71 protein-coding genes and 1 tRNA gene (2 of these 72 running past the window's edge) are annotated in these 115,343 nt (G+C 73.1%); 36 read left to right on the top strand and 36 right to left on the bottom strand.

Annotated features, from left to right (window positions below; translation table 11 throughout):
- From WME89_RS49830 to WME89_RS49815, 4 genes are all read right to left on the bottom strand, one after another.
- Positions 1 to 614, bottom strand: partial view of a TlpA family protein disulfide reductase gene (locus tag WME89_RS49830; protein WP_438006533.1) — the 5' portion only. It extends 37 nt beyond the left edge of the window; 614 of the gene's 651 nt are visible here — the first part of the coding sequence; its start codon is at positions 612 to 614; the stop codon falls past the left edge of the window.
- A gap of 68 nt (positions 615 to 682) precedes the next feature.
- Complete coding sequence (locus WME89_RS49825; RefSeq protein ID WP_437622009.1) at positions 683 to 940, bottom strand: glutaredoxin family protein; 258 nt, start codon at positions 938 to 940, stop codon at positions 683 to 685.
- Positions 941 to 971: 31 nt separating this feature from the next.
- Complete coding sequence (locus WME89_RS49820; RefSeq protein ID WP_438006532.1) at positions 972 to 2,462, bottom strand: B12-binding domain-containing radical SAM protein; 1,491 nt, start codon at positions 2,460 to 2,462, stop codon at positions 972 to 974.
- A 105-nt stretch (positions 2,463 to 2,567) separates the two neighbouring features.
- Positions 2,568 to 5,087, bottom strand: coding sequence for a DNA internalization-related competence protein ComEC/Rec2 (locus WME89_RS49815; protein WP_438006531.1), 2,520 nt, complete (start codon positions 5,085 to 5,087; stop codon positions 2,568 to 2,570).
- A 286-nt stretch (positions 5,088 to 5,373) separates the two neighbouring features.
- Between WME89_RS49815 and WME89_RS49810 the strand changes: the two genes are divergently transcribed.
- The 6 genes from WME89_RS49810 (at position 5,374) to WME89_RS49785 (ending at position 11,504) form a co-directional block, all read left to right on the top strand.
- Positions 5,374 to 6,603, top strand: a complete 1,230-nt coding sequence (locus WME89_RS49810; RefSeq protein ID WP_438006530.1) for a trypsin-like serine peptidase — start codon at positions 5,374 to 5,376, stop codon at positions 6,601 to 6,603.
- Positions 6,596 to 7,684, top strand: coding sequence for an ABC transporter substrate-binding protein (locus WME89_RS49805; RefSeq protein ID WP_438006529.1), 1,089 nt, complete (start codon positions 6,596 to 6,598; stop codon positions 7,682 to 7,684). Before WME89_RS49810 ends, WME89_RS49805 begins: the two co-directional genes overlap by 8 nt.
- The gene (locus WME89_RS49800) at positions 7,681 to 8,427 is read left to right on the top strand and encodes a TlyA family RNA methyltransferase (RefSeq protein WP_437656426.1); all 747 of its coding nucleotides are present in this window, start codon (positions 7,681 to 7,683) and stop codon (positions 8,425 to 8,427) included. Before WME89_RS49805 ends, WME89_RS49800 begins: the two co-directional genes overlap by 4 nt.
- Positions 8,428 to 8,727: 300 nt before the next feature.
- Positions 8,728 to 9,927: an ABC transporter substrate-binding protein gene (locus tag WME89_RS49795; protein ID WP_438006528.1), complete on the top strand. Its 1,200-nt coding sequence runs from the start codon at positions 8,728 to 8,730 to the stop codon at positions 9,925 to 9,927.
- Positions 9,928 to 9,988: 61 nt separating this feature from the next.
- Positions 9,989 to 10,873 carry a branched-chain amino acid ABC transporter permease gene (locus WME89_RS49790; RefSeq protein ID WP_438006527.1) on the top strand — a complete coding sequence of 295 codons (885 nt, stop codon included), beginning with the start codon at positions 9,989 to 9,991 and terminating at the stop codon, positions 10,871 to 10,873.
- A 64-nt stretch (positions 10,874 to 10,937) separates the two neighbouring features.
- A complete protein-coding gene (locus WME89_RS49785; RefSeq protein WP_438006526.1) occupies positions 10,938 to 11,504 on the top strand; it encodes a hypothetical protein in 567 nt (188 codons plus the stop codon).
- Between the two features lie 16 nt (positions 11,505 to 11,520).
- Here WME89_RS49785 and sdhB read toward each other — a convergent pair whose 3' ends face one another.
- From sdhB to WME89_RS49770, 3 genes are read right to left on the bottom strand one after another with little or no spacing between them, the layout of a single operon-like run.
- Entirely contained in the window at positions 11,521 to 12,336 is an 816-nt protein-coding gene (gene sdhB, locus WME89_RS49780) for a succinate dehydrogenase iron-sulfur subunit (protein ID WP_438006525.1), read from the bottom strand.
- A 1-nt stretch (position 12,337) separates the two neighbouring features.
- Entirely contained in the window at positions 12,338 to 14,371 is a 2,034-nt protein-coding gene (gene sdhA / locus WME89_RS49775) for a succinate dehydrogenase flavoprotein subunit (RefSeq protein ID WP_438006524.1), read from the bottom strand.
- A gap of 55 nt (positions 14,372 to 14,426) precedes the next feature.
- Complete coding sequence (locus WME89_RS49770) at positions 14,427 to 15,221, bottom strand: succinate dehydrogenase (RefSeq protein WP_438006523.1); 795 nt, start codon at positions 15,219 to 15,221, stop codon at positions 14,427 to 14,429.
- Positions 15,222 to 15,280: 59 nt separating this feature from the next.
- On the opposite strand from WME89_RS49770, the gene WME89_RS49765 reads away from it, so the two are divergent.
- The 4 genes from WME89_RS49765 (at position 15,281) to WME89_RS49750 (ending at position 20,090) form a co-directional block, all read left to right on the top strand.
- Positions 15,281 to 17,491 (top strand): hypothetical protein, encoded by a 2,211-nt coding sequence (locus WME89_RS49765; RefSeq protein ID WP_438006522.1) that lies wholly within the window; start codon positions 15,281 to 15,283, stop codon positions 17,489 to 17,491.
- Between the two features lie 104 nt (positions 17,492 to 17,595).
- Positions 17,596 to 18,732, top strand: coding sequence for a hypothetical protein (locus WME89_RS49760; protein ID WP_438006521.1), 1,137 nt, complete (start codon positions 17,596 to 17,598; stop codon positions 18,730 to 18,732).
- Positions 18,733 to 18,735: 3 nt separating this feature from the next.
- Entirely contained in the window at positions 18,736 to 19,293 is a 558-nt protein-coding gene (gene tsaE, locus WME89_RS49755; protein WP_438006520.1) for a tRNA (adenosine(37)-N6)-threonylcarbamoyltransferase complex ATPase subunit type 1 TsaE, read from the top strand.
- Positions 19,254 to 20,090: an MlaE family ABC transporter permease gene (locus WME89_RS49750; RefSeq protein WP_438006519.1), complete on the top strand. Its 837-nt coding sequence runs from the start codon at positions 19,254 to 19,256 to the stop codon at positions 20,088 to 20,090. The genes tsaE and WME89_RS49750 overlap by 40 nt, the downstream gene beginning before the upstream one ends.
- A gap of 129 nt (positions 20,091 to 20,219) precedes the next feature.
- Here the strand turns inward: WME89_RS49750 and WME89_RS49745 are convergent, their stop codons facing one another.
- The 6 genes from WME89_RS49745 to WME89_RS49720 all read right to left on the bottom strand — a co-directional run bounded on the left by WME89_RS49745 (position 20,220) and on the right by WME89_RS49720 (position 27,576).
- The gene (locus WME89_RS49745) at positions 20,220 to 20,666 is read right to left on the bottom strand and encodes a hypothetical protein (protein ID WP_438006518.1); all 447 of its coding nucleotides are present in this window, start codon (positions 20,664 to 20,666) and stop codon (positions 20,220 to 20,222) included.
- A gap of 6 nt (positions 20,667 to 20,672) precedes the next feature.
- Positions 20,673 to 21,365 carry a hypothetical protein gene (locus WME89_RS49740; protein WP_438006517.1) on the bottom strand — a complete coding sequence of 231 codons (693 nt, stop codon included), beginning with the start codon at positions 21,363 to 21,365 and terminating at the stop codon, positions 20,673 to 20,675.
- Between the two features lie 413 nt (positions 21,366 to 21,778).
- Positions 21,779 to 22,849 (bottom strand): hypothetical protein, encoded by a 1,071-nt coding sequence (locus WME89_RS49735; RefSeq protein WP_438006516.1) that lies wholly within the window; start codon positions 22,847 to 22,849, stop codon positions 21,779 to 21,781.
- 28 nt (positions 22,850 to 22,877) lie between these two features.
- Positions 22,878 to 23,783, bottom strand: a complete 906-nt coding sequence (locus WME89_RS49730; RefSeq protein ID WP_438006515.1) for a hypothetical protein — start codon at positions 23,781 to 23,783, stop codon at positions 22,878 to 22,880.
- Positions 23,784 to 23,920: 137 nt separating this feature from the next.
- A complete protein-coding gene (locus tag WME89_RS49725; RefSeq protein WP_438006514.1) occupies positions 23,921 to 26,125 on the bottom strand; it encodes a hypothetical protein in 2,205 nt (734 codons plus the stop codon).
- A complete protein-coding gene (locus WME89_RS49720) occupies positions 26,122 to 27,576 on the bottom strand; it encodes a hypothetical protein (protein ID WP_438006513.1) in 1,455 nt (484 codons plus the stop codon). The genes WME89_RS49725 and WME89_RS49720 overlap by 4 nt, the downstream gene beginning before the upstream one ends.
- A 307-nt stretch (positions 27,577 to 27,883) precedes the next feature.
- Between WME89_RS49720 and WME89_RS49715 the strand changes: the two genes are divergently transcribed.
- Positions 27,884 to 28,648: a hypothetical protein gene (locus WME89_RS49715; protein WP_438006512.1), complete on the top strand. Its 765-nt coding sequence runs from the start codon at positions 27,884 to 27,886 to the stop codon at positions 28,646 to 28,648.
- Between the two features lie 671 nt (positions 28,649 to 29,319).
- Here the strand turns inward: WME89_RS49715 and WME89_RS49710 are convergent.
- Together WME89_RS49710 and WME89_RS49705 are read right to left on the bottom strand one after the other, a co-directional pair.
- A complete protein-coding gene (locus WME89_RS49710) occupies positions 29,320 to 30,516 on the bottom strand; it encodes a hypothetical protein (RefSeq protein ID WP_438006511.1) in 1,197 nt (398 codons plus the stop codon).
- Between the two features lie 21 nt (positions 30,517 to 30,537).
- Positions 30,538 to 31,527 (bottom strand): ArsA family ATPase, encoded by a 990-nt coding sequence (locus tag WME89_RS49705; protein WP_438006510.1) that lies wholly within the window; start codon positions 31,525 to 31,527, stop codon positions 30,538 to 30,540.
- Positions 31,528 to 31,607: 80 nt separating this feature from the next.
- Here WME89_RS49705 and WME89_RS49700 point away from each other — a divergent pair, with 80 nt between their 5' ends.
- The 4 genes from WME89_RS49700 to WME89_RS49685 all read left to right on the top strand — a co-directional run bounded on the left by WME89_RS49700 (position 31,608) and on the right by WME89_RS49685 (position 35,682).
- On the top strand, positions 31,608 to 32,375 hold the full coding sequence (locus WME89_RS49700) for a phosphoadenylyl-sulfate reductase (protein ID WP_438006509.1): 768 nt from the start codon (positions 31,608 to 31,610) through the stop codon (positions 32,373 to 32,375).
- Between the two features lie 52 nt (positions 32,376 to 32,427).
- Positions 32,428 to 33,111, top strand: coding sequence for an HAD family hydrolase (locus tag WME89_RS49695; RefSeq protein ID WP_437621988.1), 684 nt, complete (start codon positions 32,428 to 32,430; stop codon positions 33,109 to 33,111).
- 75 nt (positions 33,112 to 33,186) lie between these two features.
- Complete coding sequence (locus tag WME89_RS49690) at positions 33,187 to 34,767, top strand: lactate racemase domain-containing protein (protein WP_438006508.1); 1,581 nt, start codon at positions 33,187 to 33,189, stop codon at positions 34,765 to 34,767.
- Positions 34,768 to 34,797: 30 nt separating this feature from the next.
- Positions 34,798 to 35,682, top strand: coding sequence for a 5'-3' exonuclease (locus WME89_RS49685; RefSeq protein WP_438006507.1), 885 nt, complete (start codon positions 34,798 to 34,800; stop codon positions 35,680 to 35,682).
- Positions 35,683 to 35,710: 28 nt separating this feature from the next.
- Here WME89_RS49685 and WME89_RS49680 read toward each other — a convergent pair whose 3' ends face one another.
- Together WME89_RS49680 and purB are read right to left on the bottom strand one after the other, a co-directional pair.
- The gene (locus tag WME89_RS49680; protein WP_438006506.1) at positions 35,711 to 37,501 is read right to left on the bottom strand and encodes a DUF885 domain-containing protein; all 1,791 of its coding nucleotides are present in this window, start codon (positions 37,499 to 37,501) and stop codon (positions 35,711 to 35,713) included.
- A 48-nt stretch (positions 37,502 to 37,549) separates the two neighbouring features.
- Positions 37,550 to 38,848: an adenylosuccinate lyase gene (purB, locus tag WME89_RS49675; RefSeq protein WP_438006505.1), complete on the bottom strand. Its 1,299-nt coding sequence runs from the start codon at positions 38,846 to 38,848 to the stop codon at positions 37,550 to 37,552.
- 146 nt (positions 38,849 to 38,994) lie between these two features.
- Here purB and WME89_RS49670 point away from each other — a divergent pair, with 146 nt between their 5' ends.
- Positions 38,995 to 39,849, top strand: coding sequence for a universal stress protein (locus tag WME89_RS49670; protein WP_438006504.1), 855 nt, complete (start codon positions 38,995 to 38,997; stop codon positions 39,847 to 39,849).
- Positions 39,850 to 39,940: 91 nt separating this feature from the next.
- On the opposite strand, the gene ggt is transcribed toward WME89_RS49670, so the two are convergent.
- From ggt to WME89_RS49650, 4 genes are all read right to left on the bottom strand, one after another.
- Positions 39,941 to 41,812 carry a gamma-glutamyltransferase gene (gene ggt, locus WME89_RS49665; RefSeq protein ID WP_438006503.1) on the bottom strand — a complete coding sequence of 624 codons (1,872 nt, stop codon included), beginning with the start codon at positions 41,810 to 41,812 and terminating at the stop codon, positions 39,941 to 39,943.
- Between the two features lie 122 nt (positions 41,813 to 41,934).
- The gene (locus WME89_RS49660; protein WP_438006502.1) at positions 41,935 to 42,453 is read right to left on the bottom strand and encodes a hypothetical protein; all 519 of its coding nucleotides are present in this window, start codon (positions 42,451 to 42,453) and stop codon (positions 41,935 to 41,937) included.
- A 499-nt stretch (positions 42,454 to 42,952) separates the two neighbouring features.
- Positions 42,953 to 44,020: a WD40/YVTN/BNR-like repeat-containing protein gene (locus WME89_RS49655; protein ID WP_438006501.1), complete on the bottom strand. Its 1,068-nt coding sequence runs from the start codon at positions 44,018 to 44,020 to the stop codon at positions 42,953 to 42,955.
- Positions 44,021 to 44,110: 90 nt separating this feature from the next.
- Entirely contained in the window at positions 44,111 to 45,187 is a 1,077-nt protein-coding gene (locus tag WME89_RS49650; protein WP_438006500.1) for a hypothetical protein, read from the bottom strand.
- A gap of 190 nt (positions 45,188 to 45,377) precedes the next feature.
- On the opposite strand from WME89_RS49650, the gene WME89_RS49645 reads away from it, so the two are divergent.
- A complete protein-coding gene (locus tag WME89_RS49645; protein WP_437621979.1) occupies positions 45,378 to 45,599 on the top strand; it encodes a hypothetical protein in 222 nt (73 codons plus the stop codon).
- Positions 45,600 to 45,691: 92 nt separating this feature from the next.
- Positions 45,692 to 46,885, top strand: coding sequence for a protein kinase domain-containing protein (locus WME89_RS49640; protein WP_438006499.1), 1,194 nt, complete (start codon positions 45,692 to 45,694; stop codon positions 46,883 to 46,885).
- Positions 46,886 to 47,100: 215 nt separating this feature from the next.
- Here the strand turns inward: WME89_RS49640 and WME89_RS49635 are convergent, their stop codons facing one another.
- On the bottom strand, positions 47,101 to 48,378 hold the full coding sequence (locus WME89_RS49635; protein ID WP_438012070.1) for a citrate synthase: 1,278 nt from the start codon (positions 48,376 to 48,378) through the stop codon (positions 47,101 to 47,103).
- 101 nt (positions 48,379 to 48,479) lie between these two features.
- Here WME89_RS49635 and WME89_RS49630 point away from each other — a divergent pair, with 101 nt between their 5' ends.
- Positions 48,480 to 49,151 (top strand): hypothetical protein, encoded by a 672-nt coding sequence (locus WME89_RS49630; protein ID WP_438006498.1) that lies wholly within the window; start codon positions 48,480 to 48,482, stop codon positions 49,149 to 49,151.
- 61 nt (positions 49,152 to 49,212) lie between these two features.
- On the opposite strand, the gene WME89_RS49625 is transcribed toward WME89_RS49630, so the two are convergent.
- From WME89_RS49625 to WME89_RS49595, 7 genes are all read right to left on the bottom strand, one after another.
- Positions 49,213 to 50,643, bottom strand: a complete 1,431-nt coding sequence (locus WME89_RS49625; RefSeq protein ID WP_438006497.1) for an ABC1 kinase family protein — start codon at positions 50,641 to 50,643, stop codon at positions 49,213 to 49,215.
- A 143-nt stretch (positions 50,644 to 50,786) separates the two neighbouring features.
- Entirely contained in the window at positions 50,787 to 51,122 is a 336-nt protein-coding gene (locus tag WME89_RS49620; RefSeq protein ID WP_437505558.1) for an HU family DNA-binding protein, read from the bottom strand.
- A gap of 578 nt (positions 51,123 to 51,700) precedes the next feature.
- Positions 51,701 to 52,642: an NAD(+)/NADH kinase gene (locus WME89_RS49615; protein WP_438006496.1), complete on the bottom strand. Its 942-nt coding sequence runs from the start codon at positions 52,640 to 52,642 to the stop codon at positions 51,701 to 51,703.
- Positions 52,642 to 53,304, bottom strand: coding sequence for an NUDIX hydrolase (locus WME89_RS49610; protein WP_438006495.1), 663 nt, complete (start codon positions 53,302 to 53,304; stop codon positions 52,642 to 52,644). The genes WME89_RS49615 and WME89_RS49610 overlap by 1 nt, the downstream gene beginning before the upstream one ends.
- 350 nt (positions 53,305 to 53,654) lie before the next feature.
- Complete coding sequence (locus WME89_RS49605; protein ID WP_438006494.1) at positions 53,655 to 54,791, bottom strand: UTP--glucose-1-phosphate uridylyltransferase; 1,137 nt, start codon at positions 54,789 to 54,791, stop codon at positions 53,655 to 53,657.
- A gap of 74 nt (positions 54,792 to 54,865) precedes the next feature.
- The gene (locus tag WME89_RS49600) at positions 54,866 to 55,606 is read right to left on the bottom strand and encodes a CPBP family glutamic-type intramembrane protease (protein ID WP_437621972.1); all 741 of its coding nucleotides are present in this window, start codon (positions 55,604 to 55,606) and stop codon (positions 54,866 to 54,868) included.
- Positions 55,606 to 56,673 (bottom strand): decaprenyl-phosphate phosphoribosyltransferase, encoded by a 1,068-nt coding sequence (locus WME89_RS49595; RefSeq protein ID WP_438006493.1) that lies wholly within the window; start codon positions 56,671 to 56,673, stop codon positions 55,606 to 55,608. The genes WME89_RS49600 and WME89_RS49595 overlap by 1 nt, the downstream gene beginning before the upstream one ends.
- 403 nt (positions 56,674 to 57,076) lie before the next feature.
- On the opposite strand from WME89_RS49595, the gene WME89_RS49590 reads away from it, so the two are divergent.
- The 4 genes from WME89_RS49590 to WME89_RS49575 are packed head-to-tail and all read left to right on the top strand — an operon-like array spanning position 57,077 to position 61,701.
- Entirely contained in the window at positions 57,077 to 58,042 is a 966-nt protein-coding gene (locus WME89_RS49590) for an AAA family ATPase (RefSeq protein ID WP_438006492.1), read from the top strand.
- A 10-nt stretch (positions 58,043 to 58,052) separates the two neighbouring features.
- Positions 58,053 to 59,285, top strand: a complete 1,233-nt coding sequence (locus tag WME89_RS49585; RefSeq protein ID WP_438006491.1) for a DUF58 domain-containing protein — start codon at positions 58,053 to 58,055, stop codon at positions 59,283 to 59,285.
- On the top strand, positions 59,282 to 61,456 hold the full coding sequence (locus WME89_RS49580) for a transglutaminase TgpA family protein (RefSeq protein WP_437621969.1): 2,175 nt from the start codon (positions 59,282 to 59,284) through the stop codon (positions 61,454 to 61,456). Before WME89_RS49585 ends, WME89_RS49580 begins: the two co-directional genes overlap by 4 nt.
- Positions 61,453 to 61,701, top strand: coding sequence for a hypothetical protein (locus WME89_RS49575; RefSeq protein WP_438006490.1), 249 nt, complete (start codon positions 61,453 to 61,455; stop codon positions 61,699 to 61,701). The genes WME89_RS49580 and WME89_RS49575 overlap by 4 nt, the downstream gene beginning before the upstream one ends.
- Here the strand turns inward: WME89_RS49575 and WME89_RS49570 are convergent.
- A complete protein-coding gene (locus WME89_RS49570) occupies positions 61,670 to 63,622 on the bottom strand; it encodes a hypothetical protein (RefSeq protein WP_438006489.1) in 1,953 nt (650 codons plus the stop codon). The genes WME89_RS49575 and WME89_RS49570 overlap by 32 nt on opposite strands.
- Positions 63,623 to 63,808: 186 nt before the next feature.
- Here WME89_RS49570 and aspS point away from each other — a divergent pair, with 186 nt between their 5' ends.
- Positions 63,809 to 65,752 carry an aspartate--tRNA ligase gene (aspS, locus tag WME89_RS49565; protein WP_438006488.1) on the top strand — a complete coding sequence of 648 codons (1,944 nt, stop codon included), beginning with the start codon at positions 63,809 to 63,811 and terminating at the stop codon, positions 65,750 to 65,752.
- Positions 65,753 to 65,953: 201 nt separating this feature from the next.
- Entirely contained in the window at positions 65,954 to 67,336 is a 1,383-nt protein-coding gene (locus tag WME89_RS49560) for a DUF4388 domain-containing protein (protein WP_437621966.1), read from the top strand.
- Between the two features lie 187 nt (positions 67,337 to 67,523).
- Here WME89_RS49560 and WME89_RS49555 read toward each other — a convergent pair.
- The 6 genes from WME89_RS49555 to mxcH all read right to left on the bottom strand — a co-directional run bounded on the left by WME89_RS49555 (position 67,524) and on the right by mxcH (position 74,143).
- Positions 67,524 to 67,610: transfer RNA gene (locus tag WME89_RS49555), tRNA-Ser, on the bottom strand.
- Positions 67,611 to 67,917: 307 nt separating this feature from the next.
- Positions 67,918 to 68,196, bottom strand: a complete 279-nt coding sequence (locus WME89_RS49550; protein ID WP_438006487.1) for a hypothetical protein — start codon at positions 68,194 to 68,196, stop codon at positions 67,918 to 67,920.
- Positions 68,189 to 68,536, bottom strand: coding sequence for a hypothetical protein (locus WME89_RS49545; protein ID WP_438006486.1), 348 nt, complete (start codon positions 68,534 to 68,536; stop codon positions 68,189 to 68,191). The genes WME89_RS49550 and WME89_RS49545 overlap by 8 nt, the downstream gene beginning before the upstream one ends.
- Positions 68,529 to 70,136 carry a PepSY-associated TM helix domain-containing protein gene (locus WME89_RS49540; RefSeq protein ID WP_438006485.1) on the bottom strand — a complete coding sequence of 536 codons (1,608 nt, stop codon included), beginning with the start codon at positions 70,134 to 70,136 and terminating at the stop codon, positions 68,529 to 68,531. The genes WME89_RS49545 and WME89_RS49540 overlap by 8 nt, the downstream gene beginning before the upstream one ends.
- Positions 70,137 to 70,173: 37 nt before the next feature.
- Positions 70,174 to 71,487: a hypothetical protein gene (locus tag WME89_RS49535; protein ID WP_438006484.1), complete on the bottom strand. Its 1,314-nt coding sequence runs from the start codon at positions 71,485 to 71,487 to the stop codon at positions 70,174 to 70,176.
- Positions 71,488 to 71,506: 19 nt separating this feature from the next.
- The gene (gene mxcH / locus WME89_RS49530) at positions 71,507 to 74,143 is read right to left on the bottom strand and encodes a TonB-dependent siderophore myxochelin receptor MxcH (protein ID WP_438012069.1); all 2,637 of its coding nucleotides are present in this window, start codon (positions 74,141 to 74,143) and stop codon (positions 71,507 to 71,509) included.
- A 105-nt stretch (positions 74,144 to 74,248) separates the two neighbouring features.
- On the opposite strand from mxcH, the gene WME89_RS49525 reads away from it, so the two are divergent.
- The 11 genes from WME89_RS49525 to WME89_RS49475 form a co-directional block, all read left to right on the top strand.
- Positions 74,249 to 74,422, top strand: a complete 174-nt coding sequence (locus tag WME89_RS49525; RefSeq protein WP_438006483.1) for a hypothetical protein — start codon at positions 74,249 to 74,251, stop codon at positions 74,420 to 74,422.
- A 148-nt stretch (positions 74,423 to 74,570) separates the two neighbouring features.
- A complete protein-coding gene (locus WME89_RS49520) occupies positions 74,571 to 79,916 on the top strand; it encodes an amino acid adenylation domain-containing protein (protein ID WP_438006482.1) in 5,346 nt (1,781 codons plus the stop codon).
- Positions 79,913 to 84,751, top strand: a complete 4,839-nt coding sequence (locus tag WME89_RS49515) for a type I polyketide synthase (protein ID WP_438006481.1) — start codon at positions 79,913 to 79,915, stop codon at positions 84,749 to 84,751. Before WME89_RS49520 ends, WME89_RS49515 begins: the two co-directional genes overlap by 4 nt.
- Positions 84,748 to 86,529, top strand: coding sequence for a cyclic peptide export ABC transporter (locus WME89_RS49510; RefSeq protein ID WP_438006480.1), 1,782 nt, complete (start codon positions 84,748 to 84,750; stop codon positions 86,527 to 86,529). Before WME89_RS49515 ends, WME89_RS49510 begins: the two co-directional genes overlap by 4 nt.
- The gene (locus tag WME89_RS49505; protein ID WP_438006479.1) at positions 86,526 to 88,907 is read left to right on the top strand and encodes a penicillin acylase family protein; all 2,382 of its coding nucleotides are present in this window, start codon (positions 86,526 to 86,528) and stop codon (positions 88,905 to 88,907) included. Before WME89_RS49510 ends, WME89_RS49505 begins: the two co-directional genes overlap by 4 nt.
- A gap of 50 nt (positions 88,908 to 88,957) precedes the next feature.
- The gene (locus WME89_RS49500; RefSeq protein ID WP_437305955.1) at positions 88,958 to 89,179 is read left to right on the top strand and encodes an MbtH family protein; all 222 of its coding nucleotides are present in this window, start codon (positions 88,958 to 88,960) and stop codon (positions 89,177 to 89,179) included.
- A 68-nt stretch (positions 89,180 to 89,247) separates the two neighbouring features.
- A complete protein-coding gene (locus WME89_RS49495; RefSeq protein WP_438006478.1) occupies positions 89,248 to 90,270 on the top strand; it encodes a TauD/TfdA family dioxygenase in 1,023 nt (340 codons plus the stop codon).
- Between the two features lie 9 nt (positions 90,271 to 90,279).
- A complete protein-coding gene (locus WME89_RS49490) occupies positions 90,280 to 98,115 on the top strand; it encodes an amino acid adenylation domain-containing protein (RefSeq protein ID WP_438006477.1) in 7,836 nt (2,611 codons plus the stop codon).
- Between the two features lie 3 nt (positions 98,116 to 98,118).
- Entirely contained in the window at positions 98,119 to 104,616 is a 6,498-nt protein-coding gene (locus WME89_RS49485; protein WP_438006476.1) for an amino acid adenylation domain-containing protein, read from the top strand.
- A gap of 4 nt (positions 104,617 to 104,620) precedes the next feature.
- Positions 104,621 to 113,647 carry an amino acid adenylation domain-containing protein gene (locus WME89_RS49480; protein ID WP_438006475.1) on the top strand — a complete coding sequence of 3,009 codons (9,027 nt, stop codon included), beginning with the start codon at positions 104,621 to 104,623 and terminating at the stop codon, positions 113,645 to 113,647.
- Positions 113,644 to 115,343: the 5' portion of a non-ribosomal peptide synthetase gene (locus tag WME89_RS49475; protein ID WP_438006474.1), read on the top strand. The gene runs 2,266 nt beyond the window's last position; the window shows 1,700 of its 3,966 coding nt (coding positions 1-1,700); it begins with the start codon at positions 113,644 to 113,646; its stop codon lies beyond the right edge, outside the window. Before WME89_RS49480 ends, WME89_RS49475 begins: the two co-directional genes overlap by 4 nt.

Below are 115,343 nucleotides of genomic sequence, written 5' to 3'. Positions count from 1 at the left end.
CGCGGCTGGCTCTTGTAGATGTCGACCGGGCACGAGCCCCAGCGCGTGACCATCTCCCCCACCTCGATGGCGAGGCTGTTCGACCAGTCCCGCGCCCCGTCGAAGCGGGCCCGGATGATCCCGTTCGGGTCGATGATCCACGTCTCCGGGTAGAGCTGCGTGCCGTACTGGTCCAGCACGACCTTCGACTCGGGGTCGAAGAGGACCGGGAACGGCGGATCTCCGTTCAGGGCCACCTTGAGCGCGTCCCGCACGTCGTCCGGCCCCTCGTCGGTCGAGATCGTGAGGACGACGAAGTCCTTCCGCGACTGGGCGATCCGGCCGAGCTCCGCGAGCGCCGGCATTTCCTGAAGGCACGGAGCGCAGGTCTTGGTCCAGAAGTTCAGGAACACCGTCTTGCCCCGGAAGGACGACAGCCGGACCGGCTTGCCCTCCATGTCCGGCAGCTCGAAGTCCGGCGCGAGCCGGTTCCGGCCGGCGTAGGCGGGGCGCAGCGCGCACATGGCCTTGCAGGCCGTGGTGCGCTGGTCGTTCTGCGCCGCGTGCACGAAGCCGTACACGGCGACGGCGGCGACGAGGATGAAGAGGATCTGCGCGATGGTCGTCCACTTCACGGGGATGGGCATAGCCTAGCGCGGCGCCGGGAGAAAGCGGGCGGAACCGTCCTGACCGCGCCCGGAGGTCATTCCGGCCCCGAGAGCAGCCGCTCGAGCCGCCGCTCGTCGACGCGGTACTTCATGATCTTGCGCCCTTCGAGCTCGACGACGGGGACCTCCCAGTCGTAGAGCGCGCGCTTCTCCGGGCCGGCCTCGCGGTCCAGATCGACGACGGCGAGCTCGAACGGCAGTCGCGCGCGCACGCGCTCGAGCGCGGCGTGGGCGTCCTCGCAGAGGTGGCAGCGCTCGCGCGTGAAGAGGGTCAGCTTCTTCGTCGGGTTCATCCGGATCCTCCGGGGCGGGCGGCCGCCCCGCTCACCCGGCCGCGAGGAGCGGCAGGCTCTGGCGGCGCGGCGGCTCGGGGCGCTCGACCTTCTCGAATGCGCGCTCGTAGTCGCGGAACGAGCCGCCCGCGTGCACCGCCTGCAGCACCGCGCGCCCCTCGGCCTCGCCGCCGGCGGCGAGCACCGCCTCGACCCACGCCCAGCGGGCGCTCGTGGCCCGCACGTCCGCGCGCCCGCGCAGCCCGCGGCGGAGCCGGTCGAGCCGCTTGTTCACGACGTCGATGCCCGCGAAGCGCGCGCCGTGCAGCGGCGTGTTGCGCTTCGGGCAAAACGGCGCGATCCCGAGCGCGACCGGCACGATCCGCGAGAGCTCCGCGACGAAGGAGACGCACTCGTCGACGTCCTCGTCGGTCTCGCCGGGGACGCCCACCATGAGGTACAGCTTGAGCCGGTTCATCCCGTGCTGCCGCGCCAGCTCGGCCGCCCGCTGGAGGTGCTTCGGCCGCGCGCGCCGCTCGAGCGTCTCGCGGACGCGCTCGCTCGTGCCGTCCATCGCCGTCGTGAGCGTCTTATAGCCCGCGAGGCGCAGCGCGCCGACGAAGTCGTCGGTCAGCCGGTCCGGCCGGAGGCTGCTCAGCCCTACCTCGCAGCCCCGCTCGGCGAGCGTCCGGACCACCTCGACGATCTTCGGGTGGTCGCTGACCGCGGCGCCGACGAGGCCGACGCGCTTCGCGTCCTCGGGGACGAGCTCGAGGAGGCGCTCCTTGGGGACGATGCGCATGCCGCCGTTCGTCGAGCGGCGCATCACGCAGTAGGTACAGCCGCGCGAGCAGCCCCGCTCCGCCTCCATGAGGAACATGTTCGAGAGCTCCGTCTCCTCGGCGCGGATCGGCGACCAGGCGGGCAGGAGCGCGTCGTCGCACTGGGCGACCGGGGGCATCTCCGCGCCGTGGCGCGCAGGGACGAAGACGTGGGGGACGCGCGAGAGCTCGTCGAGCGCCGCCTCGCGCGAGGAGGCGTCCCGCAGCACGCGCAGCACCTCCACCGCCAGCGTGTCGGCCTCGCCCATGATGATCGCGTCGGCGAACACCGCGAGCGGCAGCGGGTTGGAGAACGTGAGCGGGCCGCCCGCGAGCACGAACGGGTGGCGGCCGTCGCGCTCCTCCCGGAGCGCCGGCAGCCCCGCCAGCTCGAGCAGCCGGACGACCCCGGCGAGCTCGAGCTCGTAGGCCACCGAGAGCGCGATCACAGGGAAATCGGAGAGGGGGCGGAGCCCCTCGTACGTGACCGGGGCGCCCTCGGCGCCCTGGCCCTCGTCGTCGGGCAGGAAGGCGCGCTCGCACGCCATCCCGGGCTCGGCCTGGATCGCCTTGTAAATCTGGAGAAAGCCGAGCGAGCTCATGCCAGCCCGGTACGGAGACGGGTAAGACAGCGCGACGCGGAAGGGCGCCTGCTTGTCGATACGACCGATCTCGCTCGCGAGCCGGCGGCGGATCGTGGTCGTCATCGCGCTACGAGACATCGCCGGAGCGTCCCTCAGGGGACGTCCAGGCGCAAGGACACCGGGCGCACGGCGGCCGCGCCGAGCGCCGGTTTCTTCCCGGTCCTCCCCACCTCCAGCGCCGGCTCACCTCCCCGGCGCGGCGATCCCTTCCGCCGCGCCGCGGCGAGCGGGCGCCGGGCTCGGCGGCTCGCCCGGACGGGACCAGCGGACGCGCTCGCCGTCGGTCTCCCAGATCAGGGCGCCGCCGCGGTCCATGCGCGCGATCGCGACGCCACGGGCCGAGAGGCGGGACAGCACCTCGGGGCTCGGGTGCCCGAAGCGGTTGCGGACGCCGCAGGAAATGGCGGCGACGGCGGGGTCGACGGCCGCGAGGAGCGCCGGGCTGGTCGACGTCCTGCTGCCGTGGTGCCCGACCTTGAGCAGATCGGCCCGGAGCGCGGCGCCGTACCGGGCGACGAGCGCTTCCTCGGCCTCGTGCTCCGCGTCGCCCACGAGCAGCGCGGCATGAGCGCCGTGGGTGATGCGCAAGACGAACGAGTTGTCGTTGGCGCCCCGGTCGGGGTGGAGGTCGGGGCACGGCGCGAGCACCTCGACGGTCGCCCCGGAGAGCGCCCGCGGCCTGCCGCACAGCGAGGCGGGCCGCACGACGGGCACCCCGCGCCGGCGCAGGTCCGACAGCAGCTTCGCGTAGACAGGGCCCGCGCCCTCGGCCTCGCCCTGGCCGGTGTCCCAGAGCTCGCCGACCTCGACGCCCTCGACGACGGCAGGCAGGCCGCCGAAGTGATCCGGGTGCGGGTGCGAGAGGACGACCGCGTCGAGGCGCGCGCGGCGGCGCGACCTGAGGAGCGGCCGGATCACGCGCGCGCCCGGATCGACGGGGCTGCCCACGAAGCCGCCGGCGTCGACGAGCATCGCGCCGCCCTCGGGGAGGTCGATCAGGATGGCGTCGCCCTGCCCCACGTCGAGGACGCTCACGCGCAGCACGCCGCGCGGCGCGCCCGCGCGCACGGCGACGATCTCGAGCAGCAGCCACGCGGCGGCGCCGGCGGCCAGCGCGGCGAGCCGGCGGGCGCGGCGCTCCGCGGCCCAGGCGAGCGCGATCGCGGCGGCGAGCGCGGCCAGCTGGGCGGGCGACGGCTCGGGCAGGCGCAGCACCACGCCGGTGTCCGCCGAGGCGCGCGCGACGGCGCGCACCGCGAGCAGCGCGCCCGACCCGACGAGCGCGCACCCGCGCTCTACCGGCGGCGCCCACGAGAGCACCGCGTGCGCGAGGCAGAAAGGGAGCGCCGCGAGCTCGCCGAGCGGCGCGGCGACGACGTTCGCCGCCACGCCGAGCAGCGGGAACGTCTCCCCGTTCATGAGCAGCAGCGGCGCGCACCCGAACATGGCGGCGAGCGTCGTGGCGAGGGGCGCGAGGACCTTGCGCGCGAGCGCGCGCGGCGACGACGACGACGACGGCGACGACCGCGCGCCGGGCGGCCCGCCCTCCGCGCGCTCGTCGCCGCGCCCCCCCTCGCCGGGCACGAGCAAGGCGGCGAGCGGCCGCTGCAGCCAGAGCAGCCCGGCGGTCGCGGCCGCCGAGAGGCCGAACGAGAGATCGCACGCGACGAGCGGATCGACGGCCGCGGCGCCCGCGAGCGACAGGGCGAAGCAGCGGACCCCGACCGGGCGGAGGCCCGCGAGCCGCGCGCACATCGCGCAGCTGAGCATCGCCGCCGCGCGCATCGCCGAGCCGCCGCCGCCAGCGAAGTCGGCGTAGAGCCACGCGGCCGGCACGCACAGGGCCGCGGTGATGCGGCCCGCGTCCCACCGCGCCGCGATCGGATCGACGCGGACGAGGAGCGCGCGGGCGACCGCGGCGAAGCCGGCGACGGCGAGGATCAGGTGCGTGCCCGAGACAGCGAGCAGGTGCGCGAGGCCGCTCTCGCGGAAGGCGTCCTGGTCCTCGGGCGCGAGGTCGGTCTCGCCGAGCACGAGCGCGCGCCCGAGCGCGGCCGCCTCGGGGTGGAACGTGGCCTCGATGCGCCCGCGCACGGCGGCCCGCGCGCGGTCGACGGCCGCCCCGATCGACCGCCCCTCCGCGGTCCGCCGCGCGTCGACGATCGACCCGCTCGCCACGATCCCGCTCCGCGCGATCGAGGCGGTCGCGTCGCGGAGGCCCTCGTTGCGGAACAGGTGGATCGGCGCGAGATCGGCGACCACCTCGAGCCGGTCCCCCCGCGCGAGGTCGAGCGGCGCCCCGTGGAGGCGCGCCCGGAGCGGGCCCGGCAGCGCTCGTCCGCCGCAGGTCCCGCCGGAGAGCTCCACGTCGATGCGCGCCGTCGGCGCCTCGCCTGCCGGCCGCTGCGCCGCCCCGACGACGACGGGCGAGCCGATCACCGCGCCGGTCACCTCGCAGCGCGCCGGCGGGTGCAGCAGCGCGGCGGCACTGCCGTAGAGGCCGCCCGCGTCGTCGAGCAGCGCGCGGGCGCGGAGGCCGCCGGCGACGAGGGCGAGCGCGGCGGCGGCGAGCGCGGCGCGGCCGGCCCGGCGGCGGAGCGCCGCCGCGGCGAGCGCTGCCGCGAGCGCCGTGGGCAGCGGCGAGAGCGCGAGCGGCGCGCCAGCGACGAGCGCGAGCCCGAAGAGCAGGACGGGATCGATCACGGCCGCGTCTCCCCGCAACACCCGGGCCGCTCACGTTTCCACGGCATTTCATCCCGGCGCCGGCTGCCCCGCCCCTGGCGCCGCCATGGCGGAACCGGGTAACGCCGGTCACCGGACGATCCTGCAAGAGCTCTCGAACGGCATCTTTATGTGGTGCATGCAACGAGCCGAGTCGTCGATCGCGCGCAGTACGCGTGCATGACCGCACATTCGCCTCTAGACTCTTTGGCTCGATGCGACGCCTCGAGGCTCGTCGCACCTACATTGCAGTACTTGGAGGCTCTCGATGTCGTTTTGCTCGCCCAGAGTCACCTTGATTCTTGCCCTGGGACTCACTGCAACAGCGTGCAGCTCGGCCCTGGAGGAGCCCCCTGATGAGACCGGTGAAACGCGTGATGCCATCCGTGACGGTTACCTGGATGACACCGACAGGGCCGTCGTGGGCATATACAACGCCGAGATCGGCGCGATCTGCACGGGGAGCTTGATTGCGCCCAACGTGGTGCTGACGGCCCGGCATTGCGTGTCGGACATGGCCAATGAGCTCGACGGCCAGATCACCTGCCGTTCCACGAAGTTCACGGACACGCACCTGGCGGGGCGGATCCTGGTGACGACGGACGCGGAGATCGGGCGAGACTCGGCCTTCTATGCCGGCCGGGAGATCGTGCTGCTGCCCGGCAACGACGCCGACAGCTTCTGCGGCAACGACCAGGCGATCCTGATCCTGGACGAGCTGATCCCGGAGAGCGACGCGGCGCCGCTCGTTCCGCGCGTCGACGTGCCCCTCGCCGAGGGCGAGGAGTACTATGCGGTCGGCTTCGGGGCGACGAACGACATGAGCACCGGCGCGGGCCTGCGGCGGCGCCGCGACAAGCTGTTCATCGACTGCGTGGCCGACGGCTGCCCGGCGTCGGTGGTGAAGCGGACGGAGTGGGTCGGGGACACGGGCATCTGCGAGGGCGACTCGGGCGGGCCCAGCCTCGACCTGATGCACCGCGTGATCGGCGTGACCTCGCGCGGCGCCGAGGGCTGCGAGTACCCGATCTACGGCTATGTGTACGGCTGGGCCGAATGGATTAAAGAGACGGCCGTGCACGCCGCCGACCTCGGAGGGTACGAGGAGCCCAGCTGGGCGAGGGGCTTCCCTACCGATCCCGTCTACTCGGCCGAGGTGGGCGCCGCCTGCGAGCAGCCGGAGCACTGCGCGACGAACGCGTGCCTCGACGGCTACTGCACGCGTCCCTGCAGCGAGATCGCGACCTGCCCGGGCGGCTACAGCTGCAACGAGGAGCTCGGCTTCTGCGCGAAGCTCCCCGAGCCGCCGCCGCCCGAGGATCGCGGCGGTGACGAGGAGGCCGACGAGGACGGGGGCGACGCGGCGTCGGGCGGGTCGTGCAGCATCAACCCGCGGCCTGATCCGACGAAGCCGGTCCCCTGGATGCTCGGCGCGGCAGGCCTGGGCGTCGCGTCGAGCCTGCGGCGGCGGCGGCGCAGCCGGGACCGGCTTGGCTGAGGGTCGCCGCGCATCCACGAAAGGCGCGCCGGGGCCCGCGCTCGTGGCGGGCGCGCCGGCGCCCGCGCTCGTGACAGGCGCGCCGGCGCCCGCGCTCATGACAGGCCTCGCGCCGCCTCCGGGCGCCGTCGGCCCCGCGCTCCCGCGGCGCGCCGCGCTCACGGCGCTCGCCGCGCTCGCGCTCGCGGCGTGCGGGCGCCGGGCCCCGGTCGCTGCCGGCGGGGCGCGCGTGGTCTCCCTCTCGCCCAGCACGACGGAGGCGGTCTGCGCGATCGGGGCCGGCGCGGCGCTCGTCGGGCGCTCCCGCCACTGCGACCACCCGCCCGAGGTGCTCCGCCTGCCCAGCGTCGGCGGCTACGCCGATCCGAGCATCGAGGCGATCGTCGCGCTCTCGCCGACCCTCGTGGTCGGCGCCCGCGGCCCCGCCGGCCCGGCGCTCGAGCAGGCGCTGCGCGGCCACGGGATCGCGACGTTCTTCCCCGAGACCGAGTCGCTCGCGCAGATCGAGGAGATGCTCGCGGAGCTCGGGCGGCGGCTCGACGCGGCCGCCGGCGCGGAGCAGGCGATCGGCCGGATCCGCGCGCGCCGCCTCGCGGTCGAGCAGGCCGTGAAGGGCATGCCGCGGGTCCGGGTCGCCCTGCTCTTCGACACCTCGCCCATCTTCGCCGCGGGCCCCGGCAGCTTCGCCGATGAGCTCATCCGGCTCGCCGGCGGCGAGAACGCGATCGCCCGTGGGGGCGCTTACCCGTCGCTCAGCGTCGAGCACCTGCTCGCGCTCGATCCCGACGTGCTGCTCGACGGCGCGGCCGTCGAGGGCGAGGCGCAGCCGGGCACCGCGAGGCTGGCGGCGCTCCGGGACGCCCCAGGCTGGAGGTCGCTGCGGGCCGTGCGCGAGGGGCGCGTGCGCCCGCTCCGCACCGACGTCGCGCTGCGTCCGGGGCCGCGCATCGGCGACGGCCTCGCCGCGGTCGCCCGGGCGCTCCACGGCGACGCGCTCGCGCTCTCGGACGCAGCCGCCGCGCCCCTCTCCCCGGGTGGAGGCGCTGGCCTCGTGGGCCCGCTGCCCTCGGGGGCGCCGTGACCCGCGTGCGCGCCGACGCGCTGCTCGTCGCCCGCAAGCTCGCCGGCTCGCGGACCGAGGCGCAGGCGCTGATCATGGCCGGCAAGGTCACCTCGGGGCCCCGCCGCATCGACAAGCCGGGCACGCTGCTCCCGGAGGACGCCGAGGTCCACGTCGCCGCCGGCCCCCGGTTCGTCTCGCGCGGCGGCGACAAGCTCGAGCACGCGCTCGCCGCCTTCGAGGCGCACGGCCTCGACGTCGCCGGCAAGACCTGCGTCGACGTGGGCGCCTCGACGGGCGGCTTCACGGATTGCCTGCTCCAGCGCGGCGCGGCGCGGGTCTTCGCCGTCGACGTCGGCTACGGCCAGCTCGCCGCCAGGCTCCGCGCCGACCCGCGCGTCGAGGTGCGCGACAGGGTGAACGCCCGCGAGCTCCAGCGGGAGGACTTCGACAGCCCCATCGACCTCGTGGTCGTCGACGCGTCGTTCATCAGCATCTCCCGGCTGATCGACGCGATCGCCCGCCTGCTGCGCCCCTCGGGCGACCTCGTCGCGCTGATCAAGCCGCAGTTCGAGGCGGGCCGCGAGGCCGCCGCCCGCGGCCGCGGCGTCATCCGCGACGAGGCGACCCGCCTCGCGGCGATCGCCGAGGCCCGCCAGGCCATCGAGGCCGCGGGCTTCTCGGTCGTCGGCGAGGTCGACAGCGCCGTGCGCGGGCCGAAGGGGAACGTCGAGCACTTCGTCCATGCGCGGCGCGCGGGCTAGGCGCCTCGCGCGGCGCGCAGACTAGGGGCCGCGCGCAGGCCAGGCGCCTCGCGCCGCGCGCGGGCCAGCCTCCCCGCGCGCCCGAGGCCGCGCCCTCGGCGGCGGACGAGGCCGCCGGAATCCTTGGAGAATCGAGCACTTAACACGACCGACACGGGGCGCGCCGCGGCCCGACAAAGCTGACGGGCCGCGTAGACAATGGTAGACGCGAGGGGTACACGCGCTCTCGGCCGCTGCTTCGGCGGCCATGGCCACCGGCGGGCGACCCACACGCGGCCCGGCGACAGGGAGGACGACGACATGCTCGGACGACGGGGTTTGGTGAGGATGATCGCCGGTGCGCTCGCGCTGAGCGCGCTGGCGCTCGGCTGCGGCAAGAAGAGCGAGGGGTCGGGGGGCGACCCGGCGAAGCACGCGAAGGACGACCCGGAGTGGAAGGTCGGCGCCTACTTCAGCCTCTCGGGCGAAGAGACGGCGTTCGGCGTCGACTCCAAGGAGGGTATCGACCTCGCCATCGACGAGATCAACAAAGCCGGCGGGGTCAAGGGCAAGCCGATCAACGTCCTGTACGAGGACAACAAGTCGAAGCCCGAGGAGGCGACCAACAAGGTCTTGCAGCTCATCGATCGAGACCACGTGCTCGCCATCCTCGGCGAGGTCGCCTCGTCCCGGTCGCGCGCCGGCGGCATCGTCGCCAACAAGAAGAAGGTGCCGATGATCTCGCCGTCGTCCACGAACCCGGACGTGACGAAGGTCGGGCCCTTCGTGTTCCGCGCCTGCTTCACGGACGACGTGCAGGGCCAGATGGGCGCGCAGTTCATCATCAACACGCTCGGCAAGAAGAAGGTGGGGCTCTTCTTCGCCTCCGACGACCTCTACTCGTCGGGCCTCGCCAACGAGTTCCGCGCCGAGGTGAAGCGCCTCGGCGGCGAGATCGTCATGGAGAAGAGCTTCCTCAAGAAGGAGACCAACTTCACGACGTACATCAACGAGCTCAAGTCGGCGAACCCCGAGATGATCTACGCGCCCATCTACTACACGAGCATGGCCCCCATCGCGCGGCAGGCCAAGGCCGCGGGCGTGCCGGGCAGCATGTTCGTCGGCACCGACGGGTGGGACGCGAACGAGCTCCTGCGCGACGCCGCGGAGGAGCTGGAGGGCGCGTACTTCACCAACCACTACGCGCCGGACGTCCCCTGGCCCAACTCGCAGGCCTTCGTGAAGAAGTACCAGGAGCGGTACAAGCGCACGCCGTCGAGCATGGGCGCGCAGGGCTATGACGCCGCCAGGCTGCTCGCCGACGCGATGGGCCGCGCCAAGGAGATGACGCCGGACGCCATCCGGCAGGCGATCCAGGACACCAAGGGTTTCCAGGGCGCGACGGGGGTCATCACCATCGACGCCGAGCGCAACGCCGACAAGCCGGTCGTGATTGTCCGGATCAAGGACAAGCAGTTTACCTACTACGCGACGGTCAACGAGAAGCCCGCGAAGCAGTAGTGGTCGTGCCCGCGCGCACGCGCGGGGGGTCTTCCACACCGCGCGCGGTGAAGAGGTCTCCATGGAGAAGATCGTGAATGCCCTGATCACGGGGCTCGCCCAGGGGTCGATGATCGCCCTCGTCGCCCTCGGCTACACGATGGTTTACGGCATCCTCAAGCTCATCAACTTCGCTCATAGCGAGGTCTTCATGATGGGCGCCTTCGCCGGGCTCTTCGGGATAACGGCGTTCGGCGCCCAGGATGCGCCGCTTTTAGCGGGCGTGGCCGGCACGCTGTTCGCGATGGCGTTCGCGGGCGTGCTCGGGGTCCTCGTCGAGAAGGTGGCTTACGCGCCGCTGCGCTCCCGGGGCCGGGGCCTCGCGAACACCCGGATCACGCCGCTCGTGACGGCGCTCGGGATGAGCGTCCTCCTCCAGAACCTGGCGCAGCTCCTCTTCACCGCCCGCTACCGCGGCTATCCGCAGCTCCTGCCGATCGAGCACACGCGCAAGGTGATCTTCGTCTCCTCGATCCTGGTGATGATCGCGCTGGAGCTGCTCGTGCGGCGCACCTGGACGGGCAAGGCGATGCGCGCGCTCAGCGTGAACATCGAGGCCGCCCGGCTGATGGGCATCCGCACGGGCCGCATCATCGCGCTCACCTTCGTCACGGGCTCGATGCTCGCGGCGGTGGGCGCGGTGCTCTACTGCCTCGACCAGTCGCAGGTGTACCCCACGATGGGCGTCGTGATCGGCAACCGCGCCTTCGTGGCGGCGGTCATCGGCGGCATCGGCAACATCACGGGCGCCATGCTCGGGGGCATGCTGATCGGGATCATCGGCGAGATGACGAAGCTCACGCCGTACTCCGGCCTGCAGGACGTCCTCGTCTTCGCGGTGCTGATCGGGGTGCTCCTCGTGAAGCCGACGGGGCTGCTCGGCACGACCGGGATCGAGAAGGTCTAGCGCTCAGCCCGGCCGAGGCGCCGGCTGGCCGACGCGCCGGCTGTTCCTGCGGTATGCTCGCCGCATGCGACGCCTCGCTCTCGTCCTGCCGCTCTCGCTGCTGGCGGCGTGCGCCGCGACGCCCCCCGCCAACTGGGCTCGCGGCGGCGCGCTGCTCGACATCCCCCGCGCCCGCTGGGTCTATGCCGACCTGGCGGTCGACGTCATGCCGGACGGCAAGATCTTCGTGAACGGCGACCACGAGCTCAACGTGGATCGCGGCGGGCGGGTGTTCGGTCTGGAGGCCGAGCCGGTGGCGTTGCTCGAGCGGGACGGCCGGGTCACCGGCCCGAACGACGACGCGCTGGGCAAGATCGGCGTGCTGCACGCCTCGCTGCCGGGCGAGGCGAACGCCTGGCTCACGGTGGCCGAGACCGGCGCGGTGATCCGCTACGTGGAGGACGGCGAGCGGCAGACGTTCGGTGTCTGGCTGGGGTGCGAAGCGACGGCGCGGGCGCACCAGACGTGCACGCTGATCACGCACATCCTGGGCATGCGCATCCGGAAGCTGGAGCGCCAGACCACGACGGAGCCGGTCCGCCTGGGGCTCGGGAGCGGCTTCGGGTTCGGCGTGGGGTCGCCGTTTCCGTAGCGCGGTGGGCGGCGCTCTATTTCAGGAGCCAGCCGAACAGCATGCGCTTCGTCGTGTCGCGGGCGACCTGCGCCAGCGAGTCGACGAGCGGGATCTCCTTCGGGCACACCTCGACGCAGTTCTGCGACTTGCCGCAGTCGGTGATCCCGCCCTCGCCCATCACGGACTCGAGGCGCTCGTTCTGGTGCATCGCGCCCGATGGATGCATGTTGTAGAGCCGCACCAGGTTGATCGCGAAGGCGCCGACGAACTTCGTCCCGTCGTTGTACTGCGGGCACGCCTCGACGCAGCAGCCGCACGTCATGCAGCGGGAGAGCGGATACCGCTCCTCCTGCCGCTCCGGCGACTCGCGCGGACCGGGGCCGAGCTCGTGCGTGCCGTCGATGTCGATCCACGCGCGCACGCGCTTCATGTCCTCGAACATCCGGCTCCGGTCGACGAGCAGGTCGCGGACGAGCGGGAACTTGGACATGGGCTCCAGCGTGATCACCTCGCCCTTCGGCGCGATCTGGTCGATGAGCGCGGAGCAGGCCTGACGGACCCGGCCGTTGATCACCATCGTGCACGAGCCGCACACCTCTTCCAGACAGACCGCCTCCCAGACGACCGGAGCCACCTCCTTGCCGTCCGCGGTCCGCGGATCCTTCTGGACCTGCTGGAGCGCGCTGATGACGTTCATCTGCGGCAGGTAAGGGACCTTGAACTCCTCCCAGCGCCGCGACTCCGGCTGATCCGCGGTGTCCTGCCGCCGCACCCGCAGGTGCACCAGCCGGCCGTCACCCCGCGCCGGCGCCGCCGCCCCGTTCGCCTTGTCTCCGCTCGCCTTGGCCATCCTACACGCTCTTCTGCGACAGCTTGCCCGTCGTCTGGACGTTCGCCGCGCTCGCCGCGCTCGCCGCGCCCGCCTGATCGTATTTGCGCTCCCGCGGCGCCACCAGCGACGTGTCCACCGCGTCCGTCACGTGGACCGACCGGCCGGCGCACGCGTAGTCGAACTCGCGGATGAACCTCACCGAGCCCTTCTCCTCGTGCCGCGCCAGCGTCGTGCGCTGCCACTCGGCGTCGTTCCGCACCGGGAACTCCGGCTTGTAGTGCGCCCCGCGCGACTCGTCGCGGCGCCTCGCCCCCTCGGCGATGACCCGCGCGAGCACCAGCATGTTCTCGAGGTGACGCACGAACTGCGCCCCCTGGTTCACCCGCGGGGCCGTGTCCGTGCACCGGATCCGCCCGGCCCGGTCCTCGAGCTCACCGAGCTTCTCGAGCACCCGGTCGAGCGTGGCGTTGTCGCGCTCGATCGTGCAGTCGCGCAGCATCGCCTCGCCGAGCTCCTGGTGCAGCCGATAGGCGTTCTCCGGCTGCTTCGCGTCCTGGTTCTGCGTCAGGATGCGCTGGTAGTCGGCCTCGGCGCGCTTCTCGGCCTTGTCGAAGATCGAGCGCGGCAGGTCGAGCGCGCTCCGCTTGATGCTCTTCTGATAGCTCGCGACCGCGGGGCCGCACACCATGCCGCCATAGATGCACGAGAGCAGCGAGTTGGCGCCGAGCCGGTTGGCCCCGTGATACTGGTAGTCCACCTCGCCGACCGCATAGAGGCCAGGGATGCTCGTCGCGTGGTTGCGCGGCGACCCGGCCTTGAGCGAGCCCCGCGCGTCCGCCTCGTAGTCGACCCAGAGGCCGCCCATCGAGTAATGGACCGCCGGGAAGACCTTCATCGGGTTCTTGTACGGGTCCGTGCCGGCGAACTTCTCGTAGATCTCGAGGATGCCCGCGAGCTTCGCCCGGAGGAACTTCTCGTCCTTGTGCGTCAGGTCGAGGTAGACCTCGTTCTCGTTCTTGCCCGTCGCGGCGTTGAAGATGCCGCGCCCCTCGTGGAAGCACGTCTTGAAGATCGCGCGCGCGGCGATGTCCCGGGGGACGAGGTTGCCGTAGCCGGGGTACATCCGCTCGAGGAGGTAGTCGCGCTCCTTCTCGGGGATGTCCCGCGGGCTCCGCGCGTCGCCCTTGTCCTTCGGCACCCAGACGCGGCCGCCCTCGCCGCGCGCGCTCTCGGAGATGAGCCGCAGCTTGTCCGCGCCCGGGATCGCCGTCGGGTGCACCTGGATGAACTCGCCGTTCGCGTACACGGCGCCCTGCTGGTAGACCGCCGACGCGGCCGTCCCGGTGCAGATGACGCTCAGCGTGGAGCGGCCGAAGACGATGCCGCAGCCGCCGGTCGCGAGCACGACCGCGTCGCCCGTGAAGGCGCGGATCTGCATCGATTTCAGGTCCTGCGCGACGCAGCCGACGCAGGTGCCGGCGTCGTCGAGGATCGCCCCGAGGAAGTCCCAGAACTCGTGCTTCCGGACCATCTTCTCGCCCGGGATCGACACGCCGTGCTCGTCGGTCACGTCGGCGAGCTCGAACCGCCGCACCTGCTCGTCGAGCGCGTAGAGCAGCTGCTGCCCCGTCGTCGCGCCGGCGAACGCCGTGCGGTGGAACAGCGTGCCGCCGAAGCGGCGGAAGTCGAGCAGGCCCTCCGGCGTCCGGTTGAACGGCACGCCCATGCGATCGAGCATGTACACGATGCCCGGCGCGGCCTCCGCCATCCCCCGGATCGGCGGCTGGTTCGCGAGGAAATCACCGCCGTAGGCCGTCTCCTCGAGGTGGACCTGGGGGCTGTCGCCCTCGCCCTTCGTGTTCACCGAGGCGTTGATGCCGCCCTGCGCGCACACGGAGTGGGAGCGCTTCACCGGCACGAGCGAGATGAGGTCGACCGGGACCTTCGCCTCGCACAGCTTGATCACCGTCATCAGGCCGGCGAGGCCGCCCCCGACGACGACCACGCGCCGAACCTTCCCCCCCTCGCTCCTCGTCGTGCTCTTCGCCGCCATGTTCGATTCCAGTGCTCCCGCCGCCGCTCCCACCCGGGCGCGGCCGCTACGATGGTCAGTGCGAGGCCGGCGCGAGCGGCTCGCGCGGGACGCCCGCCACGCCCGCCACGCCCGTCGACGCGACGTCCGCGCAGGTGCGGGCCCCCTCCGCGGCCGGGCTCGGCGTCCCGGGGAACGGCGCGCCGGTCGCGAAGTAAACCACCGTGTTGGCGCCGAGCGCGAAGATCACGAGGCCCGCCAGGCCGAAGACCACCGCCGCCCTCCGCTGCGCCCGGCGCGACACGGTGACCCCCCACGAGAAGCAGAAGCCCCAGAGGCCGTTGGCGAAGTGAAAGACGCTCGCCGCGATGCCGAAGATGTAGACGAGCGCCATCACCGGGACGCCACCCACGGTCGACGACATGCTGGCGCAGAGCCGCGGGTAGAAGTCCTCGGGCGCCATCCGGCCCAGCCACTTCTGCGCCCAGTACTGCCAGAGGTGGAGCCCGATGAACGCGAAGGCGAGCAGCCCCGTGACCCGCTGCATCGTGTACATCCAGTTGCGCGAGTACGTGTAGCGGCCGACGTTCGGCCTGCCCTCGAGCGCCAGCTTCACCCCGTAGACGGCGTGGAACGCGAGCGGCAGCACGACGAGCCCGAGCTCGAGCACGGGCAGGTACGGCATGTGCGAGATCTCCGAGACCGCGGCGTCGAACCGCTCCTGCCCCTGGAGCGCCTTCGCGTTCGTCCAGAAATGAAACAGCAGGAAACCGCCCACGGGGAGGGCGCCGGTGAGAGAATGCAGCTTGCGCAGGAGAAAGGACCGGCGGCTCTGGGAAGAGAGCGACCTCGCGGGGGTTGCCTCGGACACGCTGACCTCGATGGAAGGCGGGCGCGGCGGGTGTATGGGATGCCCCGGGTGACGTCAAGGTGAACCCAGTCGACACTTTCGGCCGAATTTCCGCTGCCTTCAGCGCGCCGAGCGGCGGCGCGACGACAGGCAGCGCGACGACGGGCGGCGCGCCGCCCTCCGCGAGGCGTCCAGCGCCGAGCCGCGGCACGCCGACCGAGCGCGACGATGGGCGGCGGCCGCTCCTCGGCCGTGCGCCCCGTGCGCCCGCGATCGCGGCCGCCGCGCTGCTCGCGCTCGGCGCGGCGATCGCCGGCGCCGGCTGCGGCGCGCAGGGCGGCGGGGAGCCGTTGAGCCCGGCCCTCAGCGCGTCGCCCGTGGCGCAGGCAGAGCTGCGCCGCATCCTCACGCGCTTCGCGAACGGCGCGCGCGCCGAGCGCCTCGCGCTCGAGCCGGAGCTCCTCGCCTTCCGGAAGCGCTACCCGGGCGACGACCTCGCGCGCGTCGCGGAGACCCACCTCGCCTGGATCGCGCTGGAGCAGGGAGACATCCGCCGCGCCGAGGCGCTCTCGGCCGAGATCGAGGCGCGGGGGCGCGGCGCGACCGGGGACATCGCGCGCGTGCTGCGCGGCGCGGCGCTGCGGCGCGCCGGCAAGCCGAAGCCCGCCTACGGGGTGCTGCGCCCGCTGGTGAGCAAGGTGATCGACCCGTACGTGCGCTCGCTCCTCAACGAGGAGGTGACCGCCGCCGCGATGGAGGCGGGCGCGTGGACGCAGGCGATCGAGCTGATGGGCGTCTGGCTGCGCGAGGCGAGCGACGACGAGCGCGCCGCCGTGCGGGCGCAGATCGGGGCGCTGCTGCGCAAGGTGCCGATCGAGCGCCTCGTGGACGCCCTGCGCGCCGGGCAAGCGGCCGGCGAGGTCGTGGAGCCGGAGGTCGACCTGCGCTCGCTGATCGCCGAGCGCCTCGCGATCGTCGCCCGCGAGCGCCGCGACGTGGCGCTCGCGAAGGAGCTGCTCGACCGGGCGGGCCCGCTGCTCGGCGCCCAGGGCGACGCGCTGTCCGAGCTCTGGACCGGCGCGGGGACGGCGCGCGTCGAGCCCCCCACGGTGGGCCTGCTGCTCTCGACGCGCACGCAGCAGTCGCGGCGCCGCGGCGTCGAGGTCGCCGCCGGCGTGGCGCACGGGCTCGGGCTGCTGAGGCCGGGGTCGGACGCGCGGCTCGTGAGCCGCGACGTCGGCGGGGAGGGCAGCGTCGACGAGGCGCTGAACAGCCTCACCGCCGAGGGAGCCGCGGTGCTCATCGCGGGCTCGGACCGGGAGCAGGCGACCGCGGTGGCGAAGTTCGCGCGGGCGAACGCGATCCCGGTGCTGCTCGTCCACCCGCCGGAGCCGGCGGCGCTGGACGGCGCGTTCGTCTTCGTCGTGGGCGAGGAGCCCGCGAGGAGCATCGAGGTGCTCGCGGCCGCGCTCGCCGAGCGGGGCGCGAGGCCGGTGGCGCTCGTGGGCGGCGACGCTGGCGCCCAGCAGGGCGCGGACGCCTCGGCCGGCGGCTCACCAGCGGGCTCGGCCGGCGGTTCGCCAGCGGGCGGCGCACCAGCGGGCTCGGTCGGCGGCTCGCCAGCGGGCTCGGCCGGCGGCTCGCCAGCGAGCTCCGCAGCCGTGGGGCCGGGCGCGGCCGCGGCGGCGTCGGGCGCGGCCGCGGCGCCGCCGGCCGAGGGCGGCGTCGCGCTCGCGCTCCCCTGCGACGGGGCCTTCGACCCGCGCGCGCTCCGGCCGCCGGGGATCCGGGGGCTCATCCTGGCCGGCGACGCGCCCTGCGCGGAGCAGGCGCTCCGCGCCGCCCCGCGCTCGGTGACGGTCGCGCTCAGCTTCGAGGCGGCGATCTCGCCGCCGCCGGGATCCCTGGTCGCGACGGCGGGGCTCTTCCCGTTCGCCGCGGCGCCCGCCAGCGCGCAGCGCCTGCCGGGCGGGGATGCGCCGGGCGCGCCGCCCGAGGACGCACCGGGCGCGGCGGTCGCGCTCCCGGCGTGGCTCGCCACCCACCCGACGCCGCCGAGCTTCTGGGCGGCGCTCGGGCGCGACGCCGGCGTGCTCGCCTGGGCCGGGGTGCAGCGGCTGCCGAAGACGGGCACCGAGGACCCGGCGGAGGTGAAGGCGCGGCGCCTCGCGGCGGCGAGGGCCCTGAGCAGCGCGACGGCCGAGCTGTGGACGACGTCGGCGACCGGCTTCGGCGGCAAGCGCGTGCTCCCGAGGGCGATCGGGTACCGCGAGATCGGGAAAGCGCGATGAGCGGGGCGGACCGCCCGGCCGGCGCCCGAGCAGCACGTAGACGCCGCGCCGGCGGGTCGCCCTGGGGCTGCTCCGGCGTCCCGGGGCGCGTAGCATGGCGGCGCATGATCCGCCGAGCCCTCTCCTGTACCGCCGCCGCTGCGCTGATGGCGATCGCCCCGGCCGCGCTCGCCGACCGCGTGGCGATGCTCCCCGCGCGCGGCGGCACCGATGCGGCCGCCCGCAGCGCCGCGGCGGCTGACATCACGCGCGGGCTCGCCGCCCTCGGCCACACCCCTGCGCCGGACAGCGCGGTCGCGGCCGCGCTCAAGGGCGTCGCCGATGGCGTCGCCGACACCGCGGACGAGTACCGCGCCGTGAGCGCGCAGACCGGCGCGGAGTGGGTCCTGACCGGCACCGTCGAGCCTGCGGTCACGACCACCCGGGTCGAGCTCACCGCGTTCCTCACCTCGACGGGCCGGGTCGAGTCGGTCGCGCGCGAGGTCGACAGGGACCAGTCGTCGCGCCAGACGCAGGAGATGCTCGCCGTGCTCCTGCGCCCCGAGGGCGTGGGCATCGGCGAGCTCCCCTGGGAGCGCCCCGTGCGTGCTCCGCCGGCGAGCGCGCCGCCTCCGTCCGCGGGCGGGACGGTCGTGCTGCCCCCGGTGCCCGCGGGGCCGGAGGCGCCTCCGGCGAAGGAGGTGCTGATGGCCTACCCCCTCGGGCCGGAGCGCGTCTGGCCGGCGTACTCGGGCGGGCGCCGGGTCGCCGTTTCCGCGTCGCTCGGGGCCGCCGTCGCGGCGGCGCGCCTCCCGGGGGCGAGCGGCAGCGCGGCCTCCCTGGTCGGGGCGGCGCGCGTGGCCTACGCGCTCGGCGACCGGGGGTTCGAGCTGTTCGCCGGCGGCGGCGGCAACCTGGTCGGGCCGTTCGCTGCCTGGATCGAGGGCGGCGCGCGCCTGCTGCTGACGCCCAGCCTGGCGCCGCAGGACGGCGCGTGGCGCGCCTTCCCGCTCCACGTCGGCCCGGCGCTCCACCTCGGCGCGTTCTTCAGGTCGGGCGCCGGCGTCGTCGGGCCTGGCGGCGCGACGTACCGCGGCGATCTCGAGGTGCACCCGGTGCTCGGGGCGTCGCTCGACGTCGTGCTCGCGCTGAGCTCGTCGGTGCAGCTCGAGGCCCAGCTCGGCAACCTCCGGTGGGTCCCGGTCGGGGACGGCTCCTTGCTCCTGCTCGGCGCGACGCTCGGCGCCGGGGCCCGGTTCTGACGCATGCGCATCGAGCTACCGAGCCGCCGCAGCACGATCCGCCTCGCCCGCGCGCTCGCCGGCTGCCTCGAGGGCGGCGACCTCGTCGTCCTCGCCGGCGACCTGGGCGCCGGAAAGACGTTCTTCGCCCGCGCCCTCTGCCGGGCGCTCGGCGTGCCGCCGGCGCTCCCGATCACGAGCCCGACCTTCACGCTGGTCCACGAGCACGAGGGCCGGGTCCCGATCGCGCACGCCGACGCGTACCGCCTCGGCGGCGCGTCCTCCGGGGAGGACGCGCACCGCGCCGCCACGGCAGAGCTCGCCCACCTCGGGCTGCGCGAGCGCCGCGCCGAGGGGGCGCTCGTGGTGGTGGAGTGGGGCGAGCCGTTCGTGGACGCGCTCGGCGGGGACGCGCTCCTGCTCCACCTCGCCGTCCCGGCGGATGCGGCGGATGACAGCGCGCCTGGCCGCGCCGTGGAGATCAGGGCGACGGGCGAGCGCAGCCGCGCGGTGCTCGAGGCGCTCGCCGCGCGCCTGGGCCCGTGCGCGGGGGCGTTGCGTGGTACAAGGGCGGCACGGTGAAGGAAGGCGCGGCGACCAGCGGCGGCGAGCTGCTCAACAGGGTGCTTCAGCCTGTCCTCACGTTCCTGGACAACATCGGCACCATCGTCACGCTCACCTTCCAGACGGTCGTCTGGCTGGTGCGCCCGCCGTTCCGCCTCGCGCAGTTCCTGGCCGCGATGGACTTCATGGGGGCCCAGTCGGTCTTCATCGTCGGCCTGACCGGCGTCTTCAGCGGCATGGTCGTGACGCTGCAGACGTCCTACGCGCTGCGCGCGTTCAGCGCCGAGGGCCGGGTCGGCGGCCTCGTCGCTGTCTCGCTCGCCCGCGAGCTCGCGCCGGTCTTCTCGGCCATCATGGTCACCGCCCGCGCCGGCAGCGCCCTGGCCGCGGAGCTCGGCAACATGCGCGTCACCGAGCAGATCGACGCGATCGCGACGATGAGCGTGAGCCCCGTGCAGTACCTGCTCTCGCCCCGGCTCTTCGCCGCGACGGTGATGCTGCCGCTCCTGTGCATCCTCTACACGAGCGTCGGCATGTGCGGCTCGTACCTCGTCGCGGTGGTCTGGCTCGGCGGCGACGCGGGCGCATTCTTCCAGAGCGTCCGCGACTTCGCCCTCCCCAGCGACATCTCGATGGGGCTCATCAAGGCGTGCGTCTTCGGGTTCATCATGTCGGCGATCTCGTGCCGGCACGGCTTCTTCGCCTCGGGCGGCGCGCGCGGCGTCGGCGTCGCGACGACGCGCGCGGTCGTCGAGAGCTGCGTCACCGTGCTCATCACGAACTACATCCTGACGCAGCTGCTGCTCGACGTGTGAGCCAGGGCGGCGGACGGCTGGCTTCCTGATGCGCAGACGTCAGGGCCGAAGCGGCAACGCGACCTGGAGGGCGCGCGTGGATCGCGGTCGAGCTACGAGCGGACCATGGGGTTCGCTGCCGGGGGGAGCTCACCCGCTCGGCCCGGCCGCGAGCGAAGTTCGGAGATAGGGAGAACGCGCGCGACGTGCAAGGGCGAGGGGCTTGCCCTCGTCCCAATCGAACAGGTAGCCGTCCTTGACGGTGAATTTCTTCGGCTTGAACTCCGCCCCCTGCTCCATGATGAGCTCGACTCGGGTCACGTCTCCATCAAGCCCCTTCTCCTTCAGCGCCTTCATCGCGTTCGAGAGCTGATCGCGCACCTTGAAAAGGTCGATCGTTCCGCCCTTCCCCTCGCTCAGGATGAGCTGGTGCCCCCTGGATATCGACACGAAGTCGGGCGCCGCCGCTTCGGTACCACCAGGGCTTGAGTGTTTCGGAATGCCGGCCACGTCGCGCACGCCGTCGTCGCCGACCCCGACGAGCGATCGGCCGTCGTCCACCAGGAATTTGGCCGCCTTCTTCTCGAAGATGTTCACCTCGAACTAGGTGATCGCCCCGCGCAGGTTCTTGTACCCCCTGACGCGATTCGTCTTCACGATGTGGGCGAACGCCTCCTCGATCTCCGCGATCTCCCCAGCGACCCGGATGGCGGACGGCCGGAGGCCGCTGCTCGTCACGCCCCGCCATATCGGCCCGATCGCCCCGAGCCCGAAGCCCACCCCCGAGAAGATCCGCTCCTCGTCGCTGAGCTCCTGCCCCGACGGCAGGCAGAACGCCTTGCCTGTCACCGCCTCGCATAGGTCGAGTACCGGCCCGACCACCGGCACGAACCCCACCCCCATGCGCGTCGTGGCATGCACGAGCGTCTGCATCACCTCCGCGTACGCCTCGACGCCTTCCCCGACCGTCGACATCGCCCCCGCGAAGGCGCTGATCGTCTGGTAGAGCTGCGTCTGCTCCAGGTCGAGCCCCTCCCCCGTCCACTGGTTGAGGCTGTCCTTCATCTGGTCCGCCAGCGCATCGAACCGCGGCTTGAGCACCGTGTCCACCTGCGCCCGCAGATGCGCCGGCACCGGCGTGTCGACGAACCAGTCCGACGCATCCATGAACCGTCGCACGACCCCGGTGATCCGGTTCCGCGCCTTCAGGAACGCGTTCGTCTCCGCCAGCGACACCCCCATCCGGTCGCGCAGCGCGATCTCCAGCGCCGCGCTGTTCTCCCGCCACGCCCGCACGTTCGCCGAAGTCCGCCCGCGCGACCACCACGCCGCCGCTCACGTCGCCCTCCAGCGCCTCGATCACCCCGTCCGCGTACGCCGCGTACGGTCCCTCCCCTCCTCGAACGCCCCGTCCACCTCCGCGATGTCCGGCACCTCCACCCACGGCACCTCGCTCTCCCCGAGCGCGTACGCCCACGGGTCGTCCAGGTCCCGCCCCTCGGTGTTGGTCGATAAGGACGGCTTCGAGAGAGCGGAGATCGATTCCGAGAGAGCGGATGCCCACCCCCGGCCCGTGCTCGGCGCTTCGCGCCTGCGCGCGGTCCGCCCCTCCCTAATCGCGCGCTCCGCGCGCTCAGGGAGGGGTGCGCCGTTGGGCATCTGCGGCCCGGGTGCGGAGTCCGGACAAGGATGTGCGTGCACGACGTGCGTCAGGACATCAGGCCGAGCGCGGAGAGAGCATCGGCCCAGAGCGGCCAGAGCGTGCGGTACGGGTGGGTCGCCAGGAGCACGCCGCCGCTCGGGAGGCGCCGGACGTGAAACGGGGCGTGGTCGACCAGGAAGTAGACGTGTTCGCCGGTCATCTCCACCCGCCAGACAGGTGGGCCTTTGCCTGTCGCCGTGACCCGTTCGCCTCTCGCCCAGCTCTGCGCTGTTAGGTATAGGATCTCCTTCGCGCGCGGCTCCGCGGCGCGCCACGCCTCGTCGGGCACGTCCGACGCGGCCATGAGCGCCTCGAGTAACGCGGAGCCCGGCATGGCCAGCGCCTTGAGCACCGTTTCGCGGGAGAGCGCGAGAGCTCGCCCGCTGTTGTCTCTCGGGAATACGCGCGCACCGGCCGGCGCGGCGTCGACACGCGCGTGCAGCGCCTCGAGCGACAGGCCCGCGATCCGCGAGACGCTTTCGCTCTCGTGAAGGCTGACCCACGACAGGGCGAGATCACGGGCGATGTCGTGGGCGTCCGCGTGGTACGTCGCGCACATCGAGACCGGCGCGAGCCAGGTCCACGCGCTCGTGCAGCCGCCGGTCGAGACGCGCCCGCTCGCGTCCGGCGCGCAGAGGCGGAGCAGCAGGTCCTCAAGGTCGTCCAGAACCATGTGCCACGCGACCTCGGCCTCGGCCTCCACGGAGCGCGGGCCGCTGCCCAGGGCGAGGTCCATTCGCATGCGGCCAAGGTCCTCGTAGTCATCGGGGTGCACGTGCATGGGACCCCTCGGCGTGATGCGTTCGCTCTTGTCGGAGTAGCAGCGAAGAATGAGATCGACGGACTCTTCAGGGCTCAACGAGGTGGCGATGTGGGCTTCAGCATCGGCGTGTCCGAAATAGGCTCGGATCTTCGCGACCGCCTCGTCGACGGAGGTCGCGCCGAAGCTCACGTTGGGGTGCATGTCCACGCCGATACAGTAAGGTGGGTCGTGGACGAGCGCCGAAAACGCCGCGCGTAGCGCGTCGACCCTAGCTGCCTCGTTACACCAGGCGAAGAAATACGGTCCTGATCTCATACGGGGATCACCATGACGAAGCTCCTTGTCAGGACATGAGGCCGAGCGCGCAGAGCGCGTTGGCCCAGAGCGGCCAGAGAGAGCAGTACGGGTGAGTTGCCAGGACCACGCCACCGCTCGGGAGGCGGCGCACGTGGAAGGGGGGGTGCTTTTTCACGAAATGGATGTGACCGTACGTGGACGTGCAGACCGGCCAGGTGGGTGGACCCTCGCCGGTCTCCGAGATCTGGCGTGTCAGGTCCAAGATCGCGGTCGCGCGCGGCGCGGCCGCGCGCCATGCGTCGTCGGGCGCCGCCGAGGCTTCCAGCGCGTCGAGCAGCGCGGAGGGCGGTGCTGCCAGCACCTTGAGGACGGTCTCGCGGGAGAGCGAACGTGAGCGCTCGCTCTTGCCTTTCATCGCAACGCGCGCGCCGCGTGATGCGGCGTCGACGCGCGCGTGGAGCGCTTGCAGCGACATGCCCGCGATGCGCGACACACTGTCCTTGTCGTGGAGGTGCACCCACGACAAGGCGAGATCGCGGCCGAGCTCCTCCGCCTTCGCGTTGTACGTCGCGCACATGTCGACCGGCGCGTTCCAGTACCCTCCATGCGTGCACGCGCCCGTCGGGATGCGCCCGCTCGCGTCCGGCTCACAGAAGCGGACGAGGAGTTCCTCGAGGTCGTCCCGGATGAGCTGCCAGGCGACCACTGCCTCGACCTGGATCGTGCGCGGGCCTCTGCCCCAGGCGAGGTCGAAGTCAGAGGAAAGAAAATCCTGCTTTCCCCATGGATTCAAGGTGAGGGGGCCGTGCGGCACTTGACGTTCCCGTTCTTCGGAGTGGCACCAGATGTCGATGAGGGCGCGCTTGGAGCCGCTCAGCATCATTCGGAACGATACGCGAGCACTCGTCTGTCCTCCGAAGCGGGCGCGAGCGATCGCGAGCGCCTCGTCCACGGAGCCCGCTTCGAAGTCCTCGTCCGTCTGCACACGGATGAGGGCGCCCGGGGCGATGAGGGCCGATAGTGTCGCCGCGAGCGCGTCGAGCCGTTCTGGCTCGTCGCACCACGCGAAGAATCCAGGTCCTAATTCTCTCATAGTCGGATCACCTTGATGGGCCTGTTGAAGCCGTTCAGGGTCGCCCTCTTGCCCTTATTCTTGTCGAAGAGGTAACCGTCCTTCTCGATATACGTGTCGCCACCGAACTTCCCGCCCCGATCCATGATGAGCTCGACCTCCTCGACATCTCCCACGAGCCCTCTCTGCCGTAGCCCCTCCATGCCGCTCGACAACTGCTCGATCACCCTGTCCCCGTCGACGTTGCGGCCCTCTTTCACCTCACTCAGGATGAGCTTGTTCCGCGCGGACACCGTTACGAAGTCCGGTGCCTTGAGCTTGGCGCGCGCATCGTCCGATAACTCACGCCAGAGCACCACGCGCACGCCGTCGTCGCCCACCCCGAGGAGCCCCCGCCCGTCGCGGGTCAGGAAATTCAACGCTGTCTTCTCGAACGGGAAGAGTCTCTTCGTCGCCACCGCGCCGCGCAGCCCCTTGTACCCGTGCTGCAGGCTTGCGCGGAAGCCCCTGCCGAAGACCTCATCGAGGTCCGCCACCTTCTCGGCGACCACTGCCGCGTCGAGGCTGATGCCGGCGCGCTGAACGCCGCGCCAGAACGGCCCGATGGCGGCGGCAGCTACACCCAGGCCCGAGAAGATCCGCTCCTCGGTGGTGAGCTCCTCCCCCGACGGCAAGCACCACGCCTTCCCGGTGACCGCCTCGCACAGGTCGAGCACCGGCCCGACCACCGGCACGAACCCCACCCCGATGCGGCTCGTCGCATGCACGAGCGTCTGCATCATCTCCCCGTACGCCTCGAAGCCCTCGCCGACCGTCGACATCGCCCCCGCGAACGCGTTGATCGTCTGGTAGAGCTGCGTCTGCTCCAGGTCGAGCCCCTCCCCCGTCCACTGGTTGAGGCTGTCCTTCATCTGGTCCGCCAGCGCATCGAACCGCGGCTTCAGCACCGTGTCCACCTGCGCCCGCAGGTCCGCCGGTACCGGCGAGTCCTCGAACCAGTCCGACGCATCCATGAACCGCCGCACGTACGCCGTGATCCGGTTCTGCGCCTTCAGGAACGCGTTCGTCTCCGCCAGCGACACCCCCATCCGGTCGCGCAGCGCGATCTCCAGCGCCCCGCTGTTCGCCCGCCATGCCCGCACGTTCGCCACGAAGTCCGCCCGCGCGACCACGACGCCGCCGCTCACGTCCGCCTCCAGCGCCGCGATCACCCCGTCCGCGTACGCCGCGTACGGGTCCCTCCCCTCGTCGAACGCCCCGTCCACCTCCGCGATGTCCGGCACCTCCACCCACGGCACCTCGCTCTCCCCGAGCGCGTACGCCCACGGGTCGTCCGGATCCCACCCCTCGGCGCGCGCGTCCTGCGTCGCGAGGTCCGCCATCTGGTCCGCCTGCGCGCCGAACTCGTCCATCAGCCGCGCGAGCTCGTCCTCGAGATCGCTGACGCTCTTCTTCAGGTCGTCGACGAGCTGCTCCATCGCCGCCCGCGTCTCCGCGTCGACCACATCCTTGTACCGGTCGAGGATCGCGTCGAGGTCGGTCCGCGAGATCTCGTCCAGCGGCCGGCTGACGAGGTCCGTCAGCTCGGTGTCGAGCTGCTGGAGCAGATCCATCTTCTCCGCCAGCAAGTCCACCCGCCATGCGTTCCTCACGAGCTCCCGGCGCTCCTTGACGATCTCGGCCAGCAGGATCTCGATGTCGTGCGCCAGCGCCGGGTTGATCTCGGCGAGGCTCAGGTCGACGGCCGTGTCGCCGAAGAACGCCGTCCCGTCGCGTCGCACGTCGAAGAGCGGCTTGCTCAGCCCGAGCGGCGCGGAGACGAGATACACCACCTCGTGGGATTGCACACACGAGTTGTCGCCCGTCTCGATGCTGACCCCGAAGCGGAAGTCGTTCTCCCCCATGCCGAGCAGCACGGAGTTGAACTCCGCTTCCGCCCGGCTGCTCCGCGAGCCATCACCATGAGTCACCAGCGTGGCCGGGACGTCGTAGGCTGGCAGCGGGGTGTCGTTCACGCGGAAGAACGCATCGCCGTTGTTGTCCCCGAGCTCGACGCTCTCGCAGCTCGTTGGGAGCTCCGTGCGCTCCCAGTCCAGCCTGTACGGCGTGCCGGCTTGCGCGAACGACGGCGCCAGCATCGCCAGCACCGCGACCAGCGCGACGAGCCTCTGGAGCACCGCGGCGCTCCGGCCGCGCCGCGCGAGGTCCTTCGAGCGTCTCATGGCCCCTCCGCGCCGCGCACGGCGGCGTCATACGCGATCGCGGCGCCCTTCACGTCGCCCGCGTCGAGCCGCGCCTGCGCCTTGTCGAGCGCCGCCGCGGCCATCCCCTTCTCCCGCAGCGTCGCCAGCCCCGCCGCGATCTTCCGCGGCAGCCCCGTCCTGAGCTCCGCCTCTGCGGCGTCGAACCGCTCCCGAAGCGCCGCGCACCCGGCCTCGCGCCACGACGACCCCGCCGCCTCGCAGAGCGGCCGCATCTGCACCAGCGCCGAAAGCTCCCCGCACCGCTCGGCGAGCAGCGGCAGCCCGAGCTTCTCGCTCACCGGCGGCGCCGCCGACAGCGCCGCGACCTGCGCGCGCGCGCGTTCCCCGAAGGTCTCCGACGCCTTGCGGATCCGCGACCGCGCGATCGTCTCGCGCGCCCCCTCGTCCATCCGCAACACACGGAGCGCCTGCCGGCGCATCGCGATCCCGCCGAGCAGCCCCGTCGCCGTCGCGTCGCTCCGGGCCACCCGTCGCTGCGCGTAGCCCAGCATCGCGCTCAGCGACCGCAGCGCCGCCGAGGTCATGTCCGGCAGGACCGCGCCGTGCGTCGCCAGGAGCTCCCGGTCCGGCGCCATCGCCTCGTCGAAGGACGCCGCGAAGACCTGGAGCTCCGCCGACAGCGCCATCGCCTCCGCCGCGAGCTCGTTCGGCGCGCGGCTCGCCTCGCGCGCCGCCGCGAGCACCGCCTGCTCCACGCCGTCGAGGCCTTCGATATCCGACCGCGACGCCTCCTCCGAGAGCGCCACATACGCCGCCGTCTCGGCCTCCTCGCTCGCGCGGTACGCGGCGAACCGCGCCGCGGCGCCCGCGTAGCTGGATCGCAGCGGCGCGATGTCATTCCGGCCCCGGTCGAAGACCTCCTGCACGACCGCCATCGCCTGCTTGTCGGCCGCGAGCGCGGCGACGAGCGGCTCCCTCTCGGCGCTCGCCTTGTCGATCATCGCCTTCTTGAAGTTGCCGGCCGCATCGACCGCCCCCTGCGCGAGCAGCGCTCGCTGGCGGTCTGTCGCCTCGTCGAGCAGCGACGCGAGCTTGCCCGCGAGCGTCACCCGCAGCGACTCGGCGTTCCTCGCGTCGTCCCGCACGTACGCGATCACCTCGTCCACATGGCCGAACCAGACGTCGAGCCAGTAGCCGCTCGCGACCACCTCGTCCATCGTCTTGGTGCTCGGCCACGTGGCCCACATCTCGATCGGCAGCGCGCCGTCCTTCTCAGCCCGGCTCCATGCGCTGCCCGGGCCCAGATTCTCGCCGACGCAATGCTCCGCGCCGCCCACCGAGGCCGCGCAGAATTCTCCATGCGAGGGATCCCCGCGCTCCCACAAGCATCCCGACACCACCGCGCCAAGCGCCATGGCCGCGAGCGCCGCCACGAGGATCACCTTCCGTCGCCTCGGCCTCGTTCTCATGCGCATTGTCTCCACCCCATGTTTTTTCTCACCCGCGCACGGTCGTCCGCTCATTCTCCGGGTGCAATCGCCATGACCGGAGCGGTAGGACATTGCCCAGCCGAGGAGGGCGCCCTGAGCCCATCCTGTCCGTCTTCAGCGCACGGGCCTCCGCACACAGGTCATCGCCCACGTGCCCCAGTCCGAGGCAGCAAAGAACCGACGGTCGGAGCAAGGCCTGACCTCTTCCAATCTCCAGAAATCCCATTGTAGCTTCCGCTCTCATTGCCGCCGTCCGGCTTTGCCGGCCGGCAGGGAGGAAGCCAGCATGGAGTATTCAAACGAAGTCCTCGAGGCCACGCCGGAGCGCGCCACCAAGTTCCTGACGGGAATGGGCGCCGTCGCCGCGATCCGCACGATGATGGCCGCGGCGGGAATGACTGATGACGATATCCTGGAGGGCCGCACGCTCCTCCTCGACGTCCTCGCCGCTCCCCGGAAGAGCAGCGCGGCGCCCGATACCGCAGATGCCAGGGCGCAGCGCGCCGCGACCACGGAGCTCGACCAGTGGGATGAGCCCAACTTCGCCCGTTATGGCGCCGCGCTGCGCCGGAGGTTCCCCGACGTGCACGCCTATGTTTTCAAGGACCTCTCGCCCTCCACGGGCACCGCCGCAGTCCAGGGAGTCGCCACCTTCCTCACAAGGCTCGACGCCCTCGAGAGCCGCGCCGAGTCGGACCGCGCCGGGACCAAGCAGAGCGACAAGAAGGCCGTCTCTTTCCTGGCCACCCGCGGCCTCGACAAGACAGAACGCAAGCGCCTCCAGGGCCTCGTCGGCGTCGCGCTCGGCCCGACATCGCCCCTGCCCGAGCAGGCCGAGCTCCCGGAGACCGCGCGCCGGCGCGAGGCGCTCTCGAAGCTGCGCGGCTGGTTCGACGAGTGGTCGACCACCGCGCGCGCGGTCGTCAAGAAGCGCGGCTACCTGATCCGCCTTGGCCTCGCGAACCGCAAGGCGCCCCAGCGCAAGACCCCCGCCACGCCCACCGAGCCCGCCGAGCCGGTCGACGACACGGACGCGACCGACTTGGAGTAATCCAGCACACCAACAATAGCTTCCGGCGCGTGCCCGAGACCTTCCGGCGCGCTCCGGAAGCTTCCGTCGTCGAAACGAAGCCCTTCGGCGCGCTCGGGAGCACGACATTTCGCGCATTCAGGAGCGCCGGCCCTGCTCCCGATGCGGTCCGGCGTTCGCCGGAAGGCGAATTTCCGACGAATTCCGCGTCCCTCCCCGTGCCGGAAGCATCCGGCGCGCGACGGAGGCCTTCATTTCGGCGACGGAGGCCTTCATTCCGGCGACGGAGGCCTTCGTTCCGGCGGCGAGCACCTTCGCGCCCCTGACGGGCTCCCTCCCGTATGCGTCGCACGCCTCCGCGCGCGCGCCTGGGCTTCCCCTCGGAGGGCGGTATGCCCTCGGGGCCCCTGGTCGTCGCGGCGCACGGAGGGCTGATGTTTGCGGTCGAGCGTGGCGCCCCCGTTGGCGTCCACGATAGGCCCCCGGGGAGGGTGTTCGTCGCGCGGGGTGGGGACGGGCTGATGTCTGAGCGCAATCGACGTGCTGTGTCCGGCGTGCGCAGCACGACGGGCACAGCACGTCTCACGCGAGTTCAGCCCGTCCCTGCCCCGCGCGACGAGCACCCTCTCCGGGGGCCGGGCGGCTCTCCGGTACCTCCCCCGGAGCGAGCGATGCGCTCGGGAGACGCGGCACTACCGCAGCGTGCTCGGCGGATCCGGCTCGCGCAGCGCGATCAGCGCCGGCGACAGCTGCACCGGGTAGCGCGCCGGCGCGCGCAGGTGCGTGACCGCGTACGGGAGCAGCTGGCGCGCGGCCACGGAGCGCTCGCGCCCGACGCTAGGCGGCTCGGGCGACTCGAGGGCGTGGCCGCCGCGCACCACCGTGCGCGCGAGCGGGGCGAGCCTCGCGACCCCGAGCGCGCGCGGCGCCAGCATCCGCTCGTGCGCGAGGTGGATCACGTCGGTGACCGCCCGCCCCGCCTCGTCGTAGTAGCGCGCCACCATCTTGCGCCCCGCGATCACGTCGCCGCGACCGCTCGTGCCCTGCCGGAGCGCCCACGCGCCCGACTCCTCGAGCGCCACGAGCTCGTAGCGCACCGCGGGCAGGCCCTCCGCGGGCTCGGCCAGCCCCGAGGCGACCCAGCCGCCGGCGGTCGTGCCCACGCGCCGCGCCTCGAGGAGCAGCGCCTCCTCGTCGCGCCCGCCGAGATCGATCATCCGGTCGGCGTACCAGGGCCAGCTGCCCTCGAGCGGCGACGGCGGCGGCGCGAGCTCGCCGAGGTCGATCCCCGCCTCGCCGCGGAAAGGGATGCCGAGCGCCGCGGCCGCGAGCGCGCTCGTCGTCGCCGCCGCGCCGCCCACGTGCGCCGCGCGGGCGAGCGCCAGCGCCTCCTCGGCGAACGGCACGCGCGCCGACGACCCGTCGACGACGGCGCCGCCGTCCGCGGCGATGTGGAGCCGCGCCGCCCGCGTCGCCGCGGCCGTGCCCCGGCGGAGCGCCGGCACGAGCAGCGCGCCCACGAGGAGCGCCTCGACGAACGGCCCCTCCACCGAGACGACCGGCGTGCCCGGGAAGGCGACCGTCCCGTCGGGCATCGCGTCGATGTCGACCGAGAGCGGCGCGCCCGCGAGCCGCTCCACGAGCGCGTCGCTCAGGCCGCAGGCCGCGCGCGCCGCGAAGACCTCCGCCGCGTCGAGGCGCCCGCCGTCGAGGGCGAGCGCGTCGAGCGCCGACTCGACGCCGGCGACCACGAGGAACCCCGCGTGAGGCGGCATCGCCGTGAAGGCGAGCTCGAAGCTCGCGCGCCGGTCGCCGACGCCCGCGCGCAGGAGGCGGTCGGCGTCGAGCAGCGCGCGTCCATCGCTGAGAAGCGGGCTCGCTCGCACCATCGCCGCCGGCATCGGCCTCGCTCAGAGCCGCTCGGCCAGCATCCGCGTGCCGGCGACCGTCGAGGCGTCGTCGAAGAGGAACGGCAGGATCACGGTCGGCACCTCGCCGAGCTCACGGCGCAGGCGGGCCAGGCTCTCGTGCTGCACCGACTCGCGCATCGCCCGCCGCGCGCCGGCCACCACGGCGCTCTCCACGGTGTTCGCGGCGCGCGCCGGCGCCTCGATGTCGAGGCGCCCCGGATCGACGAGCAGCGCCCGGCGCTCCTCGGGCGAGAACAGCGGCGGCAGCACGCTGTTGATGACCAGCCGGAGGACGGGCAGGCCGAGCTCGCCCCGGACCTCCGCGACGAGCTCGACGGTCTCGGTGGCCGGCATCTCCTCCGGGAGCGTCACGACGACGACCCCGCTCCGCGCCGGGTCCCTGAACATCGCCCACGCCGCCTCGGCGTCCCGGCGCAGGATGCCCGGCGGCGCCACGTCGAGGATCACCTTCGGCACGCGCAGCATGTCCATGCCGTGCCCCGTCGCGGGCGCGTCGAGCAGGACCACGTCGAAGCGGTTCGAGCCGTCCGCGAGCAGCTCGGTCGTGTGGAACCAGGCCTTGCCGAGCATCGCCCACTCGTAGAGGCCGGGCACCGCGCGGAAGAAGGTGCGCGTGTACTTGTTGTCGAAGACGAGATCGGCCGCGGCGCGCACCTTGAGGACCATCTCGCCGTACTCCCGGAGGGCCATGTCCGGCGAGATGTTCACCGCCCACACCCGCTCGGCCACCTGGGTGACCTCCTGGCCGATGGGCTTCGTGCCGAGGATGGCCGAGAGCCGCTCCTTCGTGTTGCACATCGCCACGAGGACGCGCTTGCCGCGGGCGGCGAAGGCGAGGGCGAGCGCGCCGGATATCGTCGTCTTGCCGACACCTCCCTTGCCGGTCACGAACAGGAAGCGCCGGCGCTCGAGCTCCGGGAGAGCCTGGCCGAGTCCGCCGGCTTGCGAGGCTTGGTGGGCGCTGCTCATTCCGCGGTAGCCGGAGTTAGGCGCAAGCTCAGGCGAAGGCAACCCCGGATCAAGGAAACGGGCTCTGCTATGCATCGCGTATGCGCATCACCGAGCGAGACCTCGAACCGCTGAACCGACGCTTCCAGGGCGCGCCGCCCGTCGAGCTTCTCCGTTTCGTCCGCGAGTCCTTCGGCCCCCGCGCGGCCATCATGAGCAGCATGCAGCGGGCCGGGACCGCGCTGTGCCACGTGGCGGACCGCGCCGGGCTCTCCTTCGACGTCGTCTTCGTCGACACCGGCGTGCTCCACGCCGAGACGCTCGCCACGCGCGACGAGCTCGCGCGCACCCACCCCAACCTGCGGGTCGTCACGCTCTCGCCCGAGCGCAGCTTCATGCAGCAGACGCGCGAGGAGGGGCTGCTCTACCTCTCGAAGGAGGGGCAGGAGCGGTGCTGCGAGCTCCGCAAGTCGGCCCCGCTGGGCGCCATCCGGGGCCGCTACGACGCGCTCGTCGCGGCGCTCCGGCGCGGCGAGGGCGGCGCCCGCGCGAAGGTCGCCCCGTTCGGCCTCGACCCCGGGAACAACGTGATCCGCGTCCACCCCTTTGCGTCGCTGAACGGCGAGGACCTCGACGCGTACTTCGCGGCGCACCCGGACGCGCTCGAGAACCCGCTCCACGCGATGGGCTTCCGCACCATCGGCTGCTTCCCGTGCACGACGCCCGTGCTGCCCGACGAGCCGGAGCGCGCCGGGCGCTGGCGCCACCTGGCGAGCGTCGAGTACTGCGGGATCAACCCGGTGGACCGGGGCGAGACCGACGGCGGCGTGGAGCTGGACGACCGCTACCAGCGCCTCTTCGCGGCGTGACGATTCGCCTGCGAACCCCGGTTCGCGGCAGCTCGATCTTGACTCTAACGGCATGAAGGGAGATTTGCCCCACATGCCGGCGAGCTACTTCGACGTAGACGGCACCCTGGTCACGACCAACCTCGTGCACCCGACGGTGTTCTACATGCTGAACCAGCCAACGCCGATGCACAGCTTCGCGAAGCTCGGCCGCGCCCTCGTGAAGGCGCCGTGGATGATGATGGCGGAGCTGCAGGATCGGCGCCTCTTCAACGAGCTGCTCTTCAGCTCGTTCGACGGCGTCTCCGAGGACCGCCTGGTGGCGCTCGCCGAGGAGGCGTTCGCGAAGGTGCTGAAGCCGGCCATCTACGGCAAGGCGCGGGACCTCGTGAAGTGCAGCCTCGACAAGGGGCACGACGTCGTCCTGATCTCCGGCGCGCTGGATTTCCTGATGCAGCTGCTCGCCGAGCACCTCGGCGCGACGGGCATCATCGCGAACCGCCTCGAGGTGAAGGACGGGTTCGCGACGGGGAAGCTCCTGCGCCCCGTGGTGGCCGGTCCCGAGAAGGCGCGCCTCATCCGCGAGCACGCCCACGCGCACGGGCACAACCTCGACGAGTGCTTCGCCTACTCGGACAGCTACTCGGACGTCCCGATGCTCTCGGTCGTCGGCTACCCGGCGGCGGTGAACCCGGACCGCAAGCTCAAGCTGCTCGCGCAGGCCTACCACTGGCCGATCCTCCATCTCGCCGCATGACCCCGGCCTGTCCGGGGCGGCGGCCGGAAGCCACGCCACAGCCCAACACGTCGCACCCCCTGCTCTGAAAGCCCCATGAGCCATCCTTGCGTCGTCACGCTAGACACCCGCAGCGCCCCCCGGGTGCTCTTCTCAGGCGACCAGCTGGTCGAGGTCGACCTGCCCACCGGCACCCGCGTGCTCTACGCGAAGCCGCCCCTCGAGCCGCTGAAGGACGTCGACGCCGCGATCCGCTACGCGATCAACCACCCGTACAACTCGGAGCCGCTCTACGCGAAGCTCCGCCCGGGGATGAAGGTCACGATCGCGGTGGACGACATCTCGCTGCCGCTGCCGCCGATGAAGCGGCCTGACATCCGCGAGCGCGTCCTCACCATCGTGCTCGACCTGCTCGCCGACTACGGCGTCGACGACGTCGAGATCATCATCGCGACGAGCGTGCACCGGCGGATGAAGGACTGGGAGGTCCGGCACATCGTCGGCGACAGGATCTTCAACGCCTACTGGCCGAAGAAGCTCTACAACCACGACGCCGAGAACCTCGCCAACATGAAGTACGTCGGCACGACCGACCTCGGCGAGGAGGTCGAGCTGAACAAGCGCGCGGTCGACAGCGACCTCGTGATCTACGTGAACCTGAACCTCGTCCCGATGGACGGCGGGCACAAGTCGGTCAGCGTCGGCCTGTGCGGGTACCGGAGCCTGCGCGCGCACCACAACCCGCGGGTGATGCGCGACTGCTACTCGTACATGGACCCGAAGAGCTCCGCGCTGCACACGAGCGTCGAGCGCATGGGCCGGCTCGCGAACAAGAAGCTCAACGTCTTCACGATCGAGACGACGATCAACAACCGCATGTTCGATCGCCCGCTCGAGTTCCTCGCCAGGAACGAGGACGACCTGAGCGCGGGCGAGAAGAGCGCGCTGCGCGCCCTCCGCTTCACGCTGTCGAAGGTGCCGCAGCCCGCGCGCCAGGCGATCTTCCAGCGCGTCCCGTCGCCGTACGGCGTGACCGGCGTGTTCGCCGGCGAGACCGAGGCCACCCACGAGCACACGCTGAAGCGCAGCTTCGACCAGTACCTCGTCCCGGTCACGGGCCAGGCCGACATCCTGATCACGGGCATCCCGTACATCAGCCCGTACAACGTGAACTCGTTCCTGAACCCGCTGCTCGTGCAGGTGATGGCGAACGGCTACCTGTTCAACCTCTACCGGGGCGCGCCGATGCTCAAGAAGGGGGGGACGATGATCATCCTCCACCCCTGCACCGACCTGTTCGACAACGAGCACCACGCCCCGTACATCGAGTTCGTGCACCGGCTCCTGCCGGAGACGCGCGACGCGATGGAGCTGCACAAGCGGTACGAGAAGAAGTTCTCGGAGAACCCCGCGTACATCGAGATGTACCGCTTCGGCAACGCGTACCACCCGACCCACCCGTTCTTCATGTGGTACTGGGGCGAGGCGGGCCGGCAGCACATCGGCCGGATGATCGTGGTCGGCGCCGACAACGAGTACATCCCGCAGCTGCTCGGCTGGGAGACGGCGCGCACGATGGACGAGGCGCTCCGGATGGCGAAGCAGTCCGCCCCGCCGACGCCGGAGATCATGGCCCTCCACTCCCCGCCGATCTTCATGGCCGACATGACGGCGTAGCGGGCCGGCGGCCCGCGGGAGGGGACACCCATGCGGCTGCACCTCATCGACGGCACCTACGAGCTCTTCCGCGCGCATTTCTCGAAGCGGCCCGAGCACCGCGCGCCTTCCGGCTGGGACGCGAAGGCGACGGTGGGGGTCGTCGCCTCGCTGCTCGCGCTGCTGCACCACCCGGACGAGGAGGTCACGCACCTCGCTGTCGCGTTCGACAACCCGATCCGCTCGTTCAGGAACGACCTGTTCGCCGGCTACAAGAGCGACGAGGGCATGGATCCGGCGCTGCGCGGGCAGTTCGATCCGGTCGAGGAGGCGGTGCGCGCGCTCGGGGTCGTCGTCTGGTCGATGGACGCGTTCGAGGCGGACGACGCGCTCGCGACGGCGGCGGCGCGGTTCCAGGGCGAGGTGCAGCAGGTGCGCATCCTCAGCCCGGACAAGGACTTCGGGCAGTGCCTCGCGGGCGAGCGCGTCGTGCAGGTCGACCGCCGGAAGGAGCGCGTCGTCGACGAGGCGGCGCTGCGCGCGGCGCGGGGCGTGGCGCCGGCGAGCATCCCGGACTACCTCGCGCTCACCGGGGACGACGCCGACGGCATCCCGGGGCTCGCGGGCATCGGCGACAGGACGGCGGCCGCGCTCCTCGGCGCCTACGGGCACCTGGAGCAGATCCCGGGAGACCCGGCCGCGTGGTCGGTGCCGGTGCGCGGCGCGGACCGGATCGCGCGCGCGCTGGTCGAGCAGCGGGAAGAGGCGCTGCTCTACCGGACGCTGGCGACGCTCCGCACCGACGTGCCGCTCGCGGAGCGCCTCGACGACCTGCGCTTCCGCGGCGTGCCGCGCGGCCGCTTCGAGGCGTGGTGCGACGCGCTGGGCGTGAGCACGCTGAAGACGCGGCCGACGCGCTGGGCGCCGGAGGGGTGAGCCGGCGGCAGCGGCCGGGAGGCCTTCGTCAAGGCTGCTTCTTTTCCGGCGCCGCGAGCTCGGCGAGCACGCGCTCGCGGATGAGCGGCACCGGCGGCGACCCGTGCGAGAGGAGCGCGTCGTGGAAGCGGCGCAGCGAGAACGCGGCGCCCAGGGCCGCCCTCGCCTCCTCGCGGAGCTTCAGGATCTGGAGCTTGCCGAGCGTGTAGGCGAAGTAGCCGGGATCGAACGTCGCGCGCACCGCCTGCTCGCGCGCCGTCGCGCGGTCCTGGAAGCAGTCGTCGATGAAGCGGCGCTCGGCCGCGTCGAGGCCCATGCCCTCGGCGTGCACCCCGAGCGACACCACCACCCTGCAGTTGCGCAGCAGCGCGTCCCCGAGCTGGCCGAGCCGGCTCTCAGGGTCGTCCTTGCCGAACCCCTGCTCGATCATCATCTGCTCGACGTAGTGGGCCCAGCCCTCGACGAACGAGTAGCTCCCGAACATCTTCTGGACGTCCGTCGGCGCGCGGTCCTCCCAGAGGCCCTGGACGAAGTGCCCCGGGTAGACCTCGTGCACGGTCGTCGAGAGCAGCGTCCCGCGCTGCATGACGTACTCCTCCTGCTCCTTCCTGGGCCAGGAGGGGTCGGGCTTCGTGATGTAGTAGAACGCCTCGAGCCCCTTCCGCTCGAACGGCCCCGGCGCGTCGAGGAACGCGGAGTTCCAGCGCATGTACGGCGGCGTCTCCTTCACGAGCGCCCGCTCGTCGGACGGGAGGCTCACGAGCCCCTTGTCCACGATGAACCGGCGCGACGTCTCCATCACCCGCGTCGCCTGGGCGAGGAGCAGCTCCGCCTTCGGCCGGGTGGCCTTCACCTTCCGGGCGAGCTCCTGGTACGCCGCCTTGTTCGTCGCGAGGTCCTCCTCGCCCATCTTCTTGAACTCGGCGAGCGAGATCGAGAGCCCCTCCTGCGCCAGGAGGAGCTTCCTGTACCGCGCCTCCCCGAGCACGTGGCTCGCGTCGCCCTTCGACAGCTCGACCTTCTCCAGGTGCTCGGCGAGCCGCGCCGCCGCGTCGGCCAGGGCCGCGTTCGTCTTCTCGAAGTCGGCCTGGAACGCGGCGTCGCCCGCGCCCTCGAGCAGCTTGACCACGTCGCCGCGCAGGTACTCGGCGTAGCCGCGGAAGATCTTCACGGCGACCTCGACCACCGGCCTCGCCATCGGGCTCGCGAGGTTCTCGAGGATGCGCGGCACCTGGGCGAGCGCCGCCTTCTCGTGCTCGAGGAGGCGCCTTCCGCGGTCGGGCAGCGGCGCGTACGCGCGGTCGACGTACTGGTTCACGCCGAACAGCTCGCCGTAGAACTGCGGCCGCCGCCGCCAGTCCTCGAGATCCCTGCCGTTGAAGAGCTTGAGGTCGATCTGCTGGAAGAGGATCGCGCGGTCGAGCGCCTCGTCCGGGGAGAGCGCCGCGGCGTCGACCGCGGCGAGCGCCGCGCGGTCGCGCTCGAGGCGCGCGAGCCTCCGCTCGATCGCGGCGGCGGAGTAGTCGCCGACCTTGCCGTCGTGCTCGTGCAGCCCGCGCGAGCGCGCGAACGCTGGCTCGTCCGCGGCCCACTCGCGCAGGATCCGGTCGCGCAGCGCGGTGAACGGCTCCCGCGGCGCCTGCGTGGGCTCGCGGGGCGCCGCGGCGGCCGGAGGCGCCGCGGGCGGCGGGGCCGCGCCGGCGGACGGAGTCGGCGCCACGGCGCCCCCGCCGCAGGCGGCGAGCGCAGCGAGGGACGCGAGCGCCGCGAGGCGGCGCGGGAGCGAGCGGCGGGGAGAGACGACGCGGGCGGCGGCCATGACGGGCCGGAGCCTCTCAAACCGGCCTGTGCAGGTCAACGGCGGACGCTACTCGCGGAGCGCGCGATCGATGATCGTGTCGACGTGCGAGAGCGCGTGATCGAGATCGAAGCAGCGCGCGATCTCGTCCGGGGCGAGCAGCGCCGCGACGTCGGCGTCGGCGGCGAGGTTGTCGCGGAAGCGCCCCTCGCCCGCGATGGCGCGCATCGCGCAGCGCTGCACCAGCTCGTAGGCCGCCTGCCGCGGCCGTCCCTTCTGGACGAGCGACAGCAGCACCGCCTCGCTGAAGAAGAGCTCGCCCGTGCGGTCGAGGTTCTCGCGCATCTTCTCGGGGTAGACGACCAGCCCCTCGACGAGCCCCGCGGCGCGGTCGAGCATGAAGCCGAGCGTCGAGGTCGCGTCGGGCGCGATCATCCGCTCGACCGACGAATGCGAGATGTCGCGCTCGTGCCACAGCGGCACGTTCTCGAGCGCGGGGATCACGGCGGCGCGCACGACGCGCGCGAGGCCGCACAGGTTCTCGCTGAGGATGGGGTTGCGCTTGTGGGGCATCGCGCTCGAGCCCTTCTGGCCCACGGAGAAGCGCTCCTCCGCCTCGCGGACCTCGGTGCGCTGCCAGTGCCGCACGTTGGTCGCGAGCCGCTCGATGCCCGCCGCGATGAGCGACAGCGCCGCGAAGAACTCGGCGTGGCGGTCGCGCGCGACGATCTGCGTCGAGACCGTCTCGGGGCGCAGGCCCAGGGCGCCGAGCGCGCGCTCCTCGATGCGCGGCGACAGGTGCGCGTACGTCCCGACCGCGCCGGCGATCTTGCCGACCGCGATCGCCTGGCGCGCGGCGAGCAGGCGCGCCCTCCCGCGCTTCATCTCCGCGAGGTGGCCCGCGAGCGCCAGGCCGAAGGTGACCGGCTCGGCGGCGATGCCGTGGCTCCTGCCGATCATCGGGGTGCGCCGGTGCTCGTCGGCGCGCCGCGCGAGCGCGTCGCAGAGCTTGTCGAGGCGCGCCGAGAGCAGGTCGGCCGCGCGGACGAGCAGCATCGCGAGGCTCGTGTCGAGCACGTCGCTCGAGGTCATCCCCCGGTGCAGCCAGCGCGCCCCCTCGCCCGCCAGCTCCTCGACGTGGGTCAGGAAGGCGATGACGTCGTGCTTGACCGTGCGCTCGATCGCCTCGATCCGCTCCGGATCGAGCGAGAGCTGCTTCGCCCGGATCCCCTTCGCGATGCCGGCGGGCACGAGCCCCTCGGCCTCCATCGCCTCGCACGCGGCGAGCTCCACCTCTAGCCAGGTCGAGAATCGGGTGGCGGACGACCAGAGCTCTTCGAATTCGGACGGGGTGTAGCGGGGGATCATGGGCGGAACGCTGCGAAGGTCTGGAGGGTGCGTCAAGGCTGGAGTGGTCCGGAGCGGCCCCGGCGGGCTCGCCGTTCGCATGAGCGCCGCGCGGGGCGCGCGACGCCGCTTGCGGGCGCGCGGCGCGTTGCGAACGTTTGCGCGCGATGCCGACCGAAGCAACGGCGCCCGCGCGCGCCGACCAGGGCGGGGCGTTCGCCCGGCCGCCGCACGCGGCGGGCGCCTCCGCGGGAGAGGCGCTGCCCGAACCGGCGAGCGAGCCGACAGGCGTCGGCAGGACGCAGCTCGGTCGCCCGGACGAACCCGGGCGCAGCGCGCCTCCGGGGCACCCCGGCGGTGCCGCTGTCCCCGCGACCGAGCGGGTCCCGTCGACCGAGCGGGTCCCGTCGACCGAGCGGCCCCCGTCGACCGAGCGGGCCCCGTCGACCGACCCCGCTCCCGGGATCGGGCCGACTCCCGAGAGTGAGCGCGCCTCGGTGAGCGAGCGCGCCCCTGCGAGCGAGCCGGCCCGCACGAGCGGGCGCGGCGGGCGCCGGGTGAAGCCGTACATCGTGGTGGTCGCGATGGACCTGTCCGAGCCGGGCGGGCGGGCGTGGCGCTTCGCGTTCGAGCTGGCGGCGCTCCGGGGCGAGACGGAGATCCACGCGGTGGTCGTCGGGCCGCGGCAGGTCGCCCCGGCGGTGCGCGACGTGACGACGCCCGGCGCTTCGTCGCCGCCCTCGCTCCGGGTGCTCCAGCACCGCTTCGCGGACGGCCAGCCGCGGCTCATGGCGATGCACTTCCGCACGGGCCGGCCCGACAGAGCCATCGTCTCGCTCGCCCGCGAGCTCAGCGCCGACCTCATCGTCGTGGCCACGCACCCGCAGTCGCCCTTCCAGCGGCTCTTCGGCGGCTCGACCGCCGATCGGATCGCGCGGAGCGCGCCGTGCCCGGTCGTTGTCGTGCGCCCCAAGGAAGACGACGACGCCGACGCGGCCGAGTACGACCCCCGGCTGCGATGACGCCGCCCGCGCGCCGCCCGGGCGCTCGGTGCCGCCCCCGCGTGCTCGGTGCCGCCGCAGGTCCACCGCGCGTTCGACGTCCGCTCGGCCCCTAGGGAGCGTCGGCCTGCGCCGCCGGGCCGAGCTTGGCGGGCGCGCTGACGCCCTCGGCCGTGCCCCCTTCGCGCGTGTCGGCGTAGCCCCACGCGACGCCGGCGGCGTCGACGAGGATGTTGTTCGCGTCGCCGATCGGCATCGGATCCAGCACGACGGCGTGCCCCCGCCGCGCGAGGTCGTCGAGGGCCGCCTGCGGCGGGGGCGTCAGCCGCTCGACGCGCACCCGGTCCGGCAGCCACTGGTGGTGGACGCGCCCGTGGCGGACCGCCTCGTCGATCGTCATCCCGTGGTCGACCAGGTTGCGGAGCACCTGGGCGACCGTGTTCGGGATCGTGTCCCCGCCGGGAGAGCCGAGGAGGAGCGCGACCTTGTCGCCCCGGCTCACGATCGTCGGCGTCATCGAGCTCGCCATGCGCTTGCCCGGCGCGACCGCGTTGATGCCCGTCTCCGAGAACGCGCCCATCGCGTTGCCGAGCAGGATCCCCGTGCCCGGGATCACGACCTTCGCGCCGAAGCTCGCCGACTGCGTGGTCGTGCACGAGACCGCGTTGCCCTGCGCGTCGATCACCGAGAAGTGCGTCGTCTGCGGCGACTCCGGCGCGAGGGCGCCGGCGGGCGCCGCGATGTCGCCGGCCGGCGTGGCGCGCTCCGGATCGATGGCCGGCGCGCGGCGCATCAGGTAGCCGCCGTCGAGGAGCTTCGCGAGCAGCTGCGCCGGCTCGGGCCCGACGAAATCGGGATCGGCGCTCACCTTTCGCCGGTCGGCGTACGCCCGCTTCGCCGCCTCGACGAACAGGTGCAGCGACAGCCCGGAGTCGACGGGCGCCTCGTGCGCCTTGAGCCGCTCCAGCGTGAGCATGATCTCCGCGAGCGCGACGCCGCCCATCGAGGGGGGCGGCATCGTGTCGACGGTGAAGCCGCGGTAGGAGAACCGGAGCGGCGCGCGCCACTTCGCCTGGTACGCGCGCAGATCGCCCTCGCTGATGTGGCCGCCGCGCTCGCGCATCGCGCCGGCGATCTTCCTGGCGATCGCGCCCTCGTAGAACGCGCGCGGCCCTTCCGCGGCGAGCGTCTCCAGGGTGCGCGCGAGATCGAGCTGGCGCACCAGCTCGCCCTGGGCGAGCGGCGCCTTGCCGCGCCCCCAGATCGCGCTCGCGGCGCGGTCGGTCCTCAGCCGGGGCCACGCCCAGCGCAGCGTGAGCGCCTGCCTGGCGCCGAGGCGATGCCCCTTGCGCGCCAGGGCGATCGCCGGGGCCAGCAGCTCGGCGAACGGCCGGGTGCCGAACCGCTCGTGCGCCAGCGCGAGGCCGGCGACCGAGCCCGGGACGCCTGCGGACGCGTAGCCGAACGCGCCCGCGCGCACCATGGCCATGTTCGACTCGGTGGTCACCGACGCGGGCGCCGCCTCGCGGAAATCGATGGCCTGCGTCTCGCCGTTCGCGAGGCGGACCAGCATGAAGCCGCCGCCGCCGATGTTGCCCGCGCTCGGGTGGGTCACCGCCAGCGCGAACGCCACCGCGACCGCTGCGTCGATCGCGTTGCCTCCGCGCCGCAGCACGTCCGCGCCGGCGCGCGTCGCGTTCTCCTCGACCGAGGTCACGAGCCCGGCGTCGCCGCGCACCGCCCGCGCGCCGCCGGACGCGAGCGCGATCGGCGGCTCCGGCGGCAGCGGCTCCGGCGGCGGCGCCGCGGTCGTCGCCGCCGCGGCGCTCGCGGCCTGCGGCGCCGCCGCGGCGCTGGCGAGCGCCGGCGCGCCGGAGGTCGCGGGCGCCGCCGCGGGCGGCGCGGGCGGCGTGCGGGCCTCGCAGCCGGCGAGCAGCGCGAGGACGAGCGCCCAGCGCGGCCTCGAACGACGATGCAGGGTCATCAGGATGGTCGCGAATCTACTACGGTGCCGGAGAAAACCAGGCCGGGCCGCGCGAGGCGACCCGGCCTGGGGGCTCGGTCCAGGGGGCGAGGGCGCGCGCCGTCAGGCGCGCCGGGCCCCGCTCAGGACCGCTTGCGGCGGCGCGCGGCGGCCACGCCCACGCCGGCGACGAGCGCCGCGAGCCCGGTGCCCGTGAGCGGCGCCGTCGACCCCGGCGCGGCGGCGCAGGAGACGCTGGCCTCGGCCTCGGCGTGGACCTCCACCTCGACGCCCTGCGTGAGCAGCCAGTCCGTGCACTCCTTGACGCTCCCGGCGACGTCGACGTACTGCCCGTTGCAGAACAGCGCGCCGTCCGGCGTGGTGCACTGCACCTCACACCCGCCCCGGAGATCGGCCGTGCAGTCGGCGTTGCACTCGATGTTCGCCTCGACGTTGCACTGCCCCTCGCAGCTCGCCTCGCATTTCGCATCGCACGAGGCGCTCGGCGGGGTCGCCTCGCAGCTCACGTCGCACTCGGCGTCGCAATTCGCCGAGCACGACGCCTCGCAATCCGCCTGCGCCCCGCTGCCGTTGGCGTGGGCCGAGCAGTCGGCGCTGCAGTTCGCTTTGCAGCTCGCCGTGCAGCTCCCTTCGCAGCTCAAGCTCCCTGGGTCGGCGGTGCAATCCGCCTGGCAATCGGCTTCGCAGCTACCCGTGCACGACGCCTCCGCGCTGCCGGTGCACTTCCCGGAGCACTCGGCCGTGAACTGGACCGGCTCGCAGTACCCTTCACAGCCTCCCTCGGTGCGGATCTCGCACTGTCCGGCCGCCGCGGCCTGGAGGTTTCCACATGGATTCGGCTGGGCTGATGCGGAAGAAGCAACGAGAACGGGAACTGCAAAAGTAAATACGCTTACAAAAAGCTGAGCAATGGTCCGTCGCATGCCAATTCTCCTGGGTTGAGAGCGCGGGAGCCGCGTGTGGTCTCCGCGGGTATTGCAATCGGACGACCAGCACCACCCTTTGAAGCATTTCCCAAGAAAAAAGTCTCTGCGGTCGCGCCCGCTCCCTCGGGGCGTATAACCGAGTTCACGGCGCGATGATGCGACATGCCACACTGCGCGCATGTCCGCACAGGTGAGCTCGTATGCCGCGCGGTGATCAGCGGCTCACAGTGTCGGCGATCTGCCCGGTCCCATAGCGCGCGACGACGCCCTTTCGCGCTCTGCCAGGGGTCGGCTGGCTGAGAAAGTCCCCGCCGACGGCCCAGAAGGCCCCCTCCCCGTCGGCCCAGACGGCGTGGAGGTCGGCGTACGGCTCTTCGGTGAACTCATCGATCCAGGCCCCGTCGACGAGGCGCTGCTTGAGCCCCCCATAACCGACGATCGCGACCTCCCCCGGGCGGCCGCACGCGACGCCGTTCACGTCGTTGGTGAGCTCCATGTCGAGCCGCTGCCACGCCTTGCCATCCGAACGTAGGACATCTCTCCCCCCCACCGCGTACACCTCTTCACGGCTGCAGCCGGCGGCCGTGAACAGGGTGCCCTGCGCGATCGGCGGATCGGATTGCAGCGCCCACGTCGAGCCCGCGCGGTGCCAGATCACGCCGAACTCGCCGACGGCGTAGAGGTCCTCGGAGGACTCCCCCCACACCTTGTAGAGCGCCCGGCCGGTCTCCTCGGGCAGCGTCTCTCTCGACCAAGCGCTCCCGTCCCAGCGAAGGACGACATCCTTCTCCGCGTCCGCGCCGCCGCCGGGCGTGCCGCCCACGGCCCAGGCGTCGTCGGGCGCGAACGCGATGACGCCCCACAGGGTCGCCTTCGTCCCCGTCTCGTGCTCGGTGAACGTGTCGCCGTCCCAGTGGGCGGCGCGGCCGCGCTCGCCGACCATCCAGACGTCCTTCGGACCGGAGCCGGCCACCCACCAGAAGGTCTCCTCCCTGCCCGCCGGGAGCTCTCGCCACGTCGCCCCGTCGTGGTGCAGCACGAGCGACGACAGCCCTGTGTTGCCGAGCGGCCCTCCCACCGCGAACACGTCGTCGGGGCCCGTCCCCCAGATCGACAGGACCGCGCGATCGAGATCGCCCTCGTCGAGCAGCACGCGCCACGCGGGCGGCCCCTCGTCGTGCGGCGGCGTCACCGGGTCGTCGGGGCAGCCGGCGAGGGCGACCGCGCCGAGCGCCATCGCGGTCAACGAGGCAATCGGGGCGTTCGGAGCAACCGAGTGCAAGCGGGTGCGCATGAGATAGGAGACCAGCCTGGAGAGGTCATGTCGAGGCGCGCGCCGCGCGTGCTGCGCGGCGCGCGTCGGCGCGGAGGCTCAGTTGCAGAACACGTCGTCCTGCTTCGGATAGTAGTAGACGAAGATGTTGCAGTGCTCGTTCTTCTCGACGATCGGGCCGAACGTGTAGCAGCAGTCGAGCTGCTCCTCGGACGTCTGGTTCTTCGTCACGTCGTACTCGTCGAGCCCGGTGCAGCCCACCGAGGGGTCCGGCGGCTGCCACTCGTACGTGCAGCCGTACCAGACGCCGCCGTTCTTCGGGAGCTCCAGGTCGAGCTCCGGCGAGATGAGCATCGGCGGGTCGTCCCAGGCGGTCGACGTGTAGAAGCGCTCGGACTCCGCGGGCGTGCCGATGGAGGTGCCGTCCCACGCGTACATGTCGAACCGCGTGCCCCGGCTGTGGAAATGGCCGTTGGCGCCGATGACCTTCACGGGAGAGGGGCTGTTGATCTGGCAAGAGCCCTCGAACGTGGGCTGCGGGTTCGACTGGCAGACTCGGATGGACTGCTTGGTCGCGAAGACGGTGCCCATCTCGGCCGTCACCTCTTCCTTCGGCAGCGACCAGAAGTTCACCCGGACGCGGCCGACGGCCTCCGGGGTCTTCTGTGACGACGCGTTCACGTAGTGCGTCTGCAGCATGAGCCACTCGTCGGGCTCGAGGACGTTCGCGACGCCCTCGGGGAACTCCCAGTCGAGCTGGCCGTCCTGCTGGGAGTTCGCGACGAGCGGCCAGTCGGCCCAGTTGGGGCTCTTGAAGCACTCGCCCACGCCGTTCTGGTTCTTCTGGATGAGCCCGCCCTCGGGCCCCAGCCCCTTGATCGTCCGCACCCGGAAGATGTTCATGTGGTGCGAGCCGTCGCGCTGGGCGATCTGCACGCGGTGGAGGTTCACGGGCCCGTCCGGGTCCATCCCGTTCGACGCCGCGAGGTCGCGGACCCGGAAGAAGTAGCAGTCCTGCTGCTCGACCCCCGCCGGGACCTCGATCTCCTCCGTCACTATCTGGAACCCCTGGCCCTCCGACGGCGGATCGAGCAGCGACTGGTCGACCGGCGGCCCTGGCACCGGGTCCGTGCGCTCGTCAATGCAGGCAACGGCCCCCAGTACGAGGGAAAGCAAACCGAACGTCATCCATCGAGCAGCCATGAGTCCCTCCAGGCAATGGAGCAGCGAGCAGCGATGATGGAGATATACAACGTTTTGCAATTTCAAGACCATCGTGTCAGGGAGCAGGCAGAGATCCGTCGCAGGCCGGGGTGTCGTGGCCGGACGGGGGCAGATGCTGCTAGGATGTAGGAGAGGTTTAACCATGGCGGCGACCAAGAAATGCGGTCCGCACACGGAGCTTGCATCGAATGACGCGACGCGCGTCACCCGGTGCGCGTGCGGTACCGTCCACGTGACACTCCTCGGCCCCGGCGTGACGTTTCGCATGCCAGCGGACGCGTTCCGCGGCGTGACCGCCGGGCTCAAGGCGGCGTCCGAGCGGCTCGACGACGACCCCCGCTTCGGGACAACCTCCATCAATTAGCTTGCGCGCCTGCCGCGATGCGGCCTACCAGTGGCTTCGCCGCTGCGCTTCTCCCTCCACGGACCGCGGCGGGTCGATAAAGGGCGCCTGGCGTGTACGACGACGACGCGGAGCACTGGGTCGGCAAGACGTTCGCCGGAATGTGGTGGATCGAGCGCGTGCTCGGCACCGGCGGCATGGGCAGCGTGCTGCTCGGGCGGGCCGCGGACGGCTCGCAGGTCGCGCTGAAGGTGCTGCACCCGGAGCTCAACGCGATCGGGGAGGTGCGGAAGCGCTTCTTGCGCGAGGGGTTCATCGGGAACTCGCTCGGGGGCGCGGACGCGGTGCCCGGCGTGGTGCGCGTGCTCGGCTCCGGCGAGACGCCCGAGGGGCTCGCGTACCTGACGATGGAGGTGCTCCAGGGCGAGACGCTCTTCGATCGCATGGCGCGCACCGGGACGATGCCGCCCGGCGAGGTGCTCGCGCTCGCGGATCAGGTGCTCGAGACGCTGGCGATCGCGCACGCGCGCGGCGTCGTGCACCGCGATCTCAAGCCCGAGAACATCCACCTCGGCAACGACGGGCGCGTGCGCATGCTCGACTTCGGTATCGCGCGGGTCGTCGACGGGCTCACGGGCCTGCCCGAGAAGACCGCGACCAAGACCGGCATGATCATGGGCACGGCGACGTACATGGCGCCGGAGCAGGCGACAGGGCTCATCCACGACATCGACGGGCGCACCGACCTGTTCGGGCTCGGGGCGACCATGTTCCGGCTGCTCTCGGGCCGGCAGGTGCACGGCGACGTCACGGAGGCCATGGAGGTCATCGCCGCCGCGACCGAGCCGGCGCCGCCGCTCGCGTCGGTGGCGCCCGGCATCCCGCCCGCCGTCGCGGCGGTGGTCGATCAGTCGCTGGCGTTCATCAAGTTCCACCGCTACCCGAACGCCGAGACGATGCGCGCGGACGTCCGCGCCGTGCGCGCGGGCGGCCTGCCGCCCTACGCCCAGGCCGTCCTCGAGGGGCGGATCCGCGCTGGCCAGCCGCTGTCGCAGCCGGCGCCGCCGATGCCGGCCGCGGTCTCGCCGAGCGCGCGCCCGCAGCCCACGGTGACCGAGCCGCCGCCGGCCGCGATGGGCCGTCCGGAGCGCACGCTCCGCGACGAAAGCCTGACGGCGCCCCCGGGGGCCGGCGCGCCGCTCACGCAATGGTCGACGGGCAAGCTGGTGCTGCTCGTCGGCGGCGCGTCGCTCGCCACCGGTGTGATCGTGGCGGTCGTCGTGGTGCTGCTCCTCGTGAGCTGCTGACGGACGGCGCGGGCGCGCCGCCGTCACCCTGCGTGCAGCGGGGGAGCCGCTTGCGGGGCACTGGGCCCCGCCGCGGTCAGGCGCGCTCGTCGGCCGCGCGTGGGTTTCGGGGGAGCCGCCGACGGGGCCGCAGGGCCTCGTCGCGATAGGGTCGCGCTCGTCGCGCGGCTTGGGTTTCGGGGGAGCTGCCGACGGGGCCGCGGGCCCCGTCGCGGTCAGGCGCGCTCGTCGAGCGGCGTGTAGTCGATCGCGTTCTCGCCGGTGTAGATCTGCCGCGGGCGGCCGATCTTGCCGTTCGGGTCGTCGTTCATCTCCTTCCAGTGGGCGATCCAGCCGGGGAGGCGCCCGAGCGCGAACATGACGGTGAACATGTTCGTGGGGAAGCCGAGCGCGCGGTAGATGATGCCGCTGTAGAAGTCGACGTTCGGGTAGAGCTTGCGCTCGACGAAGTACGGATCCTTGAGCGCCGTCTCCTCGAGCCGCTGCGCGATGTCGAGCAGCGGATCCTTGATGCCGAGCTTCGACAGGATCTTGTCGGCGGCCGCCTTGATGAGGACGGCGCGCGGGTCGTAGTTCTTGTAGACGCGGTGACCGAAGCCCATCAGGCGGAAGCCCGAGGTCTTGTCCTTCGCGAGCTTGATGAACTTCGAGACGTCGCCGCCGTCCGCGCGGATCGCCTCGAGCATCGTCACGACCTCCTGGTTCGCGCCGCCGTGCAGCGGGCCCCACAGCGCGCAGATGCCCGCGGCGACCGAGGCGAAGAGGTTCGCCTTCGAGCTGCCGACGAGGCGCACCGTCGAGGTCGAGCAGTTCTGCTCGTGGTCGGCGTGCAGGATGAGGAGGAGGTTGAGGACCTTCACGATGTCCTCGTCGATCTCGTACGGCTCGGCCGGGACCGAGAACATCATGTTCAGGAAGTTGGCGCAGTACGAGAGCGAGTTGTGCGGGTAGACGAACGGCTGGCCGATCGACTTCTTGTACGAGAACGCGGCGATCGTGCGCACCTTCGAGAGCAGCCGCGCGATGGTGATGTCGAGGTGATCGGTGTTCTTCACGTCGATCGCCTCCGGGTAGTAGCTCGACAGCGAGAGCACCATCGCGGAGAGGATCGCCATCGGGTGCGCCGTCGACGGGTAGCCGTCGAAGAAGCGCTTCATGTCCTCGTGGATCAGCGAGTGCCGGGTCAGCAGCGTCGAGAACCGGGACAGCTCGCTCTTGCTCGGCAGCTTGCCGTAAATCAGGAGGTACGAGGTCTCCACGAAGGTCGACTTCTCGCCGAGCTGCTCGATCGGGATGCCGCGGTAGCGGAGGATGCCCTTCTCCCCATCGAGGAACGTGATGGAGCTCGTGGTCGAGGCCGTATTGACGAACGCCGGGTCGATACAGACGTACCCGGTCTTCGAGCGAAGCGATGCGACATCGATCGCCTTCTCACCTTCGGTGCCCGTGATCACCGGTAGCTCGATCGTCTGCTCCGCACCGTTCTTGTTCACCGTTAACTTCGCGGTCTCCTGCACGCCTCCTCCTTCCGCCGCAGCGCGGCGTAAGCTATCACGAGCCGAGGGAAGAATGCTTCCCCAACACAATCGAGGTGATGCGTTTGAGCGAGCCGGTCGTGCAGGGGGAGCTGGCCCATCACCCGGAGGCCCCGCGGCTGGCTGCCGAGGTGCGTCGGGTCCATGGGCGTTACGCTGACGAGGTCGTCGCTCGGTACCGGCTCTGCCCGTTCATGCGCGACGCTGCAACCGGTTTCGGACGCTTCTACGTCCTGCTCGACCGCGAGCCCGTCCTGGAGACGGCGCTCGCGGCCGTACGGCAGGCAGAGTCCGCCGTCGTGCACCTGGTTTTCCCGTGCATCCACACTCCGTCGCCCCAGTTCGAGCGGTTCGCGTCGCGCCTGGGCGAGCAGCTGCGGCGGGTCTGCAGCCCCGCGCCGGTGCTGGCCGCGTTCCACCCCGAGATGGCGGGGGACGAGACGAGCTCGCACCGGCTCGTCGGTCTCCTCCGGCACGCGCCGGATCCGTTTGTACAAACGATTCCAGAGGGGTTGAACCATTCGGGGACTGTCCTCGCCGGAGCGGGCATCGAGCCCGTGGCCGACCCCGCCGAGGACAATTACCGGCGCCTTCAAGGGGCGGAGATCGCCGAGGTCAAGGCCAGGCTCGCGGAGATCATGGCGGATCGGGACGCGAGCTACGCGCCCTCGCTCGCCCGGCTCGGGCTGGCCCGCCCCGGCCCGCGCTTCTTCGCCCTCCCCGCGCGGTGAGCGCGAGCGACCCGTCGCGCGAGCGGCGAGCCCCGGCTGGCCCGCCGGCGCGGGCCTCGAGCTAGCGCGTGGGCGACCGGCGCGACGAAGGGCCCGAGCCGCCTGACTCCGCCCTGGCCTCGCGCTGCGCCATCAGCGGCATCAGGTACGGGAAGCCGGCCGCCATGGTGTCGAGGTTGGGGTCGATCTGGGCGGCCAGCCAGAACAGGAGCACGCAGGCCCGCTCGACGTAGAACCAGTCCTCGGGGTACTCGAACGAGCGCATCAGCTCCTGGAGCTCTCCGCGCTCCAGGTCGGGGTCGGCCAGCTTCTCGAGCTGCTCGGGGCGGGCGCGCATCAGCGCGGCCGGCGTGCGATCCCGGATCTTGAGGAGCTTCGCGAAATAGCTCTTCACGGTGCGCTCGAGCAGCGCGTCGTTGCCCCCGGGCGCGACGAAGCCCATCCGGCGGAAGCCGCGCACGACCGCCGCGTCATCCTGCGCGAAGATGCCCTTCAGGATGTCGAGCAGGCCGTCGATGAGCTCGTCCCGGGCCTCGCAGATCGCGCCGAAGTCGAGGACCACGAGGCGGAAGCCGCCGCCCTCCTCCGCGCTCCGCGCGTCGACGAGGAAGTTCCCCGGGTGCGGATCGGCGTGGAAGAAGCGATCCGCGAAGAGCATCTTGTAGAAGACCTGCACGAGCCGGAGCGCGACGTCCGAGGGCTCGACGCCAGCGCTCCTCAGCGCGTCGAGGCGGGTGATCTTGATGCCTTCCATGAAGGTCATCGTGAGCACGTCGCGCGTCGTGAGCTCGTGGATGACCTCCGGGAACGCGACGCCCTCGTCGCCCTCGAAGTTCTGCGCCATCCGCTCCATGCACGCGGCCTCGTGCAGGTAGTCCGTCTCGCGGCGGAGCAGGTCGACCAGCGACTCGTGCACCCTCTCGATGTGCCCGACCGGGACGAAGCGCTTGTAGACGAGGATCGCGATGCGCAGGACGCGCAGGTCGACGGCGATGATCCCGCGGATACCCGGGTAGAGGAACTTCACCGCGACCTTGCGGCCGTCGCGGAGGCGCGCGACGTGGACCTGCCCCAGCGACGCGGCCGCGAGCGGCGCGCGCTCGATCGAAGCGAACAGCTCGCCCGCCGAGCGGCCGAAGCTCGCGCGCAGCGCGGCCTCGAGATCGCTGAAGGGGTGGGGCGGCACCTGGTCCTGGAGCTGCTCGAGCTCCTTGCCGTAGGCCCGCGGCAGGAAGCCGCCCATGATCGACAGCACCTGGCCGAGCTTGATGAAGACGCCCCGCAGCTTGAGCATGGCGCGCAGCAGGCGTCGGGCGTTCTTCTGATCGACGCGGGCCCGGCGCTCGACGAGCCAGCCGGGCAGCTCACGCGCGGCGGCGCCGCTCCCGAGGCGCCTCGCGAACACCCGCGCGAGCCCCAGCTGGATGAGGTAGCTCGTCAGGATGACCGAGAACGCGAACAGCGCGCGGAGGAGTCGGACGGCGAGCGTCATGTGCGGCAAAGCAGCCGCACCATGCTACCGCAGGCGCCGCGCGGGGCCAGCCATGCTCGCTCCCCGGGGATGATTCCCTCCCGGAGAGGGGGCCGCCGCGGGCCTTCGCCGCGCCCAGGTGCCCTCCGGCGACCCGGATGGGCTCAGGAGAGCGAGTCCTTGATCGCCTTGATGGGGCGAGCGCGGACCGACTTGCTGGCCGGCTTGGCCGCGAACGTCATCGGCTGCTTGGTGAAGGGGTTGATCCCCTCGCGCGCCTTGGTCGCCGGCTTCTTGATGACACGGAACTTCGCGAAGCCGGGCATCGTGAAGATGCCGTTCTTCTTCAGCTCCTTGTACGCGATGTCCGTCAGCGCCTCGAGGATCGCCTTGACCTGCTTGCGCGAGACCTCGTTCTCGTTGGCCTCCACGACCGCGTTGATCAGCGCGCTCTTGCTGAGCGAGGAGCCCTTCTTCCCGTCCGTTTTCTTCGCCGCCATGTTCATTCCTCCTGAGGTTTGTGCCCTCTTGCGCGCCAAAGGAAACACAACGGCCGCCACAGATCCAGTGTCGAATCGTCGATCCGAGCGACAAAAGAAGGGGTTTCACGCCCCGGGTGGCGCGTCGGTCCGCCGGCGGGACGGCCCGGAGGCCCCTCCCCTGGTCGACAAAACCCCTGGCAAACGGCCGAGATCGACGCTCTTCAGGCCGTACGCGCCGGCCTCGAGGGCCGCCCCGACGCCAGGACCTCGGGGTAGGAAATCACCCGATCCCCTTCCGTTGAAGGCGATCCAGGACGCGCCGGTGTCCCCTCCGCGCCGAGCCTCTCCGGCCGACACGCCCGCTCGCGGCCTCCCCCTGCGCGCAGCCGCGCCGCGGAGCCCCGGCCGATCGCGGCCCGCGGACGCGCGCCGCGCCGCGCCGCCGCGCTCCCGTGGCGGGCGGGCTGCTCCGTTCCGGCGTCGATCGGCCGTGTCCAGCCCCTCGGGGCTCCGCGCCGCTCCGCACCTCGGCGTCGGCGTCGCGGCCGCCCTGGCTCCGCGTGTCGGCAACGCCGGGTGGGCTGCTTCGCGCGGAGCTAGCGGCGGCTGACCGCCGAGCCCGCGCCCCACTTCCTCTTGGCGGAGAGGCCCAGGATCGTCAGCGACTGAGGCGCCTGCGTGAACTCCATCACGTCGCCGAAGCCGACGCTCACCGCGTGGATCGGCCCGTCGAAGAAGAGCTTCGCGTCGTGCGTCTTGCTCCGCACGACCAGCGAGGAGCCCGGCTGGATCAGCGCGTGGCGGAAGCGGTACTCCTCGCCGTGAGGGGTGTACGGCTCGCGGACGACGAGCTGGAGGCGCTTCGAGGTGAGGGGCAGGACGCGCCCGCCGGCCGAGCGCTGCGCGGCCGTGGAGCCGGCCGCGGGGCCGATCCAGAAGCCGCTCGACTTCTGCTCCTCCTCGGCCCGGCCGAGGCGGATGATGTAACGCGACGTGGCCGCGGGAGAGACGTGGCAGAAGAGCGCGTCGTTCAGGACGCGCGCCGTCGCCACCTTGTCGTTCACCGTGACCTGCATGCGGGTGAGCACGGTGCGGCGGAGCGAGCCGCGCAGCGCCTTCGCGATCGCGTCGGCCGCGTCGCCGCTGGTCGCGCCGCAGAAGAAGCCGACGGAGTGGCCCGGCGCGCTGTTGATGCCGAGGATGGGCACGTCGCCGACGTTGTGGGAAGCGCTGAGGAGCGTCCCGTCGCCGCCGACCGTGATCACGAGGTCGAGCTCGCCAGCGTCGAAGGACTCCGCCGTGCCGGCGATGACGTCGACCTGCACGCCGAGATCGTCGAGCGCCGCCGTGACCTCGCGCACGGTCTGCTCGTGCGCCTCGTGGGACGCCTTGAGGCGCGCGATGGCGGAGTCGCCAGCCTCGATGAGCCGCGTGATGCGCGGATCCTTCCGCTCCTCGCGGTAGATCCTCCAGGCAGAGCGCTTGACGACGAGCGCGACGCGGGGCGCGCGGCGCTGCGCGGGGGGTTGCTCTGCCATCAGAGCTCCGCGAGGCGCCGGAGCGCCACCTCCGTCTTCGCGTCCTCGATCACGCCGCGCCGGGTGAGCTCGATCGCCTCGTCGAGCGGGACGGCCGCGATGACGGCGGACCGCTCGAGCGGAGACCCGTCCTCGGTCGGCGTCCCCTGGCGCGCGGGGTCGACCTCGACGTGGAAGTAGAAGTGCCGCTCGCCGACCATGCCCGGCGCCGGGAACGTCGACGGGCCGAGCGGCTGGAGCTCCGACGGATCCACGGCGAAGCCGACCTCCTCGAGCAGCTCGCGCGCGGCCGAGCGCTTCAGGCCCTCGGGGCTGCGCTCGTCGAGCTCGACGAGCCCCGCGGGCAGCTCCCACAGGGCGCCGAGCGTCGGCCCCTCGGGGAAGGGGCACACCTCGGGGGCGCGCGTCGCGGCCGGCGGCCGGAGCGCCGAGCGGAGGAAGACATGACGGCGGCCGTCCGCGCCGCGGTAGTGCGGGGCGATCACCACCGCGTCGAGGCGCTCGCGATCGACGCTGTCGTAGGTGAAAGGGTCGCTCAGCGAGCCGTCGGGGAACTCGACGCGGAACACCTGGCGCCGCACGTTGAGGAACCCAGGAGCGTCCAGCGACGGGACCGTCCGGACCAGCTTGAGCGCGAGCTTCGGGAAGGGAGGTAGCACCATGCGTCGAGGCGCGAAGCATAGCGCCAAACCGCCGCCGATCGCGATGCGCCCTCGCCCCCGATCGCGACGCGCCCGCGGGCCTGGCGCCGAGGCGTGCCCGGGCCTCGCGCGCGGGGCCCCGCGCCGAGGCGTGCCCGGGCCCAGCGCGCGGCCTGGGGGCGCGCCCGCGCGGCCTGGGGGCGCGCCCGCGCGGCCTGGGGGCGCGCCCGCGCGGCCTGGGGGCGCGCCCGCGCGGCCTGGGGGCGCGCCCGCGCGGCCTGGGGGCGCGCCCGCGCGGGGCGCCGCATGGGTCCGGTGAGGTCCCCCGCGCGCCCGTGACACAGGCGCGTCATGAAGGCGCCCTGAGGGCTTCAGCCGAGCATGCCGCGCGCCCGCGCGATCGCCTCGATCTCGGGGCGCCGCCGCTCGAGCTCCGGTACGTCCTTGACCGGGAGGAAGCGCGAGGTGACCCCCTCGCGCGGCACGCGAAGGAACCGGGGCTCGAGCGCCGCCGTGATCTCGCCGAGGAGCCGCTCGAACTGGATCGCCGTCCGGTCGCCGATCTTCTTCTCGACCTCGACGTAGGTCCAGTCCATCGCGAGCGCGTCGAGCGCCGCGGCGCCGACGATGAACGTGTTCGTGTTGAAGACCGGCACGGCGGCCGGATCGAAGCCGTGGGGGAGGCGGAACTCCTCGGTGATGATGCGCTTGCCGTTCCACCGGACGGGCCCGCCGCCCCGGTCGGCGCCGACCTTGTCGACGACCTCGACCGTGAGGGGGTCGCCGTGGGCGAGGTGCCAGCCGAGGATGGCCGGGTCGACGGTCGCGCCGAGGTTGTCGAGGTTGGCGATCCAGACCGTCTTGCCGCCGCGCTCGAGGAAGCGGGCGAGCAGGCCGCTCCGGCGGAGCGCGTCGGGCAGGTCGCCGTGGCCGGTGGCGTAGACGCTCGGCTCGCCCTGCTCGTCGAGGAACAGCGCGCCCTCGGGCGTCAGGCGCAGCGAGACGTCCTGCTCGAAGGTGGCGCAGCGCGCGCCGTCGAGGCGCGGGCCGAGGGCGTCGCGGATGGGCCGCTCGGTGGCCTCGCTCGTCATGAGCCAGAGCGGCACGTGGACGCCGGCGCGGTTCGCCAGCCGCTCGAGGTGCGCGTTCTCGCCCAGCCGGAGGTCGAGGAAGGTCCGGTCCGGGAGCGCCTCCACCAGCGCCTTGACCACGCCGCCCATCCGGGTCGCCATGCCGCCGGCGAGGACGCAGAGGGCCACCTCGCCCCCCGCCAGCGCCGCGAGCCCGCGCTCGCGGTAGCGCCCGTGCTCGGCGGTGCCCTCGACCGGCGCCGCCGTGATGTCGTCCGGGGTGGGGGGCTCGACCCGGCCGGGCAGCCGGTTGCGCGCGTCCCGCTCCACGCCGATGGTCGCCGCCCAGCGCGAGAGGCGCGACCCGTCGAAGCCCCGGTCGTGCAGGCGCTCCAGAAGAGGAGCAGGGAGGGCGGAGAGCTGCTGTGCGAGGGACACGAAGCTCCCAAAGCATGGGCAGAACGGCCCGGCAATACGGCAAGTACCTCCCCGGCGCGAGCGCGCCCCGCGGCTCAGCGGAGCACGAGGACCCAGACGTCGTAGAGCGCGTGCGTCCAGACGGCCGGCGCGAAGCCGCGGAAGACGTAGATCCCCGTGAGCACGAGCCCGCACACCATCCGGAACACGAAGGAGGGCAGGTTCCAGGGGTCGCCCATCGAGCCGACGTAGTGCCAGCCGGAGAAGATGGCGGCGGCCACGAACGCCCAGCCGACCAGCAGCACCACCCCCTGGACCCCCCGGCCGAAGAAGAGCTTGATCGCGAGCGCGCCCAGCCCGTAGAGGCCGGCGCGGAAGGCGATCTCCTCGTAGAAGCCGGCGCCGAGCGACATCACGACCCCGGTGAAGATGTCGTTGGTCGCTGCGGGCGGGCCGAGCCGGAGGGAGCCGACCACGTAGGCGCCGGCGAAGCGCATCAGGATGGCGTAGAGCGCGCCCTCGGTGGCGAGCAGCGCGAAGCGCCGCGTCTGGAGGGCGTGGCCTCGGCCGAGGACGGAGAGGACCAGGACGAACACGGCGCCGACGGCGAACGTGAGGCCCGCGTAGAGCGGGAGGCTGTGCTTGGCGAGGGCGCGGAGCTCGGCGGTGACCGGATCCGCCGCGTTGCGGATGGGGAGGAACGCGACGCCGAGGTGATAGAGGACGAAGATCGGCATCGTCAGCGCGAGGTCGGTCAGCGCGTCGCTCTTCGCGGTGGGCTTCTCGCCGGCCGGCGCTGCCCCCGGCCGGGCGAGCTCCGCGCCGGCGCCGGGCATCAGGAAGGCCTCAGGCGATACACGATCACCAGCACCTCGGCGGACCACATGACGAGGTTCAGCACGAAGGGGGTGTCCCGGAGGATCTCCTGGGTGGGGCTCTCGGCCTTCGCGCTGCCAGCCACGAGCTGGAGGAACCGGATCACCCCGAAGAGGGGGTGGATCGTCGTCAGCCAGAGGTAGGGGTTCTGGAAGAAGCGCTGCGTGTCGTGGTCGAGCGTGTACGCCAGGTAGGTGGCGATGGTGGCGAAGCCCGTCACCGCGAGCGCCGCGGTCAGGGCGCCGGGCGTGTAGGCGTCCAGCGCCGCGCGCTGCTTCGAGGCGTTGACCGAGGCGAGCTCGTGGCGGCGCTTGCCGAAGCCGAGGAAGAGCGCGAGCAGGGCGGTGCAGGCGATCATGAAGCCGGAGAGCGGCGTCCTCGTCGCGAAGCCGCCGGCGAGCACGCGCAGCACGAAGAAGACCGCGATGCAGCCGACGTCGAGGTACGCGATCTTCTTGAGCCGGAAGGAGTAGGCGACGTTGAGGGCGTAGTAGCTGGCGGCGACGACAGCGAAGAGCGGCGGGCCGAGCAGGCTGGCGCCGAGCGCGATGACCGCGAGGCCGACCGCCATGGCCTTGGCGACCGGGATCGGCACCCGGCCCGAGGCGATCGGCCGGAAGCGCTTGACCGGGTGGACCCGGTCGGCCTCCGCGTCGACGATGTCGTTCAGGATGTAAACGGCGCCGGCGAGCAGGCAGAAGATCGCGAAGGCCCCGATCGCGCTCGTGATGATCGAGGGGTGGGTCAGGTGCTTGGCGAACACCACCGGGGCGAGGACGAAGAGGTTCTTCACCCACTGGTGGGGGCGCATCGCGCGGATCATCCCGCGCACGCGCCAGAGCAGCGTCCCCTTGGGGGAGTCGGGCAGGAGGGGCGGCTGCGCGATCAGGGCGCCCGAGGGGGGCCCGCTCTCCGGAGGACTGGAGCTCGGGACGCCAGCGCTACGCGGAGGCGGTGAGGTGGGGCTGCCCGAGGGCGCGGAGCTCGACGAGGTGAGCGAGCCGCCGTGCTCAGCAGGCGCTGGCACCTCCGGCGCGGCTCCGTCCTGGCGAGCATCGGCGTCGGGCGCCTCCTTGGAAGGGAAGGCTGCGGCGCTGTGGCGAAAAAGGGGACCCGAGGCGGTCACGGCGGGCGCAGCATACCCGGGAGCATCGCCCCCGGCCATTCCGCGGCAGGCAAAAGCGCCGGGGTGCGTCGCCCCGCAGGATCCGGACGTCGGGCGGCGGAACGGGCCGGAGGAGGGAAAGGTCACAGACCCGGGGCGCCCTGCCAGCCGGCGGACCAGGGAGCGAGGTGGCGCAGCGTACCCCGGGCTGGCGGCCCCGCGGCCGAGGTCGCGAATCCGCGTTCGCACTGGCCGGCCCGGCTCGTGGAACGCAAAATGCGCATCCCCGCAGGCTGGCCGTAACCTCGTGCTACCATCGCCCGTGATGACATCAGCGCTCTCGGTCGCGCGTGAAGCTTCGCCTCTGCTCTTGAAGCTTCGCTCTGCCGTGGAGCAGGCCCTCGAAGGCAAGCCAGAGGCGGTCGAGCTGGCGCTCATCGCGCTGCTCGCCCGGGGCCATGTGCTCATCGAGGACGTGCCGGGCGTCGGCAAGACGACGCTTGCCCGAGCGCTGGCGAAGGCCGTGGGGGGCGAGCTCCGTCGCGTTCAGTTCACCAGCGATCTCCTGCCGAGCGACGTCCTCGGGGTGAGCGTGTTCGACCAGCGCCTCGGCCAGTTCGTCTTCCGCCAGGGGCCGATCTTCGCGAACGTCCTGCTCGCCGACGAGATCAACCGGGCGAGCCCGCGGACGCAGTCGGCGCTGCTGGAGGCGATGAACGAGGGGCAGGTGTCCATCGAGGGGATGGCGACGCCGCTGCCGGAGCCGTTCTTCGTGCTCGCGACCCAGAACCCCCAGGACTTCGCCGGCACATTCCCGCTGCCGGAGTCGCAGCTCGACCGGTTCATGGTGCGGATCCGGATCGGGTACCCGCCGCCGCAGGTGGAAATGCGGCTGCTCCTCCAGGGCGGCGAGCCCGATCGCGCGCGGAACGTGCCGCAGATCATCGATCCCGCCCAGCTCGTCGTGCTGCAGCGCGAGGTCGACCGCGTCGAGCTCGACTCGTCGCTGGCGACCTACCTGCAGGCGGTGCTCGCGGCGACGCGCTCGAGCCCGACCCTCTCGCTGGGCGCATCGCCGCGCGCCGGCATGAACCTGGCCCGCGCGGCCCGGGGGCGCGCCGTCCTCCATGGGCGCTCGTACTGTATCGCGGACGACATCCATGACCTCGCGGTCGCGGTGCTGGCGCACCGGGTCCGGCTCTCGGCCCACGCGGAGGGCTACATGCCGACCCGCGACGAGTGCGAGGCGGCCGTGCGCGACCTCGTGGCGCGGGTGCCGGTCCCGCTCTGAGGGGTGGGCGATGGGGACAGAGGACCGGGAGCGGGGATCTCTCAGCGGCAGCTCCCGCGGCGCCGAGCGCGCCGAAGCCGCGACGCGCAGCGCCATCCGCCCGACCAGGCCGAGGCGCGACAGGCCTCCGGTCGAGCAGCGCCCGCTGCGGCCCTCGCGCGGCGAGAAGGCGTCGTCGTGGACGAAGCTCCTCTTCGCCCTGAGGCCGCCCCGGAAGCTCAAGTTCACCCGGGAGGGGAAGTACTACCTCGGGATCACGCTGGGCGTCGGCTTCGCGGCGATCAACACGGGCAACAACCTGCTCTACCTGCTGCTCGGGATGCTGCTGTCGCTGATCGTCGTCTCCGGCGTCATGAGCGACCTGTCGCTCCGACACCTCACCGTGACCCGGCGGCTCCCGGCCCGCGCCCAGGTGGGCCGGGCGCACCTCGTCGAGATCGAGGTCTACAACCACAAGAAGCGCGTGCCGTCGTACGCGATCGAGGTCGAGGACCTGCGCGCGGGCCAGCCGGCCGATAAGCGCTGCTTCTTCCTGAAGATCAGCCCCTCCAGCGCGCAGGTGGCCGCCTACCGCCGGACGCCGGCGAAGCGCGGCCGCGACAGGCACACCGGCTTCCGCATCGCGACCCGCTTCCCCTTCGGGCTGTTCGAGAAGTCGCGCGAGGTCGAGGCCGAGGGCGATCTCATCATCTACCCCGCGGTCGACCCGGTCCGGCTCCCGACAGAGGACGCCGGGCGGCGCGAGGGCGGCGCGAGCCTGAACGGGCGCGGGGGCGGCGACGAGACCTTCGGGCTCCGGCCGATGCGCGAGGGGGACGATCCGCGCGACATCTACTGGAGGAAGAGCACGATGCGCGACCAGATGGTGCTGCGCGAGCGGACCCGCGAGACGCGGCCCGACGTGCAGATCATCGTCGACACGGTGCGCCCCGCCGGGGAAGGCGACGGGTTCGCGCAGCTGTTCGAGCGCCGGATCCGCGAGGCGGCCTCGCGCGCCGTCGCCCACATCAAGCGCGGCGACGCCGTGGTCGTCGCGACGACGCTGGGCGAGCGGGTGCGCGGCGATCGCAACATCGGCTCCGACGGGATCCTCAGGTTCCTCGCGCTGCTCGACGCGGTGGAGGAGAGCCGGATGCCGGAGCTCAAGGCCGAGCGCGCCGCCCGGGCGTCCCAGCGCCAGGGCTCCAGCCCGGGCCCCAGCAGCGGCGAGCGCCGCACGAGCACGCCGAGGACCGCGTCATGAGATTCGGGATGGTGCATCGGATCATGACCGACGCGCTCGCGGCGCTCGGCGTCATCGCCCTCGTCGCGAGCGGCCAGTTCAACCGCTATGTGAGCTGGGCCATCCTCATCGGCCTCGCGCTCGCGCTCGTCGTGCGCGAGTCCTGGCAGCGGCACCCGGCGCTCCGCCACCTCGACACGGGCGTCCTCCTGGTCGTCATCGCCGTCCAGGTGGTCCGCATCGTCTTCACCGACGCGAGCGTCCTCGACGTGCTCGTGGAGTTCGCCGCCGCGCTGCAGATCATCCGGCTCGCGACGCGCAAGGGGGCGGCGCACGACCAGCAGGTCATCGTGCTCGCGCTGCTGCACCTCATCGCCGGGACCGTCCTCGGCGGCGGCCTCGGCTACGGGCTGTGCTTCATCGGCGTGCTCGTCGTCGCGCCGGGCGCGCTCGTGCTCAGCCATCTGCGGCGCGAGGTCGAGGGCAACTACCGGCAGGGGGCGCGCGACCGGACGGGGCTGCCGGTCGACGTGCCGCGCATCCTGCGCTCGCGGCGGGTGGTGGGGCGCTCGTTCCTGGCCGTCACCTGCCTGCTGTCGATCCCGATCTTCGTCTTCACCGCGGCCCTGTTCGTCATCTTCCCGCGCGTCGGCCTCTCGCTGCTCCTGCTCAACCGCGGCCACACGGGGCGGATGATCGGCTTCTCGGGCAAGGTCGACCTGGGCGCGGTCGGCGTGCTGCGCAGCGATCCCAAGCTGGCGATGCGGGTCGAGATCCCCGACCTGCCGGAGCCGCCGCCCCCGCGCCTCACCATGCACCTGCGCGGCACCGCCCTCGACGCCTACGACGGCCGCACCTGGACCCAGAGCGAGAACTTCAAGCGCCCGACCGAGAGCGACGCGGGGCTCGTGCCGATCGAGCGGTACCCGGACCCGTCGGTCGACCCGGTGATGCGGATCGATCTGGAGCCGATCGATCCGCCCGTGATCTTCCTCCCGCCGAACGCGACGGGGCTCCGGTTCAAGAACCGCGGACAGCTCGGGGTCGAGGCGGGCACGCTGGCCCACCGGGGGCCGGAGGGGGAGTTCAGGTACCAGCCGCTGGACGACCGCGGGCTGGTCTACGACGTCTTCCTGTCGCGGAAGCGGTCGCCGACGTTCCAGCGCGTCTCGGCGGCCGACCGGCGGCGCTACCTGGAGCTCCCGCGGGACCTGCCGACGCGCGTCGTCGAGCTCGCGCGGACCTGGACGCGCGGCGTGGATCGTCCGGCGGACCGGGCGCGGGCCGTCCAGGAGCACCTGCGCACGGAGTACCGGTACGACCTCGCGTCTCCGTCAGGCGCGGATCCGCACCCGCTCGATCACTTCCTCTTCGAGTCGAAGCGCGGGCACTGCGAGTTCTACTCGACGGCGATGGCCATCCTGCTGCGCGCCGTCGACGTCCCGACGCGCAACGTGACCGGCTTCGTCGGCGGCACCTACAACCGCTTCGGCCGGTTCTATGCGGTGCGCCAGGGCGACGCCCACTCGTGGGTCGAGGTCTACCTCGACGGCGAGGGGTGGGTGACGTTCGACCCGACGCCGCCGGCCGACGCGGCGCCGAAGAGCGAGCTGGTCGGGGTCTGGGCGTACCTCCGCGACTTCATCGAGGCGACGAGCCAGCGCTGGGACAGGCACATCGTCGGCTACGACCTCAACCAGCAGGTGAGCCTGCTCCAGACGCTCACGTCGCGCTACCGGCGGTCCGGCTCGAGCGGCGACGTCGCGCTGTCGCGCCCGCGGCTCCTCGCGGTCGCCGCCGTCGCGCTCGCGCTGGGCGGCGGCCTGCTCTACTGGCGCTTCCGCCGCGGGCGCCGCGGGCGCGAGGAGAGCCGCGCCGGCGCCGGGCGCACCCCGAGCGCGATCCTGGCGACCGCGCTGTACGAGAGCCTGGAGTCCGCGATGCTCGCGCAGGGCGTGCCGCGCCCCCCCAGCATGCCGCCGCTGCGCCACGCCGAGGCGCTGGAGCTCGCGGCGCACCCGCTGGCGCGCGAGATCCTGACGCTCACGCAGGTCTACCTGCGCGCCCGCTTCGGCGGGGCGAAGCTCACCGAGGACGACAGCCGCGACTTCGAGCGGCGGGTCAAGGCGCTGCGCGCGGCCGACCTCCGGGCGCTCGCGGCGGGCGAGATCGAGCTCCACGCCTCGACGTGATCGACGCGAGCGACGTGATCGACGCGAGCGACGCGAGCAACGCGAACGACGCGAACGACGCGAGCAACGCGAGCGACGCGAACGACGCGAGCAACGCGAGCGACGCGAGCGACGCGAGCGACAGCCGGCCGCCGGGCCGCGCGGCCTCGGCGGCGGCGCGCTGCCCGACGCGCTGCCTCGTCGGCGCGTGGCCTCGGCGGCGCGCGCGAGAGATCAGCGGCGGCGCACCGGCCGCCGCGCGATGAAGGCCTGGCGAATGCCGGTGACGGCGCGGCGGCTCGGGCCGCCGGAGACGAACGGATCCTCGGCCGCGAGCTCGCCCAGGCGCTCCAGGAACGACTGCGCCACGACGCGCTCGCCCAGGAGGCTGACGACGTTCGACTGGCCCCGCATCGTGGACGCGAGGACCGCCGCGGTCGACGTGTCGGGCACCGCGGCGGCCGAGAGCGACTCCAGCACGCGCCGGATCGGCACGATCGACTGCGCCGTCGCGAGCTTGCGGTCCGAGGCGCCGAGCGGCTGCGGGGCGTACTCCAGCCAGATCCCGGCGACGTTCAGGTGGCCGAGGAGCCGCTTGGACCAGCGCGGATCGAGCTCCACGTAGAGGGGCCGCACGTCGGCCAGCGTGGAGAGCGCGAACTCGCTGGGCTCGCCCGCGAGCGCGAAGTCGCGCAAGAGCGGCGTGAGCTTGCGCTCGTCGGCGAGCAGGCTCGCCGCGACCTGGCCGCGGTCGAGCAGCGGGATCGGGACCACGAGCACGTCCGGGCGCTCGCCCCGCGTGATCCGCGCCGACCAGACGCGCCACGCGATCGCGGGAGATCGCACGAGGATCGCGGACCTCGGGTCGAGGCTCCCGTACGCCTCGTCCGTCCAGACCTCGGCGGCGGTCTGCTCGCTGCGATCCGCGGCGAAGCCGGCCTCCTCGCTCGTCAGCGCGACGAGCGTCAGCTGGAAGATGACCAGCAGCACGGCGCCGCTCCGCGAGAACGGGACGCGCGTGTCGAGCAGCGCCCGCACCGCGGCGTGCGCCCCGAGCGCCGAGCCGACCGCGATCGCCGCCACCGCGAGCGAGCGCAGCGGGGTGAGCGGATCGGCGGAGAGCACGCCGGCCGCCCGCGCGGGCAGGAGCGTGTCGAGCGCGAGCAGCGCGAGGAAGGGCGCGGCGAGCCACCGCGCGCGCGGGCGCAGCAGCGCGAGGGCCATCCCGGCGGCGGCGATGAGCAGGGAGACGACGCCGATCTCGCGGCTCCACGCGGCGAGCGCGGTGGTGCGCGCGCTCGCGACGTCGACGGCGGCGAGGCTCCCGGCCGTGAGCGCGCGGCCGATGTCGGTCCACGCGCGCGGCGCGAGCGGCCGGAGCACGAGCGGCACGAGCAGGAGCGCGGCCGTGAGCGCGCCGGCGCCGGCGGCGGCCCCCAGCATGCGGCGGGGCGGGCCGGCGGCGGCCGAGGCGGCCGCGGGGCGGTCGACGAGGCCCCGGCGGGCGATGAACATGGCGTACGCCGCCACCAGCGCGGCGAGGCCGGCGGGGGGGCTCTCGGCGAACGTGGCCCCGAGGAGCGCGCCGAGCCCGATCCACGCGCGCCCCGCGTGCCGCGCCTGCTCGGCGCAGACCGACGCGAGCGCGACCGTCACGAGCGCGCAGCAGGTGGCGAGCATGGCGCCGCCGCCGACCGTCGCCTCCCGCTGCCAGGTCGGCGACAGCGCCGCCGTGAGGACGGCGATCGCCGCGAGCACGGCGGCGAGGCGCGGGCTCACGGCGCCGCCCGGCGAGCCCGGCGCGGGGCCCGCCGGCTCCGCCGCGGCGCCGCGGAGCCGCCGCCACAGCGAGAGCCCGGGCAGGGGCGCCGGCCGCGCGGCCTCCAGGAGGAGCCGGCGGACCATCTCGTAGAGGACGCGCGACGCGAGCGCGAGCGCGAGCGCCGACCCGAGGGCGGTGCGGAAGGTGCGGGGGCCGAGCGGGAGCAGGCTCAGCGCCTGCGAGAGCGCCGTCGAGAGGCCGCCGCCCACCCCGACCGCGACGAGGCCGAGGTCCCGGACGGCGGTGAGGTCTTCCCGCCACTGGCCGGAGGAGGCGGCGCGGGCCAGCGAGAGCCCGAAAGGCAGCGCGGCCGAGAGGAAGGCGAGCGACCGATCGAGCCAGCAGCGTTTCTCTCCGGAGCTCACCGGCCGGCCATGCCAGATCGGCCGCGGAGTGGCCAAGTTCCGGCGCACCGGCCCGCGCCGCGCTCGCCGCCTCTCCCGATGCTCGCGCCGCGCTCCGCCGGCGAGCGCGGCGCGAGCATCGGGAGAGGCGGTGGGCGGCGACCTGGGTTAGAGTCGCCCCTCCCACGGAAATTCGGAGGTCGGCTCGTGTCCCGTTTCATCGATGAGCTCAAGAGGACGCACCGCTGCGGCGATCTGCGCGAGGCGGACATCGGCAAGGAGGTCGTGCTGTTCGGCTGGGTCGCGCGTCGCCGCGATCACGGCGGCTGCATCTTCATCGACCTCCGCGACCGCACCGGAGTGACGCAGATCGTCTTCGATCGCAGCTACCTCGGCGCGATCACGAAGCTGGGCGTGAAGGCGGAGGAGAACGGCCTCGTCGAGGCGCACGCCGCCGCCGAGAAGGCCCGGTCCGAGTGGGTCGTCGGCGTCCGGGGCGTCGTCGTGAGCCGCGAGGCGAACGTGAACGACAAGATCGACACGGGCGCCATCGAGGTCTGGGTCGCCGAGGCGACGATCTTCAACAGGGCGGAGACGCCCCCCTTCGAGATCGCGGACGACATCGAGACGCGGGAGGAGATCCGCCTCCAGAACCGGTACCTCGACCTCCGCCGGGCCCCGCTCCAGCGGGCGCTGCGCATGCGCCACGAGATCAACCGGACGACCCGGAACTACCTCTCGGACCAGGGCTGCCTCGAGCTCGAGACGCCGTTCCTCGTGAAGTACACGCCGGGCGGCGCGCGCAACTTCCTCGTCCCGTCGCGGATCTCCGCCGGCAAGTTCTACGCGCTCGCCGAGAGCCCGCAGCTCTACAAGCAGCTCTTCATGGTCGCGGGCTTCGACCGCTACTTCCAGATCGTGAAGTGCTTCCGGGACGAGGACCTGCGCATCGATCGGCAGCCGGAGTTCACCCAGATCGACGTCGAGCTGTCGTTCGTGAACCAGGACGACGTGTTCGGGCTGATCGAGGGGCTCGTCTTCGCGGTGTTCAAGGTCGCCCTCGGCAAGGACCTCAAGGAGCTCTACCCGACGGGCCGCTTCCCGCGCATGCCGTACGCCGAGTCGATGGCCCGCTTCGGCAACGACAAGCCCGATCTCCGCTTCGGGATCGAGCACGCCGACCTCACGGACCTCATCATCGAGCACGGCGGCGGCGGGGTGCCGTTCTGGGTGGAGCTCGCCGAGAAGTACCGGTCGGGCAAGCTGCGGCGCGATGTGCCGGCCGAGATCGTGAAGGGGCTCGTGATCCCGGCGAGCGCCAACCTGTCCCGCCAGCAGACCGAGGAGCTCGAGCGCGGGCTCCGGGACGTGAAGGGCTTCCGCGGGCTCGCGCGCGCCAAGCTCGCCGAGGACGGCTCCTGGACGCAGTCGCCCCTGTCGAAGTCGATCACGCCGGAGCTCCGGCAGAAGCTGAACGAGGCGCTCGGCGCCAAGCCGGGCGACATCCTCTGCTTCCAGTTCGGCAAGGAAGCCGTGGTGCACACGGTGATGGCGAAGCTCCGCATCGACATCGCGAAGAAGATGGGGCTCATCCCGGAGTACGGGCATGGGGACCAGTGGCGGTTCCTCTGGGTGACGAACCCACCCCTGTTCGAGTACGACGAGGACACGGGGCGCTGGGCCGCCGCGCACCACGCGTTCACGCGGCCGATCGACGAGCACGTGCCGCTGCTCGAGAGCGATCCGGCGCGCGTCGAGTGTTACCGTTACGATCTCGTGCTGAACGGGTTCGAGATCGGCGGCGGCTCGATCCGGCTGCACGACCCTGACGTGCAGGCGCGCGTCTTCAAGACGCTGGGCATCGACGAGGGCGACGCGCGCGACAAGTTCGGGTTCCTCCTGGACGCGCTCCGGAGCGGCGCGCCGCCGCACGGCGGCATCGCGCTCGGCATGGACCGGCTCTCGATGCTGCTCACCGGCGCGCCGACGCTGAGGGACGTCATCCCGTTCCCGAAGACCAACCAGGGCACCGACCAGATGACCGGCGCGCCCGTGCCCGTAGACGCCGCGCAGCTCGCCGAGCTCCACGTGAAGACGGTCGCCGCAGACACCCGACCGGGCACGGCGGGCACCGGCGGCGCCGGCGCTTGACGCCGGACCGATGGGCGCGCGCGTGAGCGATCTCCGGCCGCGATGCGGCGCACCGTTGCCGACGCGCGCGCGCGCATCGGCAACGGCGCGCGGCCGCGCTCGCTGTGCTCTGCCTTGCCCTCGCCGCGCGCGGCCGTGCCCCCTGGCCTTTATGTTTGCAGGCCGCGCACTTCTGATAGGGTAGGGCCTGCATTCTTCGCCATGGCCCCCCCGGCGCGCGTCCTCGTTGTCGATGACAGCCCGACCATCCTGAAGGTCGTCAGCGCCATCCTGGCGCGCAACGGGTTCGAGCCGACCGTGGCGCGCGATGGGCTCGCGGGCATCGAGCTGGTCAAGAAGGGCCCGAAGTACGACCTCGTCCTCCTCGATTTCGTGATGCCGAGGATGAACGGCTACGCGTTCTGCCGGGAGCTCCGGTCGAACCCGTCGCACCGCAACGTCCCCGTGGTCCTGATGAGCGCCAAGGGCGACAAGATCCGGGGCCAGTTCGTCCAGCAGACCGGCGCCGTCGACGCGATCACGAAGCCGTTCGACGCGCGCGCGCTGGTCGCGGTGATCGAGGGCGCGCTCTCGAAGGCGACGGAGGGGCGCGCGCGGCCCGTGCCCGAGGGCGCGAAGATGCCGGACGAGGACATGATCGCCGAGAGCGTGCGGCCGAGCCTCCTGTCCCGGAACATGCTCCAGCGCTCCAGGGTCGACTTCGCCCAGCAGCTGGCGACGGCGATGACGCCGGCGATCATGAGCCTCTCGCCCGAGGTCCGGACCAACGAGGCCGCCGTCATGCAGGCGGTCGCCCGCGCGATGACGAGCGACGTGGTCTCCAGGCTGAACATGACGCTCCGCGACCTCGACACGCCCCCGGACGCGAAGGAGGTGATGAGCGGCGACGTCTCCGCGATCCCGCTCGCCGAGATCCTCCAGCTGCTCCAGATGCAGCGACAGACGGGCGTGCTCCGGGTGACGACGAACCGCGCGTCGGTCACGATCTCGATCCGCCAGGGGCTCATCGATCTCGTGCAGGCGCGCAACTCGTCGGACGAGTTCAAGCTCGGCCGCTACTTCATCGAGCGCGGGGTGGTCACGCGCGAGCGGCTGGAGGCGCTGCTCCGCGAGAAGATGCCGAACACCCTGCTCGGCCAGGTGCTCGTGGAGGCGGACGTCGCGACGAACGACGACCTCATCGCCGTGCTGGAGCGCCAGTCGAGCGAGCTCATCTACGAGGTGCTGCGCTGGCCGTACGGGCGCTTCTCGTTCACGCGCGAGCCGTTCCGCCCCGAGGTCGAGCAGGCGCGCCTCGGGCTCGCCGTGTCGGCGCTGGTGCTCGAGGGGTTCCGGCGCGTCGACGAGTGGCGGCTCATGGAGGGGACGATCAACTTCGACCAGGTCGTGGTCGTCGATCAGGTCGCGCTCGACGGCGTGGGCTCGGGCAAGCTGACGCGCACCGAGGAGCTCGTGCTCGGGGCGGTCAACGGCTCGCGCACGGTGAACGAGGTGATCAAGGAGAGCGCTGTCGGCTCGTTCGACGCGATCAAGACGATCTACCAGTTCCTGCAGTCGCGCGTGCTGAGGACCAGGGCGGCCTGAGGGCAGCGCCCGGGGGGAGGCCTCGGGCGGCGCGGCGTGCCCGCGCTGCTCGCAGGCGCCTGCGACGGCCGCCCGTGGGCTGCTCGCGGCAACGCTCCAGGACGACGGCGTATCGCCTGCCGGTGTGTTGTGTGCGCGCGACGCTCAGGCGGCCACGTGACGGGCGCAGCGCTGGGCGTGATCGCGGCGGAGAGGGCGGGATTCGAACCCGCGGATCAGTTTCCCGATCGCACGCTTAGCAAGCGTGTGCCTTCAGCCACTCGGCCACCTCTCCTGGTCTCCAGGAAGATCCACCCGACCATGCACCAGGCAAGGCCGACGCGGACCTAGAAGCTCGACGATGAAAAGAGCATTCGCTCGACAGACGCTCGCCGCGGCCGTCGAGGGAGCGGCAACATACCAAAGAGGCTGTCGCTGTGCACAGAAGATCTTGCGGGGGAGGCGACGGTGGCGACGGAAGCCCCGGACGCTGGACGGCGGACCCCCGGGAGCGAGCCGCCGGGCGCGGCCTCCCCCGGGGGCCTCGGGTCGGCCGCGGCGGCGCAGGGGGCCGCCGGCGGCCCACGCCGTCGCCCGGAGCGTCACTGCGGCACGCCGTAGGCCAGGGCGAACAGCACGGCGCTGAGCGCCGCACAGGCGCCCCACGCCCGGGCCGCGCTGCGGGCGAGGAAGACGACGCACATCGCCCCGACCCAGAGCGGAACCGCGAGCGACCAGCCGAGGATGGACCGCGCGCCCTCCGCGAGCGGAGCGAACCGCGAGAGGCACACGCTCGAAAAGAAGGCGAGCGGGAGCGTCCCGATCAGCGCCGCCAGCACGCGCAGCGGGGCGTCGAGCCGGGCGAGCCGGCCGCTAGCCATGGAACGCTCCGGCGAGCGAAAGCGCCACGACAGCCGGAGGACACAGGGCCGCGAAGCCCCACACAGCGCGTGGCCAGAGAGGCGCGAGCAGGACGAAGAGGCTCGCGGCGCAGAGGAGCGCCGCGAAGGGGACGAGGAACGCCGCCGCACCGGATTCGGCTCGGCTCCACAGCCACACCGACAGCGAGAAGAGGGCGGCGGCCAGGACCCGGGCCGCGACGCGCCACGCGCGCCACGCGCGCAGCCGCGACGCGACGCCGAACGGGATACGCTCCGGCCGCGCGCCGTGGAGCAAGGCGAAGGCGAGGTACGCCGAGAGGACCGATGCCGTCTCAACCATGGGGCGCCGTCTGCCCCCTCGCCATGAGCCCCGCCCCGCCGTGCGACAAGGGCGACGGCAGCTCGTCCTGCGTCGCCTGCGGCGGCGGCGCATGCCGCAAGGCTGCCCGGCGAAGCGCCCAGGCCGAGGCGCAGAGCGCCGCAGCCGTCAGCAGGAGAGCGGCGTCGACGGCGACGACGGATCCGAGCTTCGGCCCCGCGCCAAAGAGCCCCGCGCTCGACGATCGCGCCGCGAGCGCCGGGACAGGCAGCAGCAAGAGCCCCGCGAGCCCGGTCTGCTGCCACCAGAGGCTCCCGCCTTCACGCGCGGCGAGCGCCCACGCGAGGCAGAGCCCGAGCGCCACGATGAACGTGAGCTCCTCGGCCGCCATGCGGCCGGTCCAGTCGAGCGGCAGCGCCCGGCTCGCGAGGAAGAGCGCCGCGATCGCGACGAGGGTCCCCGCGCCAAAGCCCACGGTGAGCCGCGCGAGGAGGCGGTTGCCGAGGCTCTCCTGCCGCGCCTCCCGTCGAGCCAGCCAGATCGAGTTGCCGGTGAGGATCGTGGCGCACGTCGCCACGGCGAGCACGAAGAACAGGATGCGGAGCGTGACGCCGCCAAAATGGGCGAAGTGGAGGCCGTAGATCCAGCGGAGCACGCTGCTGCGAGCGCCCTCCGCGCCCGGCGCGTCGAGCGAGAGGACCGCGCCGTCGGTCGCCCGCAGGCGCACGGTGCCGCGCCCGAACGGGACGCCCTCGATCGGCCCGCGGATATCGACGGTCCCGCTGTCAAGGCCGCGATGCCGGATACGGACCATCTCGGGGACGAGCCGCGGCTCGGCCCCGCGCGCGCGCGCCGTGAGCTCGTCCAGGGTGAGGCCGCGGGCCGGCGCCCCGGGCGCCGGCTCTTGCGCGAACGACGCTCCCCAGGCCACCCGGTCCGCGCGCGCGGCGTCCCCCCCGAACACAGGACCCGTGAACGCCGGCACGAGCACGCCGAGGAACACGATGAACGCGCCTGTGTAAGCGTACATGAGCTGAAATGGCAGCCCCATCACGCCGAGCACCTTGTGCATGTCCGACCAGACGACACGGCGCCTCTTGTCCGGCCGGAACTGATGAAACTGCTGGACGATGTCCTTCAGGTGGATGAGCACGCCTGTCGCCAGCGCGAGCAGGAGCGCGACGGACAGGAGACCGGCAACGTAGTACAGCCACACGCCCGTCGCGTCGTGCCACAGGTAGTGAAGCTCGAAGAGGAACCGGGAGAGCCCCTCGCGCTCGCGCACGCCCCCGTCGTGGACCCACGACGAGACCTGCTCGCCTTGCGCATAGTAGAGCAGCCGCGCGGCGCCCTGCCCGCCCTCGGGCAGGTAGAACCAGAGCTCCTCGGGCGTCGCCGGAGCGGCGGCGAGCCCCTGCTCGAGCGTGGCCTCGAGCCCCACCTGCTCGACGGAGGAGCGCTGCTGGCGCAGGGGCTCCTCCCACACCGCGAGCTGCCCCCGGAACAGCGCGATGCCCCCCGTCAGAAACATCACGTAGATCAGGAGCCCCCCGATCACGCCAGTCCAGGCGTGCACGTCCCAGAAGGTCGTGAAGGCATGGCGGGAGAGCTTCAAGGCCATGTCGAGGTCTCCTGTCTCGCGTGAGCGCGCGCTTCCTTTACCGTACCTTCGACACGCCGTGCAGGAACCCCGGCACCGTCAGGGCGCGCTTCGGGCCCCCCTCCGCCGTGAGCTCGATGAGCGTGCTCTCCGCGTAGTCATCCGTCGTCTCGGTCCCGAAGACCCGGCCGTCGACCTGGAACCAGAGGACGTCCGAGGTCATGGGGCTCAGCTCGTCGACCGGGGTCGCTTCACCCGCGGCGGTGTCCCAGCGCCACCATTGCCACACCTTCTGGCTCGTGAGATCCCAGGTCACGCTGTCGGCTTCGACCGTGGCGGCGCTCTCGTCGAACACCCGGAGAAAGATGCTGTCGCCGCCGGCCGGGATGGGCTCGCCCGCGATCGCGCCGTCGGTCAGCTCGCCCAGCGAAAGGAGGTAGTCCTTGTCGAAGGCGTCCGCGTCCTTCTGCACGCGCAGCGCGCACGGCTCGGTCGGCAGCCGCTCGAGCAGGTGGGCCGCCCCCGCGAGCGCCGAGCTCACGAAGTAGGCGTCCCCCGACGCCGTCTCGACGGGCTGCGTGATCCCGCCGCAGCGCTCGTCGACGTCGACCCGCACGAGGGTGTCCGTCGTCGTGTCGATCACGACGAGCCCCGTCTCCTCGAGGATCGTGTCGTTCTGCTCCCAGTCGAACCACCCGACCGAGAAGAGGAGATTGTCCCCGCGCAGGATCGACCCGTAGCTGTAGAGCGCCAGGTGGCCTTCGCGGGCGGTCTCCGGCAGCTCGATGGTCCCCTCGATCTTCATCGTCGTGGGGTCCAAGACGATGAGCTGCTCGTTGTGGCGATCTGGATAGTACGCCTTCGTCGGAGAGACGAAGTACAGGGTGGGCCAGAGATCCTGGACGCCGAGGGGCTGCAGGGTGATGCTCGTCCCCTCCTCGAGCGCGCCTCGCGCGTCGAGCGCGTAGCGCGAGATCGTCGGCGCGTCGCCGCCGCCGATGGCGAGCCAGCCCTGGGCCTCGAACCCGTAGAGCTTGGCTGAGCCCGGGATCTCCAGCGCCTGAGACACGTCGACCTCCGTGCCCTGGTCGAGCGACGGGAGCACATGGAAATAGGCCGTCGTCGAGGTGTCGTCCCAGATCCGTGTCCCCACCACGAACGCTGGCCCGCTCACGCCGCCACCGCCGCCGCCGCTCGGGTCCGGCGCTCCGCCGCCGCCGCCGCCGCTGCCGCTGCCGCTGCCGCTGCCGACGGGGTTCGCCTGATCGTCGCCGCAGCCGCCATTGCCGAGCGCCACGGCCAGGAGCCCGAGCGCGCCGAGCGCGGTGCTCGCGCGCCTGGCTGCCAGCGTGTTGTTCCAGATTGCTCTCATGGGTTCTCCCAACTCTCCATCACATCTCCAGCATGGCCTTGGAAAAGAAAGCCCGTCCAGGCCGCTGGACACCGTAGAAATCGAAGGCGGGCTCGTCGCTGAGATTGTGGGCTTCGACGGTGAAGCTCAGGGTGCGCGGCGCGAGGCGCGCGACGTAGGTGAGCGCGAGCGAGTGCAGGAGCTGCGAGGGCACGCGCGCCTTGTCCTCGCGCCGCCCGTTGCGCTCCCAGCCGAGGAAGAACCCGTGCACGTAACGCGTGCTCCAGGTGAGCGCGAGCTCGTCGCGCGGCGCGGCGACCTCGCGGAGCTGCACGCGCGCCGACCCGTTGGCGAAGAGCCACGGGCGGTTCGGCATTCGCTGCCCCGCGTTGCGGGCGAAGGTCCCGTCCTCGGACGTGTTGCGGAAGTCCTCGTACGTGACGTTGCCGTCGAGGGCGGCGTGCTCGCCAGGCGACGTCCAGCCGGCCGAGGCCTCGACCCCCAGCGCCCGCGCCGAGAAGACGTTATCGTACCGGGAGACCTGCCCGTTGCCGAGCAGCACGATCAGGTCGTCGGCCTCGCGGAGATAGCCGTTCGCCTCGAGCCGCCACGCGCCCGCCGCAGTGTCGCCGGCGTCGACCGAGACGCCGAGGTTCCCGTTGTGGCTTGTCTCGGGCGAGAGCTCCAGGTTGTCGAGGATCAGCGCCCCGTCGCCGAACACCTCGTCGGGGCGCGGGAGCCGCCGCGCCCACTCGTAGGAAGCCTTGGCATAGAGCCACTCGCTGAAGCGGAAGCGCAGGCCGTCGCCGACGCCCAGGCGATGGGTGTCGCGATCCCGCCGGCGGAAGCGGTCGGCGAGCCCCTGGACGCTCTCCTCCGAGCGCACGAGCTGCACGTACTGCTTCACGAAGAGGAGGTTCTCCAGGCGATCGTCGAGCAGGTTGAGCTGGTGCTCGACGCCGTGAACCCAGTTGACGAGATCGCGGTCGGCCGTGAGCGGGTCGCGTCCCTCGGGGTTCGCCTGCCTGCGCTCGTCTCCCGTGCGCGTGACGAACATCGGAGAGACGGAGATCTGCAGCGCGTGCTCGGGGTGGGGCCGGAAGCGGAGGTTCAGTCGGCCATAGCCGCTGTGCTCCCAGAACACCTGGTCCCGCGGCCTCGTGTCGTCCTCGCCCGGCTTGCCGGGCGAGCAGTGACCATACCAGTCGTAGGTGCACTCGCTGACATCGAGGAAGGTGGCGCGCCCGTACGCGTAACCGGCGATCGCGTCGAGGGCGACGCCGCGGCCGAGCGGCTGCTCGTACCGGAGCGTCGCGCCCGTCGTTGCCTCGCCGTTCGTGACCTCGCCATAAGGCACCTTCATGACGCCGAGCTTGTGCTGGATCTCCTTGTCGTACGCCGTGAGAAAGGCGCGCAGGAGCAGCCGCCGCGCCCAGGGCCGGTTCACGAAGCCGAGCTCGACGCCGCCGCCCGCCGCGCGATAGGCGTCGTGGAACCGGTAGACGCGGGCGGGGTGCTCGACGAAATCGGCGTCCGGCACGTCGGCCGTCACGGGATAGTCGTTCCGCGCGTAGTCGAGGAAGCCGTTGACGCGGGCGAGGAAGCCGCTCGGCTCGTGCAGGTGTCGCGCCGTGACGGCGAGTCGATGGGTGTCGAACGACCCGATCTCGTAGGATGCGGCGCCGTGGGTGCCGCGCACTTCCTGATCGGTGACCAGGTTGACGGCGCCGCCCAGCGCGTCGGCGCCGAGGCGCACCGGGACCACGCCGCGGTAGATCTCGACGCGTTCGATCAGGTTGACCGGCACGTTCGCGATGCCGAACGGGAACCCGGCGAAATCGAGCGGCACGCCGTCGAGAAAGAAGCGTATCTGGTCGTTCGAGAGGCCGCTCAGCGAGAAGCGCGTCGTGGACCCGAGCCCGCCGCTGCGCCGCACGCCGACGCCCTCGGTGCGGGCGAGCACCTCGCCCATGTCAGCGGCCCGCCGCTGCGCCGGCTCGGTGTCGATCACCTTGATCGCCTGCGCAGACTGCTGAAGGCGCTCGGCCATGGTGGCGCCGCGGACGGTCACCTCGACGGGCGCAGCGCTGGAGGCCTGGCCAGCCCCCTGGACCGGCCGGGGCGCGGTCTGCTCCGACCGCGTGGCTGCGATCGCGCGCTCGGCCGTGACCCCGGCTCGGTCCCCCACCGCGGGGGAAGGCTCGGCCAGGGGCTCCTCGGGGAACCGGAACTCGTAGGCGTAGAGGATCCGTGAAGCGACCGGCGTGCCGCCCCGGCGCGCCGGGGTGAAGCGGAACCGGAGCGCCGCCGTCCGGGCCGCCTCGTCCAGGCCGTGACCCAGTGGGCTCGCGACCTCGGCCTCGGTCACGCGCCCTTCCACGTCGATCAGGAGCTTCAGCACGACCTTGCCCTCCCGTCGTGCCGCTCGAGCCTCCGGCGGAACCTCGGCCTCGGCGCCCTCGATGAGCCGCGGCGGCTCGATCTGCGTACCGCTGACGTCGGACCGCGCGCCGGATGGCGTGTCCCCGGCGCTGGACGGCGCGCGCTCCCCGTCCTTCGCGCTGGCAGCAGGCGCGCTCGCACCGCGGTCGCCCCCCGCGCGCCCGACGCCGCCCGGAGCACCGGCCTCCTGAGCCTGCGCCGGCGTCTGCGCGCCGGGATGCACGAAGGTCAACACACCTGCAAGCAGGCCTCGAACCGCGAAGGAGCGTTGCGTCACCGCATCAGCCTTCGGCCAGGAGCGCGCTCCCGGTGCAGGGGGGTCGGAACCGGACAGGCGTCCATGGCCGTGAAGACCTCGGTACCTGAATTGAAAACCAAAATCAATTTCACGTTGACGGCACAGAGCCGGGATCTGGTCGCCATTTTTTCTATGATTTTCCTTGACATGCACCGGATCGGTGTTCCATACAACCGCCGTCTGGATATTGATCATCATTTTCATTTTCAAAAATGACCTGGCGAGCGGGGACGGAAGACGCGGGGCGTGTTCTCGCGCCCCTCGCTCATGACGCAGAGCGTTGCCGGGTTCGGAGCCCAGGACCTGGCGAGCGAGCCGGAGTCGTCCGCCGGGCTTTCTTTTTCGAGCTGGAGCTGAGGTGGCGATGGAGTCGAACCGATCACATGGGCTTGCGATCAGCGATCGCGACGCGGCCGAGCCCGCAACGCTCGTCGCGCTGCTCCGGCGGCGCGCGGAGCAGCGGCCGTCCGCGCACGCCTATACCTTCCTGCTCGACGGGGAGGCGGACGCTCGCTCGCTGACCTACGGCGAGCTGGATCGGTGGGCGCGAGCGCTCGCCGCGCAGATCGACGCGCGTCCGGGCGAGCGCGCGCTCATCCTGGTGCCGCCAGGCATCGAGTTCATCGCCGCCTTCTTCGGCTGCCTCTACGCCGGGCTCGTCGCGGTGCCGGTCCCGATGCCGCAGCGAAAGCGGGGGCTGCTCCGCGTGCTCTCCATCGTGCGCGACTGCCGCCCGAGCGTCGTCCTGACGCTCGATGCGTTCGTGAGCAGCGTGGCCATGCTCGCGGAGGATCCGGCCCTCGCCGAGCTCTGCAGCCTGCGCTGCGTGGCCATCGACAAGGCCCCTTCCGGCGTCGAAGACGGCTTCCGGCCGCCGCGGGTGACGGCCGATTCCGTCGCGTTCCTCCAGTACACGTCGGGCTCGACCGGAACGCCCAAGGGCGTGGTGCTCACGCACGGCAACCTGCTGAGCAACGAGCGCATGATCCAGCGCGCCTTCGGGCACACCGCGGAGAGCGTGATCGTCGGGTGGCTGCCCCCGCACCACGACATGGGGCTCATCGGGAACATCCTTCAGCCGCTCTACGTGGGCGTGCCCTGCATCCAGCTATCGCCCGACCACTTCCTGATGAGGCCCTGGCGCTGGCTGGCCGCGATCTCGCGCTACCGGGCCACGACGAGCGGCGGCCCGAACTTCGCCTACGATCTGTGCGTCGCGAAGATCACCCCGGAGCAGCGGGAAGGGCTCGACCTCAGCTCCTGGAAGGTGGCGTTCAACGGGGCCGAGCCGATCCGGGCAGCGACGCTCGACCGCTTCGCGGACGCGTTCGCGCCGTCGGGGTTCCGGCGCGCCGCTTTCTATCCGTGCTTCGGCCTGGCCGAGGCGACGCTGCTCGTCAGCGGCGGCGCGCCGGAGGCGCCCCCGGTCCTCCGCGCGGTCGACCGCGCGGCGCTCGGGCAGGGAAGAGCCGTGTTCGATCCGCACGATCCGCAGGCCGGATCGACCCTGGTGGGCTGCGGGGGGCCGCCCGCCGACGAACAGGTGCTGATCGTCGATCCCGAGAGCCGCCGGCCGTGCGACGAAGAGCGCGTCGGCGAGATCTGGGTGGCCGGAGCGAGCGTGGCCCAGGGCTACTGGGAGCGGCCGGAGGACACGGCACACACGTTCGGAGCGCGGCTGTCGACGGGCGAAGGTCCGTTCCTCCGGACGGGCGATCTCGGGTTCCTCTCGCGCGGCGAGCTCTTTGTGACCGGGCGGCTCAAGGACCTGATCATCGTCCGCGGGCGCAACCTCTATCCGCAAGATCTCGAGATCACCGCGGAGGAGAGCCATCCGAGCCTCCGCGCCGGCGGCGGCGCGGCGTTCTCCGTGGACGTCGACGGCGAGGAGCGCGTCGTCATCGTTCAGGAGCTCGGACGGCGCGCCTCCCCCTCGGCAGATCCGGCGGAGCTCTGCGCGGCCGTCCAGAGCGCCGTGGCCGACCGGCACGAGGTCGCCGTCCACGCGGTCGTGCTCATCAAGCCGGGGAGCCTGCCGCGGACCACGAGCGGCAAGGTGCAACGGAGGGCGTGCCGCGGACGGTTCCTGGACGGCTCCCTGGACGCCGTGTGGCAATCGACGCCCGACGCGCGGGCGGAGGCGGAGATCGCGGAGCCGCCGCAGACAGCGCTGGAGTCCACGCTGGCGGGCATCTGGGCCGAGGTGCTGGGGCGCGCCCGGGTCGGCAGGAACGAGGAGTTCCTGAGCCTGGGCGGAGATTCGCTGCGCGCCATGCAGGTGAGCGGCCGGGTGAGCGAGGCCGTGGGCGCCGACGTGGGGCCAGCGCAGCTCTTCGAGTCGACGACGGTCGCGGCGCTCGCGGCGTGGATCGAGGCGAGGCAGGGCAGCGCGCCCGCGGGCACATCGACCGGCCGACCCGCGGCGCTCGCGCCGCTCACGCCGGGTGAGCGGCCGGAGCGACTGCCGCTGTCCCTCGTGCAAGAGCGCCTGTGGTTCCTCGAGCACCTGGTCGCCGGGGCGCCCGTCTACCATATCGCGGTGGCCGTGCGGCTCTCCGGAGCCCTCGACCGGCGCGCCCTCGAGCAGGCGGTGACGGCGCTCGCGGCCCGCCACGAGGCCCTGCGCACCAGCTTTCCCTCCGTCGCGGGGCAGCCTCTCCAGAGGATCGCGCCGCCCGCCCCGGTCGCGCTGCCGCTCGAGGACCTGAGCGCGCTCGCCGAGGAGGAGCGGGAGCCGGCGCTGCAAGAGCGCCTCCGCAGCGGGGCGCAGCGCGCGTTCGACCTCGACGAGCCGCCGGTGCGCTGGGCGCTCCTCCGCATGAGCGAGCGGGAGCACGCGCTGGCGCTCACCTGCCATCACCTCATCGCGGACGGCTGGTCGATGAACGTGCTCCTGCGGGAGCTCTCGGCGCTGTACGGCGCGCTCTCCGCGGGGCGCGCCCCGGAGCTCGCGCCGCTCCCGCTCCAGCCGGCGGATCATGCGCTGTGGCAGCGCCGGAGCGAACCGGCGGCGGCGCGCGAGCAGGAGCTCACCTACTGGCGCGGCCGGCTGAAGGGGCCTGTGCCGCCGCTCGAGCTCCCCACCGACAGGCCGCGTCCCTCGGTCCAGACCTACGCGGGCGCGCGCGAGGAGCTCGCGCTGCCGCCGGAGCTCGTGGCGCGGCTGGCCGCCCTCGGGCGCGGGGCGGGCGCCACGCTGTTCACGACCGTGGCAGCAGGGCTGTTCGCGCTCCTGCACCGGTACACGGGCCAGCGCGATGTCTGCGTCGGCACGCCGGTCGCGGCGCGGCCGCGGGCGGCCCTCGAGGGCGTGGTCGGGTGCTTCCTCAACACGCTGGCGCTGCGCGTCGACCTCTCCGGGAACCCGCGCGTCACGGAGCTCCTCGCCCGCGTCCGCGCGGCGGTCACGGAGGGGCAAGCGCACCAGGAGGTGCCGTTCGAGCGGGTGCTGGAGGCGCTGTCCCTCGAGCGGAACCTCAGCCACACGCCGCTGTTCAACGTGATGCTCGCCATGGATCCGACGCCCGAGCAGGCGCCGGAGATCCCCGGCCTGTCGAGCAGCGCGCAGCGGGTCGACACGGGTACGGCGCAGTTCGATCTAGCGCTCAACCTGGCCGCGGACGGCCAGGGAGCGCGCGGTGCGTGGGAGTACAACACCGATCTCTTCGATCGCGCCACGGTCCTGCGCATGACGCGGCACCTCGTGGCGATACTCGACGGCTTCGTCGCCAACCCAGAGGCGCGGCTGGGCGATCTGCCGATGATGGATGCGACCGAACGGGAGCAGCTCCTCACCGGCTGGAACGCGACCGAGCGGGCGTATCCGGACGAGCGGCGCGTCCACGAGCTCTTCGAGGCGCAGGCCGAGCGGACGCCGGACGCCGTGGCCGTCATCTTCGACGACAGGCGCCTGAGCTATCGAGAGCTCAACCAGCGCGCCAATCAGCTCGCCCACGCGCTCAGGCGCCGCGGCGTCGCGCCCGACGGGCTCGTCGCCATCGCCGCCGAGCGCTCCGTCGAGATGGTCGTCGGCCTGCTCGGCATCCTCAAGGCCGGCGGCGCCTACGTCCCCATCGACCCGGAGTATCCCGCCGACCGCATCGCCTTCATGCTCGAGGACGCCGCCGCCCCGGTCTTGCTCAGCCAGTGGCCCGTCGCCTCGCGCCTGCCCGCCCACCGCGCCGAGGTGCTCTGCCTCGACGCCGACCGCGCCGAGATCGACAGCGAGCCCACGGCCAACCCCGCCGTCCCGGTCTCGCCGGACCACCTCGCTTACACCATCTACACCTCGGGCTCGACCGGCCGGCCCAAGGGCGCCGGCAACAGCCACCGCGGCCTGCTCAACCGGCTCCAATGGATGCAGGAGCGCTACGGGCTCACCGCCGAAGACAGGGTTTTGCAAAAGACACCCTTCAGCTTCGATGTCTCGGTCTGGGAGTTCTTCTGGCCCCTCATCACCGGCGCCGCCCTCGTCGTCGCGCGCCCCGGCGACCACCGCGACGGCGAGCGGCTCGTCGAGCTCATCACGCGACACCGCGTCTCCACCCTGCACTTCGTCCCGCCCATGCTCCAGGCCTTCCTGGAGACGCACGGCGCGACCTCGTGCAGGTCGCTGCGCAAGGTCATCTGCAGCGGCGAGGCCCTGCCCGCGGAGCTCGCGCGCCGCTGCTTCGAGCGGCTGCCCGACGCCGAGCTCCACAACCTCTACGGGCCCACCGAGGCGTCCATCGATGTCACCGCCTGGGCCTGCCGGCCTGAGGACTCCTCGACCTCGGTCCCCATCGGGCACCCCATCGCCAACACCCAGATCTACCTGCTCGACCGACACGGACAACCGGTGCCCGTCGGCGTCGCCGGCGAGCTCCACATCGGCGGCGTCGGCCTCGCGCGCGGCTACCACCGCCGCCCTGCGCTCACCGCTGAGCGCTTCGTGCCCGATCCTTTCGGCGCCGCGCCCGGCGGCAGGCTGTACCGCACAGGGGATCTGGCCAGACACAGGCACGACGGAGCCATCGAGTTCCTCGGACGCCTCGACCACCAGGTCAAGATCCGCGGCCTGCGCGTCGAGCTCGGCGAGATCGAGGCCCGCCTGCTCCAGCACCCGGACGTCCGCGAGGCCGTCGTCGTCGCGCGCGACGAGGCCCACGGCGGAAAGCGGCTCGTCGCCTACGTGGCCGGCCGCGACGGGTCCGCGCCCGAGCCGGAGGCGCTGCGGGCCTGGCTCGCCGAGACGCTGCCGGCCTACATGGTCCCGGCGCCGATCGTCGCCCTCGACCGACTCCCGCTCTCCCCCAACGGCAAGGTCGACCGACGCGCCCTGCCCGCGCCCGAGCAGATCGACGCGCCGGCCAGGGCCGTGACGCCGCCGCGAACAGACCTCGAGCGCACCATCGCGGCGATCTGGCGAGACGTGCTCCCGGCCTCGCAGATCGGCGTCGACGACAACTTCTTCGATCTGGGCGGACACTCGCTCTCGCTGGCGAAGGTCCACAGCCGCCTGCGCGAGGAGGTCGACCGCGGGCTGCCGATGCTGGTCCTGTTTCAACACCCCACCATCGCCTCGCTCGCAGCGGCCTTGAGCCGTGAAGCCAGCGCCGAGCCCGCGCCCGAGGCCAGAGAGCGGAACGACGAGCGGGCGAGGGCCGCGCAGCAGCGGCGCGGGGAGATCTTCGCGCGACGGCGCGGCGAGCTGGAGACGAAGAAGTCATGACGACACCGAGCAGCGGCGAGCCCCGCCCGGGCCTGGAGATCGCGATCATCGGCATGGCCGGGCGCTTTCCGGGCGCGAGGGACGTGGCGACGTTCTGGCAAAACCTCTGCGCAGGCGTCGAGTCCGTCTCGATCCTCACCGACGAGGAGCTCGTCGCCGCGGGCGTGGACCCGGCGCTGATCGCGCGGCCCGACTACGTGCGGGCGCGGGCGGTGCTCGACGACATCGACCTGTTCGACGCCGAGCTCTTCGGCTTCACGCCGCGCGAGGCCGCCGCGCTGGACCCGCAGCACCGGCTGTTCCTGGAGTGCGCGTGGGAGGCGTTCGAGAGCGCCGGGATCGATCCGGAGCGCGCGGGCGGCCCTGTCGGCGTCTACGCCGGCTCGAGCCTGAGCGGGTACCTGGCCCACCACTTCCCCGGCGGGCCGCGCCTGCAATCAGCGGCCGACGTCGCCGCGCTCCTCGCGCTCGACAAGGACTTCCTGACGACCCGCGTGTCGTACAAGCTCAACCTGGAAGGCCCGAGCATCGCCGTGCAGACGGCCTGCTCGACGTCGCTCGTCGCCGTGCACCTGGCCTGCCAGGGACTGCTCACCGGCGAGTGCGATCTGGCGCTCGCCGGCGGCGCGTCGGTCAGCGTCCCGCAGCGGACCGGGTACCTCTACCAGCAAGGCGCGATCGCGTCGCCCGACGGCCACTGCCGCGCCTTCGACGCCGCGGCCCAGGGCACCGTCGGCGGCAGCGGCGTCGGCGTGGTCCTCCTGAAGCGGCTCGACGACGCCATCGCCGATCGGGACTCGATCGTCGCGGTCATCAAGGGGTCCGCCGTCAACAACGACGGCCGGGCCAAGGTCGGCTACACAGCGCCGCGCGTCGAGGGCCAGGCCCGCGCGATCCGCGCCGCCCACGCGGCCGCGGGCGTCGAGGCGGACTCCATCACCTACGTGGAGGCGCACGGCACCGGCACGCCGCTCGGCGATCCGATCGAGATCGCGGCGCTCTCCCAGGCGTTCCGGGCGACGACCGACAGGGAGCGCTTCTGCGCGATCGGGTCGGTGAAGACCAACGTGGGGCACCTGGACGCGGCCGCGGGGGTCACCGGGCTGATCAAGGCGGCGCTCGCCGTGGCCCACGGGCGCATCCCGCCGAGCCTGCACTTCCGCGCGCCGAGCCCCGCGCTCGACCTCGATCACAGCCCCTTCTACGTGGCCGCCGAGCTCGCGGCGTGGTCGCCCAGCGGCGCGCCGCGCCGCGCCGGCGTGAGCTCCTTCGGCCTCGGCGGCACCAACGCGCACGTCGTCCTCGAAGAAGCGCCGCCCCCGCCCGAGGCGGACCCGCCCCGCCCTTGCGAGCTGCTCGTGCTGTCGGCCCGGTCGAGCGCGTCGCTCGAGCGCCTGACCGACGCGCTCGCAGCGCACCTGGAGGTCCACGCCGACCTCGAGCTCGGCGACGTCGCGCACACGCAGCAGCTCGGCCGCCGGGCGTTCTCTCACCGCCGCGCCGTCGTGTGCCGCTCGCGGGAGGAGGCCGCGCGCGCGCTGCGCGAGCGCGGCGGCGCGCTGCGCTCCGGCGCGCCCGTGGCCGGACCGCGGCCGGTCGCGTTCCTGTTCCCCGGGCAAGGCACCCACCGGCCCGACATGGGCCGCGATCTGTACGAGGCCGAGCCGGTGTTCAGGGGCGAGGTCGACGACTGCGCCGCGCGGCTCGAGCGCCACCTCGGCGCGGATATCCGGACGGCGCTGTTCCCCGCGCCCGCGGACCGCGAGGACGCCGCGAGGCGCCTCGATCGCACGTCGGTGACGCAGCCGGCCCTGTTCGTCGTGGAGTACGCGCTCGCGCGGCTGTGGATGGCGTGGGGGCTGACCCCCGACGCGATGCTCGGCCACAGCGTGGGCGAGTACGTGGCCGCCTGCCTGGCAGGGTGCCTGTCGCTCGACGACGCCCTGGCGCTCGTCGCGGCGCGGGGGCGGCTGATGGAGGCGACGCCGGACGGCGCGATGCTCGCGGTGTCCGCGCCGGAAGCCGAGGTCGCGGGCTGGCTCGGCGACGAGGTCGCCCTCGCCGCCGTCAACGGGCCGCGACAATGCGTGCTGTCCGGGCCAGCAGCAGCGATCCAGCGGGTGGAGCGCGAGATCGCCGGCCGCGGGATCGAGGCCCGCCGCCTGCGCACGTCGCGCGCCTTCCACTCCCACCTGATGGACGGCGCCCTCGCCGCGTTCCGCGAGGCGGTGGCAAGGACCACGCTGCGCGCGCCGCGCACGCCATGGGTGTCGAACGTCACCGGGACCTGGATCACGGCGGCCGAGGCGCAGGACCCCGACTACTGGGTGCGGCACCTCAGGAGCACGGTCCGCTTCGCCGACGGCGTGAAGACCCTGCGGGAGCAGCCGGCGCGGATCCTCCTCGAGGTAGGGCCGGGGCAGACGCTCACCGCGCTGTGCCGGCAGCTGGCGGCGGAGTCGCTCGCGCTCGCGTCCATGCCCGCGGCGCGCGAGGCAGCGCCCGCGGCCCGCGAGACGGCGGCGCCGGGGGCGGCGCTGCTCGACGCGGCCGGGCAGCTGTGGGTGGCGGGCGCGCCCCTGGACTGGGCAGGGCTGCAGGCGGGGCGGCACCGGCGGCGCGTCGCGCTGCCGGCAACCCCGTTCGAGCGAAAGCGGTACTGGCTGGAGCGCCCGGAGACAGCCTCAACCTCGGTCGGGTCGGCCTCAACCTCGGTCGGGTCGGCCTCAACCTCGGTCGGGTCGGCCTCAACCTCGGTCGGGTCGGCCTCAACCTCGGTCGGGTCGGCCTCAACCTCGGTCGGGTCGGCCTCGGTCGGCGCGTCTTTGGCTGACGGAATTTTCTACGTCCCCTCCTGGAAGCGCTCCCCGCTGGAGCCGCTGCCGCTCGCGCCTGAGGCCGACGAGGCGCACTGGCTCGTCTTCGCTGACGAGGAGGAGCTCGGCCTCCGGATCGCAGAGCGGCTCGAGCGCGCCGGCCGGCGGGTCACCCGGGTCAGGAGCGGCGATCGCTTCGAGCGCCTCGCGGAACGCTCCTTCGCGCTCCGCCCGGACCAGCCCGAGGACTACGCCGCGCTGACCCGCGAGCTCGACCCAGGCGCGCTCCGGCCCGCGCGCATCGTGCACGCCTTCAGCCTCGGCCGCCCGCGCGACCACCACGACGGCACGCGCGAGCCGCAGCTCAGCCCGGGCGCGTTCCGGGAAGCGCAGCGCCGGGGCTCGATGAGCCTGCTCTGGCTGGCGCGCGCGCTGGGCAAGCAGCCGGGAAGCGCCCACCTGATCGCGCTCGCCAGCGGCCTGCACGACCTGACCGGACGGGAAGCCCTGCGCCCCGAGCACGCCCCGCTGCTCGGCGTCTGCCGCAGCGTCCCGCTGGAGCTCCCGCACGTGCGCTGCCGCGTGATCGATCTCGAGGTCGCCACCCCCGACGCCGCGGAGGCCGATCGGCTCATCGAGCGGATCCTCGCGGAGGCGCGCTCCGACGCCGGCGATCCCGTCGTCGTCTACCGCGGACACCACCGCTGGGTGCCCGCCGTCGAGCCCATCCCGCTGGCGGCGGCGCAAGGAGCGCCCCCCTTGCTGCGAGAGCGCGGCGTCTACCTCATCACCGGCGGGCTGGGAGGCGTCGGGCTGTTGCTCGCGGACTACCTCGCCCGCACGGCGCGCGCGCGGCTGATCCTCACGGGCCGCTCGCCTCCGACCGACGAGCAGCGCCTGCGCCTGCAGGCGCTCGAGCAGGCCGGCGCCGAGGTCGTGGCGCTGCGCGCCGATGTCACGGACCCCGCGCAGATGCGCGCCGCCGCGCGCGAGACGCTGGATCGCTTCGGCGCCCTGCACGGCGTGATCCACGCGGCCGGGATCGCAGCCGGCGGGCTCATCGAGCGGCTCACGACGGACGCGCTCGAAGCGGAGCTCGGCCCCAAGGCGCTCGGCGCGCTGTCGCTCGAGGAGATCGCCCGCTCCTGCCGGCCCGACTTCGTCCTGCTCTGCTCCTCGGTCACCGCGCTGAGCGGCGGCCTCGCGCGGGCGGGGTACGCGGCCGCCAACGCGTTCCTCGACGCGTTCGCGCAGGCCTGCGCGCGCAGGGCAGGACCGTACACGGTCTCCGTCAACCTCGATCGCTTCCGGAACGTCGGTATGGCAGCCCGCGCCGAGGCGCGCCTCCTGGCCCTGGGGATCGACGACGTGATCCTCGACGGGATGAGCCCGGAAGAAGGGCAGCAGGTCTTCCACCACATCCTGAGCCAGGCAGCGCTGCCGCAGGTGATCGTCTCGATCCGCCCGCTCCACGGCCTGCCCAGGGACGACGAGGGCGCCGCCCTGGCCCGGCGGCTCGGCGCCGGCGACACCGCCGCGGCTGCCGGCACCGGCGAGCCGCGCCGGCACGCCGGGGCAGCGGCCCCCGGCGCAGGCGAGAGCCTGTCGCCCGAGGCGGTGAAAGCGCAGGTGACGGCGATCTGGGCGCGCGCGTTCGGCATCGATCCCGTCGACCCCAGGAAAGACTTCTTCGAGCTCGGCGGCGAGTCGCTCCTCGCCCTGCAGATCCTCAACCGCGTCCGGGAGACGTTCCAGGTGGAGCTGTCGCTGCGGGAGTTCTTCGAGCGGCCGACCGTGGCCGCGCTCGCGGAGCGCGTCCACGAGGCGCGAGGGCAACAAGCGCCCGCCGCGAGCCCCGAGCCGGCCCTCGTCGCGCTGCCCCGGACCGCGAGGCGGCTCCCCGGCGCCGGAAGCTCGCGCGCCCCGGCGCGCCCGGACGACGGGCGGGACGATGAGCCGGACGGCGAGCCAGCCGCCACCAAGGGTCAGCCCGTCCCGCCGAAGGAGAAGGGCCAATGAGCGTGCTCGGCTTCCTCGTGCGCCGCGCGCTCCGGCCCCTGCTCCTCGCCGTCGCCGCCGGCGTGATCAGCGGGCTCTCGAGCGCCGGCGTCATCGCGCTCGTCCAGGAGGCGCTCTCTGCGGACGGCCGCCCCGCCGCGCAGCTCGCGTGGGCCTTCGCGGGGCTCGCCACCCTCGCCGTGCTGAGCAGGGCCGTCTCCCAGGTGCTCCTGACCCGGCTGGGACAGGCCATGATCGCGGAGCTGCGCATGCAGCTCAGCCAGCGCATCCTCGAGGCGCCGCTGCGCCACATCGAGCAGCTCGGCCCCCACCGGCTCCTGGCGGCGCTCAACGACGACCCGGCCGTCATCACGCAGGCGTACGTCTACCTGCCCCTCCTCTGCGTCAACGTGGCCACCGTCCTCGGCTGCCTCGCCTATATCGGGCGGATCTCGTGGTCTGCGCTCGCGATCGTGCTGGGCGCCATGGCGGTCGGCGCCGCGCTCTTCCGCGCCCACGAGGGGCGCGCGATCCACGCCTTCAGGCGCGCCCGCGAGACGAGCGACGCCCTGTTCCAGCACTTCCGCGGGCTGACGAGCGGGATCAAGGAGCTCAAGATGCACGGCGGGCGCAGCCGGGCGTTCCTCTCCGACGTCCTCGGCGGCAGCGTGGCGACCTACGAGCGGGAGTTCGTGGCGGGCACCACCGAGTACTCCATCGCGATGGGCTGGGGCACGCTGCTCTTCTACGCCGTCCTCGGGCTCACCCTGTTCGCCCTCCCGGCCTGGGCAGGGCTGACGCCGCCGGCGGTGTCCGGCGTCGTGCTGGCGATGCTCTTCCTGATGACGCCTTTCGCGCAGACGGTCGAGTTCCTGCCGGCGGTCGGGCGGGCCAGCGTCGCGCTCGCGAAGGTGAGCGAGCTCGGGCTCGCGCTGACGCCCGAGGCGAAGCTCGAAGCGAAAGGGACGCCGGCGCGCGGAGGCGCGGAGGCCCCCCGCGCGTGGGAGCGCATCGCGCTGTCCGGCGTCACGCACCGTTATTACCGGGAGAAGGAAGAAGGCAGCTTCCAGCTCGGGCCCATCGATCTGGCCTTCAAGCCCGGCGAGCTCGTGTTCCTCGTGGGCGGCAACGGCAGCGGCAAGACGACGCTGTCCCTCTTGCTCCTCGGGCTCTACGCGCCGGAGTCCGGCGAGATACGGCTCGACGGCGTGCCCGTCGACGACGAGAGCCGCGACAGGTATCGACAGCTCTTCTCGGTCGTCTTCGGGGAATACCACCTCTTCGAGCACCTGCTCGGCCTGGACGGCCCCGGCCTCGACGAGCGCGCCCGGCGCTACCTCGAGCGGCTGCAGCTCGATCACCGGGTGCGCGTCGAGGAGGGCGCCCTCCGCGTGAGCGGGCTGTCGCAGGGGCAGCGCAAGCGCCTCGCCCTGGTCACCGCCTACCTCGAAGACAGGCCTTTCTACGTCTTCGATGAGTGGGCGTCCGACCAGGACCCGCAGTTCCGGAAGATCTTCTACACGGAGCTCCTCCCGGAGCTCAGGGCGAGGGGCAAGACAGCCCTCGTGATCACGCACGACGACCAGTACTTCGCGCTCGCGGATCGCTGCCTGCGGCTCGATTTCGGCCGCCTGACAGAGCTGCCCGCGACCCCCGCGGGGGCCGCGAGCGCGCGTGTCGACGAGGGAGGTCGGGCCAGATCCGCGGAGGTCCACCCGCTCCACATCGAGCAGCAGGCCGCGCCGGAGACCGGTGTCCGCGGCCACGAGAACCTCAAGGTAGCGGAGCAGGAGATATGAGCCGCGGCGTCCGATCACTCGCCCTCTCGGCGCTCGCCTCGCTGACGATCGCCGGCTGCGCCGACGGGACCCAGGGCGCCGCCCGCGCCCCGGCGCCGCGCGCCAGCGGCAGCGCCCTCACCGTGCCGGGCCTGGAGGGCGCGGTGACCGTCACGTCCGATCGCCTGGGGATCCCCACGATCCGCGCCGCCTCGCGGCAGGACGCGCTCCGGGCCCTCGGCGTCTTCACGGCGCGCGACCGGCTGTTCCAGCTCGACCTGCTCCGCCGGAGCAGCGGAGGGCGGCTCGCGGAGGTCCTCGGGCGCGATCTCTTGCCGGCCGATACCCGGCAGCGGCTCTACGGCGTCCCGCAGGCCGCGTCGGCGATCCTCTCGCGCCTCCCGGAGCGCCAGCGCGCCGCGCTCGACGCGTACGCCGAGGGCGTCAATGCCTATCTCCGGAGCGCGGAGACGCTCCCTGTCGAGTTCCAGAAGCTCGGCTATCGGCCCGAGCCGTGGCGCCCGGAGGACAGCGTCCTCGTGGTGCTGGGGATGTTCAACGCCCTCAGCGTCACCGAGGACCTGGAGCGGACACGCACGGTCCTGACACGCAGCCTCCCGAAGGGCGTGACGTCCTTCCTGCTCGAAGGCACCGACCCGTACACGAGGGCGCTGCTCGGCGCGCAGGCGCCCGCGGCTCCCCCGCTGCCGGCCGAGGAGCTGCGAGCGCTGGTGGCCCAGAGCCGAAGGGCGCAGGCGTGGCGCGGCGGGGTGCTCAGCGCGGCCTCCGGCGCGGCGCCGGTCGGCTCGAACGGCTGGGCGGTGGCCGGCCAGCGGACGAAGGACGGCCGCGCCCTCCTCGCGAACGACATGCACCTCGAGCTCGGCGTCCCCAACATCTGGTATCGCGCGGAGCTCCGCTACGGCGACAGCGAGGTAGCGGGCGTGGTGCTGCCCGGCGTGCCCATGCTCATCGTGGGGACGAACCGCCATGTCGCCTGGGGGATGACCAACCTCGACGGCGACGTGATGGATCTCGTCCAGATCGAGGTCCACCCCGAGCGCCCCGACGAGTACCGGACGCCCTCCGGGTGGAGGCGGTTCGACGTCGCCGAGGAGACGATCAAGGTCCGCGGCGAGCCCGACGTCACCGTCACGGCCCGGCGGACGATCTGGGGACCGGTCGCGCCGCGGCCGCTCCTCGGGGCGAAGGTCGCGGTCCGATGGACGGCGCTCGATCCCGAGGGGGTCGACCTCGGTCTCCTCGAGATGGATCGGGCCCGGAGCGTCGACGAGGCCGCCTCCGTGATGAACGCCGCCGGCGGGCCCGGGTGCAACGTCCTGCTCGCCGACAGGCGCGGCCGCGTCGCGTGGACGGTGACCGGGCGCGTGCCCCGGCGCCGCGGGTTCGACGGGTCGGTCAGCGTCTCCTGGGCGGACGGGCGCGCGGGCTGGGACGGCTACCTGCCCCCCGCCGCGCTGCCGCGCATCGTGGATCCGCCGTCGGGGTTCGTCGTCAACGCCAACCACCGCATGCCGCTCGGCGAGGGCGCGCCGGCGCTCGGCCGCGACTATGCCAACGGCTACCGCGCCTACCGCATCACCGAGCGCCTGCGCGAGCCGCGAAAGGTCGCCGAGGCGGACCTCCTGGCGCTGCAGCTCGATACGCAGGCCGAGTTCTACGGCTTCTACCGCGACCTCGCGCTGCGCGCGCTCACCGAGGAGGCCGTGTCGAGGCGGCCGGCGCTCGCCGAGGCGCGGCGCGCGGTGAAGGCGTGGGACGGCCGGGCCGACGTGTCGAGCGTCGGCCTGCCGCTCCTCGATCGGCTCCGGCACGTCCTGGCCGACGAGGTGTTCGCCGCGTGGCTCGGCGCGAGCCGCGCCGCGGAGCCGACCCTGGAGCTCGAGCTGACCGACATCGACACGCCCTTGCAACGCGCGCTCGACGCGCGGTCGGCCGAGCTCGTGCCGGCGCCGGAGGGCGGCTGGGATGCCTTCGTCCTCGCGGCGCTGGAGAAGGCCATGGCGGCCACCAAGCGGGAGCACGGCGGGCGGCCCGTCGACCAGATCGCGTGGGGCGCGGTGAGCCGGGTGCAGATCGCGCACCCGCTCGCGGTGACGCCGGAGCTCGCCGCGCGCCTCAACATGCCCGACGAGCCGCTCCCGGGGTGCGACGTCTGCGTGCGCCTGGTGAGCGACACGCTCGCCGCCAGCGAGCGGCTCGTCGTCTCGCCGGGGCACGAACCGGAAGGGATCCTGCACATGCCGGCCGGGCAATCGGGCGACCCGCTGTCGCCCCACTACCGCGATCAACAGCGCGCCTGGGTCGACGGCCGCCCGCTGCCGCTCCTCGCAGGCCCGGCCGCCCACACGCTCACGCTCGTCCCCGAGCGCCGATGACGTCGATCACCTCACCTCAACCCGCAACGCACCTCGAACGGAGGAGTCCCATGGCGAACGAAGAGCATGAAGACAACACCATTTACAAAGTCGTCGTGAACCACGAAGAGCAGTACTCGATCTGGCCCGAGTACCGGGAGAACCCCGTCGGCTGGCGCGACGCGGGCAAGGCCGGCACCAAGGCGGAGTGCCTCGAGCACATCAAGGAGGTCTGGACCGACATGCGTCCGCTCAGCCTCCGCAAGCAGATGGAGGAGGGCCGGTCGTCGTGACCGACTCGAGCGCGCTCGCCACGTCAGAGGCCACGTCAGAGGCCACGTCAGAGGCCATGTCGGAGGCCATGTCGGCGGCATCGCGGGAGGCGACCGAGGACGCAGCGCGGCGCAAGGCGGCAGGCCTCTCGCGGGCCTGCTTCCCCGGCGGCGCGCTGCCGCTCGTCGCGAGCCCGGCCGGCCGCGGGGACGTCGCCAGCGTCCCCGCGCTCGCCGCGGAGATCCGGGCGTGCGCGGAAGAGGCGCTCCCCCGGCACGGAGCGGTGCTGTTCCGCGGCTTTCCGGTGCGATCGACGGCCGACTTCCACGCCTTCGTCAGGCTCGTGACGCCGGAGCTCCTCGACTACACGTTCGGCTCGACGCCGCGCTCCCACGTGCAGGACCGCATCTACACGTCGACGGAGTACCCAGCTCACCAGCACATCCCGCTCCACAACGAGCAGTCGTACACGCTCGACTGGCCGCTCAAGATCTGGTTTCACTGCGCGCAGGCCGCGCCCGAGGGCGGGAGCACCCCGCTCGCGGACAGCCGCGAGGTCTATCGGCGCATCCCCGCCCGGATCCGGGAGCGCTTCGAGGCAAAGCGGGTGATGTACGTCCGCAACTACGGAAACGGCCTGGACCTGCCGTGGCAGAAGGTCTTCGGCACGAACGACAGGGCCGAGGTCGAGCGCTTCTGCCGGGCGGCAGGCATCGAGTGCGTGTGGAAGGCCGACGGCGAGCTGCGCACACGCCAGGTGTGCCAGGCCGTGGCCACCCACCCGCGCACCGGCGAGCACGTGTGGTTCAACCAGGCCCACCTGTTCCACGTCTCCAACCTGGACCAGGCCGCGCGAGAGGCGCTCCTCTCGATCTTCGCCGAGCAGGACCTGCCCCGCAACGCCCTCTATGGCGACGGATCGCCCATCGAGGGCGCCGCGCTCGACGAGATCCGCGACGTGTACAGGCAGCTCGCCGTGGAGTTCGCCTGGCAAGAGGGCGACGTGCTCCTCGCGGACAACATGCTCGTCGCCCACGGGCGCGCGCCCTTCCGCGGGCCGCGCAAGGTCCTTGTAGCCATGGCCGAGCCGTTCCGGGCCAAAGCCTCCTGAGGTTCTTTCATGCGTGAGGATGTCTTCGTTTTTCCGATGAGCTTCGCCCAGGAGCGGCTGTGGTTTCTCGCCCAGCTCGAGCCGGAGAGCGCTTCCTACAACCTGGCCACGGCCGTGCGGCTCACCGGGTCGCTCGACGTCGCCGTCGTGGAGCGGTGCCTCTCCGAGATCGTGCGCCGGCACGAGATCCTGCGCACGACGTTCGCCGTCGTCGACGGCCAGCCCTCCCAGGTCGTCCAGCCCGAAGGGGCGCTGCGGATCGAGCGGCTCGACCTCGGCGCCCTGCCGCCGCCGCAGCGAGACGCCGAGGCCCGGCGCCTCATCGAGCGCGAGGCGCGGCGCCCGTTCGATCTGGTGAACGGCCCGCTCCTCCGGCTCACGCTCCTGCGGCTCGGCCCGGAAGAACACGTCCTCCTCTGGGTGGTCCACCACATCGTCTTCGACGGGTGGTCCACGAGCGTGGTCCTCGCGGAGTTCGCCGCGCTGTACAAGGCGTTCGTCGCGGGCCGGCCCGCCCCCCTCGCCGACCCGACGCTCCAGTACGCGGATTTCGCGCACTGGCAGCGCCAGCGCGTCGAGGGCGGGCTGCTCGAGGCCCAGCTCGCCTTCTGGACAAGGCAGCTCTCGGGACAGCCGGGGGTGCTGGAGCTGCCCACGGATCGCCCCCGGCCGGCGACCCAGCGCTACCAGGGAGCGCGGCGGTTCTTCCGTGTGCCCGGGCCGCTCGCCGAGGCGCTCGGCGCCCTGGCGCGCCGCGAGGAGACGACCCTGTTCGCGGTGCTGATGGCGGCGTTCCAGGCGCTCCTCGCCCGCCACGCGGGGACGTTCGATATCAGCGTGGGCACGCCGGTGACGAACCGGAGCCGGGCCGAGCTGGAAGGGCTCGTCGGCTGCTTCGCCAACACCGTCGTGCTCCGCGCCGACCTCTCCGGGGATCCGCCGTTCGCGCAGCTCCTCGCCCGGGTCACGCAGACAGTGCGCGAGGCGCAGGCGCACCAGGAGGTGCCCTTCGATCAGGTCGTGGAGGCCGTGAGCCCGGTCCGGGACCTGAGCCACGCGCCGCTCTGCCAGGTGATGTTCGCGCTCCAGCCGGTGCTCCGGCAGCCCGCGGAGATCCCGGGCCTCGGGGTGCGCCTGCTCGATCTGGACGTGGGCGGCGCCCAGTTCGACCTCTCGCTCGACATCGCGCCCGACGGGGACGGGCTCGCGGCCGCCCTCGAGTACGACACCGACCTGTTCGACGAGGCCACGATCGCGCGCATGGCCGACCACCTCCTGCGCCTGCTCGCAGGCGCGGCGGCGAGCCCGGCGACGCGCCTGTCAGAGCTGCCGATGCTCGCGGCCGAGGAGCAGCGGCAGGTGCTCGGGTGGCGGACGACAGGGGCGCGCCGCCGCGCGCCGCGCGCCGTGCACCGGATGTTCGAGGAGCACGCCGCGAGCGCGCCCGAGGCGACGGCCGTCGTCCACGAGGAGCAGCAGATCTCGTACGGCGAGCTCGATCGGCGGGCCAACCAGCTGGCGCAGCTGCTCCGGCGGCGCGGGGTGGGGCCGGAGGTCCGCGTGGGCCTCTGCCTCCCGCGCTCGATCGCGATGATCGCCGCGGTGCTCGGCGTGCTGAAGTCGGGCGGCGCCTACGTCCCGCTCGATCCCAACCTCCCCCGGGACCGGATCGCCGCGCTGATCGGCGGCGCCGGGATCCGCGTGGTGATCGCCCAGGGCGACGCGGCGGCCGGCCAGCCCCCCGGCGTGGAGGTGATCGACCTCGACGCCGGCTGGACGTGCGTGCGCCGCGAGCTCTCCGCCGCCGCGCCGCCGCCGCCGGCCGGCGAGCCGGCGCCCGAGCAGGCGGCCTACATCCTCTACACGTCCGGCTCGACGGGGACGCCGAAGGGCGTCGTGGTCCCGCACCGGGCGATCGCGAGCTTCGTCGACGTGGCGGCGGGGGTCTACGAGATCTCGTCGAGAGACAGGGTGCTGCAGTTCGCGTCGCTGAGCTTCGACGCGAGCGCGGAGGAGATTTTCCCGTGCCTCGCGCGAGGCGCGACGCTCGTGCTGCGCACCGAGGCCATGCTCGAGTCGGTCGCCGGGTTCCTCTCGGCGTGCGGCGCGTGGGGCGTGACAGCGGCGGTGCTGCCGACCATGTACTGGCACCGCATCGTCGCGGGGCTCGCCGAGGGCGCGACCCTGCCGCCGTGCCTCCGGCAGGTCGTCATCACCGGCGAGGCGGCCCTGCCCGAGCGCGTGAGCGCCTGGCGGGCGGCGCCGGGGGCAGGGCGCGTCCGCCTGCTGAACGCCTACGGCCCGACCGAGACGACCGTGACCGCGACGGTCAGCAACCTGACCGCCGCGGACCCGCGCGACGCGTGGGCGGTCCCCATCGGCAGGCCGATCGCGAACACGCGGGCGTACGTGCTCGACCCCGCGGGTCAGCCGGTGCCGGCCGGCGTCGTCGGAGAGCTGTACCTCGGAGGCGAGGGGCTCGCGCGCGGGTACTGGGCGCGCCCGGACCTGACCGCGGAGCGCTTCGTCCCCGATCCCTTCGCGGAGCAGCCGGGAGGGCGGCTCTACCGGACGGGCGACAGGGCGCGGTGGCGGGCCGACGGGCAGCTCGAGTTCGCCGGCCGCGTGGATCACCAGGTGAAGCTGCGCGGCTTCCGGATCGAGCCCGGGGAGATCGAGGCGCGGCTCGGCGAGCGACCCGGGGTGCGCGAGGCGGTCGTCGTCGTGCGGCAGGACCGACCGGAGGAGCGGCGGCTCGTGGCGTACGTCGCGGCCGGCCCGGGCGTCTCGCCGGAGCAGCTCCGGCGCGCGCTCAAGGAGCAGGTGCCGGACTACATGGTGCCCTCCGCGTTCGTGGTGCTGGAGGAGCTGCCGCACACGCCGTACGGCAAGATCGACCGGCGCGCGCTGCCGGCGCCCGTCGAGCCGGCCGGCGCGGCCCTGGGGCCGCGCACGCAGGCCGAGGCGGCGCTCGCGGGGATCTGGGCGGAGCTCCTGGGTCGGCCTGCGGTGGGGGTCCAGGAGAACTTCTTCGAGCTGGGCGGCGACTCGATCCTCGCGCTGCAGGTCGTCTCGCGGGCGCGCGCCGCGGGCCTCTCGCTCACGCCGCGGCAGATCTTCCAGCACCAGACGGTCGCCGATCTGGCCGTGGTGGCGGCGCCAGCCTCGGCGCCCGTCGCGGAGGCGCCGCTCACCGGCGACGCGCCGCTCACGCCGATCCAGCGCTGGTTCTTCGAGCTGGGCGGGCCCGATCCGCACCACTGGAACCAGACGGTGCTGCTCGAGCTGCGGCGGCGGGTCTCCGTCGAGGCGCTCACGGCCGCGGTCCAGGCGACGGCCGAGCATCACGGCGCGCTGCGGCTGCGGTTCACGCGGGAAGCGGACGGATGGCGCCAGCGCTACGGAGGCTCGGCCGCCGCGGCGGTCGCGCGGGTCGACCTGTCGGACCTCCTCGCCGGGGCGCAACCCGCGGCGCTGGCGCGCGCGGCAGGCGAGCACCAGGCGCGGCTCCACCTGGCCGAGGGGCCGCTCCTCCGCGCGGTCCTGTTCGACCTGGGCCCGGACCGCCCCGGCCGCCTCCTGCTCATCGCCCATCACCTCGTGGTCGACGCTGTCTCCTGGCGGATCCTGATCGAGGATCTCCAGACCGCCTACCAGCAGCACCACAGCGGCGAGGCGATCCGGCTCCCGGACGAGACCCTCTCGTACGGCGAGTGGGCCCGGCGCCTTGGCGCGCACGCCCGGTCCGAGGACGTCGCGCGCCAGGCGGAGGCGTGGCTCGCGGCGAGCCGCCCCACGGCGGCGCTGCCCGCGGACGAGCCGGCCGGCGCGTCCCTCGAGGCGGAGACCGTCTACCTGACGCAGTTCCTCGGCGCCGAGGACACGCGCGCGCTGCTGCAGGCGACGCCCGCGTACCGGATGCGCGTGGACGAGATCCTGCTCGCGGCGTTCGCCGGGGCGCTGGCGCGGTGGACGGGCGATCCGGCCGTGCTCATCGACCTGGAGGGACACGGGCGCGACGCGCTCGACGACCTGGATGTCTCCCGGACCGTCGGGTGGTTCACGAGCATCTACCCCGTCCGGCTGGAGGTCCCGGCCGGCGCGGCGCCCGACGGCGTGCTCAAGGCGACGAAGGAGCAGCTCCGCGCCGTCCCCCGGGGCGGCGCCTCGTACGGGGCGCTCCGGTACCTGAGCGAGGGCGAGCCTGCGGCGCGGCTCCGGGAGCGCGCCGCGCCCCAGGTGAGCTTCAACTACCTCGGGCAATGGGACGACCTCTTCGCGTCGAGCGCGCTGTTCGCGCACGCCGAGGGCGACGTCGGGCGCGACCACGACCCGCGCGCGCCGCGGGGCTACGAGCTGGAGGTCGACGCGGCCATCGTCGGCGGGCGGCTCCGGGTGATGTGGAATTTCAGCGGAGCCCGGTATCGGCCCGAGACGATGGCGCGGCTCAGCGAGGACTTCGCGGCGCGCCTGCGCGCCCTCGTCGCGCACTGCCTCGCTCCGGACAGCGGCGGGTACACGCCCTCGGATTTCCCCCTCGCGCGGCTCGACCAGGCCAGGCTGGACCGCCTGCTCGGGGCCGGGCGCGGCGTCGAGGACGTCTATCCCTTGAGCCCGCTCCAGCAGGGGTTGCTCTTCCACAGCCTGTGGGAGCCCGGCTCTGGCGTCTACGTCGAGCAGGTGACGTGCAGGCTGGAGGGGGCGCTCGACCTCGACGCGTTCCGCCGGGCCTGGGAGGCCGTCGTCGAGCACCACGGTGTCCTGCGCACGACCTTCGCGTGGGAGGGCGCCGACGAGCCGCTCCAGATCGTGCGCCGCGGGGACGCGGTGGGGGCGGTGGAGATCGAGCTCGAGGATGTCCGCGGCGCCGGGGTCGAGGAGCAGCAGAAGCGGATGGCCGCGCGCGTCGACGCCGATCGCGCGAGGGGCTTCGATCTGGCCCGGGGCCCGCTGACGCGCGTCTCGCTGCTGCGCCTCGGGGACGAGGCGTACCACGTGCTCTGGAGCCACCATCACCTCCTCCTCGACGGGTGGGCGGCGTCCCTCGTGCTGCAGGACGCGTTCGCCGCCTACGACGCCCTGCGCAGCGGCCGGCCTGTCGCGCTATCGGCGCGCCGGCGTTACCGCGAGTACATCGGCTGGCTGCGCGCGCGGGACGCGGGCGCCGAGGAGCCGTTCTGGCGAGGCGCGCTCTCGGGCTTCAGCGCGGCGACGCCGTTGCCCCTGGACCGCGTGGCGCGCGAGGGGCGCGAAACGTCGACCGACGGGGCGAGCGGGTACGGGGCGAAGATCGTCGCGCTGTCGGAGTCGGCCACGGCGCGCCTGCAGCGCTTCGCGCAGCAGCACCGGGTGACGACGAGCACGCTCGTCCAGGCCGCGTGGGCGCTGCTGCTCAGCCGGGCCGCGCGGAACGACGACGTGCTCTTCGGGATCACGGTGGCCGGGCGGTCGGCTCCGCTGGCCGGGATCGAGGCCATGGTGGGGCTCTTCATCAACACGCTGCCCCTGCGCGTGGCCGTGCCCCAGGCCGCCACGGTCGCGGGCTGGCTGCGCGAGCTCCAGCAGACGACCACCGAGCTGGGCGCCCACGAGCACACGCCGCTCGCGCAGGCGCGCACGTACAGCGCGATCCCGGCCGGACAGCCGCTGTTCGAGAGCCTGCTCGTCTTCGAGAACTACCCCACCGATCCTCGGACCCAGGAGGGGTTGCCCGGGCTCGGCGTCCGCGACGTCGCTTTCGCGGACCAGACCAACTACCCGCTCACCCTGGCCGTCCTGCCGGGAGGTCAGCTCCAGCTCCGCCTCTCCTACGACAGGCGGCGATTCGACGAGGAGGCCGCTTCCCGCCTGCTCGGCCTCGTGGAGGGGGCGCTCGGGCAGCTCACCCGCCGGCCCGAGGCCAAGGTAGGCGAGCTGTCGCTCCCTGGCGAGCTGGAGTCCCGGCGCGTCGTGAAGGAGTGGAACGCGACCGAGCGGGCGTATCCGGACGAGCGGCGCGTCCACGAGCTCTTCGAGGCGCAGGCCGAGCGGACGCCGGACGCCGTGGCCGTCATCTTCGACGACAGGCGCCTGAGCTATCGAGAGCTCAACCAGCGCGCCAATCAGCTCGCCCACGCGCTCAGGCGCCGCGGCGTCGCGCCCGACGGGCTCGTCGCCATCGCCGCCGAGCGCTCCGTCGAGATGGTCGTCGGCCTGCTCGGCATCCTCAAGGCCGGCGGCGCCTACGTCCCCATCGACCCGGAGTATCCCGCCGACCGCATCGCCTTCATGCTCGAGGACGCCGCCGCCCCGGTCTTGCTCAGCCAGTGGCCCGTCGCCTCGCGCCTGCCCGCCCACCGCGCCGAGGTGCTCTGCCTCGACGCCGACCGCGCCGAGATCGACAGCGAGCCCACGGCCAACCCCGCCGTCCCGGTCTCGCCGGACCACCTCGCTTACACCATCTACACCTCGGGCTCGACCGGCCGGCCCAAGGGCGCCGGCAACAGCCACCGCGGCCTGCTCAACCGGCTCCAATGGATGCAGGAGCGCTACGGGCTCACCGCCGAAGACAGGGTTTTGCAAAAGACACCCTTCAGCTTCGATGTCTCGGTCTGGGAGTTCTTCTGGCCCCTCATCACCGGCGCCGCCCTCGTCGTCGCGCGCCCCGGCGACCACCGCGACGGCGAGCGGCTCGTCGAGCTCATCACCCGACACCGCGTCTCCACCCTGCACTTCGTCCCGCCCATGCTCCAGGCCTTCCTGGAGACGCACGGCGCCGCCTCGTGCAGGTCGCTGCGCAAGGTCATCTGCAGCGGCGAGGCCCTGCCGGCCGAGCTCGCGCGCCGCTGCTTCGAGCGGCTGCCCGACGCAGAGCTCCACAACCTCTATGGGCCCACCGAGGCATCCATCGATGTCACCGCCTGGGCTTGCCGCCGAGAGGACGCCTCGGTCCCCATCGGACACCCGATCGCCAACACGCAGATCTACCTGCTCGACCGACACGGACAGCCCGTGCCCGTCGGCGTCGCCGGCGAGCTCCACATCGGCGGCGTCGGCCTCGCGCGCGGCTACCACCGCCGGCCCGCCCTCACCGCCGAGCGCTTCGTGCCCGATCCTTTCGGCGCCGCGCCCGGCGGGCGGCTTTACCGCACAGGGGATCTGGCCAGACACAGGCACGACGGAGCCATCGAGTTCCTCGGACGCATCGACCACCAGGTCAAGATCCGCGGCCTGCGCGTCGAGCTCGGCGAGATCGAGGCGCGCCTGCTCCAGCACCCGCATGTCCACGAGGCCATCGTCGTCGCGCGCGACGAGGCCCACGGCGGCAAGCGACTCGTCGCCTACGTGGCTGGCCGCGACGGGTCCGCGCTCGATCCGGAGGCGCTGCGGGCCTGGCTCGCCGAGACGCTGCCGGCCTACATGGTGCCAGCGCCGATCGTCGCGCTCGACCGACTCCCGCTCTCCCCCAACGGCAAGGTCGACCGACGCGCCCTGCCCGCGCCCGAGGCGGCGGCGCTCGGCCATCGTCCCTACGTCGCGCCCCGGACCGAGGCGGAGCGGATCCTCGCGGAGGTCTGGGCGGAGGTGCTGCACCGCGCGCAGGTCGGCGTCGAGGACAACTTCTTCGAGCTGGGCGGCGACTCGATCGTCACCTTGCAGGTGATCGCGCGCGCCGCCCAGCGGGGGCTGCGCCTGACCCCGAAGCTGCTCTTCGAGCACCCGACCGTGGCCGAGGCCGCGGCGCAGCTGACCGTGGCGGACGCGCCAGAGGAGGCGCCGCCCGCGCCGCCGCCCGCCCCCGAGACCCCTGATGCCGGCCTCTCCGCGGAAGAGTGGAGCGCTCTCCTCGACGAGCTCCAAAGGTGAACCGTGTCTACCAAGCCTGATCCCTCTGCCAACATCGAAGGCGTTTATCCCCTCTCCCCCATGCAGGAGGGGATGCTCTTCCACACGCTGCTCCGCCCTTCCTCGGGCGTCTACCTCATGCAGAACCGCTATCGCATCGAGGGCGATCTGCAGATCGACGCGTTCGAGCGGGGCTGGCGAGAGGTGGTGGCGCGGCACGCGATCCTGCGCACCTCCTTCGTCTGGAAGAGCCAGAAACGCCCGCTCCAGGTCGTCCACAAGGCGGTGGAGCTGCCGTTCGAGGTGCTCGACCTCCGGGGCCTCACCGGAGATGCCCAGGAGGCGCGCATCTCCAGGGAGCTCCGCGACGAGCTCGACCGAGGGCTCGACTTCGGCAAGGCGCCGGTGATGCGCCTGCGCCTCGTCCGGCTGGGCGACCGGACTCACGAGCTCGTCCACAGCTTCCATCACATCCTCCTCGACGAGTGGTGCACGTCGCTCCTGATGATGGACTTCCTCGCTCACTACGAGGCGCTGGTCCGGGGCGACGCGACGCGCCCCCCGCCCGCGCGCCCTTACCGCGATTACATCGACTGGCTCGGGCGGCGAGACGTGAAGGCGGCAGAGGCGTTCTGGCGGGGCGCCCTCGCGGGCTTCGGGGCCCCGACGCCGCTCGGGTTCGAGGAGCGCTCCGCCGGCGCGGCGGCCGCGGACCACGGCGAGATCGACGACCTCACGATCCGGCTCGGCGCGGAGCCCACGGCCGCGCTGCGGGCGCTCGCCCAGCGCCATCGCCTCACGCTCAACACCATCGTTCAGGGCGCCTGGGCCCTGCTCCTCAGCCATTACAGCGGCGAGCGAGAGGTGCTCTTCGGCGTCACCGTCGCCGGGCGCCCCCCGGAGCTGCCAGGCGTCGAGTCCATCCTGGGCCTCTTCATCAACACGCTGCCGCTGCGCGTCCCGGTGCCCGCGGACATGCCGCTCCTGCCGTGGCTCGCCGCGCTCCTCACCAGGAACCTGGAGCTGCGGCAGCACGAGCACACGCCGCTCGTGGACATCCAGCGCTGGAGCGAGATCGAGCGCGGACAGCCGATGTTCCAGAGCCTGCTCGTGTTCGAGAACGCGCCGGTCGACCCCGCCCTCCGCGAGGGGCGGATCGTCTTCCGGGTCGGGGACGTCCGCGACCGCGTCCACACGAACTACCCGCTCACGATCATGTCGTGGCCCGACACCGAGATGCCCCTCAAGCTCTCCTACGACAGGTCGCGCGTCCGGCCCGAGCTCGCCGCGCGGCTGCTCGGGCACCTCCGCGCGCTCCTCGAGGGCATGGCCGCGCGGCCCGACGCGCGCCTCGGCGACCTGCCGCTCCTCACGCCGGCCGAGCGGCAACAGGCGCTCGTCGCGTGGAACACGACACCGGCGGTCGAGGAGGACCTCTCGTCCTACGCCGCGCGCTTCCACGCCCAGGTCGCGCGGACGCCCGACGCCATCGCCGTTTCGTGCGGGGATCGGCGGCTGACGTACGCCGCGCTGAACCGCGACGCCAACCGCGCGGCGCACGCGCTCCGCGCGCGCGGGATCGGCCCCGAGCAGCGGGTGGCGCTGCTCGACGACCGGGGCATCCCGCTGCTCACCATGATCCTCGCCGTCTTCAAGGCCGGCGGGGCGTACGTGCCGATCGATCCCGCCTACCCGGCCGAGCGCGCGGCGCAGATCCTCGCCTCGAGCGAGCCCCGGGTGGTGCTGACGCGCGAGCGGCACCGCGGCACTTTGGAAAGAGCCGTTGCTTTGCTGCCCGAGCCGCGCCGCCCGGCGATCGCGACGCTCGAGGGCGCCCTCGACGAGGCCTCGCCCGACGAGAACCCCGAGGAGCGCGGCGGGCCGGGGCACCTCGCCTACGTCATCTACACGAGCGGCTCCACCGGCGTGCCCAAGGGCGCGATGGTCGAGCGGCGCGGGATGCTCAACAACATGCTGAGCAAGATCCCCCGGCTCGGCCTCGCGGCGGGCGACGTCATCGCGCAGACGGCGTCGCCGTGCTTCGACATCTCGGTCTGGCAGTTCCTCACCGCCCTGCTCTTCGGCGGCGCGGTCGACATCGTGCCCGACGAGATCACGCGCGATCCGGGCCGCCTGCTCGAGCACGTCGAGCGCCGGGGGATCGCCGTCGTCGAGGTCGTCCCCGCCGTGCTCCAGGGCATGTTGGACGCGGCGCTCGCGCCGCGCGGGGAGATCGAGCGCCCCGCGCCGCCGGCGCTGTCGCTGGCGCGGCTGCGCTGGATCCTGCCGACCGGCGAGGCGCTCCCCGCCGCGCTCGCCCGGGCGTGGCTCGACCGCTTCCCGGCGGTGCCCCTCATGAACGCCTACGGGCCGGCGGAGTGCTCGGACGACGTGGCGCTGCACGCGATCGCCGCGCCGCCCGCCGCGCACGAGGCCCAGGTCCCGATCGGAAGGCCGGTGGACGGCCTGCGGCTCTACGTGCTGGATCACCTGCTCGCCCCGTCGCCGGTCGGCGTGACCGGCGAGCTGTACGTGGGCGGCATCGGCGTCGGGCGCGGCTACCTGGGCGAGCCGGGCCGCACCGCCGCCGCGTTCCTCCCCGACCCCTTCAGCCACGCGCCGGGGCGCCGGCTCTACCGGACCGGGGATCTCGGTCGGTACCGCGACGACGGCGCGATCGAGTTCGCCGGCCGGAGGGATCACCAGGTCAAGCTGCGGGGCTTCCGCATCGAGCTCGGCGAGATCGAGGCGCGGCTCGCCGAGCACCCCGCCGTGCAGGAGGCCGCGGTGCTCGTCCGCGAGGACCGGCCGGGCGTGCGGCGGCTCGTCGCCTACGTGGCCGCAGGCGCCGACGTGGCCGCAGGCGCCGACGTGGCCGCAGGCGCCGACGTGGCCGCAGGCGCCGACGTGGCCGCAGGCGCCGACGTGGCCGCAGGCGCCGACGTGGCCGCAGGCGCCGACGTGGCCGCAGGCGCTCCAGCGCCGGCCGCGGAGGCGCTGCGCGCGTGGCTCGCGGAGCGCCTGCCCGAGTACATGGTGCCGCCCGTCTTCGTGCTCCTGCCGGCGCTCCCCCGCACGGCGAACGGCAAGGTGGACCGGCGCGCGCTGCCCGCCCCCGACGGCGGCGACGCGCGGAGCCACGTGGCGCCGCGCACCGCGACCGAGGAGCTGCTCGCCGGGATCTGGGCCGAGGTGCTGGGCGTGGAGCGGGTCTCCGTGGAGGACTCGTTCTTCGACCTCGGCGGCCACTCGCTGCTGCTGACGCAGGTCCTCTCGCGCGCGCGCCGCGTGCTCGACGTCGAGCTCCCGCTCCGCGCGCTCTTCGAGACGCCGACGGTGGCCGCGCAGGCGCGCGCCGTCGAGGCGGCCCGGCACGGCCCCCTGGCCCCGCCGGCGCCGCCGCTTCTTCCACAGCCGCGCAGCGGGCCGCAGCCGCGGAGCGGCCCGCCGCCGCTCTCCTTCGCGCAGGAGCGCCTGTGGTTCCTCGCGCAGCTCGAGGAGACCGCGGCGTCCTACAACGTCCCCGCGGCGGTGCGCCTGCTCGGGCCGCTCGACGTGGCCCGGCTCGAGCGCAGCTTCGCCGCGGTGGTCCGCCGCCACGAGTCCCTGCGCGCCACGTTCGACGAGCGCGACGGCCGGGCGGCGGCGATCGTCCACGCCGAGCTGCCGGTGACGATCTCCCTCGACGACCTCGGCGCCGTGCCCGAGGCGGCGCGCGAGGCAGCGGCGCTGCGGCGGCTCGAGGCCGAGGCCCGCCAGCCCTTCGACCTCCGCCGCGGGCCGCTGCTCCGGATCGCGCTGGCGCGCCTCGGCGAGCGCGAGCACCTCCTGCTCGTCGTCCTCCACCACATCGTGTCGGACGGATGGTCCATGAACGTCCTCGTCCGCGAGGTGGCGGAGCTCTACGCCGCCGACGCGGAGGGGCGCGCCGCGGCGCTCCCGTCGCTCCCGATCCAGTACGCCGACTACGCCCGGTGGCAGCGCGCGTGGCTCACGGGGGCGGCGCTCGACCAGCAGCTCGCGTACTTCCGGCAGCGGCTCGGCGCGGAGCCGCCGGTGCTGCGGCTGCCCACCGACAAGCCGCGGCCCGCCGCGCGGTCCTACCGGGGCGCCCGCCACAACTTCGCGCTCCCGCGCGAGCTCTCCGCCGAGCTCGGCGCGCTCGCGCGCGGCCAGGGCGTCACCGCGTTCATGCTGCTCCTGGCCGCGTTCCAGGCGCTGATCGCGCGCCTGAGCGGCCAGACGGACCTGTGCATCGGGACGCCCGTCGCGGGCCGCACGCGCGTCGAGGTCGAGGGGCTCATCGGGCTCTTCGTCAACACGCTCGTGCTGCGGGCGGATCTCTCGGGGGACCCGCGCTTCACCGAGCTCCTCTCTCGCGCACGAGAAGAGGTGCTGGCCGCGCAGGCGCACCAGGACCTGCCGTTCGAGCAGCTCGTGAAGGCGCTCCGGCCGGCGCGGGACCTCGGCAGCACCCCGCTGTTCCAGGTGATGTTCTCGCTGCAGGAGGCCTCGCGGCGCGCGCTCCCGCTCGCCGACCTCGAGCTCCGGCCCGTCGAGGTGGACGCGGGCAGCGCCCAGTTCGACCTCTCGCTGCACATGGCGACCGCGCCGGAGGGGCTGAGCGGCTCGTTCGAGTACAGCACGGAGCTCTTCGAGGAGCGCACGATCCGCCGCATCGCGGACGACCTCCGCGCCCTGCTGGAGGCGATCGTGGCGCGGCCGACCGCGCGGCTCGGCGAGCTCCCGCTGCCCGAGGCGCCGGCGCCGCCCGCGCCGCCCGAGGCAGCGCCGCCGGCGGAGGCGATCGTCGAGGCCGGAGCGCCCCCGGCCGCGGCGCCGGACGCCGCCCCCGCCACGGACGTCGAGGCAGAGCTCGCGCAGATCTGGGCGGCGGTGCTGGGGCGCGAGCGCGTCGGCCGCGACGACAACTTCTTCGCGCTGGGCGGCGACTCGATCCTGAGCCTGCAGGTCGTCTCCCGCGCGAAGCAGGCGGGCCTCCGGCTGACGGCGCGGCAGATGTTCCAGCACCAGACCCTCGCCGAGCTCGCGGCTGCCGCGGGCGTCGCCTCGGCCGCGGAGGCCGAAGAGGAGCCGGAGGCGGGCGACGTCCCCCTCACCCCGATCCAGCGGCGGTTCTTCGCGCGCGATCTGCCGAACCCCCACCACTGGAACCAGGCGCTCCTGCTCACGGTCGCCGAGCCGCTCGAGTGGCCGGCGCTGGAGGCCGCCGTGCAGGCGCTCCTGCGCCACCACGACGCGCTGCGGATGCGCTACGTGCCCGAGGAGCGCGGCTTCCGCCAGACGCTCGCGCCGACCAGCGAGCCCGCCGCGGTCGTGCACCGGGCGAGCCTCGCCGGGGTGCCCGAGGCCGAGCAGCCGCGGGCGCTGGAGGCGCAGGCGACCCGGTGGCAGGCCAGCCTGGACTTGACGGCGGGGCCGCTGCTGCGCGTCGTCGGGTTCGACCTCGGCGCCGGCAGGCCGGGGCGGCTGCTGCTCGTCGCGCACCACCTCGTCGTCGACGGCGTGTCGTGGCGGGTCCTCCTCGAGGATCTCGAGGTCGCCTACGATCAGGCGCGCGTCGACCGGCGCGCGCCGGCGCGGCTGCCCGACAGGACCACCTCGTTCGCGCGGTGGGCGGCGCGCCTCGAGGCCGCGGCGCAGGAGGCCGCCCTCCAGGAAGAGGCGACCTTCTGGCTCGGGCTGCCCTGGGATCGCCTCGCGCCGCTGCCTGTCGACACGCCGGCGGGGGATCGCGCGGAGGCGGCCATGGCCACGGTGAAGGTGGGCCTGAGCGGGACGGAGACGCGGTCGCTGCTGGAGGCGGTGTCGGAGGCGTACCGGACGCGCATCGACGAGTTCTTGCTGGCGGGGCTGGCCCTGGCCCTCGGGCGGTGGACCGGACAGCCGCTCTCGGCGATCGAGGTCGAAGGCCACGGGCGCGAGGCGCTCGACGGGGCCGACCTGGACCTGTCACGCACGGTCGGCTGGTTCACGAGCGCCTACCCGGTGCTGCTCGAGGTGGCGCCGGACGCGGCGCCGGGCGCCGTGCTCAGGACGGTGAAGGAGCAGCTCCGCCGCGTCCCGCGGCGAGGCCTCTCCTTCGGCGCGGTGCGGGAGCTCGGGACAGGGGCGATCGCGGACCGGCTGCGCCGCCTGCCGGCGCTCGGTATCGGCTTCAACTACCTGGGGCAGTGGGACCAGGTGGTGGGCGCCGGCGCGCGGTTCTCCCTGGCCACGGAGTCGCCCGGCGCCGAGCACGACCCGCGCAGCCCGCTCGCGTACGAGATCGAGATCGACGCGGCGGTGTACGACGGCCGGCTCGAGGCGACCTTCCGCTACAGCGCCGCGCGGTACCGGCAGGAGACGGTCGCGGCGGTCAGCGCGCTCTGGCGCGACGCGCTGCGAGAGCTGATCGCGCACTGCCTGTCACCCGACGCCGGCGGCTACACGCCGTCGGACTTCACCGACGTCGCGCTCGCGTCGGACGAGCTGGACTCCATCCTCGAAGCCCTGGACTGACGCCATGACGAACAAGAAGAAAGACGTTGAGTCGATTCACTATCTCTCCCCGCTCCAGCAGGGATTGCTCTTTCACGCGGTCTCGGACCGGTCTGCTGACCCGTACTTCATCCAGACGGCCTTCCTCCTGGAGGGGCGGCTCGATCTGGACACCTTCGAGCGCGCCTGGCAGGCGCTCGCGGAGCGGCACCCGATCCTGCGCACCGGCTTCGCCTGGGAGGGCGTGACGAGGCCGGTGCAGGTCGTCCGCCCGCGGGCGGCGATCCCGGTGGCGCGCCACGACCTCCGCGGGCTCGACGCGCGCGAGCGCGAGGAGGCCCTGGCCGCGCTCATGGCCGCGGACCGGCGCGCCGGCTTCGACCTGCTCAAGGCCCCCCTCATGCGGCTCACGCTGGTCCAGGTCGAGGAGGAGGCCTTTTATTTCATCAACAGCCATCACCACCTCTTGCTGGACGGGTGGAGCTTCGCCCTCCTGCTGCGAGAGGCGCTGATCGTCTATCAGGCGCTCGTGCGGGGCACGGTCCCCGAGCTGCCGCGGGCGCGCGCGTACAGGGAGTACCTGGCCTGGGTGCAGGCCCAGGACGAAGGGGCCGCCGAGCGGTTCTTCCGCGATGCGCTGGCCGGGTTCCGGGCGCCGACGCCGCTGCCGCTGCCACTACCGCTGGAGGCCGGGCCGGCGGCGGCCGCGGCGGGCGACGAAGCGTTCCCGTTCGCGGAGCAGGCGCTGCGCTTCTCGCGGGCGGAGACGGAGGCGCTCGCGGCCTGCGCGCGCCGCCTGCGCGTCACGCTGAACACCCTCGTGCAGGGCGCCTGGGCGCTCCTGCTCTCCCGGCACAGCGGGGAGCCCGACGTCGTCTTCGGCGCCACGGTGTCGGGCCGCCCCCCGGAGCTCCCCGGCTCCGAGGCGATCGTCGGCGTGCTGATCAACTCCCTGCCGGTGCGGGTCCGCGTGGACGAGCACGAGCCGCTCGCCGCCTGGCTCTCGCGGCTGCAGGACCGCAACAGCGAGCTGCGCCAGCACGAGTGGACCCCCCTGTCCCTCGTCCAGCGCTGGAGCGAGGTGCCGGGCGGGAGGTCGCTCTTCGACACGCTGGTGGTGTTCGACAGCTACCCCGAGGAGGACGTGAGCGGAACGCCGATGGACGTACGCGTCCGCGCCTTGCCCCGGCCTGGCGGCGGGCATGTCGACGGCGCCCTGCTCACCGCCGGGCGCAACAACTACCCGCTGTCGCTCATCGTCGAGCCGTCGAGCGAGCTCGGTCTGATCCTGTGCTACGAGCGCCGCCGCCTCGCGCACGACGCCGCGGCCAGCCTGCTCGGCCAGTGCCGCGCGCTGCTCGAGGCGATGGCGGCGCGGCCGCGCGCCCGCCTGGCCGAGCTGCCGCTCGTGAGCGGCGAGGAGCGCCGGCGCCTGCTCGTCGACTGGAACGCGACCGCCGCGGCGTCCCCCCCCGCCTGCGTCCACGAGCTCTTCGAGGCGCAAGCCGCCGCGCGCCCCGGCGCGCTGGCCGTCGTCTGCGAGGGGACGGCCCTCACCTACGGGGAGCTCGACCGGAGGACCAACCAGCTGGCGCGAAGGCTGCGGGCGCTCGGCGTGGGGCCCGACGACAGGGTCGCCCTGTGCATCGAGCGCTCGGCGGAGCTGATCGTCGCGCTGCTCGGCGTGCTCAAGGCCGGCGCCGCGTACGTGCCCGTCGACCCGAAGTTCCCGCGCGAGCGGCTCCGCGCCGTGGTGGAGGACAGCGGCGCGCGCGTCCTGATCACCGAGGAGCGATGGGCCGGCGCGTTCGACGAGCCGGGGCCGGCGTTGCTCTTCCTCGACCGCGACGCGGCCGCCCTCGCGACCGAGCCCGACGCGCCGCTCGGCGCGCTCGACGCGCTCGACGCCAGAGCAGCCCGGCCCGGGAACCTCGCTTACCTCATCTACACCTCGGGCTCGACGGGGCGCCCGAAGGGCGTGGCCGTCGAGCACCGCCACCTCGTGAACTACGTGCGCGGCGTGCTCGCGCGGCTGCCCCTCGCCGAGGGCGGCGGCATGGCGCTCGTCTCGAGCGTGGCCGCCGACCTCGGGCACACGTCGCTCTTCGGCGCGCTCTGCTCGGGCCGCACGCTGCACGTCCTCTCCGAGGCGCGGATCTTCGATCCCGACGCGACCGCCGAGTACATGAGCCGCCACGGGGTCGACGCGCTCAAGATCGTCCCCAGCCACCTCGCCGCGCTCCTCGAGGCAGCGCACCCCGAGCGCGTGCTGCCCGCGCGCTGCCTCGTGCTCGGCGGCGAAGCCTCGAGCTGGGAGCTCATCGAGCGGATCCGGGCGCTCGCGCCGGGCTGCACCGTCCTGAACCACTACGGCCCCACCGAGACGACCGTCGGTTCGCTCACATGGACGATCGACCCCGCGGGCGGTCGCGCCGGCGCGACGGTGCCCATCGGCCGGCCGCTCCCCAACACCCAGGCTTACGTGCTGGGTTCGAACCTCGAACCGGTGCCGGTGGGCGTGCCCGGGGAGCTTTACCTGGGCGGGGCTGGCGTGACGCGCGGCTACCACGCGCGCCCCGAGCTGACGGCGGAGCGCTTCGTTCCCGATCCGTTCGGAGGCGCCGCGGGCGGTCGCCTGTACCGCACCGGGGATCGGGCGCGCCTCCTTGCGGACGGCGCGATCGAGTTCCTCGGGCGCACCGACCACCAGATCAAGCTGCGCGGGCACCGCGTGGAGCTGGGCGAGATCGAGGCGCGCCTGCGCGAGCAGCCCGAGGTGCGCGAGGCGGTCGTGGCGGCGCGGGACGGCGGCGGGGCCGTGCGCCTCGTGGCCTACGTGGTGGGCCGGGAGGCGGCGGCGCTCGACGCGGCGGCGCTCCGCGCGCGGCTCGCGCTGCAGCTGCCCGACTACATGGTGCCCGCCGCGATCGTGGCGCTGCCGGCGCTGCCGCTCACCGCGAACGGGAAGATCGACCGCGCGGCGCTGCCCGAGCCCGAGCGGGCCGGCGCGGGCGCGGCGGACCCCCGCGGCTTCGTCGCGCCGCGGAACGAGGTCGAGGCCACCCTCGCCCAGATCTGGGCCGACATCCTGCGCGTGGAGCGGGTCGGCATCCACGACAACTTCTTCGCCCTCGGCGGCGACTCCATCCGGAGCCTCCAGGTCATCGCGCGCGCCAACCAGCGCGGCGTCAAGCTGAGCCCGAAGGACCTGTTCGACCACCCCACCGTGGCCGCCGCCGCGGCGGCCGCGGTCACGGGCTCCGCCGCCGCCGCGGGCCCGGGCCAGGCCGGAGCGCCGCCGGGCGAGCCGCCCGGGGAGGCGCCATCCCGGTTCCCGCTGAGCGGCCTCACGCAGGACGAGATCGCGCGCAACCTGCCGGACGCGTCGGGGCTCGACGACGTCTACCCGCTCTCGCCAATGCAGGAGGGGATGCTCTTCCACACCCTGCTGAACCCGGGCTCGGGCATCTACCTGATGCAGCAGCACTACGTGTGGCACGGCGCGCTCGACGCCGGCCTCGTCGTCGAGGCCTGGCGGCGGGTGGCGGCGCGGCACCCCATCCTGAGGACGTCCTTCGTCTGGAAGGACCTCGAGCGACCGCTCCAGATCGTCCACCGGCAGGTCGACCTCTCCGGCGCGATCCAGATCCTCGACTGGCGCGACGAGAGCGAGGCCGAGCAGGAGCGGCGCCTCGCCGAGACGCTCGAGGCCGAGCTCGCCGAGGGGCTCGACATGACCCGCGCGCCGCTCATGCGGCTCCGGCTGATCCGCGTGCGGGAGGACGCCTACCGCATCGTGCGGAGCTTCCACCACATCCTCACGGACGACTGGTGCTTCTCGGTGCTGATGATGGAGTGCCTGTCGTACTACGCGGCGCTCCGCGAGGGCCGCTCGCTGGAGCTGCCCGAGCCGCGCCCTTACCGGGACTACATCGCCTGGCTCGCGCGGCAGGACCTCCCGGCGGCCGAGCGGTTCTGGCGCGAGGAGCTCCGCGGCTTCGCGGAGCCGACGCCCCTCGGCGTGGACCGGGGCCTCCCCGAGGGAGCGGCGCCGCCCGCGGGGGCCGGGGTGAGCGACGCGTTCGCCGAGCTGCCCGGGGACCTGACCGAGGCGCTGCTCGGCCTCGCGCACCAGCACGGGCTGACGCCCAACACCCTCGTGCAAGGGGCGTGGGCGCTCCTCCTGAGCCGCTACAGCGGCCAGCGCGACGTCGTGTTCGGCGTGACCGTGGCGGGCCGGCCGACCGATCTGCCCGGCGTGGAGACGATCGTGGGCCTGTTCATCAACAGCCTGCCGCTGCGGGTGCGCGTGTCGCCCGAGCAGCCGCTCCTGCCGTGGCTCAAGGGCCTCCTGGCCCACAACTACCGCATCCGCGAGTTCGAGTACCCGCCGCTCGTGGAGATCCAGCGGTGGAGCGAGCTCCCGAAGGGGCAGTCGCTGTTCAACAGCCTCCTCGTCTTCGAGAACGCGCCGAAGGATCCTCGCCTCGGGGAGCAGGTGGGCGACGTCCGCCTCTCCTACGAGCAGGACCGGGTCCACACGAACTACCCGATGACGGTCGTGGCGTACCCGGGCGCGGGGCTCGGGATCCGGCTCTCGTACGACCGGCGCCTGTTCGATCACGACGCCGTCGAGCGGATGCTGGGCCACCTGGTCCAGCTCCTGTCGGCGATGGCCCGACGCCCGGAGGCCCTCCTCGGCGACCTCTCGCTCCTGAGCGAGCCCGAGCGCCGGCAGCAGCTGCTGGAGTGGAACGACACGAAGGGCGCTGAGCCCCCCGCCCCGGGCTACGTGTCGCTCTTCGAGGCCCAGGTGCGCCGGACGCCGGACGCGGAGGCCGTCACGTGCCGCGGGCGCCGGCTCACCTATGCGGCCCTGAACCGCGCCGCCAACCAGGTCGCCCACGCGCTGCGCGCAGAGGGCGTGGGTCCGGACACGATCGTCGCCGTCCTGGAGGCGCGCGACCTCGAGCTGCTCGTCGCGCTGCTCGGCGTGCTCAAGGCCGGCGGCGCGTACCTCCCGCTCGATCCCCACCAGCCGGAGCAGCGCCTCGCCGGCGTCATCGCGTCGAGCCGCGCGCCCGTCGTCGTGACCTCGGAGGCGTGGGTCCCGCGGCTCGGGAAGGCGCTCGCGCACCTGCCGGAGCCGGCGCGGCCGCGGTTCGTGACCCGCGAGCGCCTCTCCGCGCAGCGCGGGCCCGCGCCCGCGGAGAACCTCCCGCCGCTCGCCGGCCCCGGGCACCTCGCGTACGTGATCACCACGAGCGGATCGACCGGCGTGCCGAAGGGGGCGATGGTCGAGCACGCGGGGATGCTCAACAACGTGTGGGGGAAGATCCCCGCGCTGGAGCTCGGCCCCTCGGACGTGATCGGGCAGACAGCGTCCCAGTGCTTCGACATCTCGGTGTGGCAGCTCCTGACGGCGCTGCTCTGCGGCGGCCGCGTGCACATCGTCCCCGAGGAGATCGTGGGCGATCCGCGGCGCCTGCTGGACGAGGTCGAGGCGCAGGGGATCACGGTCCTCGAGCTGGTCCCGTCGCTCCTGCGGGAGCTCGTGGCGGCGGGCGCTGACGCGCGCGAGGCGCGCGAGGCGCAGGCATTCGCGCGCCTCCGGTGGATGCTGCCCACCGGCGAGGCCCTGACGCCCGAGCTCTGCCGCCGGTGGTTCGAGCGGTACCCCCGCGTCCCCCTCATGAACGCCTACGGGCCGGCCGAGTGCGCCGACGACGTGGCGCTGCACGCGATCACCGCGGCCCCTGCGCCCGAGCTCGCGCGCGTGCCCATCGGCCGGCCCGTGCCCAACGTGAGGCTCCACGTCGTGACCGGCGGCGACCTCGCGCCCGTCGGCGTGACCGGCGAGATCTGCGTCGCTGGCGTGGGCGTGGGGCGAGGCTACCTGAACGACCCCGCCCGGACCGCGGAGGCCTTCGTGCCCGACCCGTTCGGCGGCGCGCCCGGCGCGCGCATGTACCGGACCGGAGACCTCGGCCGGCGCCTCGCGGACGGCGCGATCGAGTTCGCGGGGCGGCGCGATCACCAGGTGAAGATCCGCGGGTTCCGCATCGAGCTCGGGGAGATCGAGGCGCGCCTCGCGCAGCACCCGGAGGTCCGCGAGGCCGTCGTCGCGGTCCGGGAGGAGGGCCCCGCCGGCAAGCGCCTCGTCGCCTACGTCGTCGGCGCCGCCGGCGAGCCCCCGGCGCCGGAGCGCCTGCGCGGCTTCCTGAAGGAGACGCTGCCCGACTACATGGTGCCGCCCGTCTTCGTCGCCCTGCCCGCGCTGCCGCTCACGCCGAACGGCAAGGTGGACCGCAAGGCGCTGCCGGCGCCGGAGGCGCCCGCGGCCGGGGCGAGCGACGCGGCGGGCGCCGCCCCGCGGACGCCGACGGAGCAAGCCCTCGCGCGCATCTGGGCGGAGGTGCTGGGGCTCGACAGGGTCCCCGTCCACGCGGGCTTCTTCGACCTGGGCGGGCACTCGCTCCTGGCCACGCAGGTGACGTCGCGCGTGCGCAAGGCGCTCGGCGTCGAGCTGCCGCTGCGCAGCCTGTTCGACCACCCCACCGTGGCGGAGCTCGCCCGCGACGTCGATCAGCGCCTCGGCCATCCTGCTGGCGCGCTGGCGACCGGGGCGCCGCCGATCGTCCCCGCGCCGCGGCAGGGGCCGCTGCCGCTCTCGTTCGCGCAGCAGCGGCTGTGGTTCCTGTCCCAGCTCGAGCCCGACAGCGCCGGCTACAACATGACCGCGGCCGTGCGCGTCGAGGGGGAGCTCGACATCGCGCTGCTGAGGGAGAGCCTCGTCGCGCTCGTCCGGCGCCACGAGTCGCTGCGGACCACGTTCGGCGTGGCCTCCGGCGAGCCGGTGCAGGTGATCGACCCCGAGGGCGCCCCTGCGTTCGAGGTGGTGGACCTGTCGGCGGCGCCCGCCGCGGAGCACGGCGCGGCGGTCCAGCGCCTGGCCGAAGGTCGCGCGGAGCGGCCGTTCGACCTCGGTCGCGGGCCGCTCCTGCGGGTGACCGCGATCAAGCTCCGCGAGGACGAGCTCGTGCTGGTCGTCGTCGTGCACCACATCGTGGCCGACGGCTGGACGATGAACGTGCTCGTCGCGGAGCTGGCCGAGCTGTACGCCGCGGCGAGGGCCGGACGGCCGCCGGCGCTGCGGCCGCTGCCGGTCCAGTACGCAGACTTCGCCGTCTGGCAGCGGCGGTGGATGCAGGGACCGGTCCGCGAGGCGCTCCTCGGCGCCTGGCGCGAGCGGCTCTCGGGGCACCCGCCGGCGCTCGATCTGCGCCCGGATCACCCGCGGCCCGCCGCGGCGAGCTACCGCGGCGCGCGCCACACGATCGCGGTGGACCGCGCGCTCTCCGACGCGCTGCGCGCGCTCGGCCGGCGCGAGGGCGCGACGCTCTTCATGACGCTGCTCGCCGCGTTCGAGGTCGTGCTCCTCGGGCGCACGGGCCAGAGCGACCTCCTCGTCGGGACCGACGTCGCCGGCCGCAACCGCGCCGAGATCGAGGGGCTGATCGGGTTCTTCGTCAACCTGCTGGTCCTGCGCACGGATCTCGGCGGCCTGCCGACGTTCCGGGAGCTCCTTCAGCGCGTCCGGGAGGTCACGCTCGACGCGTACGCGCACCAGGATCTGCCGTTCGAGCAGGTCGTCGACGCCCTGCGCCCGCCCCGCGAGCCCGGCCGCCACCCCCTCGTGCAGACCCTGTTCGTGCTGCAGAACGTCCCGGCGTCCGAGGTCTCGCTGCCCGGGGTCCGCTTCAGCGCCGTGGAGCTCGACCGGGAGGTGTCGCGGTTCGACCTCGGCGTGTTCGTCGAGGAGACGGACGAGGGGCTCACGTGCGCGTGGAAGTACCGCGCCGATCTGTTCGAGCCGCCGACCATCGCAGGGATGGCGGCCCACTTCATGGCCGTGCTGCGGGCCATCGTGGACGACCCCGACCGCCGGGTGACGGCGCTCGCGGCAGCGGAGAGGAAGGAACGCACCGTGGAAGGACGCGCGCGCGACGAGGGCCGGCTCCGGAGCCTCAAGCGCATCACCCCCCGCAAGGTGGACGTGGGCCCGAGCGCGCTGGTCGCGACCAGCACGCTCGGCGACGGGCCGCTGCCGCTGGTCGTGAAGCCGGCGGTGGACGACGTGGACCTCGCCGCATGGGCCCGCGAGGAGCGGGCGTTCGTCGAGGCGCAGCTGCTCCGGCACGGGGCCGTCCTGTTCCGCGGCTTCCCGATCAAGTCGGCCCCGGAGTTCGAGCAGGTCGCGCAGGCCATCTGCGGCGAGCTGTTCGGCGAGTACGGCGATCTTCCGCGGGAGAAGACCGGGCAGCACATCTACAGCTCGACCCCCTACCCGGCCGACAAGGCCATCCTGTTCCACAACGAGAGCTCGCACCTGCCGCGCTGGCCGCTCAAGCAGTGGTTCTTCTGCGTGCAGGCCGCGCCGGAGGGCGGCGCGACGCCGATCGTGGACTGCCGGCGGCTGTACGACGCGCTCGCGCCCGACGTCCGCGAGCGCTTCCGGCGGTCGGGGCTGCTCTACGTGCGGAACTTCACGCCGGGCTTCGACGTGGCCTGGCAGGACTTCTTCCACACGACGGATCCCGCGGTCGTCGAGGAGCGCTGCCGCGCGGGCGGCATGCGGTGCGAGTGGCTCGCGGGCGGCCGGCTGCGGATCAGCCAGCGCGGCCCGGCCGTGCTCTCGCACCCGAAGACGGGAGAGCAGGTGTTCTTCAACCAGATCCAGCTGCACCACCCGGCGTACCTGGAGGCGCCGGTGCGCGAGTCGCTCCTGGCCATGGTCGGCGAGGAGTGGCTGCCTCGCAACGTCTGCTACGGCGACGGCGCGCCGATCGAGGCCGAGACGACGCGCGCGCTCGGCGAGGCGTACGAGCGCTGCGCCGTGCGGTTCCCGTGGCAGGAGGGCGACCTCATCCTGCTCGACAACATGCTCGTGGCCCACGGCCGCGATCCGTTCTCGGGCCCGCGGAAGATCGTGGTGGCCATGGGCGAGATGGTGACGGCCGAGCAGGCGTCGCAGGGCGCGGTGGCGTCATGACGACGCAGGTCAGCGAGCTCGGGCCCAGCGTCCAGGGCGTGCGCCTGTCGCCGCAGCAGCGGCGCCTGTGGGCGCTCCACCGGAGCGGCGCCACGGTGTTCGCGCGCGGGTTGATCCGCCTGGAGGGAGACCTCGACGCCGCGCGGCTGGCCGGCGCCCTCGGCGAGGTCGTCGCGCGCCACGAGATCCTGAGGACGACGTTCCGCCGGGATCCGCGCCTCAAGTTCCCGCTGCAGGCCGTCGGCGGGGCGGCGCCCGCGTGGCGCCGGGTGGATCTGGGAGGCCGCGCGGCCGGCGAGCAGGAAGCGCACGTCGAGGCGCTCTGGCGCGAGGCCGCGCGGCTCGGGGCCGACCTCGAGCGCGGGCCGCTGCTCCACGTGTGGCTCGTGCGCCGCGCCGAGCGGCTGCACGACCTGCTCGTCGCCGCGCCCGCGCTCGCCGCCGACGCGTGGACGCTGGACCTCCTGTTCCGCGAGCTGGCCGAGGCCTACGCCGGCGATCGGCGCGAGGCCGGGGCGGAGCCCGTGCAGTACGCCCAGTTCGCCGAGTGGCAGAACGATCTCGTCGGCTCGGCCGAGAGCGCCCCGGCGCCCGCGGGGGTGCCCGTCGTCCTCCCGTTCGAGGGCGCCGCCGAGGAGGGCGGCGCTTCCGGCGAGGTCGTCGACATCGAGGTCGACGCGGCGCTGCTCGGCCGGCTGGAGTCGCTGGCCCGCGGCGAGGGCGCCTCGCTCGCGTCGGTCCTGCTCGCGGCCTGGCAGGTCCACCTCGCGCGCCTCACCGGGTCGCGGGAGCTCGTCGTCGCCGTGGCGTCGGCCGGGCGGAGGCTGGAGGACGTCCAGGAGGTCATGGGCCCGGTGGCCAAGTGGCTCCCGGTGCCGTGCCGCGTGGACGACGCGCAGCGGTTCGCCGAGCTGGTGCTCCGGGCGCAGGCCGGCGTCGAGGAGGCGGCAGAGGACGAGGAGTGCTGGAACCCCGACCCGCCGGCGGATGGCGGGGGGGCCGGGAGCACCGTCGGCTTCGAGTTCTCCTCGCTCCCGGAGCCCAGGGTGGCGGGCGGCCTCGCATGGCACGTCGAGCGCCAGTGCACGGGCGCGGGCGGGCTCAAGCTCGCGCTCTCGGCCCAGCGCGGGCGGGGCCGCGTGCGCCTCTCGCTCTGGCACGACGCGCGCCGCTGCGGCGCGGAGGGCGTCCTGGCGATGGCCGAGCAGTACCGGGCGCTGCTCGGCAGCGCGGCCGAGGCCTGGTCGGCGCCTGTCGCGCGCCTCGGCCTGCTCGGCCTCGCGGAGCGGGCGCGGCGGCTCTCGGAGGGCCGGGGGGCGGCGCACGACGCCGCGCCCCCGCGGTGCTTGCACGCGTCGTTCGAGGAGCACGCGGCGCGGCAGCCCGACGCGCTGGCCGTGGTCGCGGGCGATCGGCGGCTGACCTACGGGGAGCTGAACCGGCAGGCCAACCGGATCGCGCACCACCTCCGCCGGCGCGGCGTCGGCGGCGGCAGCCCGGTCGGCCTCTGCTGCGAGCGCTCGGTGGACATGATCGCGGGCCTCCTGGGCATCCTCAAGGCCGGCGGCGCCTACGTGCCGCTCGACCCGCACGCCCCCGTGCACCGGCTCGGCCAGCAGATCCGCCGCGCGGGCTTCTCCTTTCTGCTCACGAACGCCCCTGCCCGCGCCCGGCTGCCGGACGCCGGCTGCGCCTT

Origin of the sequence: Sorangium sp. So ce321 (genome assembly GCF_051530195.1) — a bacterium.
In the GTDB taxonomy this organism is placed as follows: domain Bacteria; phylum Myxococcota_A; class Polyangia; order Polyangiales; family Polyangiaceae; genus Sorangium.
This window is presented reverse-complemented; position numbering and strand designations above follow the sequence as displayed.

What these genes read in the sequence shown, in the direction of transcription:
- sdhB (WP_438006525.1), bottom strand. Translation starts at nt 12,336, where the DNA reads ATGGCCAAGGCGAGCGGAGACAAGGCGAACGGGGCGGCGGCGCCGGCG.
- WME89_RS49545 (WP_438006486.1), bottom strand. Translation starts at nt 68,536, where the DNA reads ATGGTTGAGACGGCATCGGTCCTCTCGGCGTACCTCGCCTTCGCCTTG.
- WME89_RS49695 (WP_437621988.1), top strand. Translation starts at nt 32,428, where the DNA reads ATGAAGGGAGATTTGCCCCACATGCCGGCGAGCTACTTCGACGTAGAC.
- WME89_RS49685 (WP_438006507.1), top strand. Translation starts at nt 34,798, where the DNA reads ATGCGGCTGCACCTCATCGACGGCACCTACGAGCTCTTCCGCGCGCAT.
- WME89_RS49715 (WP_438006512.1), top strand. Translation starts at nt 27,884, where the DNA reads ATGGAGTATTCAAACGAAGTCCTCGAGGCCACGCCGGAGCGCGCCACC.
- WME89_RS49725 (WP_438006514.1), bottom strand. Translation starts at nt 26,125, where the DNA reads ATGAGACGCTCGAAGGACCTCGCGCGGCGCGGCCGGAGCGCCGCGGTG.
- WME89_RS49620 (WP_437505558.1), bottom strand. Translation starts at nt 51,122, where the DNA reads ATGGCGGCGAAGAAAACGGACGGGAAGAAGGGCTCCTCGCTCAGCAAG.
- WME89_RS49625 (WP_438006497.1), bottom strand. Translation starts at nt 50,643, where the DNA reads ATGACGCTCGCCGTCCGACTCCTCCGCGCGCTGTTCGCGTTCTCGGTC.
- WME89_RS49790 (WP_438006527.1), top strand. Translation starts at nt 9,989, where the DNA reads ATGGAGAAGATCGTGAATGCCCTGATCACGGGGCTCGCCCAGGGGTCG.
- WME89_RS49610 (WP_438006495.1), bottom strand. Translation starts at nt 53,304, where the DNA reads ATGGTGCTACCTCCCTTCCCGAAGCTCGCGCTCAAGCTGGTCCGGACG.
- WME89_RS49600 (WP_437621972.1), bottom strand. Translation starts at nt 55,606, where the DNA reads ATGCCCGGCGCCGGCGCGGAGCTCGCCCGGCCGGGGGCAGCGCCGGCC.
- WME89_RS49480 (WP_438006475.1), top strand. Translation starts at nt 104,621, where the DNA reads ATGACGAACAAGAAGAAAGACGTTGAGTCGATTCACTATCTCTCCCCG.
- WME89_RS49585 (WP_438006491.1), top strand. Translation starts at nt 58,053, where the DNA reads ATGGGGACAGAGGACCGGGAGCGGGGATCTCTCAGCGGCAGCTCCCGC.
- WME89_RS49785 (WP_438006526.1), top strand. Translation starts at nt 10,938, where the DNA reads ATGCGACGCCTCGCTCTCGTCCTGCCGCTCTCGCTGCTGGCGGCGTGC.
- WME89_RS49680 (WP_438006506.1), bottom strand. Translation starts at nt 37,501, where the DNA reads ATGGCCGCCGCCCGCGTCGTCTCTCCCCGCCGCTCGCTCCCGCGCCGC.
- WME89_RS49540 (WP_438006485.1), bottom strand. Translation starts at nt 70,136, where the DNA reads ATGGCCTTGAAGCTCTCCCGCCATGCCTTCACGACCTTCTGGGACGTG.
- ggt (WP_438006503.1), bottom strand. Translation starts at nt 41,812, where the DNA reads ATGACCCTGCATCGTCGTTCGAGGCCGCGCTGGGCGCTCGTCCTCGCG.
- WME89_RS49705 (WP_438006510.1), bottom strand. Translation starts at nt 31,527, where the DNA reads ATGAGCAGCGCCCACCAAGCCTCGCAAGCCGGCGGACTCGGCCAGGCT.
- WME89_RS49735 (WP_438006516.1), bottom strand. Translation starts at nt 22,849, where the DNA reads ATGAGATCAGGACCGTATTTCTTCGCCTGGTGTAACGAGGCAGCTAGG.
- purB (WP_438006505.1), bottom strand. Translation starts at nt 38,848, where the DNA reads ATGATCCCCCGCTACACCCCGTCCGAATTCGAAGAGCTCTGGTCGTCC.
- tsaE (WP_438006520.1), top strand. Translation starts at nt 18,736, where the DNA reads ATGCGCATCGAGCTACCGAGCCGCCGCAGCACGATCCGCCTCGCCCGC.
- WME89_RS49630 (WP_438006498.1), top strand. Translation starts at nt 48,480, where the DNA reads ATGCGTTTGAGCGAGCCGGTCGTGCAGGGGGAGCTGGCCCATCACCCG.
- WME89_RS49720 (WP_438006513.1), bottom strand. Translation starts at nt 27,576, where the DNA reads ATGAGAACGAGGCCGAGGCGACGGAAGGTGATCCTCGTGGCGGCGCTC.
- WME89_RS49615 (WP_438006496.1), bottom strand. Translation starts at nt 52,642, where the DNA reads ATGGCAGAGCAACCCCCCGCGCAGCGCCGCGCGCCCCGCGTCGCGCTC.
- WME89_RS49515 (WP_438006481.1), top strand. Translation starts at nt 79,913, where the DNA reads ATGACGACACCGAGCAGCGGCGAGCCCCGCCCGGGCCTGGAGATCGCG.
- WME89_RS49560 (WP_437621966.1), top strand. Translation starts at nt 65,954, where the DNA reads ATGGCCCCCCCGGCGCGCGTCCTCGTTGTCGATGACAGCCCGACCATC.
- WME89_RS49590 (WP_438006492.1), top strand. Translation starts at nt 57,077, where the DNA reads ATGACATCAGCGCTCTCGGTCGCGCGTGAAGCTTCGCCTCTGCTCTTG.
- WME89_RS49550 (WP_438006487.1), bottom strand. Translation starts at nt 68,196, where the DNA reads ATGGCTAGCGGCCGGCTCGCCCGGCTCGACGCCCCGCTGCGCGTGCTG.
- WME89_RS49645 (WP_437621979.1), top strand. Translation starts at nt 45,378, where the DNA reads ATGGCGGCGACCAAGAAATGCGGTCCGCACACGGAGCTTGCATCGAAT.
- WME89_RS49495 (WP_438006478.1), top strand. Translation starts at nt 89,248, where the DNA reads ATGTCGGCGGCATCGCGGGAGGCGACCGAGGACGCAGCGCGGCGCAAG.
- sdhA (WP_438006524.1), bottom strand. Translation starts at nt 14,371, where the DNA reads ATGGCGGCGAAGAGCACGACGAGGAGCGAGGGGGGGAAGGTTCGGCGC.
- WME89_RS49760 (WP_438006521.1), top strand. Translation starts at nt 17,596, where the DNA reads ATGATCCGCCGAGCCCTCTCCTGTACCGCCGCCGCTGCGCTGATGGCG.
- WME89_RS49535 (WP_438006484.1), bottom strand. Translation starts at nt 71,487, where the DNA reads ATGAGAGCAATCTGGAACAACACGCTGGCAGCCAGGCGCGCGAGCACC.
- WME89_RS49490 (WP_438006477.1), top strand. Translation starts at nt 90,280, where the DNA reads ATGCGTGAGGATGTCTTCGTTTTTCCGATGAGCTTCGCCCAGGAGCGG.
- WME89_RS49510 (WP_438006480.1), top strand. Translation starts at nt 84,748, where the DNA reads ATGAGCGTGCTCGGCTTCCTCGTGCGCCGCGCGCTCCGGCCCCTGCTC.
- WME89_RS49525 (WP_438006483.1), top strand. Translation starts at nt 74,249, where the DNA reads ATGGCCGTGAAGACCTCGGTACCTGAATTGAAAACCAAAATCAATTTC.
- WME89_RS49710 (WP_438006511.1), bottom strand. Translation starts at nt 30,516, where the DNA reads ATGGTGCGAGCGAGCCCGCTTCTCAGCGATGGACGCGCGCTGCTCGAC.
- WME89_RS49505 (WP_438006479.1), top strand. Translation starts at nt 86,526, where the DNA reads ATGAGCCGCGGCGTCCGATCACTCGCCCTCTCGGCGCTCGCCTCGCTG.
- WME89_RS49690 (WP_438006508.1), top strand. Translation starts at nt 33,187, where the DNA reads ATGAGCCATCCTTGCGTCGTCACGCTAGACACCCGCAGCGCCCCCCGG.
- WME89_RS49670 (WP_438006504.1), top strand. Translation starts at nt 38,995, where the DNA reads ATGCCGACCGAAGCAACGGCGCCCGCGCGCGCCGACCAGGGCGGGGCG.
- WME89_RS49810 (WP_438006530.1), top strand. Translation starts at nt 5,374, where the DNA reads ATGTCGTTTTGCTCGCCCAGAGTCACCTTGATTCTTGCCCTGGGACTC.
- WME89_RS49700 (WP_438006509.1), top strand. Translation starts at nt 31,608, where the DNA reads ATGCGCATCACCGAGCGAGACCTCGAACCGCTGAACCGACGCTTCCAG.
- WME89_RS49795 (WP_438006528.1), top strand. Translation starts at nt 8,728, where the DNA reads ATGCTCGGACGACGGGGTTTGGTGAGGATGATCGCCGGTGCGCTCGCG.
- WME89_RS49520 (WP_438006482.1), top strand. Translation starts at nt 74,571, where the DNA reads ATGGAGTCGAACCGATCACATGGGCTTGCGATCAGCGATCGCGACGCG.
- WME89_RS49580 (WP_437621969.1), top strand. Translation starts at nt 59,282, where the DNA reads ATGAGATTCGGGATGGTGCATCGGATCATGACCGACGCGCTCGCGGCG.
- WME89_RS49500 (WP_437305955.1), top strand. Translation starts at nt 88,958, where the DNA reads ATGGCGAACGAAGAGCATGAAGACAACACCATTTACAAAGTCGTCGTG.
- WME89_RS49820 (WP_438006532.1), bottom strand. Translation starts at nt 2,462, where the DNA reads ATGTCTCGTAGCGCGATGACGACCACGATCCGCCGCCGGCTCGCGAGC.
- WME89_RS49825 (WP_437622009.1), bottom strand. Translation starts at nt 940, where the DNA reads ATGAACCCGACGAAGAAGCTGACCCTCTTCACGCGCGAGCGCTGCCAC.